We start from the raw sequence: 115343 nt of genomic DNA on the forward strand, positions 1-115343 counted from the left end.
GGGGCTCACCTCTTCCCATCCCGAACAGAGTAGTTAAGCCCGCCTGCGCAGATGGTACTGCAGTATTGTGGGAGAGTATGTCGCCGCCTTTTTTTTTCAAAAACCCTGTTTCTAATCGAAACAGGGTTTTTTCGTTTTTATTGGTTTTGTATATTTTAGTTTTTACTAAAAAGCTCAAACTGTTAAATTATAGTCAATTGTTTGTTCTTCTATATTCATACTTTAGAAGTTTTAAATTTGAATGAGTATTTTTGTGCTCAAATTATTATTTAAACATGAGAAAAAGTATTTTACTGTTGGCACTTTTTATAATTACAAATCTAAGTGCACAACAACGTCCTAAGTTAGTTGTAGGTATAGTAGTTGATCAAATGAAAATGGAATATTTATATCGTTTTTCAGATGATTTTTCCCCGAATGGTTTTAAAAAGTTAATGAATAATGGATATGTTTTTCAGAATATGCATTATAATTATATGCCAACCTATACTGCGCCGGGACATGCTTCTATATACACTGGTACAACTCCTGCTACACACGGAATCGTAGGCAACGAATGGTTTAGCAGAACTCTTGGAAAAGAGATGTACTGCACAGATGACGCAGATGTGAAAACTGTGGGAGACGGAACTGCTGAAGAAGGTGCAATGTCTCCTAAAAATCTTCAAAGTACTACAATAACTGACGAAGTTCGAATGTCAACTAATTTTGCTGGAAAAGTTATTGGAATGAGTCTTAAAGATCGTGGAGCAATTTTACCAGCTGGTCATTTTGCAAATTGGGCTTTTTGGTACAGTAAAACCGGTTCGTTTATTTCTAGCAGTTTTTATGGAGAAAAATTACCAGAATGGGTGTCTGAATTCAATAATGAAAAAAACTACTTAAAATATATTGATAAAGGCTGGGATTTGTATAAACCAGCTTCAGTTTATAATGAAAGTCTCCCAGATAATAATCCTTATGAGGGGAAATTGTACGGAAGTGTTGCTCCAGTTTTTCCATACGATTTGAAAACTATGTATGAGAAAAATGATGCTGGAATTATTCGTGCTACTCCTTATGGAAACGATCTTTTGGCAGATTTTGCTAAAAGAGCAATTGAAAAAGAAGAATTAGGAAAAGATAATATTACAGACTTCCTAACTGTGAGTTTTTCTTCAACTGATTACGTAGGTCATTTACTTGGGCCAAGATCTATAGAACTTCAGGATACTTACTTGAGGCTAGATCAAACTATTGCTGATTTCTTAACCTATTTGGATAAAACTGTTGGTAAAGGTAATTATTTGTTGTTCCTAACTGCGGATCACGCAGGAGCAGAGAATGTAATTTACTTAAAAGACCGTAAATACAATGTAGATAACTATCCGTCAAAAGAAGTTAAGAAAAGCATGCAAGATTTCTCAGTAAAAACTTTTGGAGTAGATCTGGTTTTAAATTATTCGAATTTTAATGTTTTCTTGAATAAGAAGATAATTAAAGATAAAGGTCTAGAATTATCGAAAGTTAAAAAAGCTTTTAAAGATTTCTTGATTTCTCAACCACAAGTTAAAAAGGTTTATACAGAAGAAGAAATTCTAGCTAATGGCGGAAACGATTACGCTCTTAATTTTGTGGCTAAAGGATACGATGTTACGCAAAATGGTGATTTAGTTATAGTTGATAAACCAGGAGATATTGAATATAGCACGACAGGTACATCTCATGGAACGATCTACAGTTATGATACTCATGTCCCGGCTATTTTTTACGGGTGGCATATCAAAAAAGGGGAATCTTATGATAAAAAAGCAATTACTGAAATAGCTCCGACAATTGCTCAAAAAATTAAAGTTACTTTTCCTAATGGAACTGAAGCAAAAGTATTGCAGGAAGTTTTAGATGAAAAGAAATAACATCTTAATATTATTAGAAATAGAAAACCTGTCTTTTATGAAGACAGGTTTTTTTATGCATAAAAAAAGGCTTTTCAATTAAGAAAAGCCTTTATAATAGTGACTTAGTAAGCACTTATTAAGTATTAGCACTATGCGTTTGCTAATACTATCTCTTCGTTAAAAGGAAGGTTCCAAGCTTCAGCAACTCCTTTGTAAAGGATTTTTCCATTAGCTACATTTAAACCTTTTTTCAATTCTTCATTTTCGTTACAAGCTTTCTCCCATCCTTTGTTTGCTAGTTGTACGGCATATGGTAAAGTTGCATTAGTTAAAGCTAAAGTTGATGTGTAAGGTACAGCACCTGGCATATTAGCTACACAATAGTGAACAATATCATCTATAATAAAAGTTGGATTTTCGTGTGTTGTAGGAGTACAAGTTTCAATACATCCACCTTGATCAACCGCTACGTCAACAACAACGGCTCCTGGACGCATTAATTTTAGCATATCACGAGTAATTAAGTGAGGTGCTTTTGCTCCTGGAATTAAAACCGCTCCAACAACTAAGTCAGCATCTTTAATTGCTCTAGTGATATTATAATGGTTAGACATTTCTGTATTTACATTCGCAGGCATAATATCATCTAATTGACGCAAACGAGGTAAACTTAGATCCATGATAGTAACTTGAGCACCTAAACCTGCAGCCATTTTTGCAGCTTGAGTTCCAACAATTCCTCCGCCTAAAACTAAAACTTTTGCAGGAGGTACACCTGGAACACCACCTAAAAGAATTCCTCTTCCTTTTAATGGTTTTTCAAGATATTTAGCTCCTTGTTGAATTGCCATACGACCTGCAACTTCTGACATTGGTACTAAAAGAGGTAAGCTGCGATCTGTTTTTTCTACAGTTTCGTAGGCTAAACAAACAGCTCCTTTCTCAAGCATAGCATGAGTTAGTTCTTCTGATGAAGCAAAGTGAAAGTAAGTGAAAAGTAATTGATCTTTTTTAATCAAAGGATACTCAGAAGCAATTGGTTCCTTAACTTTGATAATCATTTCTGCAATTGCATAAACTTCTTCAATAGTTGGCAAAACTACAGCACCAGCTTGAGCATATTCATCATCACTAAAACCACTTCCTAAACCAGCAGTAGCTTGAACATAAACTGTATGCCCGTGTTTTTTCATTTCTGATACACCAGCAGGAGTTAAAGCAACTCTGTTTTCGTTGTTTTTTATTTCTTTTGGAACACCTATTATCATTTTGTTATATTTTTTTGTTTTTATTGAAATTGTTTTACAAATCTACAGAGAGAGAAGAAATTATGGTTTAATGATTGTTAAATAAGAAAATATTATTTTATTTTTTACTTTTACAGAAAAATATTCTGTTTTAGGATCAATTTTATTCTTGAAAAAGAAAAAAAGACTAAAAACTATTAATCTAATAAAACGTTTTCGCTATGGCTTTAGATGAAATTGACAAAAAAATCTTACGTCTTCTTCAAGAAGATGCACATTACACTTTAAAAGACATTGCAAACAAAATAAACTTGTCGCTAACTCCTGTTCATGATAGAGTGAAACGTCTTGAGAAAGATGGTATTATAGAAAAATATGTTACTATTTTAGACAAGAAAAAGTTGGGAAACAACTTGACGGTTTACTGCCAGGTCACACTTACTAAACAGACTTATGATACATCTGAAGGGTTTAATCAATCGATTTTAAATTTACCCGAAGTTGTGGAGTGTAATTATGTTTCTGGAAATTTCGACTATATGCTTAAAATCATTATTCCAGATATGGAAAGTTATCACCATTTCCATCAAAAAAAATTATCTGTTTTGCCTGAAGTTTCTTTGATTAATACTGTTTTTGTAATTTCTGAAGTAAAAAGTACAACAGTTTTGCCAATTTGATTAAAGAAAAAACCACCAAGAAATCTTGATGGCTTTAAAAAATAGTTAGTTTGGTTGAATTAATAATACGTATAACGTCTTACTTTGGCAATATATTTTGCTAAACGAATCACTTGATGACTATATCCATATTCGTTATCATACCAGATATACAAAACGATGTTTTTTCCATCCTTAGATACAATTGTCGCATTGCTGTCATATATGGAAGGGGCAGAAGTTCCAACAATGTCAGATGAAACTAGTTCATTATTTAAAGAATATTTAATTTGCTCTACCAATTCTCCCTCTAGCGCATATTTCTTCATGATTTTGTTAATGCCAGCAATTGATGTCGCTTTTTTAACTTCTAAATTTAAAACAACCAAAGATCCATTTGGAACAGGAACTCTAATCGCATTTGAAGTTAATTTTCCTTCTAAAGATGGCAAAGCTTTTGCAACGGCACTTCCAGCACCAGTTTCAGTAATTACCATATTTAACGCAGCAGCTCTTCCGCGACGGTATTTTTTGTGCATATTATCAACTAGATTCTGATCATTTGTATAAGCATGAATGGTTTCTAAATGGCCTTTAGTAACTCCCAAATTATCTTCAATGACTTTCAAAACTGGAGTAATGGCGTTAGTTGTACAAGATGCTGCAGAAAAAATATCCACTTCATCAGGATTGTATTCATTTTGATTTACTCCGTAAACAATATTTGGAACTCCTTTTCCTGGTGCCGTTAGTAAAACTTTTTCAACCCCATTTGATTTTAAATGTCTTTTTAAAGTTTCTTCAGTAGTAAAGGCTCCAGTATTGTCAATTAGTAAAGCATCATTAATTTCATATTGCGTATAATCAATTTCTTCAGGAGAATTTGCTGTTATGATATGAACTGTAGTTCCGTTGATAATTAGAGAGTTATTTTTTGGATCGGCAATTACAGATCCGTGAAAATCGCCATGGATAGAATCATAACGCAGTAAAGAAGCACGTTTCTCTAAACTTGTGGCATCATTTTTATCACGGGTTACAATTGCTCGCAGACGCAGCTGATTTCCTTTCCCAGTTTTAGACATCAATTCTCTTGCTAATAAGCGTCCGATTCTTCCGAAGCCATATAAAACCACATCTTTCGGTTGAATTTCTTTTGATGATTTGGCTTTCTTCAATTTATCCATCACAAAATACCTTGCATCTGGATATTTTTCGTCCTCTAAGCGATATTCGTAGGTTAGTTTTCCAAGATCTATTTTTGCCGGTGGCAGGTCTAAAGATAAAACGACTTTTGCAATTTCTACAGAATCAAATATGGTGATTGGTTTTCCAACAAATTCACCCGCATATTGATGAAGGTTAATAATATCGCTCACATTTTTGTCTAGCAGTTGGTTTTTAAATAAAACCATTTCTACCGATTTGTCATACCATAAATCACTTATGATTTTAATTAATTCGACTCCAGCTCTTCTTCGGTCGACCTGTAATGATACCTCTTTTTGGTACAAAGATTTGTTGTTCATAATAGATTAAAATTGAAATAATAAAACGCTCACTTATTTTATAATTTGGCGCAAAAGTATCTATTTCAATCGATTTCGTAAACTATTTTAGCATTTATTTTAAAAAATAAAAAAGCCATCTTAAATTTACTAAGATGGCTTTTTTAGTTTTCAGTCTCAGTCACAGTGTTCAGTTGTAAAAACTGTAAACTGGGACTGAGTACTGTGACTTAAATTATAATTCTAAAAATTTCTCCGTTTCTGTTGATCATTTCAATTCGAACACTTTGGCCTTCGTCTTTTTTACTTAAGAGTTTCGAAACTGTTTCAACATTTGTTGCTTTAACATTATCAATACTTAAAATGATATTACCTTGTAGTTCATTTTGATACTGCATTAAATTCTCATTTGTAATATTTTTAATCTTAACACCATAATCAATTCTGAATTTTTTCTTGTCTGCAGCATCGATATTTTCTAATTCAATTCCTTTAAACTCGGCGCTGTAAAATTCATTTTTACTTAAAGTTACTGGAACAGTTTTAGTTTTTCCATCTTTAATATACGTTACTTTTACTACATCATTTGGGCGTTTGGTATTAATGTAACCTGATAAATCTGCATATGTAGAAATATTTTGATCATCTAGCTTTACAATAATATCGCCTTTGCCTAAGCCTGCTTTTTCTGCGCCAGAATTTTTGGTTACTCTATTAATGTAGAATCCTTGAGTTTCTGTAATACCTAATTCTTTAGATGCGGTACTATTTAGTTCACCACCTTCAACTCCTAAAATTCCTCTTTGCACATTTCCATATTCCATAATATCCTCGATTATTTTTCGAGCGATATTAGAAGGTACAGCAAAAGAATATCCTACATAAGAACCAGTCATTGAGGAAATCATGGTATTAATTCCAATTAGTTCGCCTCTCGCATTAACTAACGCTCCACCGCTATTTCCTGGATTAACTGCCGCATCTGTCTGGATAAATGATTGAATGCCGCTTTGATCTAAATTTCTGGCTTTCGCCGAAACAATACCAGCAGTTACTGTAGAAGTTAAGTTATACGGATTTCCAACTGCCAATACCCATTCTCCAACTTTTACGCTGTCTGAATTTGCGAAAGCGGTGTAAGGAAGCTTTTCATCGGCATTGATTTTCAAAAGTGCTATATCCATTTTTGAATCTGTACCGATTAACTTCGCTTTATATGATTTTTTATTGTTTAAAGTAATTTCGATTTCCGTAGCATCTTTAATAACGTGATTGTTGGTTACAATGTATCCATCTTCGGAAATAATTACACCAGAACCAGTACCAACTTGTTCTTGTTGCTGCTGTCCTCCGTAACCATAGAAAAATTCAAGCATCGGATTACTAACGGTTCTTCTAGAAACATTTTTTACGTGAACAACGGTATGGATAGTTTTGTCTGCGGCTTCGGTAAAATCTACTGTTTCAGCTGCTAAACCAACATTTTTTCCAAATGAATTGGGGGCAAGAGTAACAACAGAATTTCCTTTTCCAAAAAAAGAATTGTTGCTTTCAAATAATAACTTGTAAGCACCAAGAGTAATAGCACCACTTAATAATGACACTAAAAATAAGGCTGAAAATCTTTTCATATTAGAATTTGTAATTAAAGTTATTAGAATTTATGTTCATGTTATTTAACGTAAAATTACTTCAAAAAATTATTTGTAAAAACGGTTTAACTCTCTTTAACAATGATTAACATTTCATTAATTAATAGTTTGTACTTTTGTATTTCTAATGACTAAAAAATGCAAATAGAATTTTATAAATATCAAGGAACCGGGAACGATTTTGTAATGATTGATAATCGTTCAAATTTCTTTCCAAAAGAAGATGTTAAACTTATTGAACGCTTGTGCGACAGACGTTTCGGGATTGGAGCTGATGGATTAATTCTGCTTGAAAATGACTCTGAAACCGATTTTAGAATGGTTTATTATAACTCCGATGGAAATCAAAGCTCCATGTGCGGCAATGGTGGGCGTTGTCTTGTTGCTTTTGCCAATCAGTTGGGAGTAATTGATGACAAAACAACTTTTATTGCCACTGACGGATTACACCATGCTTCTGTTAATGATGATTCTATTGTTTCCTTGCAGATGATTGACGTCAACGAAATACAGAAAAAAGATTCTTATACGTTCTTAAATACTGGATCGCCACATCATGTTCAAATTGTAGATGATTTGGAACACTATAATGTAAAAGAAAATGGCGCAGCAATTCGTTATGGAGAATTATATGGAGAAAAAGGCAGCAACATCAATTTTGTAAAAAAAGTTGATAATGATACTTTTTCTTTGAGAACGTATGAAAGAGGTGTTGAAGACGAAACATTGGCATGTGGTACGGGAGCAACTGCAGTTGCAATAGCGATGAATGCAATTGGCGAAACAGATAAAACCTCAATTAATTTAAATGTTGAAGGTGGAAAACTTGTGGTTTCTTTTGATAAAGAAAATGATGGTTACACAAATGTTTTCTTAACCGGACCTGCAAAATTTGTTTTTAAAGGAACAATCGAGATTTAATATAATAAATACCAATTTTTTAAATCCCAAATTCCAATCGACATTCTAAAATCTAAAATTGTAAATGATAACATTAAAAGGAGATTCTATTTATCTGCGTGCACTTGAGCCTCAAGATTTAGAGTTCATTTATTCGATAGAAAATGATGAGAATATCTGGGAAGTTAGCAATACGCAAACTCCTTACAGCCGTTTTTTGATTAAACAATATTTAGAAAATGCCCATCAAGATATTTATGAAGCAAAACAACTTCGTTTGGCAATCTGTCAGGATGAAGATTTTCCTGCTGTTGGATTAATTGATTTATTTGATTTTGATCCTAGAAATAATAGGGCAGGAATTGGGATTGTGATTCAGAAAGAAGAAAATCAAGGAATAAATATTGGTTCTGAGGCTCTAGAACTTTTAATAAAATATTCTTTTTATAATTTAAACCTCCATCAATTGTATGCAAATATTGGTGTACAAAATGTAGCTAGTCTTGCACTTTTTACTAAATTTGGTTTTAAGAAAATCGGAATAAAGAAAGATTGGATCTTGTATCATAACCACTATCAAGATGAAGCAATTTTTCAATTAATTAATAAACAAATTTAAATTTTAAGCTTTGACTCTAAAAAAAATTATCACAATAAGTGCCGTAGCCGTAATTTCAGTCTTAATGATTTATGGTTTTATTTTAATCAGTAAAATTTTTAGTTCTAATACTAAGTTTGAAGAAAAAGAATTGTACGTGTATGTGCCTACAGATGCAACTTATGCCGATGTAAAAAAGATATTATCGCCTTACATCAAAAATTTCGACAATTTTGAAATGGTTGCCGAAAAGAGAGATTATCCGGAAAATGTAAAATCTGGACGTTTTCTTTTAAAGAAAGACATGAACAATATTGATCTAGTACGAGCAATGCGTTCTAATATTCCAGTGAAATTGGTTTTTAATAATCAAGAACGTCTAGAGAATTTTGCCGGAAGAATTGGTTCAGAAATAGAAGCAGATAGTTTATCATTAATGAAAGCTATAAAAGATTCTGCTTTCTTAGCAGCAAATGGTTTTAATGAAGATAATGTTTTTGCTATGTTTATTCCAAACACATATGAAATCTATTGGAATACTTCGGCAGAGAAGTTTCGTGATAAAATGATTAAGGAGTATAATAATTTCTGGACAGCTGATAGAATTGCTAAAGCAAAAGCGCAAGGTTTAACTCCTGTTCAAGCTACTATTTTGGCATCAATTGTTCATAAAGAATCAGTTAAAAAGGATGAAAGACCGCGTATAGCTGGTGTTTATTTAAATCGTCTTCGTTTAGAAATGCCATTACAGGCAGATCCAACTGTTATTTATGCATTGAAATTAAGAGACAATAATTTTGATCAAGTTATTAAAAGAGTTTTTTATAACGATTTGGTAATGAGATCTCCGTATAATACTTATGTAAATAAAGGACTTCCTCCAGGACCAATCGCTATGCCTGATATTACAGCGTTAGAAGCAGTTTTAAATCCAGAGAAAAACGACTATATTTATTTCTGTGCAAGTGTAGAGCGTTTCGGATATCATGAATTTGCGGCAACATTGGCAGAACATAATGTAAATGCAAAGAAATATTCTGACTGGATCGCTAGTCAGGGCGTAACAAGATAATTTACTTTTTTAAATTATTCAAAACCGAAGTAATTTTACTTCGGTTTTTTTTGTTTCTAATTTTTAGTTGAAAAGTGATTTCGATCTTAAAAATATCAAATTATTATTTTGAGTTTTTTTTGTTCAGCTTCATAAAAAAATAAACATTTTTTAATGGGAAATTTTATAAAATTCAAAAAGTAGTTTTCAAAATTTGGATAAGAACGAGTAAATAATTGTAATCTATTTCTTTCTTTTTAACCTTTTTTACTTAAAATTAATATAAAATTTGATTTTTTTTGAGCCTAAAATTCAATTTTTGAAGGTAAAAAATCACTGGATAAAACTTTTGGAATCCATTATTATAACTGGGACGAAAGCAATTTTGAGTTTTTTGATAAAAATGTTAAAACGTTGATTTATAGCATATTTTTAAAATGCCTTATCTTTGCACCGTAGAAATTTCAAGAGGGTGACAGAGTCTTGAAGAAAAACAATTTATGATAAAGAAATGGTATTTTTATGCGAGTTTAGTCGTTATTATTACATTTTTAAGTTTGGGATTTATTCCCTCTAACCACGAAACCAAACCTTGGTTTTCAATTGAAAAAACAGATGGATCAGAATATATTTTTCCATCTAAAGAAAAGGATGATTATCCAAACACCAACGTCCCATACACAGGAAATCATCTAATAGGTTTTAAAGAAGCAGTTGCTTTTAAAGAATCTCAAGGGAAATACAGATTAGTAAATTCTCTTGGTTACATGGGTAAATATCAATTTGGTTCTAAAGCTTTAAGAGCAATCGGAATTAATGATAATAAAGCCTTTTTAAAAGATCCTGCCCTACAAGAAAAAGCTTTCATGGCTTTATTGGCCAAAAACAAATGGATTTTACGCAATGAAATCGAAAAGTATGAAGGCAAAATCATCAGCGGTATTGAAATTACCGAATCTGGAATTTTAGCTGCAGCCCATTTAGGCGGTGCAGGTTCTGTAAAGAATTTTTTCAAAAACAAAGGAAGCAGACATTTTAGAGATGCTTTCGGAACTTCTTTGAAAAGTTATATGAGAGATTTTGCAGGTTACGATCTTTCTTTTATAGAAGCAGATAGTAACGCAACAGTTAACGACTAAATTAAAAGAGGTTGTTTCATAATTTTGAAACAACCTCTTTTTCTATTTTTATCTCTTCAATCATACTTAAGTAATACTATAAAATCTTAAGATTTTTTTTCATCCACAGCCCTAATAACTGAAAACCGAGACTGAGACTGAGACTGAGACTAAAAAATATTACTCAATCAAGGCTTCCAAGATTTTAATAGCAGCTTCACTGATTTTAGTTCCTGGACCAAACACTGCAGCAGCTCCGGCATCAAATAAAAATTGATAGTCTTGAGACGGAATAACACCACCTACAATTACCATAATATCATCACGGCCATGTTTTTTTAATTCTTGGATAACCTGCGGGACCAATGTTTTATGACCGGCTGCAAGTGAAGAAACTCCTAAAATATGCACATCATTTTCTACAGCTTGTTTCGCTGCTTCAGCTGGAGTTTGAAATAACGGACCAATATCAACGTCAAAACCAACATCGGCATAACCTGTTGCGACTACTTTTGCACCTCGGTCGTGGCCGTCTTGTCCCATTTTGGCAATCATAATTCTAGGACGTCTACCTTCTTGTTTAGCAAAAACATCAGCTAGTTGTTTTGCCCGCTCAAAATTTTCGTCATTTTTTATTGCTGCACTATACACACCGCTAAAAGATTTGATTTGTGCTTTAAAACGACCAAAAACAGTTTCCAATGCATTACTAATTTCGCCCAATGTTGCTCTGTTTCTAGCGGCTTCAATTGCATTTTCTAATAAGTTTCCTTGTCCTGTTTGTGCACAAAGGATTAGTTTTTCTAATGAATTACTTACTTTTTCTGTATTCCTTGTTCTTTTTATTTCTTCTAAACGTTCGATCTGCTGTTTGCGAACCAATTGATTATCAACATCCAAAATATCTAATGGATCTTCTTTTTCCAATCGATATTTGTTAACGCCGACAATAATATCCTGTCCGCTGTCGATACGCGCTTGTTTTCTCGCGGCAGCTTCTTCGATTCTAAGTTTTGGAATTCCGGCTTCAATTGCCTTAGTCATGCCGCCTAACTCTTCAACTTCTTCAATTAATTTCCAAGTTTTTTCTGTGATGTTATTGGTTAAACTTTCGACATAATAACTTCCGGCCCACGGATCAACTGTTTTAGTAATCTTAGTTTCTTCCTGAAGAAAAATTTGCGTGTTACGAGCAATTCTTGCGGAGAAATCTGTTGGAAGGGCAATTGCCTCATCTAAAGCATTCGTATGAAGCGATTGTGTGCCTCCAAAAACTGCTGCAGCAGCTTCAATACAAGTTCTGGCAACATTATTAAACGGATCTTGTTCTGTTAAACTCCAGCCACTAGTTTGACAGTGTGTTCTTAAAGCCAAAGATTTGTCACTTTTCGGATTAAACTGCTGTAGTAATTTTGCCCAGATCATTCGGCCGGCTCTCATTTTGGCAATTTCCATAAAATGATTCATCCCGATTGCCCAAAAGAAAGATAGCCTCGGAGCAAATTCATCAATTGTCATTCCTGTTGATAATCCTGTTCGAATGTATTCTAGACCATCTGCTAAAGTATAGGCCAATTCAATATCGGCAGTGGCTCCAGCTTCCTGCATGTGATAACCAGAAATAGAGATAGAATTGAATTTTGGCATTTTTTTACTAGTAAATTCAAAAATATCAGCAATTATTTTCATCGAAGGAGCAGGAGGGTAGATATAGGTGTTTCGTACCATAAACTCTTTCAAAATATCATTTTGAATTGTTCCTGCCAATTTTTCTGGAGCAACCCCTTGTTCTTCTGCAGCGACAATATAAAAAGCCATAATAGGTAAAACGGCTCCATTCATCGTCATTGAAACCGACATTTCATCAAGTGGAATCTGGTCGAAAAGCACTTTCATATCTTCGACAGAATCTATTGCAACGCCTGCTTTTCCAACATCACCAACCACTCGTTCATGATCTGAATCGTAACCACGGTGTGTTGGCAGATCAAATGCTATGGAAAGTCCTTTTTGACCGGCAGCTAAATTCTTTCTGTAAAAAGCGTTGCTTTCTTCCGCAGTAGAAAATCCAGCATATTGACGTATTGTCCACGGGCGTCTTACGTACATGGTAGCATAAGGACCACGTAAATTAGGAGCAAAACCAGCTCCGAAATCAAGAAATTCTAAATCTTCGATATCCTTTTCAGAATAAGTTTTTTTAATCTCAATTCCTTCCGCAGTAGTGAAGTTTTGTTCTAAGTCTTCTGGGTTATGCGTTGGTTCGCTTAGCTCTTCACTTTTAACTTCCAACTTTATATGTTTAAGGTCTTTTCTCATTTTGTATTGTATGACTAATGAAGTCTTTTGAGAGCTTTAATTACGTCTTTCATTATCAAATAATATGGTAAGAAGTAAAATAATATAGCTAAAAGCATTGTTGTGAGTGCTATCAAAATCTGTTTATAGTTTTTATATGTAATTCCGATTATGAAAAAAATTAGACAAGTTACTACCATCACTAATGATAATATCCAAAAAATAATGAAATAAAATCCCATTTATTCTTGCTCTAATCTTTCCTGCTCCATTTTTTCTGCCAGTCTTTTTTCGATTATGGGCGTAATTAATGTTTTTCTGGGTTTGATTTTGACAAAAGGAAACAGTTCTAAATCATGCTTCATTCTGTCTTCTTTGTTCGGATATTTATTTGTTCCTAAAAGAATTTCCTTTTTAGAATCAAATAATTCCTGTTCTTTATTGGCGCTTTCCTGAATTTTCTTTTTGATTGTTCCATCATTTAAAAGCTTCAAGAAACCTCCATTAGCTTCAATATCTTTAAACAAGGTTAAAGCTTTTTCGGCGAGCTGCACCGTTAAACTTTCGATATAATAACTTCCATCAGCTGGATTATTTACTTTGTCAAAATAGCTTTCGTGTTTTAAAATCAAAAGCTGGTTTCTGGCGATGCGGTCTCCAAATTCATTGTCTTTATGATACAAGGCATCGTATGGCAAATTAGCAATTGCATCTGCACCTCCTAAAATTGCCGACATGCATTCTGTTGTTGTACGAAGCATGTTAACATTATAATCGTAAATCGTTTTGTTTCGTTTTGTAGGCGTTACTAAAAAATGGCATTTTATTTTCGAATTATATTCTTTAGCTATTAAATCGAAAAGCATTCTAAGTGCGCGAAGTTTTGCAATTTCGAAGAAATAATTGGTTCCAACAGAAATTTGAAAAACAATTGTTTTCGTTAATTCAGAAAAACGATTCAGGTATTCGTTAGCATGCGCTAGACTGTATACAATCTGCTGAGTAATATTTGCACCCGAATTTTGATATAAACCTAGATCTACGCTTAGGAGATTTAAGTTGGTTGTATTTTTAAATATTAAATCTAAAGTTTCAAAATTATTTTTCTCTGACGTTGTAAACCAATTTCCGTCGCGTGCTAATTGTCCAATAGGATCAAAATTGCAATAAAAATAAGCCTTTTTTTGGATTGAAATTGTATCTAATTTTTTAACGAAATCGATTGAGATAAAATTGAAATTAAAGTAAACGATTTTGTTTTCTAAAGGAAGATTCTCTAGTAATTTTTGAATATCAATTTTGTCATTTTCTATAGTAAAACGAAGACTCTCTGCACCTCTTTGTAATGTGTTTAGAGCTCGTTCGATAGATTTATCGACATCATAAACAAAGATATTCTGGCAGATTTTAAAATCTGATGCTTGCGTATTTACATTAACTGCTTTGGTGAATTCATCGCTGTGATAAAAAGGTTTTACCTGAATATCTTCTGGAGAATTCCAAATAACAGTTTGATTATAATCGGCTCCATCTAATTCAAACTGAATTTTTTGTTTCCATTGTTTGGATGAAATCGGATTAAAATCGTCGAATAGGTTAGTGGCCATTTTATTTTTTTTGATTATTCTTTTTCTGGAATAGTGTCTCCTTCAAATTGTATGATGTAGATATCTTCGCTGTCTTTTTTCATGAAATACTTTTCGCGGGCGTATTTCTCAATTTGTTCTGGATTTTTTAATTGCTTGATCTGTTCCTGATCTTTTTTGATTTCTTCCTGATAATATTTTTTATTATCCTGAAGCTCATTTATTTGCTGATCTAAAAAGCGATGATCAAAATAAGAGTAATTGTCTAAAAATAACATCCAAACAATAAAAAACAGCAAAACCCAAACGTATTTGTTTCCAAGGTATTTGAACCATTTTTTGTCTTTATATGGATTTTTTAATTTCATTTTTAAACGAATATTGTTTTGAATATGATTGGTGTTGTTTAGCCCCGATAGCAGTGAAAATCCTTTTGTGTCTCGTTTCTTTAGCGAGACACAAAAGATTGTAACGAATAGCGGGAAACAGCTCCTTATTATTATGGTTTAAATTTACGATAAAAATTATGAAATTCGCTGATTAATTACTGCACGAACTACATCAATTGCTACTGTATTGTATTTGTCATTAGGGATAATAATGTCTGCAAAAGCTTTAGACGGCTCGATAAATTGCTCGTGCATAGGCTTTAAAGTCGTTTGGTAACGGTTTAAAACTTCGTCAATATCACGTCCGCGTTCTGAAATATCTCTTTTTAGACGACGAATTAATCTTTCATCAGAATCTGCGTGAACGAAGATTTTAATATCGAACATTTCACGTAATTCTGGATTTGTTAAAATAAGAATTCCTTCTACAATCATCACTTTTCGAGGATGAGTTGAAACCGTGTCATCTGTTCTATTGTGCTGTACAAAAGAATAAACAGGCTGATCGATTGTTTCTCCAGCTTTTAAAGCTTTTAAATGTTTTTCTAACAATTCAAAATCGATAGCGCGCGGGTGGTCAAAATTAATTAATGCTCTTTCGTCAAAAGACAAATTGGTTGTTTCCTTATAGTACGAATCTTGAGAAATCACCCCAACTTCGGTGTGTGGCAATTCATTCATAATTTGGTGTACTACTGTGGTTTTTCCACTTCCTGTTCCTCCTGCAATTCCAATAATGAGCATAAAATTTTTGTTTGATATTTGTTTGGCAAAAATAATAATTTAACTGAATCGCTAAACATATTATCTGTTTTAAACCATATAAGTAATATAAGTAAATTTAAGCGGAAAATTTTTTAAGCAAAACAGTACTTAACTGAACTTATATCACTTATATGGTTAAAATGTTTGTTTTTATTTTAAAAAAAATCCCGAAAGTAAACCTTCGGGATTTCGTGCAATCAGTATAGTTTTAAAAAAATATTCTGAATTTAGTAAGCACTTGTAATTATTTATTCTTTTTTGCTTTAATCATCATTTCAAGCTGATCCCAAAGTTCTTCTGGAATTGCTTCTAATAAGTTGAATTGGCCTGCGCCTTTCAACCACTCGCCTCCATCAATTGTGATTACATCTCCATTGATATAGGCTGAAAAATCAGATACTAAATAAGCTGCTAAATTGGCTAATTCCTGATGATCACCAACTCTTTTCAATGGCACTTTTTTAGCCATATCAAATTTTTCAGATAAATCTCCAGGCAGTAATCTGTCCCAAGCTCCTTTTGTTGGGAAAGGTCCTGGAGCAATTGCATTAGAACGAATTCCGTATTTTGCCCATTCTACAGCAAGACTTCTTGTCATTGCCAAAACCCCTGCTTTTGCTGTAGCACTAGGTACAACGTAAGCAGATCCTGTCCAAGCATAAGTAGTTACTATATTTAAAATCGTTGCCGAAGTTTGTTTCGTGTCGATCCAGTGTTTTCCAAACGCCAGTGTACAGTTTTTAGAACCTTTCAACACAATATCTATAACTGTATCAAATGCATTAGCAGACAACCTTTCTGTTGGCGAAATAAAATTTCCTGCTGCATTATTTAAAAGAACATCCACTTTTCCAAAAGCCTTTAAAACTTCTTGAAGCATGTTTTCTACCTCTTCATAATGACGAACATCGCATTGCAAAGGAAGACATTTGCCCCCAGTTTGGCTTTCCAGTTCGGCAGCTGTAGTTTTTAACTTTTCCAGATCTCTAGAAGTTATCGCTACTTGAGCTCCTAATTCGAGAAAATATTTGGTCATAGCTTTACCTAAACCACTTCCGCCGCCTGTAACGACAATGACTTTGCCTTGTAAAGCATCATCACGTAACATTTTGTCTGTATAGCTCATACTTTTTCTTTTTTTGCAATATTAGTTAAATAAAATAGGATGCACGCATAATAATGTTATAAAATTTTGAAAAATTTTATATTTCGCATAATTTTTTTGCAGCAGATTCAAGTGTAAAGTCGTCTTTGGCGAAACAAAACCGAATTAATTTTTGATCTTTATGATCAGAGTAAAAAGTCGAAATCGGAATTGCTGCAACGCCATAGTTAATGATTAGATTTTTGCAGAAAGTCACATCGTCTTCGTTTGAAATATTGACGTATGAAGCGACTTGAAAATAAGTTCCTTCGCAGGGCTTTAATTCAAATCGGCTGTTTTGAAGTAATTTTTGAAAGTAATCTCTTTTTTCTTGATAGAATTTTCCAAGAAGATTGACATCGACAACGTCTAAATATTCGTTGATGGCAAATTGAGAAATACTATTAACGCTGAAAACCAAAAACTGATGCACTTTTTTGATTTCTTTCATTAAATGTTCTGGAGCAATGGTATAACCAATTTTCCAGCCTGTTATATGAAATGATTTTCCGAAAGAGGAAACCATTACACAACGTTGTAAAAGGAAATTTTTGGTGTGAGCAGAAATATGTTTTTCTTCGAAAGTAATATATTCGTAAACTTCATCAGATAAAACGATAATATCTGGATATTTTTCGAGAAGGTTTTTTAGCTGAACAAAATCATTTTCAGTTAAAATTTTTCCGGTCGGATTATGCGGGTTATTGATAATCATCATCCTGCTTTTTGCAGAACAAGCTTTTTCTATCGTTTCCCAATTCGGCGTATAATCATCGTTTAAGGCAACTCGAACTGGTTTTGCTTTGCAAAGTAAAACAGGAGATTCATAAGAATCATAACTTGGATCGAGAATAATTACTTCATCATTTTCTTTTACTAAAGCTAAAATTGAAGTAAAAATTCCCTGCGTAGCGCCCGCTGTAACCAAAAGTTCTAAATCAGGATTAATTGTTCTGTTATAAGAATCTTGAATTAGTTTGGCAATTTTATTCATCAACGGAGGATAACCTGCCATTGGAGTATATTGGTGAACGTTTTCCTTTGCTAATCTTGCAACTATATCTGTTAATCTTTCATCTACAGGAAAATTTGGAAATCCCTGCGATAGATTTATCGCATTGTATTCGGCTGCCATTTTTGACATTACTGTGAAAATGCTTGTGGTTACATTTGGGAGTTTGCTCATGCTTGAAGTTTGATTAGGAGAAAAACTTATTTAATAAAAAGGAAGACCAATTGAAAATTTAATTGATTGTTATAGGGATAGCAAATAAAACCCTAACGTCTTGTCCTTCTAATTTTCCTGAATTCCATTTAGGAGATAGCTTTAAAACCCTAATTGTTTCATTTCCTGTATTAAAACCGAGATCTTTTACAATTTTTATTTCATTTAACGAACCGTCTTTTTCAACAACAAAAGTGGCGACAATTCTTCCTTTTACGGTAATGGGCTTTTCGTGTGGGATTTTATAATTCTGAGCTATGTATTTATAAAATTCATTTAATCCTCCCGGAAACTCTGGTTTAATATCTATTCCTGCGGTATTGTAAACATGATTTTCATCGTCAGAAAGAACACTAACAGTTTTAGTTGCTTGAGAGAATGAACTTTGGGCAGCACAAATTAAAATCAGAAATAAAAGTTTTTTCATGGATGATGGTTTGAGTTAGTCTACATTTTATGGATAATAAAAATCGTTGGTCTATTATGTAAATCAACTTTCAGTTTTTTCCAGTCGGCAATTTTCATTGTTTTAATGAATTCTGTCGGCAGTGTAATATCTGTGGCGATACATAAATGTGTTGACGGACTTACAATCTGTAAAATATCTTCAACCAATTTGTTGTTTCTATAAGGAGTTTCTATAAAAATCTGTGATTGGTTTTTATCAAAAGATAATTTCTCAAAATGTCTCAATGCCGATTTTTTCTCGTCTTTGTCAATTGGCAAATATCCGTTGAAAGTAAAACTCTGGCCATTCATTCCAGAAGCCATCATAGCCAGTAGGATAGAAGATGGTCCAACCAAAGGTACAACCTGAATTCCTTTTTCGTGTGCCAGTTTTACAATTACAGCACCGGGATCAGCAACACCTGGGCATCCTGCTTCGCTCATTAAACCCATATTTTTCCCTTCTAATAAAGGTTTGATAAAGTCTAAATGTTCACTTGGTTCAGTACGTTTATTAAGAGTAAAAAGCACCAATTCGGATTGCTTTTTTTCGGGATAAACCGCTTTAATTGATTTTCTGGCAGTTTTATCGTTTTCAACAATATAGTGGTCTATAAGTTCGATACTTCTTTTAACTGTTTGAGGTAAAACATCCATCGGATCGCTTTCGCCCATTGTAGTTGGAATTAAATATAGTTTTCCTAGAAGTTTCATGTGTATATGTTTAAAATTAAAAAATTCAATTATCTCATTTTTGAAACAATTGAATTAAATTAAGCGTGTTTTTTGATTAGTTTTTCGGCGATCAAGTCTGTTACTTCGTCCAGCATTTGATACACATTTTCAAATCCGTTTGTAGCACCGAAGTATGGATCTGGAACGTCTACATTTTCGTTGGGAAATAATTCATTTAGAATCAAATGGACTTTCTTTTTGTGTTCAGGATTTTTAGCAAGATGATTTACATCATTAAAATTTGAATTGTCCATTACAAAGATGTAATCAAATTCATCAAAATCACTGGTTTTAAACTGTCGGCCTTTTTGTCCGCTGATATTGATACCGTTTTTTCTGGCAACCTCGATCGAGCGTTTGTCAGGACAATGGCCTACGTGCCAAGAACCTGTTCCGGCTGAATCAACAAAGAATTTATCTTTAGGTAATTTAGAAGCTAAAATTCCTTCTGCTAAGGGAGATCTACAGATATTCCCTAAACAAACCATTAGGATTTTTACAGGCATGATGCGACTTAAAGCGTTAGTTTTTTATTGATGTCTTCAACAAACTTTTTAAATTGTTTGTCTGTAGAAACTAAGTTGTCGACTGTTTTACAAGCGTGAAGAACAGTTGCGTGATCACGATCTCCAATTTGTGAACCGATATTGGCTAAAGAAGCTTTGGTGAATTTTTTAGCAAAAAACATTGCTAATTGTCTTGCTTGCACAACATGCCTCTTTCGGGTTTTCGATTGAAGTGTTTCAATATCTAACTGGAAATAATCTGAAACGATTTTTTGGATATAATCGATTGAGATTTCTCTTTTTACGTTTTTAACAAATTTCTCTACAACGCTTTTCGCTAATTCGATTGTAACTTCTTTTTTGTTGAAAGAAGATTGAGCAATTAACGAAATAATGGCGCCTTCTAGTTCTCGAACATTTGTTTTAATGTTTCGAGCCACATATTCTAAAATATCTTCTGGCATTTCAACACCATCACGATATAAGATGTTTTTTAGGATCGAGATACGGGTTTCGTAATCAGGCTGATGCAATTCTGCAGACAATCCCCATTTGAAACGAGACAATAATCTTTGTTCAATATCCTGCATATCAACAGGAGCTTTATCTGAAGTTAAAATTACTTGTTTTCCATTTTGATGTAAATAGTTGAAAATATGGAAAAACACGTCTTGCGTACCTGATTTTCCAGATAAGAACTGAACATCATCAATAATTAAAACATCTATTAATTGGTAAAAGTGAATGAAATCATTACGATTATTCTTTTTTACCGAATCAATATACTGCTGTGTAAAAATCTCAGCAGAAATATATAAAACTGTTTTTTCAGGATATTTATCTTTTACTTCTACACCTATAGCATGTGCTAAGTGTGTTTTTCCTAAACCAACTCCTCCAAATATCAATAACGGATTAAATGAAGTTCCTCCAGGTTTGTTGGCCACAGCCATACCTGCAGAACGAGCCAAACGGTTAGAATCTCCTTCTAAGAAATTATCAAAACTGTAGTTCGGATTTAACTGAGACTCAATTTTTAAATTTCTAATTCCAGGAATTACAAATGGATTTTTTAGTTCAGGATTTAAGTTTTTAAACGGAGCATCAACCTCTTGCGGTTTCATCGGCACTCTGTTGGAACTTGGCAGCTGCTCGGTAAACGGCTGTTTGTTACCATAAGTGTTCTCCATTTTAATTTTATAGAGTAACTTTGCGTTTTTTCCCAGTTCTTTGGTAAGCGCAACTTTCAATAATTTTACATAGTGCTCTTCGAGCCACTCGTAGAAAAATTTACTTGGAACTTGAATGTATAATGCGTTATCGGTTAGCTCAACTGATTTGATTGGTTCAAACCAAGTTTTGTATGCTTGATCTTGAATATTATCCTTTATAAAGGACAAACAGTTTTCCCATACCGATTGAGCAGTTTTAGTCATAGATTCAGATAAATTTTTATTATTGTTATAAAGATTCTCCTAATAAATGAGGAGCAATTTTATTCCGTATTTCGGGATAACAAATATGTGAACAAATTTCTGTAAAAAAAAATATTTTGACATCTAATTTTATAAAAAAAAGTTGTAAGTAGGCTTTTTAAATTTGAATTTTTTTAATCTCTAAATAATGAAAAATCACCAGACTCAAGTAAGAGTTCGTTACTCAGAAACCGACCAGATGGGAGTCGTTTATCACGGAAATTATATTCCTTATTTTGAAATCGGACGCGTGGAATGGCTTAGAAATAAAGGGGTTTCGTATAAAAGCATGGAAGAAAGCGGTATTGGTCTGCCAATTGTAAACATGAACATAAGTTACAAAAAATCGGCGAGATACGATGAGCTTTTAACAATTCATACAACTTTCAAAAGTCACTCTTCTGTCAAGATTGAATTTGACTGCGAGATCTATAATGAGTCAAATGAGTTATTAACAACTGCGACGTTTATTTTAGTATTTATTTCGTTAAAAACAGGTCGTCCGACAGCTCCTCCAGATTATATTTTAGAAATATTTAAATCGCTTGAATAATTGTTAAATCGCTTAAAGATTTTCTACTAATTTATACAATTTTAATATCAATTTCAAACATTAAATCAAAAATGCTGAACACTGTTTCGGCATTTTTTTTTCGCGTTTTGATCGTAATTTTGCCAATCGGTAATCCAGAAATTTCATCCATTTCCATTTCTTGAGAAGTTATTTCTAACTTTTTCTCTTTGATCACACGCATTACTTTATTCATGTTTTTATAATCAAATGAAATTAAAAATGATTCGTCAATTGTTTTTTCAATAATCTCGCAAGTTTCTAAAGTCATTTGAGCTGTTGTCCGATAAGCAGCAATTAAACCGCCGACTCCTAATTTTACGCCTCCAAAAATTCGAACAACCACAACAAGAACGTTCGTTACTCCAAAAGATTGTATCTGCCCGTAAATAGGTGCGCCTGCAGTATTGCTTGGCTCGCCGTCATCATTAGCACGATATGAAATTTTGTTTCCAACACCCAGTTGATAAGCATAACAATAATGTACAGCATGCGGATGTTGTTTTTTAAGGTCTTCAATAATTGGTTTTACTTCGTCTTCATGATCTATCGGAAATGCATAGCCAAAGAATTTACTGCCTTTTTCTTTAAACAGCATTTCTTCAGATGGAGATGCAATAGTTTGATAAGTATCGTTAATTTCCAAAAGCAGTATTCTAAATTATATTTTTATTATAAAGGTCAATAACATCTTCTTTCCCGACTTGAAGATTCCAGACTTTTATGCCTAGAGCTGCTGCGCTGTCAGTGTTTTCTTTTTTATCGTCAACAAATAAAGTGTTCTCTGGTAATAGATTATGTTTGTCAAGTAAGAATTGATAAATTTTTGGATCTGGTTTTCTTAATCCCATATCAAAGGAGAAATAAACTTTTTCAAAACAGCCATAAAAATCTTCATAAAAGGCAGTTCCGTTTTTTGTTTCAAATGTGTTGATGTGAATAGAATCAGTATTACTCAATAAAAACAAACGATATTTTTTGGATAATTCTTTTAGAAATTCTAAACGGTATAAAGGAAAATCTGCCAATACAGCATTCCAAGCTTTTAAGATTTCTTCTTTCGATGCATTCGGGAGTTGTTTTTGAAAACCGCCAATAAAATCTTCTGGAGAAATATGTCCAGTTTCAAAAGAAAAATTTAATTGATCAAAGTCATTATTCCATTCTGTCATTCCTAATTTTTGCAAACCAGAAATTGTGGCAGGTTTGTCCAAATTGATGAAAATATCTCCAAAGTCAAAAATTATAGTATCAATCATAATTTCTAATCTGTATTAGTTCGTCGCTTAAAATAGTAATTTTACTGTTGTTTTTTCTTGAAATAATTGGAGCTTTTGTTCCATTGCCAAAACTTGGTTTTCCAACAAAAATTCGAGCTTCATCCCAAACGTTTTCATCTATAAAAGATTGTAAAGTTTGTCTTCCGCCTTCAATTATTATCGATTGAATTTGATTTTTATATAAAACATCCAAAATCTCAGGAATAATGTTTTTACTAAAATCAATTACTTCAAACTGCGTATTTGTTGTTGATATTTTTTTGTTTTCATTAGAAAAAATAATTGTTTTTACAGTGTCGTCAAAAATAAAACTGTTTTGGTCAATTTTATTTTCCCGATCTATCACAACCCTCACAGGATTATTACCGCTCCAATCTCTGGCGTTTAATTTAGGGTTGTCATCAATAGCAGTTTGTGTCCCAACTAAAATAGCCTGCTCTTCGGTTCTCCATTTGTGAACCAGTTGGCGAGAATAAGTATTTGTAATCCAAATAGGTTTACGATCCTTGCTGATTGTTTTTTCAGGAGCTAAAAATCCGTCTTGACTCTCTGCCCATTTTAAAATAATATAGGGTCTCTTTTTTTGATGAAAAGTAAAAAAACGTTTGTTCAACTCGTTGCATTCATCTTCTAAAACTCCAACCGTAACATTTGCTCCCGCTTCGATTAATTTTAGAATTCCTTTTCCGGCCACTTTTTCATTAGGATCAACCGTTCCGACAACTACATTCGGAATTTGATTTGCGATAATTAAGTCGCAGCAAGGAGGCGTCTTTCCAAAATGACTGCAAGGCTCTAAACTTACATAAATTGTAGCTTTTTTTAGCAGTGATTTATCCTTCACAGATCGAACCGCATTTACCTCTGCATGTGGTTCACCGGCCTTTTTGTGCCAGCCTTCACCAATAATTTGATTTTCGTAAACAATTACGCTTCCGACCATTGGGTTCGGATAAGTAGTTCCAAGCCCATTTTGTGCCAGTTCGATACAGCGTTTTATATATTTTTCATGTATATTCACGGTGCAAAAGTAGTTATTTTTGAGTTTATGACTAAGTGAAGAAACTATAGAAATAACTACCTTTATTTTGCGTTTATAATATTTTAGATTAAAAAAAATGGTAAATTGTCTTATACGCGCAATTGAAAAAGAAGATAATCAATCAGTTGCGAGTTTAATTAGATCAGTTTTTGATGAAATGGAGATTCCAAAAGTCGGAACTGCATACGAAGATCCTTATTTGGATTTAATGTTTGAAGAGTATAGTAAAGCAAAATCTTCCTATTTTGTTGTAGAAAGTGAAGGTGAAATTGTAGGCTGTGCTGGAATTGCGCCTTTGGAAAATGGGGATCCAAAAATCTGCGAATTGCAGAAAATGTATTTTCTGCCCAAAACCCGCGGTTTAGGAATTGGAGCCAAAATGATGGAAAAGTGTTTAGAGCAAGCAAAGGATTTTGGTTTCGAAAAATGTTATATAGAAACAATGCCTTTTATGCATGCAGCACAAAAGTTGTATAAAAAATCTGGTTTTGAATATCTGGATGCGCCATTAGGGTCAACAGGACATTGCTCTTGTCCAATATGGATGCTGAAAGTTTTGTAATTAGAAGTTGTAACAATTTTGTGTTAACGAGACTTATTGAATTGTAAAAATCAGTTTTTAACTGGTACATAATGTTCAAAAAATTGAAATGAAAATTAAACAATACCGCACTCAATTTATTAAAGAATTATCGCCTTTTTACGATGCGTACGAAGCGGAGAGTTTTTTTTATTTAATTCTGGAAGAAAAACATAAGCTTCGTCAGATTGATTTGGCATTAAATCATGAATTGACTTTTGAAGAGAATGATTTTGTTATATGGGACGAGCTTTTAAAACAGCTCAAAAAAGAAGTTCCAATTCAATATTTATTAGGAAAAACGAACTTTTACGGTTTGGATTTTGAAGTAAATGAAAATGTTTTGATTCCAAGGCCAGAAACTGAGGAATTAGTAGAATGGATTATTAATGAAAATTCTAATCCAGATAAATCAAAAAAAACGAAAATTCTAGATATTGGAACCGGAAGCGGCTGTATTGCTATTTCGCTCGCAAAAAATCTGCCTAATGCTGAGGTTTATGGAATCGATGTTTCTAAAAAAGCAATAGAAACAGCAAAAAGAAATGCTGTAAAAAATAATGTCGATGTGACTTTTGTTCTTTTGGATATTTTAGAAACCGAAGAACTTAGATGTAATTTTGATATTATTGTTTCGAATCCGCCCTATGTTCGAAATTTAGAAAAAGAAGAAATCAAAAAAAATGTATTGGATTACGAACCGCATTTAGCACTTTTCGTGGAAGATAATGATGCTTTGATTTTTTATAGAAAAATCGCTTCGCTGGCACAAAAACGCCTTTTTGAAAAAGGAAAATTATATTTCGAAATCAATCAATATCTTGGAAACGAAATGATTGAGTTGCTCGAAAATATGGATTTTAAAAACGTAGAACTGCGAAAAGATATTTACGATAACGACAGAATGATAAAAGGGAATATTTAGAGTTTTTCAGTCACAGTCACAGTTTTCAGTCACAGTCACGGTTTTCGGTAACACTAATAACTGAAAACTGTGACTGTGACTGAAAACTGTGACTGAAAACTGAGACTGAAAACTGAAACTGAATACTAAAAAACTATTCGTATCGCAAAGCCTCAATAGGATCTAATTTAGAAGCTTTAATTGCCGGATATAAACCAGAAACCAATGCAACGCAAAAACTTGTTGCAAAAGCGGCAAAAATTGCCATCCACGGAATCACAAATACGAAGCTCATCGTTGCTGCAATAGCAAAACCAAGCAAGATACCCAAAACGATTCCGACTAAACCTCCAATTTGTCCGATCAATAAAGTTTCAATAAAAAACTGGAACGCTACGGTTGATCTTTTTGCTCCTAAAGCTTTACGGACACCAATCTCGCGGGTACGTTCTGTAACCGAAACAATCATAATATTCATCAAAGCTATGGAAGATCCCAAGATAGTTATGATGCTGATAATCCACGCTGCCCATCCTAAGTATTGAGTAATTCCGAGAATTCTATTGATTAAATCATCGCTTCGAACAACGCCAAAATTATTGTCACGAACGGGGCTTAATTTGCGCACTCTTCGCATTGTGCTTGTTGCATTGTCAATTGCCTGGTCTAAAACTTCTTTTTTAGAAACCATAACACTAATTGTATAATTGATATTTGGTGCCGTGAATAAAGATCTTGCCACCTGAATTGGAATCAAAACTCGTAAATCCTGACTGTTCCCAAATGTTGAACCTTTTTCTTTAAGAACACCAATTACTTTGAATCGGGCACCTCGAATTGAGATGATTTTATCAATTGGATTAATATCTTTTAAAAGTCCTTTTTCAAAGTCAGAACCAACAATGCAGGAATACGTATTGTTTTCAACGTCAAATTGATTAAAACTTCTTCCTAAACTTGTTTCCAAACCAGAATTAGTAATAAAATGTTCGTCAACTCCAACAATTGTAATTTCAGGATCTGTTTTTTCGCCTAAATATTTTACTTCAGCCGTAGAAGTTGCAGTAAATGACAAAGAAGTTTCCGTAAAAGGATATTTGTATTTATTTTTGAAAGCAACAGCTTCAGGATAAGAAATAATCGGATTGATGACTTCTCGTTCGTTGCCGCCACGATTACGAACTTTATTTTCGTATTGATTGATGTTAAATGTATTTGCTCCCATTGACGCAAAATCGGTAGAAATTGTGTTTTCTAAAGCAGAAACCACCGTTAGAATTCCAACCAGAGCTGTTATACCAATAGCGATAATTAAAACGGTAAGAATAGTACGCAGTAATTGTGTTTTGATAGAACCAAACGCAATTCGAATATTTTCTTTAAATAATTTTAGCATCATGACCAATTTGTCACGAAAATACGTTTTTTGTTACAAGTTTGTTTTCGAAGCGCTATTATTTATTTTAAAAAGTAAGATATTTGCAGGCGATTAAAATTAAAAGAAAATAATGTTAAAGAATTTAGAAGTAAGGATTCAAGGAATCTGAAATCTAAAATCAACAATCTAAAATAAAAAAGATGGCTTCAAAACCAAGTATTCCACAAGGGACAAGAGATTTTTCGCCTGCAGAGGTGTCAAAACGTCAATATATTATTCAGACAATCAAAACTAATTTTGAGAAATTTGGTTTTCAGCCAATAGAAACTCCTTCGTTTGAAAATTCAGATACTTTGATGGGGAAATATGGGGAAGAAGGAGATCGTTTGATTTTTAAAATATTGAATTCAGGAAATTTTTTCTTCAATAAAAATAAAATTGAATTGCCAGAATCTATCGAAGCACTTCAGTCAAATTCTGCCGAAACAATAGATTTAAGTCAGAGAATCGAATTGAATAAATTTACTGGTAGAATTTCAGAAAAAGCATTACGTTACGATTTGACAGTCCCGTTTGCAAGATACGTTGTACAGCACCAAAACGAAATTGAATTTCCTTTTAAAAGATATCAGATTCAGCCCGTTTGGAGAGCTGACAGACCGCAAAGAGGACGTTACAGAGAATTTTATCAATGTGATGCCGATGTTGTTGGTTCAAAATCACTTTGGCAGGAAGTGGAATTAGTTCAGTTATATGATACCGTTTTTACTTCTTTAGGATTGGAAGGCGTTACAATTAAAATTAATAACAGAAAAATATTATCTGGAATTGCAGAGGTTATTGGCGCTTCAGATAAATTGATCGATTTTACGGTTGCTTTAGATAAACTAGACAAAATTGGAGAAGACGGCGTAAAAAAGGAAATGATCGAAAAAGGAATTGCTGCAGAAGCTTTAGTTAAAGTACAGCCGCTTTTTAGCTTTAGCGGAACATTTGCAGATAAAATCAATCAGCTTTCAGAATTATTGGCTTCTTCAGAAGAAGGAATGAAAGGTGTTGAAGAATTGAAATTTATTTGTGACAACGTTGCCGTTTTAGGATTGGCAACAGCAACTTTAGATTTAGATGTGACTTTGGCACGTGGTTTAAATTATTACACTGGAGCTATTTTTGAAGTTGCGGCTCCAAAAACAGTTTCGATGGGATCTATCGGAGGCGGTGGAAGATACGACGATTTGACTGGTATTTTTGGTTTGAAAAATATGAGTGGTGTCGGAATTTCTTTTGGTTTGGATCGAATTTATTTGGTTTTGGAAGAATTGCAATTGTTTCCAGAAACTGTTGCAGCGACTTCAAAAGCTATTTTTATCAATTATGGAGATAAAGAAGCTTTGTATGCTTCAAAAGCAATTCAAAAATTAAGACAAGAGAATATAAAAGTAGAATTGTACCCAGATAATGTAAAAGTGGGGAAACAGTTTCAATATGCAGATAAACGTCTGATTCCGTTTGCAGTAATTGCAGGAGATCAGGAAATTGCCTCGAATTCTTATGCACTTAAAAATTTAGTGTCAGGAGAACAGATTACAGTTGATTTCGAAGGTTTGAAAAATGCTTTGTTGGCATAAGAGTTTAACCGCAAAGTACGCTAAGATTTATTTTAATTTCTGTATAAAAAACACAAAGTTCGCAAAGCCAAATCAATACAACGCTTTGCGAACTTTGTGTTTTTTTATAAACCACACTCTAAAAAAAACTTAGCGAACTTTGCGGTTATTTCGCATAGTTTTGTTTTGACAAAAAAGGAGGAATTTGCAAACCTTTGAATATGATTTGGTTAGTAAATTGTTAGCATTTTATCCGCTGAAATCTTTTGTAATGTGCGTGAAATACTTGCTAGTAAAGAAAAAAAGCTTTTAATTTGCCGACCTTAAGTTACGGGCGTAGTTCAAGGGTAGAATAGCGGTCTCCAAAACCGTTGATGGGGGTTCGAATCCCTCCGCCCGTGCAATACATATTTTTTACAGCAAAGATTTTTTGTTCAAAATATTAAAAAACACAATTCGCAAAGCTAAATTTATATAAAGCTTTGCGATTTTTTTTTAAAACCACAGAAAACACAAAGATTTATTTAAGTGCAGTTTCTAAAATCACAGAATTCACAAAACTTTGTGTGTTTAGATTGTATAAGTACAAATTAAATCTCTGTAAACTCTGTGAAAACCTTTGTGTTCTCTGTGGTAAAAAAGTATAGTACAAAAAGCAAAAAAAAAGCTTCGTCTCTTAAGGCGAAGCTTTTTTTAATATAAGGTAAATTTGAATTAATAATTATTTTGAGGCCGAGGCCAACCCTTAAATTCAATTTTGATAGGTAATGATTTAGTTTTAATGCTTCAAAGATAAAATAAACTATAACGTAATAGTCTTAAAATTATACTAAATTTTATTTGCTACGTTTCATTTTTTAAAAGACTCATAATTAATAAAGTGACAATTTGACATTTTAGAAGATTTGGCAGTACTTTTGCAATCCAACAGAAAGAAAATAAAATGAAGTTTAAAAATATTTTTAAAAATAAAAGTAATATGACTACGGAAAATACAGAATTCGATCAGGAATTAGACGACGTAACGTTAGAGAACAATGCCAACGGAGAACAGTTAATTGTTGAAGAATTAAGTGTTGAAGAGCAATTAGCTCAAGACTTGGCTAAAGAAAAAGATAAGTTTTTGAGATTATTTGCCGAATTTGAAAATTACAAAAAAAGAACTTCAAAAGAGCGTATTGATTTGTTTAAAACTGCAAATCAAGAAGTTTTGTTAGCAATGCTTCCAGTTTTAGATGATTTTGACAGAGCAATGGTAGAGATCAACAAATCTGAAGATGAGAATTTAACTAAAGGTGTTGAATTGATTCACGAAAAACTAAAAAGTACTTTGGTAACTAAAGGTTTAGAACAAGTGGATGTAAAAGCAGGTGATGCTTTTGATGCTGATTTTGCTGAAGCAATTACCCAAATTCCAGCTCCGTCTGATAAATTAAAAGGGAAAATTGTTGACGTTATTGAAAAAGGATACAAATTAGGAGACAAAATTATTCGTTTTCCTAAAGTAGTAATCGGAAACTAAAAAAAGCAAACAAAAGTTTCAAAAGTCAGTTTTAAGATTGGAATTTGGAATTTTAGGTTTTGGAATTTAACCTTTATTATGAAAAAAGATTTTTACGAAATACTAGGCATTTCAAAAAATGCTGACGCTGCTGAAATAAAAAAAGCATATAGAAAAAGTGCGTTGAAATATCACCCTGATAAAAATCCAGGCGACAAAGAGGCAGAAGAAAACTTCAAATTAGCGGCAGAAGCTTATGAAGTTTTAAGTGATCCGCAGAAAAAAGCAAAATACGATCAATACGGACATCAAGCATTTGATGGTTCTGGCGGATTTGGCGGTGGTCATGGCGGTATGAATATGGATGACATCTTCAGCCAGTTTGGTGATATTTTTGGAGGTGGATTTGGCGGTTTCGGAGGCGGAGGCGGTGGTCCTCGCCGTGCAAAAGGAAGCAATCTTCGAATTAAAGTGAAATTAACTTTAGAAGAAATTGCTAATGGAGTAGAGAAAAAAGTAAAAGTAAAACGTAAAGTTCAGGCAAAAGGTGTAACGTATAAAACTTGTACGACTTGTAATGGTCAAGGTCAGGTAATGCGTGTAACTAATACCATTTTAGGAAGAATGCAATCTGCGTCAACTTGTCCTACTTGTGGTGGTTCTGGTCAAATTTTAGATAAAAGACCTTCTGAGGCAGATGCTCAAGGAATGGTTCAGGAAGACGAAACAGTATCAATCAAAATTCCTGCGGGAGTTGTTGACGGAATGCAGTTAAAAGTTTCTAACAAAGGTAACGATGCTCCAGGAAATAGTATTCCAGGTGATTTGATTGTTGCGATTGAAGAAATTGAGCACGAATTCCTAAAACGTGAAGGCGAAAATGTTCACTACGATTTATATATCAGTTTCCCAGAAGCTGTTTTGGGAGCTTCAAAAGATATTGAGGCAATCAACGGAAAAGTTCGTATTAAACTGGAAGAAGGAATTCAATCTGGAAAAATCTTACGATTAAAAGGAAAAGGGATTCCAAGTCTAAACGGTTACGGAAGCGGAGATTTATTAGTTCACGTAAATGTTTGGACTCCTAAAACTTTAAATAAAGAACAAAAACAATTCTTTGAAAATGCTTTAAACGATGATCATTTCGTTCCAAGTCCAGAGAAATCAGAGAAATCATTTTTTGAGAAAGTAAAAGATATGTTTTCATAATCTAAACTTTTCTAAAATGTAATATTATCAAAAACCCATTCTAGTTCAAATTAGAATGGGTTTTTTGCGTATTATAATACAAGTTCGCTTCGAATTATTTACTTTTACAGTCGCAGAGCCACAATTGGTAAAGTGACGCAGAAAATCTAAAAAACAGCATGAGTAACTTACTTGAAGTACATAAAGTCGTAAAACAATACGGCGATTATGTAGCGCTTAACGAAGTTTCATTAAATGTGCCGAAAGGCAGTATATATGGACTATTAGGTCCCAATGGAGCTGGAAAAACTTCCCTTATTAGAATCATCAATCAAATTACAATGCCCGACAGCGGCGAAGTAATTTTGGATGGAGAAAAATTACAGCCAAAACACGTGCAGACAATTGGTTACCTTCCTGAGGAAAGAGGTTTATATACTTCTATGAAAGTAGGAGAACAATGTTTGTATCTAGCACAAATGAAAGGGCTTTCTAAAGCTGAGGCAAAACTGCAGTTAGAATATTGGTTCGATCGTTTAGGAATTCAAGGCTGGTGGAACAAAAAAATCCAAGAACTTTCTAAAGGAATGGCGCAGAAAATTCAGTTTGTAGTCTGCGTTTTGCATAAACCAAAATTGCTGATTTTCGACGAACCTTTTTCTGGTTTTGATCCTGTAAATGCCAATGTTATAAAAGATGAAATTTTGGCATTAAAAGAGCAGGGCTCAACAATTATTTTTTCGACACACAGAATGGAAAGTGTTGAAGAACTTTGTGATCATATTGCTTTAATCCATAAATCGAATAAATTAATAGAAGGCAAAGTAAGCGATGTAAAACGTCAGTTTAAAACCAATAGTTTTGAAGTTGGAATTTTAACTGATAACGTTGAAGGTTTGATGTATGATATTACACAGAAATTTACTGTTGCACCGGCAAATTTCAAATCCTTAAATGATGATTTAAAATTAAATATCCAAATAGGAAATGCAACTCCAAACGAATTATTGAATATTTTGACACAACGTGGACAAGTGACACATTTCGTTGAAAAAATTCCAAGTGTAAACGATATTTTTATTCAAACAGTAACAGAAAATAAAATTTAAAAATTCCAAAATAGAAATTCTAAATTCCAATTGTAAAATCTTGGAATTTGGGATTTGAAGTTTTAAAAATTAAAAATATTTATGAGCATCATTTCGTTGATTATAAAAAGAGAATTTATTGCCAAAGTCCGCAATAAATCTTTTGTTGTCATGACTTTTTTGAGTCCGCTTTTATTCGTGGCAATAGCCGTTTTTATTGGCTATTTGAGCTCGATGAAAGCCGATACAAAGCGTATTGCAATTCATGACGAAACTGGACTTTTTGCTTCCGATTTCTTAAAAGAAAATAAAAAAGGAGCTGAGTTCAAATATCTCGATTTATCTGAAATTGATGTAAAGTCGTTGAAAGACAGTATTGCAAAAGAAAATTTCAGCGGTCTAATTGTCATTCCAAAAACAAATGACACAAAAGATTTAGAAAGTAAAATAGAATTTATTTCGAATAATAGTCCAAGTATTTCTTTTGTAGAAAGTACACAGGATGTCATCGGAACAAAAATTACAAAACTAAATCTCGAGAAAGCCAAACTAGACACTCTAGCTATTCAAAAAGCACAGTCAAAAGTTAATATTCATTTGATAAAAGCTTCTGGTGAAGAAAGTTTGAAAGGCTTAAATGAAATCAAAATAGGAATTGGCGGTGCGTTCGGTTATTTGATTATGATGTTTATTATCATCTACGGAAACATGGTAATGCGAAGTGTAATCGAGGAAAAAACAAACCGAATTATCGAAATCATTATTTCGTCGGTAAAACCATTTCAGTTAATGATTGGTAAAATTGTAGGAACATCGCTTGCAGGGATTTTACAATTTATGATCTGGGCAATTATTGGTTTGGGATTAATGTTTGCAGCGTCAGCATTTTTTGGAGTTAACGTTGGTCCAACAGCCAGAATTTCACCAGAATTAATGCAGTCGGCACAGCACGAACTTTCAGGATCTGCACAAATGTATATTGCTGAATTATGGAACCTGCCCATTGCAAGTATCATAATCGGTTTTGTGGTTTATTTTATAGGAGGTTATTTTCTGTACAGTTCATTTTATGCTGCAATCGGAGCCGCAGTAGACAATCAAACAGATTCACAGCAGTTTTTACTACCAATTATAATGCCTCTTATTTTAAGCGTCTATATCGGATTTTTTACAGTTGTTAATGATCCACACGGAAGCGTTGCTGTAATTTTTTCGATGATTCCATTAACGTCGCCAATTGTAATGCTAATGCGCATTCCGTTTGGTGTGCCGTGGTGGCAAATCGCAATTTCGGTATCATTATTGTTTGCTACATTTTTCCTTGTTGTTTGGTTCGCTGCAAAAATTTACCGCGTAGGTATTTTAATGTACGGCAAAAAACCAACTTGGAAAGAATTGTATAAGTGGCTTAAATATTAATTTTTTGGAGTTACTAAGGTTCTAAGGTGCTGAGGTGCTAAGATTTTTTTAGTGTCTTTTAGAAAAACCTCAGAACCTTAGTGACTTAGAACCTCAGAACCTTAAAAAAAAAATGAGTAAAATACTAATTATAGAAGACGAAGCAGCAATCAGAAGAGTTTTGGTAAAAATTTTATCAGAAGAAAATGATTCATACCAGGTTGAAGAAGCTGAGGATGGTGCTGCGGGGCTTGAAAAAATAAAAAACAACGATTACGATTTGGTTTTGTGTGACATCAAAATGCCAAAAATGGACGGTGTTGAGGTTTTAGAAGAAGTAAAAAAGATAAAACCAGAAATTCCGATGGTCATGATTTCGGGTCATGGCGATATGGAAACAGCAATTCACACCATGCGTTTAGGAGCTTTTGATTACATTTCAAAACCGCCAGATTTGAATCGTTTATTGAATACCGTTCGTAATGCTTTAGACAAAAAACAATTAGTTGTTGAGAATAAAATTTTAAAGAAAAAAGTCAGCAAGAATTACGAAATGATAGGCGAGAGCGAGTCAATTAATCATATTAAATTAATGATTGATAAAGTAGCTCAAACCGAAGCCAGAGTTTTAATTACAGGTCCAAACGGAACTGGAAAAGAATTAGTAGCCCATCAATTACATGAAAAAAGCGAACGTGCTAATTTTCCTTTAATTGAAGTTAACTGTGCTGCGATTCCAAGTGAATTGATTGAAAGTGAATTGTTCGGACACGTAAAAGGTGCTTTTACATCGGCAGTGAAAGATCGCGCGGGGAAGTTTGAAGCCGCTGACAAAGGAACTATTTTCCTGGATGAAATTGGCGATATGAGTCTTTCGGCGCAAGCCAAAGTTTTACGTGCCCTTCAGGAAAGTATGATTACCAGAGTTGGTGCCGATAAAGATATTAAAGTTGATGTTCGTGTAGTAGCTGCAACAAATAAAGATTTAAAAACAGAAATTGCCGAAGGCCGTTTCCGTGAAGATTTATACCATCGTCTGGCTGTTATTTTGATTAAAGTACCGCCGTTAAATGAAAGACGTGACGATATTCCGGCTTTGATAAAACATTTTGCAGAAAAAATTGCATCAGAGCAGGGAAATGCAGTAAAAGTATTTTCGGCGCAAGCCATAAAATTATTGCAGGAATACGATTGGACAGGAAATATTCGTGAACTTAGAAATGTAGTCGAAAGATTGATTATTTTAGGAGGAAACGAAATCTCTGAAACCGATGTGAAATTGTTTGCAAGCAAGTAGATGTCTTGCGCAATAGGCTTTAAGCTTTAGGCTTTAGGCTTTAAAAAAAAGTATAATATTTTAGCTTATGGCCTAATGCTTAAAGCTTAAAGCATAAAAAAAAATGAAACTAAAAAAAATAAACGAGAAATTACAAGACGGATTAATCGAAAATGGTTTGACAGAAGCAAATGCATTGCAGCTGGAAACATTTTCGACCATAAAAAGTGGTGCCGATTGTGTTATTATTTCTCCAAAAGGAAGTGGAAAAACAACTACAATTGTTTTAAATGTCATTCAGCAGTTAGCAGGAAAAAATGAAGAATCACCTCGTGCTTTGATTATTGTTGAAGACAAAGCGAAGGTATTGGAAATGGTGGCGCTTTTTGAAAAATATGGAAAATACACCAATCTTGAGGTGTATGGCGTAAATGAAAAAGGCGACATGGATTACGATAAAAATTACATTTCAACCGGAATCGATGTCTTAATTGGAACACCAACAAAATTAAACGATATGTTTAGTACAGCAGGTTACAATGTTAACCGATTAAAAATGCTGATTCTTGATGATGCAGATCCTATTTTAAGGTTGAGACACGAAACAAAGATTATGCGTATTTCTGGCAGTATTGCAAAAACGCAGCGTTTGATTTTTGCTGAAACCCTGACAGAGCGTATCGAAATTTTGGCTGACAAAATGTTAGTTGAACCTTTTTTATTTGATATGGATGAAGAAGGAGAGGAAGAACTTGACGAAGAAGAAGACGATATTCAAGAAGAATAGATAGTCTCAGTTTTCAGTTTCAGTCAACAGGCTAATAAACTGAAAATTGCGACAAACAAATAATTACTGATTAATGGAGATATTAAAAACGTTTAAATTTTTAGCATTTGTACTTTTGTGCTTTTTTTTAATTGTTTATGTTTTAATAATATCTTACGTCTATTTCAATCAGGTTGAATTAGTTTTTCATAGTTCAAAATTACCAAAGGACTTTAAATTTGATTATCAGCATAAGTATGAGGAAATTAATATCAAGTCTTTTGATGGAAGTATTCTCAACGGATTGTTGTTTAAAGCCGAAAAATCCAAAGGCTTAATTTTTTATCTTCATGGAAATGCCGGAACATTAGAAACTTGGGGCAAGATTGCTAAAATATATACTTCACTGGGTTACGATATTTTTATTTTGGACTACAGAAGTTTCGGAAAGAGTGAAGGTGAAATTGAAAATGAAGAACAATTGAGTAAAGATATTTCGATTGTTTATAAGCAATTGTCTAAGAGATATTCTGAAGATGAAATTATAATTGCTGGATATTCTATCGGTTCTGGGTTTGCTGCAAAGCTTGCTTTAGAAAATAGACCAAAAGCAGTAATCCTTCAGGCGCCATATTACAACTTTTTAGAATTGTCAAGTTCGAGAGTTCCCTTTTTTCCAGACTTTATGAAGAGGTTTAGTTTAGAAACTAACTTGTATCTTCCAAAAATTAAAGCTCCAATTTATATTTTTCATGGAACTGATGATCAGTTAATTCCTTGTGAAAATTCAGTAAGATTGAAAAAGCTTTTGAAATCAAATGCCTATTTTTATCCTTTGGAAGGTCAGGGACATGTTGGTATGAACGAAAATGAAGATTTTCAAAAACAATTAAAAATAATATTAGAATAAATATAGAATATCATGGGATTAATGAAGGTGTTTTCGGGTAGTGAAGTATTAGCAATTGCTTTGCAGGAAAGATTAGAAACTGCGGGAGTAGAAACCGTAAAAAAAGATAATATTCAATCGGCTCGTTTAGGAGGTTTCGGCCAGACAGATTTGGCTGTTGAGGTTTTCATTCAAGAAACCGATTTTGCAAAAGCAAATCCGGTTATTGAAGAATTTAGAATGAGTCTTTAAAAGTTTTCAATTTTCAGTCTCAGTTTTCAGTTGTTACTGAGACTGCGACTGAAAACTGCGACTGAATACTAAAAAATATGCAATACAAAATGCTAGTGCTCGACATGGATGATACCTTGTTGACAGATGATCATAAAATTTCAGATTTAAATAAAAAAGTAATTTTAGAGGCACAAGCCAAAGGTGTTTACGTAGTCTTGGCTTCGGGAAGACCTACATCTGCAATGACGGCTTATGCAAAAGAATTACAATTAGACATTTACAATTCTTATATTATTTCATTTAATGGTGCTATTATCAGCAGGGCAAAAGACGATTTAGTTTTTTTTGAACAAAAGCTGACTGTAGAGCAGATTCATGATTTATACGATTACAGTGTTAAAATGAAAACGCATATTATCACTTATTTGGATAATGAAATTATAAGCGAAACAGATTCACAATACATAGAAGTCGAAAAAGAAATAACTGGAATGGTGCATCGTAAAGTAACCAGTTTTAAAGATTATGTGGACAGGCCTGCTGTCAAATGCATTTTATTAGAAGATCCGGCTTACTTAAAAACGGTTGAAAAAGATTTAATTGAAGCAATGCCGCATTTGACTGTATCTATGTCGAAACCGTTTTTCTTAGAAGCAGCGCAGCAAGGAATTGATAAGGCGGCCAGTTTGAAACTTTTGGCAGATAAGTTAGGAATCCTTCAAAGTGAAATTATCGCAGTTGGAAACGCTGGAAATGACTTAACAATGATTGAATATGCTGGTCTTGGAGTTTGGGTAGATAATGTAACGCCTGAATTGCGTGACAAAGCAGATATAATTGTAGCATCCAATAATAATGATGGTGTTGCAGAAGTAATAACACGTTACATTTTAAACTAAAATAAAAATGAAGAATTCAATTGAAACCGAACGTTTGATTTTACGAGAATTAGCACTTTCTGATGCAGAAGGAATGTTCGAATTGGATTCGAATCCCAATGTCCATTTGTTTTTAGGAAATAATCCCGTAAAACATATTGAAGAAAGCATTGATTATATCAAATTCGTTCAAAAACAATACAAAGATTTTGGAACAGGGCGCTGGGCTGTAGTTTTAAAAGAAACCAATGAATTTATTGGATGGTCGGGAATAAAATATATTACTGACGAAATCAATAATCATAAAAATTTTTACGAGTTAGGTTATCGTTTTATCGAAAAACATTGGGGAAAAGGATATGCATCTGAAGCAGGAAAAGCTTTTGTCGATTATGCATTTAATGAAATGAAAGTGGAAACCCTTTACGCTTATGCAGATGCTGGAAACGAAAATTCTAGAAAGATTTTAGAAAAACTAGGTTTCCATTTTGTGAATTCTTTCGAATATCAAGGAGAAATAGAAGTTTGGTATGAACTCAAAAATCCAAACTCAAACTAAGAAATGTATTCCAAATCTTTACATACTTAAAAGTCAGTAAAGATTTGGAAACAATTCAGAGTGTATGATTATTTTTTAGCTACAGAAACAAAATATTTATTTCCGTCACCCATAGTTAATTTTACACGTTCGTCACAAAGATCGATTGCAAAATTAGCGCTTTCGTAACAGCTGCAAGTTGTGTTTTTGTCTTTAGACATTTCTGTTTTACAGTTGTTATTTTTAAAACTTGCCAATTGCGGTGTATATAAACTAACTAAGTCAGTAGAAGCAGTTACCAATGAGATAATACTTGCCGAATTATTATTAGTAATTCTGTACACAATTCTATCAGTATAGTTTACTTCGTTAACTGTTACTTTACGAATGTAGGTATAAGCTGTAGATCCTTCACCTGGTTCTTTAACTTCAAACTTAAACCCAACAGCACGAATAGCAACATCAAATTGCTGTTGTGAATTGAAGCTCGCCCAAGTCGTTAATGTACTAATAGAAGGAAATGGATTTGCGGCTGGGACATTAGTTTGCGCTTGCGAACTAAAAATGGTTAAGAACATCAAGCAGATTGTGGGTAAAAATGCTTTCATAAAGTGGTATTTATTATTATAATTTTGCCTACTCTCTTTGGTTTTCGGCTTTCCCATTTCATTTTGTAACACAAAACAACAACATAACGAGTAAAATTCAAAATTGTTATGCCCGAATTATTATTAAATTAATTAAAGCTTTCTAAAATTCTTAATTATGGATTTATTTTGAGGCTCAGCCATAATGAAAGTAAATGTAAGAAATTTTGAATTTAAATCAAGAAAAAATGTATTTAATCGATAAAATTTGCATTTGATCGATTATTTTGTCATTTTATTCTTATTGTACTGTTAAAAAAATAGAGTTTAAGAGGTATAATCTTCTGAAAAAATAAATCTCCAAAATATATTTTTAATGTTTCTAAATTAACATTGAATGCAAATTATTGATTCGAAGTAAATTAATCCCTTTCTTTTGATGAATATTGTTTGTAAATTTGCAGCCTTAAATTTTTTGACAACGATTTCATTAATTTAAGACAGATTATGGAAAATAGAAAGAAAGTTGCCTTTTATACGCTGGGTTGTAAACTGAATTTTTCAGAAACTTCTACAATTGCCAGAAACTTTAACGACGAAGGTTTTGACCGCGTCGATTTTGAAGAAATAGCAGATATTTATGTAATTAATACTTGCTCTGTAACAGAAAATGCAGATAAGCAGTTTAAGCAGGTTGTTAAAAAAGCAATGAAGCTTAACGATAAAGCTTTTGTTGCTGCTGTTGGCTGTTATGCACAATTAAAACCAGAAGAATTGGCTGCAGTAGACGGCGTTGATTTGGTTTTGGGAGCAACAGAAAAATTCAAAATCACTGACTATATCCATGATTTGAGTAAAAACGATATGGGCGAAGTGCATTCATGCGAAATTGCCGAAGCCGATTTTTATGTTGGAAGTTATTCTATTGGTGACCGTACAAGAGCATTTTTAAAAGTGCAGGACGGCTGCGATTATAAATGTACGTATTGTACAATTCCGCTGGCAAGAGGAATTTCCAGAAGTGATGCTTTAGAAAATGTACTTAAAAACGCTAAAGAAATTTCGGCTCAGAATATCCGTGAGATTGTTTTAACGGGAGTAAATATTGGTGATTACGGAAAAGGCGAATTCGGAAATAAAAAACACGAACATACTTTTTTAGATTTAGTTCAGGCTTTGGATAAAGTAGAAGGAATTGAGCGTTTGAGAATTTCTTCAATCGAACCGAATTTGTTGAAAAACGAAACGATAGAATTTGTTTCTAAAAGCAGAACTTTTGTACCGCATTTTCATATTCCGTTACAATCGGGAAGTAATGATATTTTGAAATTAATGAAACGCCGTTATTTACGTGAAGTTTATACAGATCGCGTGAATAAAATTCGCGAAGTAATGCCTCATGCTTGTATTGGTGTAGATGTAATTGTTGGTTTTCCTGGAGAAACAGACGAGCACTTTTTAGAAACCTATCATTTCTTAAATGATTTAGATATTTCGTATCTGCATGTATTTACGTATTCTGAAAGAGATAACACAGAAGCAGCAGATATGGATGGCGTTGTGCCTTCAAATGTAAGAGCAAAACGCAGTAAAATGCTTCGTGGATTATCAGTTAAAAAACGCCGAGCTTTTTACGAAAGCCAATTGGGAACAAACAGAACGGTTCTTTTTGAAAGCGAAAATAAAGAAGGATACATTCACGGATTTACAGAAAATTACGTAAAAGTAAAAACACCTTGGAATCCAGAATTGGTAAATACGTTACAAGAAATCAATTTAACTAAGATTGATGAAGATGGAAGTGTTCGTTTAGAGTTTTTGAATAAACTGGCGGAAGCTTAATTTTATGATTTTTCAACTTTGACAAAGTTTCAAACTTTGACAAAGTTTTTACATAACTATTGTCATTCCGAGGAACGAGGAATCTCCACAAGTAACTCTACAAAGATTGGCAATTTTAGGAGTGGAGTTTCTCGTGGAGATCCTTCCTTCGTCAGAATGACAAAAACCGCATAATTTTTAAAATTATGCGGTTTTTGTTTTTTAGAAGATATTTATTTTTGATTCTCGTCAACCACCAATTTCAAAGAATTGATATAATCAGTATCAAACTCAATAACACGAATTTTTTCTGGATTAAAACTTAATTCTCCTCCAAACTGGCCGCGTGTGTCTAAAAAATTAATGGTTAATTCTTCGTCGTTTAATTCTATTAATTTTCCTAAATAAGCAGATTTTGATGATTTTTTTGCAATTTGAAAAACGCCGTATTTCTCAGAAATAAATTTCATGATTGAAGCCAAATCTTTAATCGGAATAATATCTTCAGAATTAATTTTTAACCCTTTCAATCGAATTACCTTCTCTGTAAACGCTAGATCATGATCGCGGTTTACAGCTTCGATGTTTTTATTTCTCAAAATGACAAAACCGTCCAAAACAAAATCTACAGGATTATTTCGAAGTAAAATCCATTCATCAGAATAATCAATTAAAAATCCGCTGAAGATTTCTTTTTTATCCTGAAATTCTATTTCGACCAACTGTCTTAAATATTGTTCCATAATTTTAGTTTTTGAAATTCCAATATTTAAAATCCCAATTTAGTCAAACTTGGAATTTGGAATTTAAAAATTTGGAATTTGAAGTTTAAATTTTTTAAGGATTAGTAGACCAGATGCTGCTGTTTTTAATAAACACTCTTCGGTTTAATTTTAACTGCGCAATAATTAAATCTGCCATATCTTCAGACTGCATCACTTTTTCTGGATTTCCGTCAGTCAGATTTAAATCTTTTGCCATGTCAGTAGCAACAGTACTTGGCGTTAAAGCTGTAACACGAATGTTGTGTTTTCTCATTTCCTGCATCAAAGAATCGGTTAAACCTAAAACAGCAAATTTAGAAGCGCTGTATGCACTCGTAAGAGCATTTCCGTTTAAACCTGCAGTAGATGAAATATTAATAATGTCTCCAGTTTGTCTTTCAATCATATTTGGGATAACGGCGCGTGTGGTGTAATACGTTCCCATTAAATTTACTTGGATAATTCTTTCCCAAGCTTCTGGCTCCAATTCCAAGAATTTTCCAAAAGAAGCAATTCCGGCACTATTGATTAAGATGTCAATACTTTTAAATTCGGCAATTGCTTTTTCAACAGCAGTATTTATAGAGTTAATATCCGAAACGTCTGCAGATAAAGCCAAAGTTTTTACACCCAGTTTTGCAGTTTCTTCTGCCAATTGATCAATATCGCTTTTAGTTCTAGAAACTAAAATAAGGTTTACACCTTCTTTAGCCAAAGCAATTGCTACAGCTTTTCCAATTCCTTTTCCAGCACCAGTGATTAGTGCATTTTTATTTTTTAAGTCGGTCATGATTGTATTTTTAGAAATGCAGAAAGCATCATTTTAAGTAATACAAAAATAAGCTTTTGCAAACTAAAATGATGCTTTAAAATATATTCTTAATCTAAGTTTAACAACTTTTTGTTATTCTTTCAAAACCATATCGATACACATTACAGCTCCTAAAATTAATTGTCTCAACGGACTTTCGGCTGCTACAGTGTCTTCAATTTGAAGTACATAATTGTCGGCGCTTGTGAAAAACTCTTTTCCTAATCCAGCCCATTTTTTACTTACCTGCGCCAATTGTTTGTTTTCATGCGAGAATTTAAAATCCCATCCTGTCCATTTTCCCTGAAGTGTTGCAACAGGTTTTTCGTTTTTGTCTAAGATGTCAAACTTTCCTCCGATAGAAAAGAATTTTTGTTTGAAAGTTCCAACCAAACGATCTTTTTCATCTAACACTTCAACAGTCGATCTAAAGATGGCAACGCCTCTTCTTACGGTAATTAATTTTTCTCCAGAAGCAGTTGTAATTTCAACATTAAATGGAGTTGCTCTTTTGTAATCTGTAAAACGAAGTACTTTTGTGAAGAAACCAAGATTATTTTCTCGGCAGTTCATAATTATCTGATTCGTTTCTGGATTGTATATGTCATAATTATTTGCGGCTTTAAACATTCCAACATGTTCTTTTACTAAAAATAGATTTTGGCTTAAAATTGGGTTCATACGAGTATAAAAAATTAAAGTTTTGAATAAAGCCCAAATGTAATACAATATTTATTAATTATACTGTTTAGAAGTTTCAACCAAACGAATAAATTCAGCTTTGTAACCTTCGGCATCATTTGAATTTCCTTGCTTTGCTAATTTTACAATCTCTTCAGAAGACTTGTCGGCAATCAATTTTGAATCTCTTAATTTTAATCCGAACCAAGCAACTGCAGTACTAAATTTCATATCATCACTCGCTTTTTCCATGGCAGCCGATTTGTTTTCAATAACCTGAACCATTTCGATACTTTTGTCACCGTCAGGTTTTTTATAACGGAATTTTATTGTTGCCAATTCATTACTGTAATTGCTTGAATTTGTTTCGGTTTTAGTGTATTTCAAATCATCTGGCTGTACATTTAAATAATCGCTTTTTACACCAACGGGAATAATTTCATATAAAGCCGTTACGGTATGATTACTTCCTAATTCTCCAGCATCAATGGCATCATTTTTAAAATCTTCCGCGCGAAGTTTTCTGTTTTCATATCCAATCAAACGATACGCCTGAACTTGTTTTGGATTGAATTCAATCTGAATTTTTACGTCTTTCGCGATAGCAAACATCGAACCTTTAAATTCTTTTCCTAAAAAACGATTCGCTTCTTGAATATTATCGATGTAAGCGTAATTTCCATTTCCTTTATCGGCTAAGATTTCCATTTTGCTGTCTTTATAATTCCCCATTCCATAACCTAAGCAAGTCAAGAAAACGCCTGTTTTTCTTTTGTCTTCTATTAATTTTTCCATGTCAGAGTTAGAAGTGCTTCCTACGTTAAAATCGCCGTCAGTTGCCAGGATTACACGATTGTTTCCGCCTTTGATGAAATTTTCTGTAGCTGTTTTATAAGCCAGTTCGATTCCTGCACCGCCGGCAGTACTTCCGCCAGACTGCAATTTATCCAAAGCATCGATTATTGTTTTTTTCTCATCGCCTGAAGTTGGAGGCAAAACCATTCCAGCGGCGCCCGCGTACACTACGATTGCCACTTTGTCTTTTGCACGTAATTCGTTTACTAAAATTTTTAAAGATTGTTTTAATAACGGAAGTTTATTCATATCGCTCATTGAACCCGAAACATCAATTAAGAAAACAAGGTTTGAAGCTGGCAAATCGTTTGTTGGAATATTTTTTCCCTGTAAACCAATTTTCAAGATTTTATTGTTTGCGTTCCAAGGCGAATCGCTTACTTCTGTGTTAATAGAAAACGGATTTTCATTTTTAGGCTGTGGATAAGTGTATTTGAAAAAGTTCACCATTTCTTCTACACGAACTGCATCTTTTGGGACTTGTTGTCCGTTGTTTAAAAAACGTCTGATATTTGTGTACGAAGCATTATCAACATCAATAGAAAAAGTAGAAAGCGGTGCTGTTTTTGGACTTTCGAAAGAATTCTCCACAAAAGCATCATAATCTTCCTGAGTTGGTTCAGTAGGAATTGGCATTATGTTTAATTTTTTGTCTAATTCTTTTTCTGAAAGATTTTTATAAAGTTCATTTTTAGTCGAAACTATCACAACGCCATTTGAACCTTTAGTTCCATATAGAGAAGTTGCTGCTTGGTCTTTTAAAACCGAAACATTGTCAATATCATTCGGATTAATTTTTGCCATTTGATTGGCTTTTGCAGGAACTCCGTCAATTATGTACATTGGTTCATTTTTTGGAGAAACAGATGCATTACCGCGTACAACGACATTTGGGCTTGGCATATAAAGGGCGTTACTCGCAACTTGCATCGCCATTTTTCCTTGCGGTGCTACCGATTTATCTCTTTTTTCTTTTCTTCTTTCGGCACGAGCATAACTTCGGTCTTCATATTCAGAATTACTTGTACCATAACCCACAACTACAACTTCACTTAAAGTTTGATTTGCAGCTCGCATTTGTATATTAATTGTATTAGAATCTTGTATTTTTTGTCTTTGTGTATCATATCCAATAAAACTAAAAACTAAGAGATCTCCTTTTTGTGCCTGAATACTGTATTGCCCGTCAAAATTGGTTGCCGCATTTGCTTTTGATGTCTGATTGTAAATAGTTACACCTGGAAGTGGTTGTTTTGTTTCATCTGAAACGATTCCAGTTATTGTTCTTTGTTGTGCCATGGTTACGAAACATACAAGCATAGCAATGGCTGATGAAATAAGTTTTAAACTTTTCATGATAATAATTTTTAAGATTAATGTTCGGATTTAGCTTTGTCAAAGCTACAGACTTTGACAAAGCTTGGAATTACTTTTTCGGAGCTGGTTTTCCTGTTTTTGTAGTAATAATAACAACTCCTTTTTTACCTTTTTCACCGTATTTTGAAGTGGCTTCAAGGTCTTGTAAAATAGTTATAGTTTTAATGTCTTGTTTGTCTAGAGGCGCGTAAGGACTCGTTGGATTATTCCCAAATAAATCATTTTCAGAATAATAAATGCCATCGATAATGTACAATGGCTCATCTAGAACAACGAGCGAATCTACATTTTCTGGATTTAGATTCGGCAGTTCGCTTCGCATCATTTTATCTTTTTTAGCCTCGTCGCTATGCGCCATTGCGTTTCCGTTAAAAATAACAAGAGGTGCACTTTTTTTAGCTCTTTGAGTACTTTTTTCAGCAAAAGCAACTTTCGCAGATTCTCTTTGCGGACTTCTTAAATAATCCGATTCTGAAGAAAGCTCTTTTTTATAAATAATGTTATTATCTTCTTCAATTGATTCTTCCGCTGCAGGCGCAGCAATTACGAGAGCATTTGCTGAAACTTTTGGTGCTGGTGCAGCTTGTAGCAATTCTGTATTTGGTGCAACTATTTCTTGAATAGCTACTCTTTCTTTATTTTTTTTAGTGTGATTCTCTAGAATTTTATCGGCTTCTTCGTTTGAAATAATTCCTGAATCAGAAGAAGGATCTGGATTTTTTTGATTTAAAGCAGGTTCTTGCGATTCTACTTTTTCAGTTTCCTGAATAACTACTTTAGGAGTTTCTTGTACGGCATTTTTATCTGTATGTAAAAATTGAACAGCTAAAGAAATCAGTAAAAGAAGAGAAGCTGCAATGGCGATTTTTTTCCATAAAGCAATTGTTTTTTTATCTTCTTTTTTGTCTAGTTTTTCTTCAACACGTGCCCAGACTTTTTCCATTGCGGGAAAGTCTTTGAATTCCGCATTTTGCGAAGCTTCTTTTATTTTATTGAATATTTTATCTTGATTGTCCATGACTATTTTGCTTTTTGATAATACAGTTTATTAACCAGTTCTTTCAATTTGGTCTTAGCGGCGTTCAATTGTGATTTTGAAGTGCCTTCGGAGATCTTCAGCATTTCGGCTATTTCTTTATGGGAGAAACCTTCAATGGCAAAAAGGTTAAAAACAGTTTTACAGCCGTCTGGAATATGGTTTAATAAATTGAGTAAATCTTCTTCTTCCAATGTATTTAATTCATCAACAGAATGTTGAGAAATTAGTTTTACATCGTCGAGATACATGTTGAAATTAGTTGCTTTTCGAATTGCCGCCAAACAATGGTTTACGGTTATCCTTCTGGCCCAAGCTTCAAAAGCATACGCTTCTTTTAATTGGTCGAGTTTGGTAAAAATCGTAAAGAAAGAATCGGCAAGTGCTTCTTCAATTTCCTCTTCCTTTTTTAGGTATCGTTTGCAAAGGCGATACAATTTGGGCGCCATGTATTCGTACACCTCACGCTGTGCATCGCGGTGCATTTTTTTACAGTTTGCTATTTGAGTCTCGTTGATCACAATTGTTGTCTTTCTTATATAGAGAGATAAAAAGATAAAAAGGTTGGGACGATGATGATTTTTTTTTAAAGGTTCAAAGTTACAGAGATTCAAAGTTACAAAGGTTTGTCGTAGAAATGCACAGCAGTGCGTCTAAAGTCCTGTAAATCCGTAATTTTTAATGGAGTGAAATATTTATTCTCCCAAACAAATATCATTATAAAACTCTACAATTTCTTTAATATCTTCAAAAACCCATTTATCGCCTTTTAATTTTTTGACAATAAAATCGCAATCAGCGAAAAACTTGGAAGTGTTTTTTCTCCACGCGTTTATAACACCGCAGTTTAAACAAGTTGGATATTTGTCTTTTGGCTTTTTTATGTAATAAAATGTAGAAGGTTCGCTTACATTAGAATTTGATAAATGTTGTTGGGCTTGCGGACCTAATTGTGTTTTTAAAGTTGGGCTTAAGGTATTATCAGGTCGATCATCGTACGGATTATAAATCATGTCTGTAAGACTAAAATCTGAGCCTACTTTTTTATATAAAGTCGCTTCACCTTTAGTAATAATTTCTACCAATTTTGGTTTGTCTAAAGAATTCAGCTTTACATATTCAAAAGTTCTTGTGGCTCCAAAATCAAGGAAAGTAATTTTTTTTACATACTCTTCATCCCAGCTGTCAGATTTGTCATCCTGCGAAACTTTAAATTTTATTTTATTGAATTTTAATGAAGCAAAACCTTCAATTGAATCTCCGTCTTTAAAATAAATTATAGCTTCTTGTGTTTGAGAATAGCTTTTAAGGCTGATAAGAATTAGGATGATGATTTTGTAAAGTTGTTTCATTCGTGAGTTTTGATTTCATGAAATATTTATCGTAGAGGCGTGTACATCAGTGTGTCTCTACATTTAATCTGCTAAGCGAAATACTTTGTGTTCTCTGTGTAATTCTTTGTGAATCTCTGTGTAATAATTTTACCGCAAAGATTCACAAGGAATTTAATTTGCATGTACAGAACTTTTATACCAAATTTCTATTTTTTTAATTGATTCTCTGTCAGTTTTAGGATAACAGTTCAAACCCAAATTTATCTTTTTTTTCGAAATATAAGAATTTAAAAATATTATTGCGAAACCCCCAATCTCAGCATCTTCGGTTGAAAGATATGAAGAGAATATATTCATATATCCACAACATTTTTCTTGTGAACGGATTATCGAAATTAAGTATTGCACATCATCTGGTTTTACCCAGTTTTCAGGAAATTCTCCAGTCATTGTTACGCTATTTATAGGAGTTTTGTTATACCTGTCTTTACAAATAGTAATAAAAGATTCTGGGTCCAGATCCTTTATGAATAGAGTTTTATAATATTCTTTCTGGGCTTTCTTGGTCTTAAAATCATAAAACAAATAAGTACCGGTAACAAGAATTAAAACTAATACTAATGAAAGAATTATTTTTTTCATAAATATAACTAGCAAATTCAATTATATGTTCTATTACTTCGCCATCTGAAATTTTGAATTTCCAACCTGCCACAATGCAAAAGCAAACATATCAGCACTATCATTATAAGTTACATCCAAATCGTTAGAAAAATGTCCGTTTGCGTAATTTACATGTAATAATATTGGTCTGTCAGAACTATTGTAATTTTGTAAAACAGCAGCAAATTTTCCAGGTTCCCAAGAAGCTACTCGTGCATCGTTAATTCCAGTATGAACCAAAACAGCAGGATATTTTTCTCCCTTTTTAACTTTGCTTTGCGAATCCATTTCTAGGATATTTTTAAAATCTTCTTCATTTTTTAAAGAACCAATTTCTGGAATTTGATTTGGACCGTTTGGAGTTGTTTCCATTCGCAAAGTATTGGTACATCCAACTTCAATAATAGCAGCTTTAAAAAGATCAGGACGTTCTGTAATTGCTCTTCCAATTAAGACACCGCCCATACTTGCCCCATTTCCAATAAGTTTGTCTGCCGAAGTATATTTTTCTTTGATTAAATATTCAGAACAAGCAATAAAATCTTTCCAAGTATTAGGTTTCGTCGCTTTTTGACCTCCTTTATGCCAATTTGCTCCTTTTTCTCCACCGCCTCTAACGTGTGCAAAAGCAATTACAGTATTTTGCTCAAGCAATGCCATCAAATCATCGCCAATATAATAGGGTGTTCTGCTTGATCCGTAAGCGCCATAACCACTAATATAGCAAGGAGTAGAGCCGTCCATTTTAATGTTTTTGGGATAAATAATAGATAACGGAACCATTACGCCATCATGACTTGCTGTTTCAACTTCTTTTACACTATATTGCTTTGAAAAGTCAGGATAATTGCCGCTTGCAATAAATTGTTTCGACTTTTCTAAACGATCAGTTGAACCATCAAAATAATAAGACGTAGAAGGCGTGATCCAGCCATTGTTAAAAAACAAGAAATTGTCGTTTTCACGAGAATTTAAAGCATAACCTCCATTTGAACCTTTTGGAAGAGCGATTACTTTAGTTTCGAATGTTTTTGGATTAATTTGATATTTATCCTGTACAATTCCGTCACTTAAAGTATAATAAATGAAGTTTTTAGATTTCTGCATTCTTCGTAATACTTTATTGCTCTCTGGAATTATAATTTTAGCATTATCAATATTTGGATTTTTAATGTCTGTTAATCCTATTTTATAATTGGGCGCATTTTTATGCGAAAGAAAGAAAAATTGGTCTCCAATTATTTGATAGCTTGTGATCTCATCTTCGTATTTAATAAGCGGTTTCCAATTTATTTTAGGATTATTAAGTTCTGAATAAGGAGCATAGAATGCTAATATTTCGCTTTTTGTAGATCCGATTTCTAAAATTATGTATGAATAATTGTCTGAGAATGCAACATCAGGAAACTGCTCAGCAAGAAGATTCAAGTTGGGATTGTTTTCTTTTGATGCCAGTATTTTATCGGTCTCCGGATTAGTGCCAATAACGTGAAGTAAAGATTTCATGTGTTTTAGAAAATCATCACTTTTACTATCATTGGTACTCATTTTGGTATAAGTGATCGCTTTGCTGTCAGGGGTAAATTCAAAACTAAATTCACTCCAGACTGGATTTAAATTGTCTGGAAGAAAAGTTTTAGATTCAATATCCATAATTCGGAGATCACAAACTTCAGCACCATCTTGGGATAATGTAACCGCTAATTTTTTCTGGTCTGGACTAATATTGAAATTTGTAATTGTTGCATCTTTTTTATAAGTATTCGGGTCTAATAATAAAACCTCGGTTCCGTTTAAACCTTTACGGATATATAATTTATCAATGCTTTCTCCTTTTTTCTTTTTGGTGTAATAATAATTGTCTCCTAATTGTTTTACGTAAGTATAATCATCTCCTGCCAATGCACTAATTTCCTTCATTCTATTGAAAAGAGCATCACGGCCAGAGATTTTTTTTATGACAGAATTGGTAAAATCGCTTTGATCTTTAAACCATTTTTGCACTTCTGGTTTTTTCATATCTTCCAGCCAACGGTAAGAATCTGTGATTTTTGTTCCGTAATAATTATCTACTACAGGATGTTCAGGTGTTGAAGGATATTGATATTGAGCCTGTGATATTTGACTGGTAATAAAAACTAAAAGAGCGAAAGCGGTTTTTCTGATCATTATTTTTTTATGTTTATAATTATTACTGATGGTTTGTTGTATAGTCAAAGACTCAATAAACAGGAAATCGCTGCATTATTTAGCTGGAATTGTCAATTTGTATATTTTTGTTTCCAAAAGATCCGTGTCATTATCCTCGCAAAGCAAAAACTCGATTTTATTGTTTTCTTTTTTATAGAAAGTTAAACCTTCAAATTTATTGGTTGAGGTTATTTTTTGAGTGAAATCTATTTTCATCGTTTTAACGTCGATTCTGCCAATGAAGCTTCCTAAGATTTCACCGTCATCATAAGTTGATTTGGTATCTTCTGCTGTTGAAAGGAAATAGATTTTATCATCAACCAAAACGGCATCGGTAAAGCTGGAACGAACACCTTTTATTTTTGGAAGTTTGTAATTGACAGAAATTAGGGCAAATTCTTCTCCAAGGTTTTTCGCGTGAATCGTAAAAATGGTGTTTTTATTAGAAATTCCATTTCCTCGGTTGAATAAATACCAATTTTCGCCATCGAAAATAGCACCTTCCAAATTGAAATCTTCTGGTTTTATTGAACCGAAATTCTGCATTACGGCATACAAATCAACTAAATTGTTTTTTTGTAAAACAGTTTTGGACTTCAAATCAAATTCGATCATTCTGTTTCGGTTTTCGGTTGAACCAGAACCAAAGACATACAATGTATCGTTATGATGCGTTAGCGATTCAAAATCGGGTTTTAAGTTTTTCGGAATATTTTGTGTCGGATTGTCAATTAACGCATGCTGGTTTAATTGGTGGTTCTGCATATTGTATTCGTATAAGAATCCGCTGTTGTCGCCAATGACATAAAGTGCATCATTATTATAAAATAAACCTGATGCCGAACCGATGCCTATGATTTGAAATAATATTTCTAATGTAAATTTTTCCATGAATGTTGTTTTGTAAATAACTGCCTAGCCCTGATAGCAATGAAAATACTTTGAAAAGAAATTGCATTTTTTCCTGACAGAACAAAGCGACCAACGGAAGCTCTTGTTATGGCTTTGGAAAAAAGCAATTTATTGAAAAGTATTGCAATGAATAGCAGGAATATGCTTCGTAAAAGTAGTATATTTATGATATAAAATTTGAAAATATGAAGTCAATAGACCCAAAAGATTTTAAAGTTACAGATGAAATAAAATTAAAGAAGCTTCCGACATTACTAAATGTTGATGCGGATGATGACGAAAAAGAAGAGAAGCTAGATAAAGTTCAGGCAAAATTGAGTGATTTGCAGGATGTTATGTATGCGCACAATAAGTATGCGGTTTTAATCTGTCTGCAGGGAATGGATACTTCTGGAAAAGACAGTTTGATTCGGGAAGTTTTTAAAGAATTTAATCCGCGCGGGGTAGTGGTGCATAGTTTTAAAACACCAAATTCAACCGAATTGGAACACGATTATTTATGGCGACATTATATTGCCCTGCCCGAAAAAGGGAAATTTGCAATTTTTAACAGAACGCATTACGAAAATGTATTGGTAACGAGAGTGCATCCAGAATTTATTTTGGCAGAGAATTTACCAGGAATTAATTCGGTTGATGATATTAAACCGAAATTTTGGAAAAACAGAATTGAACAAATCAATAATTTCGAAAAACATATTGCAGAAAACGGAACTATCGTTATGAAGTTCTTTCTACACTTGAGTAAAGAAGAACAAAAGAATCGTTTACTGCGCCGTTTGGAAGAAGGAAAGCATAATTGGAAATTTTCGCCAGGCGACCTTAAAGAACGCGAACATTGGGATGAGTATCAGCAATATTATGAAGAAGCCATCAATCAAACATCGAAAGAACATGCGCCTTGGTATGTAATTCCTGCAGATGATAAAGATATGGCGCGTTATATTGTAGCTAAAATAATTTGGGAAGAAATGAAACAATATACCGATATTCAGGTTCCAGAATTAGCTAAAGAAATTAAAGACAATTTTGATACGTACAAAAAGACTTTGGAGAAGAGTTAAAATTAGATAATTTGGAAATGTGTCAATTAGATAATTTTTCTAACGTACAAACCCGACAGGTTTTTAAAACCTGTTGGGTTTAATTTTTGTATGTATAAATTTTATAAAATAAAAAACCCGACAGACTATGCAGGCTGTCGGGTTTTTACCAAAAACAAAATAATAAATTAAACCTATTTCTTATAGTTTAAAACCATAAGCAACACGCAGTGCTACTTGATTGGTTCTAAAATCATGATAATCTTCGTAACGAACACTTAAGTCGATATATTTATTAGCGTAACCAATTCCTGGCGACCATAAAAAAGTAGTGTTGTTGTAACCATTTGTTACTGCAAAACCAGCACCAAGTTCTCCTAGTACATAAAATTGATCTTTTAAAACAAAGGCTTTAAAACCTGCTTTAGCCGGAATAAATCCTAGATCTTTTATGTCATTTCCAGCGGCATCTTTTTTGCCGTTAAATAAATTAGTAAATCCTGTTGTTAAGGTTAATGATGTTTTTTTAGAAAGGTCATATTGTAAACGAACGTCTCCACCAAGAGCCCAGTCGTAATCGTTATCTGTTGGAAGTCCTCCATTTACTCCAAATCCTAATCTAAATCCTTGATCGTAATTTGTTGCTTCTGTTTCTTGAGCGAAAGTTGTGTTAGAGAATAAAAAAGCAAAAGCAGCTAGGCAAATAATCTGTAATTTTTTCATGGCTTATAATTTTGAATTATTAATGATGTAAAAGTAAAATAGAGCACTTTTGAGCTTGTTATATAATTTTTAAAAATCGTTATATAATATTATGGTATGCTTATTTTACCCTTAATAAAGGCTTATATTTTTATTAATAGGATAGAATTCGAAGCTTCTGATTATCTTTGCCGACTAAAATTGATTACAAGTGAATTTAAAGCAGTACACCAGAGAGTTTTCGTATAATTTGAGACTAGCATACCCTATTATTCTGGGAATGGTTGGCCATACTTTAATTGGTATAGTCGATAATATTATGGTGGGTAAATTAGGAAGTACAGAACTTGCCGCGGTTTCTCTAGGTAACAGTATGATTTTCATCGCGATGTCTCTTGGAATTGGATTTTCAACAGCAATTACACCAATTGTTGCAGAGGGAGATGCAGAGAAAAATGACAACAAAATTCGTTCTGCATTTCACCACGGTTTATTCCTCTGTACTATTTTAGGATTAGTTCTTTTTGGTGTCATTATGTTTGCAAAACCAATTATGGAATTATTGGAACAGCCTGCAGATGTAATTGTGCTCGCAAAACCATATCTAGGCTGGGTAGCTTTTTCGTTGATTCCACTAATAATGTATCAAGGATATAAACAGTTTGCAGACGGAATGTCGATGACTAAATATTCGATGTATGCAATGGTAATGGCAAACGTTCTTCACGTAGGAATTAATTATGTTTTGATTTACGGAATTTGGATTTTTCCAAAAATGGGAATTATCGGCGCAGCACTTGGTACCGTAATTTCAAGGATCTTTCTAGTTATGTTTATGCATATCATGCTTTCAAGAAGAAATGATTTGAAACGATTCTTCAAAAACTTTAGTTTCGACGAAATCAAGAAATCAACAATTAAAAAAATTATAAGTATAGGATTTCCTTCAGCTATGCAGATGCTTTTCGAAGTGGTTTTGTTTACGGCTTCTATCTGGCTTTGCGGTAATATCGGAAAAACGAGTCAGGCGGCCAATCAAATTGCTTTGAGTCTTGCATCAATGACTTTTATGTTTGCAATGGGATTAAGTGTTACTTCGATGATTCGAGTGAGCAACCAAAGAGGTTTAATGGATTATAAAAAACTTATCGTTGTAGCGAGATCTATTTTCCTGCTTGCCATTATCTTAGAAACTGTTTTTGCTATATTCTTTATCATTTTTCATAATTACTTGCCCTATATCTTTTTAAATATGGAAAACACAGGGCAGATTTTGGACAATGAAGAAGTAATAAGCATTGCTTCAAAATTGCTTTTAATTGCAGCTGTTTTTCAAATTTCTGACGGAATTCAGGTTGTGGTTTTGGGCGCTTTACGCGGATTGCAGGATGTAAAAATCCCAATGTATATTACGTTTGTTGCATATTGGGTTATTGGTTTTCCAATTTCTTATTATTTAGGAGAGCATACCGACTTAAAAGCGCAGGGAGTTTGGATAGGACTTTTGGCTGGTTTAACAGCTGCAGCGCTTTTTCTGTATATTCGCTTTCATTACTTAACTAGAAAATTAAATAATAATTCAGTTTCAAATAATTAAATTTGACTGCCCATAAACAGTGACAGCAAAATAAATAAACAATTAATAAAACAAAATAAATATGGAATTACCTAAATTTTTACTTGGAGATAATACTGATTTTCCAGATGATATCTTTATCATTCACCTTGATTACCCAAGATTTATTATCAATTTAAAAGATGATGAGGTAGAATTTTTAGAAGAACCAGAAGATCTAGATGAAGCTGAATTGAATGCAGAAATGGAAAGCTTGATCGAAAAAGCAAATGATTTTTACGATCGTGAAGTAAACCGTTACGAAGAGTAGGGAAGTACACCCTTACTTCGTACAAAACACTTTAGCTAAATATCTAAATTATCTAATGAAAAAATTAAGTTTTTTAAAGCCTATATTTAATTTTATAGCAATCGGATTATTGATTACTACTTTAAGCCGAATCTTTTTATTTTTTCTTTTTAAAGAAAGAGTAGAGCAAACACCAAATTTCTGGTACATTTTTCCAATCGGTTTACGAATGGATTTGATTTTACTTTGTTATTTGTCTTTTCTGCCTGCTGTTTTAATTACTTTTCTGCCAAATAAATGGCTGAAATTTACCAATACGTTTTTGGTAATCTATAGTTTCTTATTTCTGTTTCTGATTCTATTTGTGGAGTTAGCTTCTCCAGATTTTGTCAAGCAGTACGATACGCGCCCAAATAAGATCTTCTTAGATTATTTAATTTACCCAAAAGAAGTTGTCGGAATGCTTTTAAAAAGTTATCTGACTTCTATAATCGTTACTTTCCTGATTTTAGGAGTTGTGATTTATTTTGCCTTCAAAAAAGGGAAAAAATATTTTCACACCACAAGTACAGAGTATAAATTCAAATTAATGGTTTTTCCATTACTAGCTTTTTTATTGTTTTTTGGAGCACGTTCAAGTTTAACTTCAAAGCGTCCGATTAATGCTAGTAATGCTGTTTTCTCGACAGATCAACTAACTAATACGTTAGGTTTAAATTCATTTTATACCGTTGCTTTTGCAGCATATTCTATTAAAAATGAAGGAAACACAAAGATGTATGGTAAAATGGATGAAGCCGAAGCGATTGCACGTGTAAAAAAATACATGGTTGCCGGTCCAAATGATTTTAACGATGCTGAAATTCCATTTTTGCATGTACAGCAGCCAGATTCTGTTTTGAAAAAACCTTATAATTTGGTGATTTTCCTGCAGGAAAGTTTAGGCGCAGAATATGTTGGAATCTTAGGCGGAAAACCTTTGACACCAGAATTTGACAAATTATCTAAAGAAGGAACATTATTCACCAATTTATACTGCACAGGAACTAGAAGTGTTCGCGGAATAGAAGCCGTTGTAACAGGGTTTTTACCTTCGCCTTCTGAAAGTGTTGTAAAACTTGGAAACTCACAGCAAGGCTTTTTTACACTTGCCGAGGCTTTAAAACAAAAAGGTTACGATACGAGTTTCATTTATGGAGGAATGGCAAATTTTGACAATATGGCTTCGTTTTTCAACGGAAATGGTTTTCAAGATATTGTAGATCAAGAAGATTTTGAATCTGATGGAAACAAATATGCTTTTAAAGGAACTTGGGGCTATTCTGATGAAGATTTGGTAACCAAAGCCAATCAGTATTTTAAATCAAAAGGAGACAAACCGTTTTTCTCTTTAATGTTCTCGACTTCAAATCACGAACCATTTGAATATCCAGCAGGAAGAATTAAACCTTACGATAAAAAAGCGGCCACGGTAAACAACGCCATGAAATATGCTGATTTTTCTATTGGAAAATTCTTCGAAATGGCTAAAAAAGAAGATTATTTTAAAAATACCATTTTCATCGTAATTGCTGACCATAATACAAGAACTTATGGAAAGAATTTAGTGCCAATAAATAAATTTCATATTCCCGCATTTATTATGGGGCCTGGAGTTCCAAAAGGAGCGATTTATGATAGATTAGCAAGCCAAATTGATATTCCGCCTACATTGTTAAGTTACTTAGGGCTTCCGTTTGAAACACCAATGGTAGGAAGAAATTTAAGCAAATTAGATCCTAAAGTTCAAGGAAGATCTATTATGCAGTTTAATGACATCAACGCATTTAGAGTAGAAAATCAGGTTGTAATCATGCAACCAAATCTAAAACCTTTGCAGTTTGAAATCAAAAATGATACAACTTTAATCCCTGTAAAACTAAACGAGGAATTGGCAAAAGATGCTTTGGCACATGTTATTACAGCGGGGAATTTATATAAGGAGAGTAAGTATAAATTAAGGCGCTAAGATTCTAAGATACTAAGGTTCTAAGTTTTTTATATACTGTCAGTTTGATCAGAGAACTGCAGAGCATTCCAACTTTGCTCAATGTGACAAAACTAGACAATTTCCTAAATTAAAATCTTAGCAACTTAGTATCTTAGTCACTTAGAATCTTTAGAAAAATATAATTTCAATAAATCAGAAGCAGCTGCAAAAGGTGAAATTTCATTTTTTTGCACTGCTTTTTTGCTTTCTTCTAAAAGTGAAATAATTTCTGGCTGATTATAGAAGTTTTGTTTTAATTGTTCGTTGATGGTTTCCATCATCCAGAAATGATTTTGGTCATTTCTTTTTTCGTCGAAAAATCCGCTTTCTTTAGTTAATTCAAAATATTCAGAAATAGTATTCCAAACTTCAGGAATGCCATCTTTTGTCAGTGAACTGCAAGTGGTTACTTTTGGCTGCCAATTTGATTTTTTTGGTGGAAACAAATGTAAAGCACGATTAAACTCTAATTTTGCCTGATTTGCTTTTTTTATATTATCACCGTCTGCTTTGTTGATTACAATCGCATCAGCCATTTCCATAATACCTCGTTTGATGCCTTGGAGTTCATCGCCTGCACCTGAAATTTTTAAAAGTAAAAAGAAATCGACCATACTGTGAACAGCAGTTTCACTTTGGCCAACACCTACGGTTTCAATAATAATAGTATCAAAACCTGCAGCTTCGCAAAGAATAATTGTTTCACGGGTTTTGCGGGCTACACCGCCCAAAGTTTCACCAGAAGCACTTGGTCTGATAAAAGCATTTTCATCTTTAACCAATTCTTCCATTCGGGTTTTGTCGCCTAAAATACTTCCGTGCGAAAGCGAACTGCTGGGATCAACAGCAAGAACTGCGACTTTTTTGCCTAATGCAGTAAGTTGTTTTCCGAAAGCTTCAATAAAAGTACTTTTTCCAACTCCAGGAACGCCAGTAATTCCAATACGAATAGATTTATTCGCATGTTGTAAACAGCCTTGAACAATTGCACTTGCTTTTTCAAAATGATCTGGATTGGTGCTTTCAATTAAAGTAATGGCACGACTTAAAGATGTTCTGTTTCCTTCTAAAATACCACTAATTAATTCTTGAGAAGAGGGTTGTTGTCTGCGTTTATTTTTAATTTGATTGATAGCCGAAACATTGGTGATTTCAGGAGGTGAAATTCCAGCTTTTTCAGTAATGCTGCTCGACTGTTTTTTAAAACTTGACAAAATACTTTTTTAATATTGTAAAAGTACAGAAAACAAAAACAGTTTCAAAAGACAATTGTTCCTTTGAAACTGTGTTGTTAGGTTTGCCACGAATTACTCGAATTTCCTCTAATTTTTAACGCTTTTTTTGTCATCCTGAGCGAAGTCGAAGGACTCTAAACCAGCTCGACAAAGATTGAAAATATTAATTGTGAGTTACTTGTGCGTCCTTCGCCTTCGATAAGGATGACATGAGTAAATTAGCTTCTATAAATAGGAACAAACAATTCGTGAAAATTCGTGTAATTCGTGGCTAAAAAAAAATTAGTAACCAGCTGTAAATCTAACTTGATGATGTTTTGGATTTTCTGCTTCATCAGCAATAACAACTGCTAAATCTTCTACAGATAAAATACTTCTTTGCTCGTCGTTAAATACTGGATTTTCTAATCCTAAACGATATTTTCCTGTTCTTCCTGTTGTAATTCCGCCATGCATTTCAAAAGCAGGACTGAAGAATGCCCAGTCTAAATCTTTTTCTTCCTTAATTACATTTAAATAATCTCTTGCAGCCGTAGCTCCTGCATAAAATTCTTTTGGAAAATCTGGAGTATCAACTGCTTGTAAACCTGGAGCGACAAACAAACTTCCGCCTCCGCCAATAGTAATGAAACGTTTAACTCCTGATTTTTTAACTGCTTCCTGAATAGCTTTAGAACCTGCTAAAAAGTCATCATAGATGTTTGGGTTTGTCCAACCTGGATTATATGCGTTAATAATTGTATCGTGGCCTTTTAAAATTTCTGCCAATGCATCTACATTAAAAATATCTGCAGCAACCCAAGTTGCGTTTGCAGTATCTTTTGGAGTTCTTGCAATTGCAGTAATTTCATGTTTTCTATCTGCTAATTCGTTTAAGATTGCTGAGCCAACAAATCCTGTTGCTCCGATAAGTGCGATTTTCATAATATATAAATTTATTTAGTAATAAAAAATGTTACAGTTTTGGTTAAAAAAATAGTTTTTAAAATTGATTCGAAAAATCTTCCAATGAAATACCTTCCAGCTGTTTGCTGACTTTTTGATTCATTTCGCTGTACAAAGCTTCCAAATGCTGATTGATGTTTTTTCCAACAGGACAATCAGGATTCGGCTGATTTTTAGCAAAACCTAAACCAATAGTCTCAAAGGTCATTTCGAATATTTGTTTTAAAGTCAGTTCAGCAGCATTAACTGCCAATTTTGTTCCGCCATTTTTTCCTTCTTTACTTTCTACAACATGATGAGCTTTTAGGTTGGCAATTTCTTTTCGAACCAAAACAGGATTTAAATTAATACTTCCCGCAATAAACTCAGATGACAAAAAATCATTTGGGAATTTATGGAGCAAAGTAAGAATGTGAATCGTTATGGCAAATTTACCTGAAATCATACTGTAATAAAATATATTACAAATGTAAGTGGCTTTTTTGAAATAAAAAAAGTTTTAACTAAAAATTAATTTTTGGTAGTTAAAAGTCACTTACCCAGTTAAAACTAAAAAAAATGCACATCATTAAATTGAATGATGCGCATTTTCCTGATTGACTATTTTGATTTTTGATTATTCCTAATAGAAGAAAAATATACCCAAAGTATAAAAAGAAGTTGCATTGGTATTCTAAGCCATAAATAGGAAAGGCCTTTGCCTGTATGGTCTGCAGTTTGTAAATTGATATTATTACTAGCCGCATAAATGTTAGCCGGAAGTAGCAGTATAAAAAATAAAATAAGCAAATTTCCGGTAAGCACTTTGGTACTTGGCAATAGGAGTCCAATTGCAGCGACTAATTCTATAATTCCTGTAGCCAGTACAATGACGTTTGCCCAAGGTAAAAAAGAAATCATCATTGCCATTCCTTTCGTAAAGGCAAAATGACCTATAGCTGTAAATACTAGCATAATTGCCATGGCAACCCTTCCTGAGAATGATAGTTCAAGTCGTTTGGTTGTAAGCCAGATAATAAGTAGAGTTGCAGTAAAAGCACCAAATAATACAATTAAGGTTTCCATATCTTTTTGTTTTTATTATACAAAGTTGCACAGTAAAGAAACCTAAAACAATGAACCTGGGTTAAGAAATCCGCTTTCTAATTCGGCTTAAAGCTTGTGGAGTAATACCGATATAAGAAGCAAGGTATTTTTGAGGTATTTTTTGAATTAATTGAGGTTGCTCTGTAAATAAATTAAGGTATCGCTGTTCTGCAGAATCATTTAGTAACGACAATTCTCTTTTTGATTTTTTAAGAAATAATACTTCGCTTGCCAAACGGCCGATAGTATTACCGATTTCGGTTTTGGCATAAATATACTGAAGATCATTATAAGAGATACGCCATAATATAGTATCTGCAAGAGTTTCAATAGTATAATTTACGGGTAATCGGGTAATAAAGGAGTCGTAACCACTTGTAAATTCGCCATCAAATACAAAAGTAAAAGTGAGATCTTTATTTTCTGAAGGAATGTAGTACCTAACGATTCCTTTTTCTATAAAGGAAAGGTAACTTTCAACGTGGCCAGTATGAAGAATTGCCGTTTTCTTTGAAAATTCCTGACGGATAAGTTTTGACGAAAAGATATTCCAGTCTTCATCAGAAAGTTTTACCATTCGTTCCAAATTGTCTCGTATTTGCTGCATTACTTTTTTTTAAATATTAAAAGTAACAAAAAACTTAAAGAAGTGCTATAATTTGTTCAGCATCGCAATTTATAAATTCCTATTTTTGTGCGTAAGCCGTGATATGAACAACTTTATATTGATATTTATCTTTCTTTCCCTAGGTTTAGTTTTACAACACGTAAAACAATTTCCTACTCATATCTATAAGACACTTAATAAAATTGTTATTTATTTCTGTCTCCCTGCGATCACCTTATATCACATTCCGAAAATAAAATGGAGCAGTGAACTTTTGTTTCCAATAGGAGCAGGGTGGATTACTTATTTATTAGCCTTTGTGTTTTTTCATTTTTTAGGAAGAAGAAATGGCTGGTCTAATAAATTAATTGGATGCTTGATTTTGACAGCAGGACTAAGCAACAGTTCTTTTCTTGGTTATCCGATTATTGAAGCTTTATTTGGAAAAAAAGGTTTAGAAACGGCTGTATTGGTTGATCAGCCTGGGACTTTTGTTGTGGTTTCAACTCTTGGTGTTTTTACAGCAGCTTTTTATTCTAAAGGAAGCCCAAACGCTTTGGGAATTTTGAAAAAAATAATTCTGTTTCCGCCTTTTATCATGTTTGTTATATCATGTTTGATGAACATTTTCCAATTTGATTTACATGAAAATATTCAATCACTGTTATTGAAAATAGGCAGTTTAGTAACGCCTTTAGCTTTGCTTTCTGTTGGTCTCCAATTAACTTTTGATCGAAAAAGTCAGCATTGGAAATTCTTGAGACTGGGACTTTTCTTTAAGTTAATTTTAGTTCCTTTCATAATCTTTGTACTATATGTTTTTATTTTTAATCAACGCTCTGAAGTTATAAAAATCACTTTAATGGAAACTGCTATGGCTCCAATGATTACGGGTGCTATTTTAGCTTCAACTTATGGTTTAAAGCCCAAATTAAGCAGTATGATGATCGGTTTCGGAATTCCAATTTCATTTGTAACTCTTGCTGTTTGGTACTTCGTTTTAAGTTTTATTTAGTTTAAAATAGTAATTATATCGAGGAAGTAGAATTTTAACTTTTTTTTAATTCTATGTTGTTTTCTCAATGTATTTTTTAGTTAATTTTAGAGGAACTAAAAAAATTAAATTATGTCAACATTAAGATTAGGCGATATAGCTCCAGATTTCCATGCAGAAACCACGCAGGGACCAATTAATTTTCATGAATGGCTGGGAGATTCTTGGGGTGTATTATTTTCGCATCCAGCAGATTTTACTCCTGTTTGTACAACTGAATTAGGAACTGTAGCGAATTATGTTCCTGAATTTACTAAAAGAAATACGAAAGTTATTGCTTTGAGTGTAGATGGTTTGGAGTCGCACAAAGAGTGGATTAAAGATATCAACGAGACTCAAAATACAGAAGTTAATTTCCCTATCATTGCCGATGAAGATAAAAAAGTAGCTAATTTATACGATATGCTTCATCCAAATGCGAGTGATAAATTTACAGTACGTTCTGTTTTTGTTATCGGACCAGACAAAAAAATCAAATTGACTTTAACGTATCCAGCTTCGACAGGAAGAAATTTTGACGAATTGCTTCGTGTTATTGATAGTCTGCAGTTAACAGCAAATTATAGTGTTGCAACACCTGCAAACTGGAAAGATGGCGAAGATGTAGTTATTGCACCTGCAATTCCAGACAGCGACATTCCAGCGAAATTCCCAAAAGGACATACACCAATTAAACCTTATCTGCGTTTGACACCACAGCCGAATAAGTAACCTAAAGGTTCTAAGATACTAAGGCGCTAAGATGCTAAGTTTTTCTCTCGTAGAAGCTTACCATCTTAGCGCCTTAATTATATTAAAAGGAAACTTAGAATCTTAGTATCTCAGAAACTTAGCCCCTCAAAAAAAAACTATTTCACCGCTAATAAATCAGTCATCCTTTTTTTGTCACCAACCACCCAGAGAATATCGTTTTTCTCTAAGATTAAACTAGATTCTGGATTTAAGATACGATTTCCGTTTCGTTCGATTCCCACAACCATTCCGTCGGTTTTTGCTCTAAATTGCCCGATGCTTTTTTGAATGAATTCTTCCTGAGAAACTTCGAGCTGACGTAGTACAATATTAGTTTCTTCCACTTTTCCAGGTGCCTCAGTTTCATTCTGAGTTAAAAATTTAGTGAATTCAACAATTTGAGCATCTGTTCCAATTACGCAGATTTCATCTCCAGGAAATAGGCGTTCATTTTTTGTTGGAATTGGTATAGTAACTTCGCCTCTTTTGATATAGGCTATATTAATTCCTAATTGTTCCCTAATTTTTAATTCCTGTAACGTTTTACCAACTAAATTAGATTCTTTTTTAATTTCAAAAAAAGACATGTGACCGTCCCATGGCATTAAATTGGCATATCTTCTGTCTATTTTTTTGTTTTCGCGGTCATTAAGATTTTTCAAAAAGTGATTTTCAATTCTATGGTACTGCTCGTTCAGTTTTTTAGGGAAAATTTGATAGGCAGCAATAGCGATAATCAGTGCAACAAATGCTACTAAGGGAGAGAAGAAAATATTCAATAAAAATCCAACAAAAAATAATCCAAGGCTCATTCTAATTAAAATCAGCATTAAAAGGGCTCCACGATATTTTCGTTCTTCCCAAAGTATTTCTACTTCTTCCACTTTAACGCGTCGAAGCGATAGAGCCCATAAAAACGGCGCAATTATCACCAATGTTAGTAAGGCAGCTAAAGTATTTCCGAATCTAGTATCGGCTACTAACGGCGCTACAAATCGAGATGACAATAAAATAATAGCTGCAATAATTATAGTATGAAGAATAATTTGAGTGATTGAAGACCGCAATACAATCTGCCAAGTACTGACAGACTTAATTGCCTGCGCATTCACACTGTAGCGGTTGATATTTTTAACCCATTTTTTGGGCATTTTTGATTCTAAAAATTGAGCAAATGTTTCAGAATATTTGATTAAGAATGGAGTTGTAAAAGTTGTAACTGCCGATACTGCCACAATAATTGGGTACAAGAAATCGCTTGTTACTTTCAAAGTCATACCAAGCGTGGCAATAATAAATGAAAACTCTCCAATTTGCGCCAGACTCATTCCCGTTTGAACAGATTGTTTAAGAGGCTGACCAGAAATTAAGGCTCCTATAGAAGAACTAAATGCTTTTCCAAAAATAGTTATAAGCGTAATTAAAGCCACAGGAAGTGCATAAGTCACTAAAGTTCCCGGATTAATCAACATTCCTACGGATACAAAGAAAACCGCGCCAAATAAATCTTTTACAGGCTGAATTAAATGTTCGATTTTTTCTGCCATTGTAGTTTCAGCAATAATAGAACCCATGATAAATGCGCCTAAAGCTGGAGAAAAACCAACATTTGCAGCAAAAATAACCATCATTAAACAAAGTGCCAATGAAATTATCAAGAGCATTTCGTCTGTCATAAGATGTTTGGCTTTTTTAAAGATAGTTGGAATAATAAAAATTCCGCCTAAAAACCATATAATTAAAAAGAAAATCAATTTTAAAACCGATTGTAATAATTCACCTCCAGAAACTTGGTCGCTTACCGCAATCGTTGATAACAAAACAAGCATTAAAATGGCAACAATATCTTCAACAATTAAAGCTCCAAATACAATACCGACGAACTTTTTACCTTTTACACCCAATTCATCAAAAGCCCTGATAATAATAGTTGTAGACGAAATCGAAAGTGTTGCACCTAGAAAAATACTGTCCATTTTTCCCCAGCCCATCCACTGGCCAACACAGTAACCAATCAGCGTCATAAACATAATCTGGGTTATGGCGGTGATAGATGAAGTTCCTCCAACTTTCATTAGTTTCTTAAAACTAAATTCGAGTCCTAAACTAAATAGTAAAAATATAACCCCGATTTCTGCCCATACTTCGACACTCTTCATATCGGTTATGGATGGAAAAAAATCGAAATGGTTTCCAGCTAAGAATCCTGCAATCAGGTATCCTAAAACTAGAGGTTGTTTCATTTTTTTAAATAATAAAACGGCAATTCCAGCAGTCATAAGGATTAATCCTAAATCACTAATTAAAGGTTGTAGGTGATGTGTACTTTCGGCCGCGGCATTTAATGCAATCATATTAAAATGTGGTATTTTTTTAAGGAGCTGATCCAGCTTTTCATTACAAGCTTTTGTTCAAAAATGCCTATTTTTTTAACAGTTACAGGAGCTTCCGTTGGTCGCTCTGTACCTGCAAAAAAAATATGGCTTTTTTCACAAAAGGCTTTTCATTTCAATCTGGGCTAAACTCTGATTTAAATAAAAAAAGCTATCTCGATAAAGATAGCTTTTTTTGGTAAAATATTTTAAATTTTCTTTAGATTCCTGTGTAATTACTAGGTGTTATCTGCATTAATTCAGCCCTAACTGCATCAGAAACTTCCAAAGTAGCAATAAAATTATGAATTGCATTTTTGTCAATAGCTTCATTTGTTCTAGTCAAACCTTTAAGAGCTTCATACGGATTTGGGTAAGCTTCGCGGCGTAAAATTGTCTGAATTGCCTCAGCAACTACTGCCCAGTTTTTCTCTAAATCTTCAGCAAATTTACTTTCATTTAAAAGTAATTTATTTAAACCTTTCAAAGTAGCTTCAAAAGCAATAATTGTATGTCCAAACGGAACTCCGACATTACGTAAAACTGTACTGTCAGTTAAATCACGCTGTAACCTCGAGATTGGTAATTTTGCTGATAAGTGTTCAAAAATAGCATTTGCGATTCCTAAATTTCCTTCAGAATTTTCAAAATCAATCGGATTTACTTTGTGCGGCATTGCAGAAGAACCAATTTCTCCAGCTTTGATTTTTTGTTTGAAATAATCCATCGAAACATACGTCCAAATATCGCGGTCTAAATCGATGATAATTGTGTTGATTCTTTTTAAAGCATCAAAGAAAGCAGCGAAATGATCGTAATGTTCAATTTGAGTAGTTGGAAAAGAATGCTGTAAACCAAGATTAGTCTCAACAAATTTATTTCCAAATTGTTTCCAGTCAATCTGCGGGTAAGCCACATGATGCGCATTGAAGTTTCCTGTCGCACCGCCAAATTTAGCAGCAAACGGAATATTGAATAACAAACGCATCTGCTCTTCTAAACGTTCTACAAAAACCAAAAGTTCTTTTCCTAAACGGGTAGGAGAGGCAGGTTGTCCGTGCGTGCGTGCCAGCATGGGAATGTCTTTCCATTCAACGCTTAATTCCTTTAATTTAGAAATTACGGCAATTAAAGTTGGCATATAAACCTGCTCAAACGCTTCTTTTGTAGAAAGCGGAATAGCAGTATTATTAATATCTTGAGATGTTAATCCGAAGTGAATGAACTCTTTGTGTTGAGATAAACCTAATTTTTCAAAAGCATCTTTTATAAAGTACTCAACTGCTTTTACATCGTGGTTGGTTACTTTCTCTGTTTCCTTAATCCAAAGTGCATCTTCTGTAGAAAAGTTTTTGTAAATATTTCTTAAGCTGTCAAATAAACCTGAATCAATACCTTTTAATTGTGGTAAAGGAATTTCGCATAAAGCAATGAAGTATTCTACTTCAACTAATACACGATATTTTATTAAAGCTTCTTCAGAGAAAAAAGGGGCTAAATTTTGGGTTTTATTTCTATATCTTCCGTCAATTGGCGATATAGCATTCAGTTCGTTTAGAGTAGTCATTGTTATGTTGTTTTTCGAAAGGTGCAAATATAAACAGAATTTGCGGATTTAAAGTAATCAGAAAGTCAATTGGATAAATTTAAAAAGGGAGAAAAGAAAACATAACACAAATTTCACGAATTAACACGGATTTTTTGGCTGCTTGATAGATAATGCAAAGATTCATGTCAATTAGTGAAATTTGTGTCAATAAATTATGTGTTTAAATTGATTTTAATTTCTCTCTTAAATCTGCAACTCCTTCTGAAGCAAATTTTGCAATCGTTTCAACTTTGTTGCGAATATTCGGAATTGAAATTGGCTTTGGATCAATATAAAAAACTGGAGTTGTACTTGGAACATACGAAATTAAGCCCGCCGCAGGATAAACCTGAAGGGAAGTTCCAATTACAGCAAAATAATCTGCAGTTTCAGTTATATCGATAGCTTCTTCGAGAGCAGGAACTTCTTCGCCAAACCAAACAATATGAGGTCTGAGCTGATGTCCGTTTGCATCAAAATCTCCTGTATTTAAATCTTCGGTCCAATCTAGAATTAGATTTTTATTCTGAATGCTTCTCACTTTTAGCAATTCGCCATGTAAATGAAGCACTTTTGTACTTCCAGCTCGTTCATGTAAATCGTCAACATTTTGAGTGATAATATAAACATCAAAATCTTTTTCCAATTCAGCCAGAATAATATGGCCTAAATTTGGATTCACTTCTTTTAACTGCTGACGGCGTTTATTGTAAAAATCTAAAACTAATTCCTGATTTTTATACCAGCCTTCAGGAGTTGCAACTTCCATTACGTCATGTCCTTCCCACAAACCGTCACTGTCACGAAATGTTTTAATGCCGCTTTCTGCGCTGATTCCAGCTCCTGTTAAGACTACAAGTTTCTTTTTCATTTTTAAGGAGATTTTTTGATTCTCATTCAAAGATAATCAAATGAGAAATTTTTCAAATGAAATGGTTATTTTAGCGCGCTATTAAATTCAAAACATTTGAAAACGGAACTTAAGATTAAAATTCAAAGAAGTTTTTTAGATAATTATAAAAGAGATTTACATCTTCATCCTGATTTTATTAGCTTTGAAAACAAAGATTTAGTTGGAAGTGGAATCACATCTTTCAAAACAGATGAAATAAAAGAGTTTCGTTATGGTGTAACCTTGTATCAATATGATATTGTTTTCGGTCGTGATTTTCAGATTTTTATCAAAAATTTCAATGATGAAGTATTGAAGATTAATTTTAAAAGTTACTTTGGAATTAAAAAAAGTGAATACACTAAGATCTATGCTGAAATAATTAATACTGTTTGGGATTTATATTTTAAGCAAAAAGTAATTTTATTTATTAAAGCTTTTGAAGTGGGTGAGTCGTTTACTATTGGAGATGTTGATATTAATTCAGACGGTGTACTAATTACAATTTCAAAACTTTTGAAGCAAGAAAAGAAACTAATTAATTGGAAAGATATAGGAATTAGAAAATATACTACGTATGTTTCTATTTACTCACGAGAAAATCCATTAGATTTTAATCGTGGTTATTCCTATAAAGAAGATTGGAATACTTTTGTTTTATATGAAGTAATTCGCAATATATTGGAAAATAAAAATATTAATAATGATTGATTTAGATTACCTCGCATTTCTAGAAAATATCTTAACGGATAATAGAAAAAGCAATTTTTTGAAAGTTTTAGAAAACCGTACGAAGCATTTTACAGTTGCGGTAGAAGATGTTTTCCAGATGCATAATACAAGTGCAGTAATGCGAAGCTGCGAAGTTTTTGGAATTCAGGAATTGAACGTAATTGAACAGCGTTTCGGAAAAAGAATTGATAAAGAAATTGCTTTGGGTGCTCAAAAATGGGTAGATATCAATCGGTTTGATTCGGTTTCAGGATGTCTTTCTGATTTAAAAAGCAAAGGTTACCAGATCATTGCTACTACACCTCACGAAAACGACTGCATGCTGGAAGATTTTGATATTACAAAACCAAGTGCTTTATTTTTTGGAACAGAAAAAGAAGGTCTATCAAAAGAAATAATGGACAATGCCGATGGTTTCTTAAAAATACCAATGGTTGGTTTTACGGAAAGTTTAAATATTTCAGTTTCGGCAGCTATTGTTATTCAAAATTTGACGAATAGATTAAGAAGATCAGATATTAATTGGAAATTGACCGAAGAAGAAATTTTAGTAAAACGTCTGGATTGGGCTAAAAATTCTATTAAAGATATTAAACGAATTGAAGCGCGTTATTATCTGGAAAATCCGAGATAAAAAAGTCGCAGTTTACAGTCTCAGTCTTCAGTTTTGAGATGTTTAATTTAAAATATAAACGCTTAAAAAATAAAAAACCGACAGTTTTTGCTGTCGGTTTTTTTTATGGAATTTGAAGTATCAGTGTAAACTGTAAACAGTACTGAGACTGTAAACTGCGACTGAATACTTAGAATTTATTCATTTACAATAACCCAAGTTCCAGCAGCTAAAAGACTTTCTGCTTTTTTGAATTTCATTGTTTCTGTTTTACCAGTTGCAACTTCTTGAACTGTTACAGTATCGTTACGATTGATTTTTGGCATATCTCTCACGATAGTTTCAGTAACTTGACGTTGTTGTGTTTCTCCAGCTTCGCGATTAATATTTTCGCTGTTTGGAATTTCGTCTTTAGTTAATTGTAAATTTTCTTTTTGACGAATTTCTCTTGCTTCATGAATTTCAGGAGCGTTTTGAGCAGGTAAATCACCTTTGAATAAGAATGAGATAACTTCTTTATTAACGTTGTCTAACATTGATCTAAACAAGTTAAAAGCTTCTAATTTATAAATAAGCAATGGATCTTTTTGTTCGTGAACAGCCAATTGAACAGATTGTTTCAATTCGTCCATTTTGCGTAAGTGTTTTTTCCAAGCTTCATCAACGATAGAAAGTGTGATGTTTTTCTCGAAATCAGCAATTAATTGAGCACCTTCACTGTCGTACGCTTTTTTCAAGTCAGTAACCACATTCAAAGTTTTGATTCCGTCTGTAAAAGGAACTACAATTCTTTCGAAATGATTGTTTGGTTCTTCATAAACACCTTTAATGATTGGGAAAGCTTCTCTAGCGCTTCTTTCAGTTTTTTCTGTGTAGAATGCCAAAGCTTCTTTATAAACTTTTCCAGTGATTTCAATATCAGATGATTTCAAGAAATCTGCTTCTGAAATTGGAGATGTAATTCCGAAATAACGAATTAAATCAAAATCAAATCCTTTAAAATCATTTGCCACTTTATTATTACTTACGATTAATTCGCAAGTGTCATAAAGCATATTAGCGATATCCAGTTTCAAACGCTCTCCAAATAAAGCGTGGCGACGACGTTTGTAAACTACTTCACGCTGTGAGTTCATAACGTCATCATATTCTAATAAACGTTTACGAACACCAAAGTTGTTTTCTTCTACTTTTTTCTGAGCACGTTCGATAGATTTGGTCATCATAGAATGCTGAATAACTTCACCTTCTTTAAGTCCCATTCTGTCCATTACTTTAGCAACTCTTTCAGAACCAAATAAACGCATTAGGTTGTCTTCAAGAGAAACATAAAATTGAGAACTTCCTGGATCTCCCTGACGTCCTGCACGACCACGTAACTGTCTGTCTACACGACGAGAATCATGACGCTCTGTACCAACAATTGCTAAACCTCCCGCAGCTTTTACTTCTGGAGATAATTTAATATCGGTACCACGACCAGCCATGTTTGTTGCAATAGTTACAACTCCGGCTTTACCAGCTTCTTCAACTATTTGTGCCTCTTGTTTGTGCATTTTAGCATTCAAAACGTTATGAGTAACGCCTCTCATTTTCAACATTCGGCTTAATAATTCTGAAATCTCTACAGAAGTTGTTCCAATCAAAACTGGTCTTCCAGCGTTTGATAATTCAGTAACGTCTTCAATAACAGCGTTGAATTTCTCACGTGTTGTTTTGTAGATATAATCTTCTTTGTCATGTCTAGCAATTGGACGATTGGTTGGAATTTCAACAACATCCAATTTATAAATCTGCCATAACTCACCAGCTTCTGTAACTGCTGTACCTGTCATACCACCTAATTTGCTGTACATTCTGAAATAATTCTGTAATGTAACTGTAGCAAAAGTTTGTGTAGCAGCTTCAATTTTTACATTTTCTTTAGCTTCGATCGCTTGGTGTAAACCGTCAGAATAACGGCGTCCATCCATAATACGACCTGTCTGCTCATCGACAATCATAATTTTGTTGTCCATGATAACATATTCTACATCTTTTTCAAATAAAGCGTATGCTTTTAAAAGCTGAGTAAGAGTATGAATACGCTCACTTTTTACACCAAAATCTTGGAATAATCTTTCTTTAGCCTCTGCTTCAGAATCTTTATCAAGTTTTTGTTTTTCGATAGCAGCAATTTCTGTTCCAATGTCTGGTAAAACGAAGAAATCTGCATCAGTATCTCCAGAAAGGTATTTAATACCATTATCTGTTAATTCAACTTGATTGTTTTTTTCTTCAATCACAAAATACAAAGCTTCGTCAACTTTATGCATTTCACGATTGTTATCCTGCATATATTGATTTTCAGTTTTTTGAAGTAATTGTTTAATTCCTTCTTCACTTAAAAATTTAATTAATGCTTTATTTTTAGGTAAACTTCTATAAGCTCTTAATAATAAGAAACCACCTTCTTTAGTATTTCCTTCTTTAATTAATTTTTTAGCTTCAGCTAAGAAACCATTTGCTAACTGACGTTGTTGACTTACTAAGTTTTCGATTTTTGGTTTCAACTCATTAAATTCATGACGATCTCCCTGCGGAACTGGTCCTGAAATAATAAGCGGTGTTCTAGCATCATCAATTAATACAGAATCTACCTCGTCGACAATTGCGTAATTGTGTTTTCTCTGCACTAAATCGCTAGGCGAGTGTGCCATATTATCTCTTAAGTAGTCAAAACCAAATTCGTTGTTGGTTCCATAAGTAATATCTGCGTCGTAAGCTTTTTTTCTAGCTTCTGTACTTGGCTGGTGATTATCGATACAGTCAACAGTTAAACCGTGAAATTCGAATAAAGGTGCTTTCCATGTGCTATCACGTTTTGCTAAGTAGTCATTCACCGTTACTAAGTGAACTCCGTTTCCTGTCAAAGCATTTAAGTAAAGTGGAAGTGTAGCAACCAAAGTTTTACCTTCACCTGTCTGCATTTCGGCAACTTTACCTTCGTGCAATACCATACCACCAATTAACTGAACGTCATAGTGAATCATGTCCCAAGTGATATCTTTTCCAGCTGCATTCCATTTGTTAGCCCAAATTGCTTTTTCACCATCTATAGTAATGTATGGTTTTGTTGCTGAAAATTCGCGGTCTCTTGGAGTTGCAGTAACTTCAATATGTGAATTATCTTTAAAACGACGAGCCGTTTCTTTAACAACAGAAAAAGCTTCCGGAAGAATTTCCATTAAAGTTTTCTCAGAGATTTCATAGGCTTCTTTTTCAAGAGCATCTATTGCATCATAAATATCTTCTCTTTTGTCGATGTCTTCAATGTTTTCTACTTCCGCTTTAAGTGCAGCAATTTTAGCATCTTTTTCTGCTCTAGCTTCTTTTATTCTATCTTTAAAATATACGGTTCTCCCTCTTAATTCGTCATTAGATAGACTCATTAAGGTAGTTTCGAAGGTTTTAATTTTGTTTAAGTAAGGTTGTAAAGCTTTGACATCTTTCTGTGATTTATCACCTACAAAGACTTTAATAATACTGTTTATGAAACTCATGATTTATTGTATTTCTTTATTGTTTTAAATATGTATTTGAACCAAAAAAAAAGCCTCTGTGATGAGACTTTTTCCTTTGGTTTATTTTTTTAATATTCATCCTCATTCCAAAGATAATCTTCGTCTGTTGGATAATCAGGCCAAATTTCTTCCATTGATTCATATATCTCGCCTTCGTCTTCTATTGATTGAAGGTTTTCTACCACCTCTAATGGAGCACCAGCTCTAATAGCGTAGTCTATAAGTTCATCTTTGTTAGCAGGCCATGGCGCATCACTTAAATAAGATGCTAATTCTAATGTCCAATACATCTGTTATCTGTTTAGTTTGTGCAAAAATAAATTTTTTACTGAAAAAGACAAGTAAATTTTGATTTATTTTAATAAAATTTAAGAACGTCTCTTGTTAAATTCCAAAAAACAAATTTCAAATTCCAAAAAATGGGCTTGAAAGCCTACTCTTTAATCACCATATTGTAATATTGGATGATAATTTTGTCATTTGTAAATTCAAAGAATTTTGTTTTTTTCTTTGGAATTTGGAATTTAAAAATTTGGAATTTTAGAAAATTTATTTCCTAGGTATCCATTTCACTTCCTCCGCTTTTAAGTCAGACGACAACTTCCGTGCCAAGACAAAAAGATAGTCAGAAAGTCGGTTTAAGTATTGAATTGCTATTTCTGGTACATGTTCATTGTGGCTTAAATGAACAGCTAAACGTTCTGCTCTACGGCAAATACAACGTGCAATATGACAATGTGACACAGTTGGATGACCGCCTGGTAAAACAAAGTGAGTCATTGGCGGAAGACTTTCGTCCATTTTATCAATTTCTTTTTCTAATAATTCTATATCAGAATCAATTATTCCTAAATTTTTTAATCTCAGCTCGCCATTCTTCAAAACTTCTTTTTCTTGCGGCGTTGCCAAAATGGCACCAACAGTAAAAAGACGATCCTGAATTTCTATTAAAACTGTTTTATAATTTGAGTCGATTTCTTGGTCGCGAATAAGTCCTATATAGGAATTCAATTCATCAACAGTTCCGTAGCTGTCAATTCGAATGTGGTCTTTTGGTACACGAGTCCCTCCAAAAAGAGCCGTTGTTCCTTTATCGCCTGTTTTGGTGTATACTTTCATTTTTTTGAGATGCTAAGGTTCTGAGGTGCTATCCCGAAGCTTCGGGATTAAGTTTTTTTTCTAATCTAAAATCTAAAATCAGAAATCTACAATTATTTAGTTGTATCACTTTCAATTAGTCCGTCACGTAGACGAATTACACGATGCGCATAAGCCGCAATATCTTCTTCGTGAGTTACTAGAATTACCGTATTTCCCTGTTCGTGGATATCTCCAAATAATTTCATGATTTCTACAGAAGTTTTACTGTCTAAGTTTCCTGTAGGTTCATCTGCTAAAATAATCGAAGGTTTGTTGACTAAAGCTCTGGCAACAGCAACACGCTGGCGCTGTCCTCCAGAGAGCTGGTTCGGCTGGTGATCCATTCTGTCGGCTAGATTTACCTGTTTTAAAACTTCAGTTGCTCGTGCAATTCGATCAGATTTGCCGTAGCCGGCATAAATCATAGGAAGTGCAACATTATCAAGAGCTGTTGTTCTTGGCAGTAAATTAAATGTCTGAAATACAAAACCAATTTCTTTATTTCTGATTTCGGCTAATTCATCATCTCTCATTTGGCTGACATCTTTTCCATTTAATATATAATGTCCAGAAGTAGGTGTGTCTAAGCAGCCTAATAAATTCATTAATGTAGATTTTCCAGATCCAGAAGGCCCCATTAAAGCAACATATTCTCCTTTTTTTATTTCTAGATCTATTCCTTTTAATACATATACAATTTCGTTACCTAAAACAAAATTTCGTTTGATGTCCGTTATCTTAATTAATGGTTCAGCCATTTCTTTTTACAATTTTGGATTTAAAAGTACAAAACACTTTTGAATTAAAGAGATAAGTAGCTTATAATTGGTTTTTGTTACAAACGGATCTTTTCTTATATAGTGATAGTATATTTTAAACTGTTACGTAATTTTCGTATTAATTTATATAATTGTCATTATTTTTTATTTTTTACAGATTTAATATATTTTTAATATTAAAAATATGGTAATAATGTAATTTATGGGGTTTTGTTTTGGGTATCTTTGAAATGTAATTAATTAAATAATCAACATTATGAAGAATATTAAAATAACTGCAGTAATTGCATTAATGGCGTTAGGTTTTACGTCATGTAAAGATGAAAAACAAGAAAAAGCACAGCGAACAATTGACTCTTATGTAACCTACGTAGATTCGGTTAAAAATGTTAAAGCCGAAGATTTAAAAGAAAATTGGAATGCTGTAGAAGCAGAATATGACAGAAGAGCGGCAGAGGCTAGTTTAGCTTTAGCAGATATTAAAGACAACGCTGCTCAAACTGAAAAAATAAATACAAGTAAAGCAAAATACGAGGACTTTAAAAATGAAATGACCACCCTTTTGGCCCCGCCAGCTCCAAGTCCTAAACAACAATTGAGAAATGCTTTATTTGGTGAAGGAAAAATTGGAGACGATATGAGTTTTAGCTGGGTTAACGCTCAGAATATTCACAGCGTTTACCAACAATTTGTACATACAGTTGAAAACAATAAAGATAGTTATTCTAGAGAAGACTGGGATGAAATTAAATTATTGTATGAAGCACTTGACAGCAGAAAAAATACTGTTGAAAAAGAAGGACTTTCGTCTGAAGATAACAGAAAAATTGCTGGTTTAAAAATCAAATTTGCACCAATGTACACTGTTAACAGAATGGGAGCAAAATCTGAAGAGAATAAAGAAGCAAAAAAATAAAAAATATTTTTTTGAATTAGTATAAAAAAAGGCAATCAGAGATGATTGCCTTTTTTTATTTATGCTCTTATTATAAAGTGTTCTTTTTCCTGTTCACGTCTAAAGAAAACAAATCCCCATTGGAAAGTATCTATTGTTACTTTTACCTTTGGATGATTTTTTATAATCTCCCAGGTTTCCTCCATTTCTGGAGACCAATGAATATCATCAAAAATCCAAACAGAATCATTGTCAATCGTTGGTAATAAAAGTTCAAAATAGTTTAAAGTCGCTTTTTTTGAATGATTACCATCAAAATAGATCAGATTGTAAGTTGTTGATTGTAGATTTTCGGAAATTAAAAAAGATTCAAATTCAGAAATTATATTTTCAACATTTGTACAATCGAATTCATTCAGTTGATTTTTGGCAATATTTGCTGTATTCGGACAGCCTTCTATAGTTATTACTTTTGCTTTGGGATTTCCTAAAGCTAAAGCAGAAGTTGCTAAACCAAGTGATGTTCCTATCTCCAGAATATTTTTAGGTTGAAAATAATTGGATATTCGAAATAATAATTCGGCACGTTTAGGTGAAATTCCCGCTGTTTTAGCAATTTTCGAAATTTGTCTTTTGTTTGATTTAAAAACTTTAGAGCCTGCTCCAAAATCAGTTACTTCAATGAAACTTTTATTACTGAGAAGTGATTTTCGATATTTCTTAAGAATTGAATATTCTGGCTTTTGTTTCTTATCATAAAAACATTTTGTCAGTAAACTAAAAACAAAAGGCGAGTGAACCGCATGTTCGTTTTTAGAATTCCACAAAAATTTTAGATAAGATTTTATTTGAAAGAGCATTATTTTTCTAATAGTTCTTAAAATGGCATTAGTTTACTGCAATAATCTTTACATCAAACACAAGTACAGATCCTCCAGGAATTCCTCTGTCAGTATAACTTCCATATCCTAGGTGAGACGGTATTAGTAAAACACCACTACCACCTTCTTTAAAAAATGGAATTCCTTCCTGCCAGCCTAGTATTACACGATTTAAAGGAAAAGTTGATCCAGAAATTGGGCTTTGATCAAAAGTAGTTCCGCTTGTGTAATAACCTTTATAAACTACTGTAACTGTAGATGCTGTTGTTGGTTGTTTTCCTGTTCCTTCTTCATTAACAATATAATACAATCCTGAACTTGTTCTCTTTGCAGTTAAGTTATTTTTTGCTAAATAATCTGTGATTTCTTTTTCATTTTCAGCCGTAAAATCTTTAGGCTTTATCAAGTCATCAGAACTAGAGCAGGAAACAAAAAGTGTTAAAGTGAATAATGCAGTTAATAATTTTTTCATGTGGTATTTATTTTTAAAGTCGTAAATATATAAAAATTAGATTTCAGTCTCAGTTTAAAACCTGAAACCTGAAAACTAAAAATTACCCTTCAATCTTTGCCGAAAGCTCAAACCAGCGTTCTTCTTTTGCGTCTATTTTCTTTATGATATTTTGCAATTCATTTGCTTTCTTTTCAATATCAGCATCGGCAACTTTTCCGTCAGAGAATAACTGTTCAATTTTAGTTTTTTCGATTTCTAAATCTTTGATTTCTCTTTCGATTTTTTGATATTCTTTTTGCTCGTTAAAGCTTAAATTTCCTGTAGGATTGTTTTGTTTCCAATCTTTCTTTTCGGCTTTGTTTTCTTCTTTTTGAGCAACGTCGGCACTGTCTTCATAAGCTCTAAAATCAGAGTAGTTTCCTGGAAAATTCTCAATTTCACCCTGTCCTCTAAATACAAATAAGTGATCGACAATTTTATCCATAAAGTAACGGTCGTGCGACACTACCAATAAACATCCCGGATAATCTAAAAGGAAACTTTCAAGAACATTCAGCGTTACAATATCCAAATCGTTTGTTGGCTCATCGAGAATCAAAAAGTTCGGATTCTGAATTAAAACGGTACATAAATACAATCGTTTCAATTCTCCACCGCTCAGTTTCTCCACATAATCGTATTGTTTTTTTGCATCGAATAGAAAACGTTCTAACAATTGCGAAGCAGAAATAATTTTTCCTTTTGCCAACGGAATATATTCGCCGTATTCTTTAATGATATCAATAACACGCTGTCCTGGTTTTGGATTGATTCCAGATTGTGTGTAATAACCAATTTTAATGGTATCTCCTTTTACAACACGTCCATTGTCGGGCGGAATTGTTCCTGTCAACAAATTTAGAAAAGTAGATTTTCCTGTTCCGTTTTTACCAATAATTCCGATTCTTTCGCCACGCTGAAAATCGAAACTAAAATTGTCTAGAATAACTTTGTCTTTGAATTTTTTAGAAAGTTTATGAAGCTCGATAATCTTGCTTCCCATTCTTTCCATATTAATTTCAAGTTCTACCTTGTTTTCTTTTCTACGGCTTTGTGCTTTTTCTTTAATTACATAAAAGTCATCCTGACGAGATTTAGATTTGGTTGTTCTCGCTTTTGGCTGGCGGCGCATCCATTCTAATTCTTTTACAAATAAGTTTTTAGCTTTATCAATGCTAGAGTTTTCAGAAGTTATTCTTTCTTCTTTTTTCTCTAAATAATAAGAGTAATTTCCTTTGTATTGGTATAATTTTCCGTTATCAAGCTCAATGATTTCGTTACATACACGCTCTAAAAAGAAACGGTCGTGCGTAACCATAAACAACGTAATATTTTCTTTAGCAAAATAACTTTCCAGCCATTCGATCATTTCAAGATCTAAATGGTTGGTTGGCTCATCTAGAATCAACAAATCTGGTCGATTGATTAATATAATAGCCAATGAAAGACGTTTTTTTTGCCCTCCTGAAAGATTTTTTACTTTAAGTTTAAAATCTTCTAGTTTTAATTTGAATAAAATCTGCTTGTACTGCGTTTCAAAATCCCACGCATTATGCTGATCCATTCCGTCAAAAGCCTTTTGATAAGCCTCTTCATCATTTGGGTTTTCAAGCGCTTTTTCGTAAGCCTCAATTATCTTTAGAGTTTCGTTATCTGAAGCAAAAATGCTTTCTTCAATCGTTAATTCATCTTGCAGATTATTGTCTTGCGATAGAAACGCCATTCTGATTCCCTTTCTCAGCACAACTTGTCCTGTATCTGGTTCGTCCAAACCATTAATAATGCTCATAATGGTGGTTTTACCAGAACCATTTTTGGCAATAAAAGCAATTTTTTGGTCTTTGTTGATTCCAAAAGAAATGTTGTCAAAAAGGACTCTTTCGCCAAATGACTTTGATATGTTTTCTACAGATAAGTAATTCATGAAGATCTTTAACTGATATTTCAGTTTTTATTAATTAAAATTCTAAATATTGCGCAAAGATAGGCTTTTGCATCAGAGAAAAAAAACAGACTTAAAAGCTCTATATCTTTGATTTTGTAAACCTATAACAAGTCCTTCACTAAAAACAGTTTTAAAAATAGATTGTAACGTTTTAAGATTATCTCCGACATATTTAAAAACTTAATTTCTTAAATATGAGTGAGAAAGAGATAAAATCGGGCAGTTTTGAAGATTTTAAAATAAACACTAAAATCAAACTTGCTGCATTGTGGACTTCGGTAATGTTTTGCTACATATATGGAGATTATTTTTCATTGTATGTTCCAAATAAAGTAAAAGATTTTATAAATGGTGAAACGCTTCTTGATTCTCCAGTAAGATTATTTCTTGCCACAATTTTAATGACAATTCCAGCTTTAATGATTTTTGCCTCTGTTATTTTAAAACCAAAAATAAATAGACTGCTAAATATTGTTTTTGGAGTTATTTATACACTCATAATGTTATTAATTGCTTTTACCACAATGAAACCTTGGTGGAGTTTTTATGTTTTTTTGGCATTTATAGAAAGTATACTTACAGCTATAATTGTCTGGTTTGCATTTAAATGGCCAAGATATATTTAATTTTAAAAAGATAAAAGATGACTCAAGAATCAAAAATATCGTTTACTAATACAGGAAGAATTGCAGGTTTGTTATACTTAGTTGTTGTAATAACCGGAATTTTTAGTTTAGGATATGTTCCCTCAAAATTAATTGTTTGGAACAATGCATCTGAAACTTTTAATAATATTGTGAATTCTGAATTTCTTTTTAGACTTGGAATCGTCAGCAGTTTAATCTGCTATACCTTCTTTTTGTTTTTGCCTTTGGTTTTATATAAATTACTCAGGTCTTTTAATAAAACATATGCCAGATATATGGTTGTTTTAGCTGTTGTAAGTGTGCCAATTTCCTTTGTAAATATGTTGAACAAATTTGCGGTTTTGTCTATTATTAATTCGGGAGAACAAAAAAAAGATCTCGTAATGTTTTACCTCAATCAATATGATTACGGAAATTTAATTGTTCAGATTTTTTGGGGACTTTGGTTGTTTCCTTTTGGATACTTAGTTTTTAAATCAGGAGTAATTCCAAAATTTTTAGGAATTTTATTAATGCTTGGCTGTTTGGGATATTTAATAAATTTCTTGGGCAACACATTATTATCTAATTATTCTGAACTCGGAATATCATCTTACGTAAGACTTCCGGCAAGCATTGGAGAAATCGGAACTTGTTTTTGGCTCTTAATAATGGGGGCGAAAAACAAAGTTATTGTTGCCGATTGATGTATTGATTTAAAATTGGACTCAAATCTAAATAATGAATTTGCTGCTTCACATTTATCACAGGTTTGCGAACCAGAGCTTCATTCGTTAAAAAATAATGAAGACCATCTTTAGTTGTAATTCCTTCAATTTGATGAAAAGGGAGTTTTAAATCTATTCTTCTTTTATTTCCAGACAAAAAATCCTGATTTTTAAAATCGTAAAGCAGGTATAAAAATGGTTTTCCGACTTTAGTATACCCGCATAAAACAATCAAGTTTTTATTTGCTACATAAGTCGCGCCAGTTACCAAACCTTTTGTATCAAGTGTAGTTTTGTGTTTTGCAACCTGCGATCCAGTTTGATTGGGGAGGACGTAAATATTGGTTTTAGAAGATTTCCATTGTTTAGTAAACAAATAAATACTGTCTTTAGAAACAATAAAAGCTTCACAGTCAAAATCGGTTTTATTGGATTTTGAAGCAGAAAAATCCGTTTGATCAGCATAAGAAAATGAAATTGTTTCAATCTTAAGATTTTCTTCCAAAAACGATTTTTTTTCAATTTTAAAGATCTTAAGATTAGATCGGTTTCCAGAATAATTATTGCCAAAATCACCTATATAAATATGTGAGCTGTCTTGGGTAATTTCTTCCCAATCGTAATTTGTTGCTTCATTAAGAATGATTTTTCTTTTGATTCTTCCTAAAGAATCCAATCCGTAAATCGTTTTATCGTGATCGTCGTTATGCGTCCAAAGTAAATTTTCGAAAGCAATTAATCCTGAAGTTTCTCTTATAGAATCGCTTAAGATTTTCGAATATTCTGGTTTAAGTTTTAAATATTTATAAGTACAACTGCCATCATTTTGTGTAGCATTCGAATTGTAATTTTCTGCTCGAGAATCTATACAGAGCGAGATTTGACTGTAGGTCGAAGTAACAATTAAGAAAAAGAATACTATAACTTTTTTCATTTAAAGTCGCGTTTTAGGCATTGCAAAAATAGCTTTTAATGTTCAAAAAGCAGCTTTAAACTATTTTAAATGCAAATCTATATTTTTTTATTCTACTTTTTTGTAAGAGGAACAATACGTCTTTTTTATATTAAAATAAGACATTTCTTTCATTTTTGTTTTTTGATGCTGTTTTACTAAACTACTTTTGCAAAAAAATTAAAAGGACTCGTGGATAAATGAGATGATTTATTAAGAGTATTTTTTAATAGAATTTTAATCTGAATCTGACTTTTGTGAGTGGGAGAAGCGAAGCTATGCTTATAAATAACTAATTTTTTAAATATGACGATAGGAATAACATTTAGCGCTTTTGATTTACTACATGCTGGTCATATTAAAATGCTGGAAGAAGCCAAAAGACAATGTGATTATTTAATTGTGGGATTACAAATAGATCCGGCTTTAGATCGCCCTGAAAAAAATAGTCCGACACAAACAGTTGTTGAAAGGTACATTCAACTTAAGGGATGCAAATTTGTAGATGAAATTATTCCTTATGCTACAGAACAGGATTTAGAAGATATCCTGAGATCGCATAAAATAGATGTTCGAATTATTGGTGAGGAATATCAAAATAAAAACTTTACTGGAAGAAATTACTGTGAGGAAAAAGGAATTAAACTTCACTTTAATAAACGAGATCATCGTTTTTCAAGTAGTGGACTAAGAAAAGAAGTTGCTGTTAGGGAATTGGCAAAAGTCTAAATCTTCGTCATTTAAAATTTATTTAAAATGTCAAAAAGAAAAATTATTTATACATCTGGAACATTTGATATGTTTCATTCTAATCATTTAAAAATGATTAAATATGCCAGAGGGTTAGGTGAAGTGCTAATTGTAGGAGTAAGTACAGATGAGTTGGTTTGCTCTTATAAAAAAGCGCCCATTATTCCTTTTGAGGAGCGTTTGGCAATTTTAGAATCTTTAAAATATCCTGATATTGTAGTACCGCAAAAATCGTTGGATCATACCGAGTTAATTAAAAATCTTAATATAGATTCATTTGTAGTTGGTGATGATTGGGTTGGGAAATATGATTACTTAAGAGAATTAGGCATTCAAGTTTTTTATTTTCCCTATGGAGAAGGCATTTCTTCTTCTAAATTAAAAGAAGAGATTTTTCATAAATATAAAGAATTGAAAAAGGTTAGTGACAAACATTCAAATCCAGAAATTAAGTGAAAACGGCATTTATAACGGGTGGTACTAAAGGCATAGGTAAATCGGTTGTTGAGCGTTTATTGGAAGAGGGATGGAATGTAATTATTACGTATTTGTCTGATGAAGAAGCAGCAAAAAAAATACTATATAATTTGCAGATTATATATCCTCAATTAAAAATCGATGTTTTAAGAGTTGATTGTGGAAATCTAAATTCGATTGTTATTATTGAAAATTATCTCAAAAGAAATAATATTTATCTAGATGCGATTTTGTTCAATACTGGTGCAACCGACAGGTCTGTTTTTTCTGAAATTTCTGTTGAAAACTGGCAGCACGTTTTTGATGTAAATGTGAATTTTCCAACTTTTTTATTACAAAGACTAATGTCTAGACTTAAAAATAACTCAAGTATTACTTTTACGGGTTCATTGATGGGGGTTCATCCGCATTCCTTATCTCTGTCCTACGGTGTAACAAAGGCTGCAGTACATGCATTAGTAAAAAACTTGGTTAAAGTTCTGTCTGATAGAAAAATTAGAGTAAATGCAATCGCCCCAGGCTTTGTAAGTACTGAATGGCAGAATGCAAAACCAAAAGAGCAGAAAATAAGTATAAATAAAAAAATTGCCTTGGAGCGTTTTTGCGAACCATCAGAATTAGCAGATGCATATTTGTTTTTAATTAACAACAGTTATGTTAATGGAGAAATTCTTGTTGTTGATGGCGGATATGCTGCGTCCTAATTTATAGATTAATACCATGTTTTTTAAAAAGATAAATTTAAGTTCTTCTTTAATATCTAATTTTTTTTCTTTAGTAATACTTCAAGGAGCTAATTATATATTTCCATTACTAACTATTCCTTTTTTATTTAGAACATTAGGAGTAGATACTTTTGGTTTAATAAATTTTGCTTCAGCATTTGCACAGTATTTTGTGATTTTAACTGACTTTGGATTTAATTTGTCGGGAGTTCAGTTTATTTCTGCAAATAGAGGTAATAAAGAATTACGTGATACATTTTTTGTAAATGTATTAATCTCTCAATTGTTTTTGTTTTTTATAGGTTTAATTATTTTACTCTTAGTGCTTTTTATTTTTGACAAGTTTAGTCATAATAAATGGTTGTACTTATTATCTTATTTAACAGTATTTGGGACAGTGCTTTTACCAACCTGGTTTTTTCAAGGAATGGAGGAAATGAAATATATAACCAAAATTAATATTGCAACTCGAACACTGGCGATTATCCCGATTTTTTTTCTTGTAAAATCCGATGCAGATTATTTATTAGTACCATTTTTTTATGGATTAGGATCTGTGGCCTCAGGAGTTATAGCGCTCTATACAGCTAAAACTCGTTTCGAAGTGAATTTGTGTTTAGCAAAAGTTTCATTATCTGCAATAAAAAAATGTCTTAAAGATAGTTCAGATTTTTTCGTTTCAAGAATTTCAGTTTCAATATATACTGTAAGCAATACATTCGTATTGGGATTGGTGCTGGGGAATGTTGCGGTTGGTTATTACGCTGCAGCAGAAAAATTATATCTGGCGCTACAAAGTATGTTTGGCCCTCTAAATAATGCTTTGTATCCGTATATGATTAAAAATAGGGATATAGTAGTGTTTAAAAAGATTTTTATTACTGTATTAGTAATTAATTGTATTGTGCTGCCTGTTTGTATTTACAATTCTGATTTTATCATGCAACTGGTTTATAAGAATGTTGCAATAGAAAGTGTAAATGTTTTAAAAATTCTTTTTGGGGTGTGTCTTATTTCGGTTCCTTCAATTCTTTTAGGTTATCCTTTATTGGGAGCTTTTGGGCATGCCAGATATACTAATCGTACTGTAATTATTGCCTCTTTTTTTCACGTTGCAATGTTAGTACTGTTATTATTTATTAATTCAATTACTGTTTATTCTGTTGCAAGTTTGGTTGTTTTGACTGAGTTGTTTGTCTTAGGGTTAAGAGCAAATGGAGTTAGACGATTAATTTTTGAAAATTAAAAATGGAAGATTTAAGTTCCTATAACCCGGAAGGTTCTACATTAAGAAGGGCGCAAATGCGCATGCTAGAGATTGCAGTTGAATTTGACAGAATTTGTCAGAGAAACAATATTACTTATTGGCTAATGTCAGGCACGTTACTGGGAGCACGCAGACATGGAGGGTTTATTCCGTGGGATGATGATTTTGATGTAGGTGTGAAAAGAGACGATTATCAAAGATTGCTTGATTGTTTAGAAAATGAATTACCGGATTTTTTAAAACTGCAAACACAAAAAACAGATCAGGGGCATCCTTATTTTTATGCAAAAATACGAGATTTAAATTCTTTGATTATGGAAGATCATTGTTCACACAGAAATTATAAATATAATGGATTATTTATAGATGTTTTTCCATTTGAGTCTATTTGTTTACCAAAAAAAAGTAAGCTTCTTTTTGATTCGTTTTATAGCAAATTTAGATTTGAATTTAAAAAAGGTATTTTATGGAGTGGAGTATCTTCCTTTTTTTATCACATTTCTTTATTGATTCTTCCAGTCTTACGATTAGTAGGAAAAATGGTTGAAAATAGATACTCACATGCTTATGGTATAGGTTTTTTTGCCCCTCATAAAATTACCACTTGTTTTCCTGTCTGCAAAGTTAAATTTGAGCATTATGAATTTAATGCACCCAATAATATTGATCAATATCTCACGGATGAATATGGCAATTTTATGGTAATACCGCCAAAAGAAAAGAGATTTATCCATTCTTCCAAAATAGAGTTATTTAATTAAGAGTTCAAAAATAAATCAAATGAATACTCAAAGTCCTGTAATAACGGTTTTAATGCCAGTGTATAATGGCGAAAAATATATTAAAGAGGCTATTATAAGTATTTTAAATCAATCGTTTAGAAATTTTGAGTTTATAATTATAAATGACGGAAGTACTGATGAGACAGAAAATATAATTTCTTCATTTAAAGATAACCGAATTCGTTATGTGAAAAATCAAAAAAATCTGAAACTTATCAAAACTTTGAACTATGGGATTGAATTGGCTAAAGGCAAGTATATTGCCAGAATGGATGCAGATGATATCGCAATGCAAGACCGACTTGAAAAACAATTAGATCAATTTCTTCTTGAAGATAAGATTGATATGGTTAATAGTCAATGTCTTTTGTTAAATGAAGATGGAAATAAAAGTAGAAAAAACAGAACAAATATTAGCCTTAATTATGAAGCGCTAAAGTATGTTTCTATTTTTCAAACTATGATTGTGCACCCTGCCGTTATGATAAAGACTTCTGTGATAAAACGTTTTAAATATAGTGATCAGCCTAATGCTGTACATCTTGAGGACTTTGAATTATGGAATAGATTATTTGAAAATAATATCGTTTGTTATACAATTCCAGAACCCTTATTGTATTATCGTCTTAATTCAGAAAGTATTACTAATACAAACAGCAAACAGCAACAAGAAAGAATTAGAAAAATGACTATTTCTATTCTGAATAATTATGGTGCAGAGATAGATAATGAAGCATTAGATTTAATTCAGGGGCAGTGTGAGAAATGTAATTTTAAGATGCTTAAGAAGACTGATCTATATTTATGTAATTTCTTTTTAAAGATTAAAAAGCATGATTTGATATCCGTAGAGGGCTATAGTGATTTGTTGCTTTGGAAAGATTTCAAAATATCATATGTTTCAATAAAATCATTTAAAAGGAGCAGTATTTACAATAAAATTGGAATTCTCTTTTTTTTAGCCACAAAAACTCCTTCAATAATAAATATAAAATTAATTAAGAAAATTTTTTAAAGTTTTATAATATTAAGAAAGTATAATTTTTATAACTCAAAACATATTAAATTTTAAAAATAAGCTAGGTTCTTTGAATTTGTAATATAGTAATGATAACTAAATCTAATGTTTTACCGTTTTTTTTTGCTACTAAAATAATACTCGATTTTTTTAGTCCGTTTCGCGAACTTAATAGTGTTTTACAGTTATGCATTATAATCCCTGTTGTAATGGATAGAAATTTTTTGAGTTTTATTATTAAGCGCAAATTGAATTTTGTTTTGTTTTATTTTTTGGTTTATATTTTTATATCAGGAAATGCACAATCTTTCAAGATTTTTGTTGCTATTATTCTTTTTTGCGTTTTTTTGTTTATAGGATATAAGTCGAATTTGCATACAATTTCTAAAAAAGCTAAATTAATATGGAGAGTTGGTTTTATATGTTTTTTAATGAGTTTCACAATTTCAGTATTGACTGGAAGATATTCAAGAAGAGAATTTTATAATTTTGAACATGTAAATCTTTTAGGGACTTACCTTGTCTTTATTTCTATTTTCTATTTAATTCATTACAAAGAGAAAAATAAAAAAGGGGGTAATATAGAAAGTTCACCTTTCAGTTTAATTATAGGCTCGTATTTAACACTTTCAACAGGTGCATTTGTTACACAGCTCACTGCATTTATTCCTTCAAAATATTACAGATTAAAAAATATTAGATACTTATCTATTCTTTTAATAATTACGGGCATCAGTTCATATTATATTACAAATTCATTTTCTCCAGATTTACATCAAAAAATATTTGGTTCACTTAATTATTTTGGAAGAGAGATATCTTTAAGAGAGTTTTATCAGGAATCTATTCATCAAAATCTAGAGCTAAATGATTCCGAAAACAGTGGTTCATTTACGTGGAGAATTTTTTCTTATACTTTTTATTTGTACAACATTTTTCACCAAAATATTTTAAATTTTTTGTTTGGTTCGGGTGCTGAGTCTTTTTTTCAATTTGCAACTTTTGCCCCACATAATGATTTTATTGCAATTTTCCTTGATTTTGGTCTAGTCGGTTTATTGTGTTTCCTCTTTTTCTTGTTTAAGATGTTTAAAACTGCGATTAATAGTGATTTTGATATTCTAACATCGTTTGTTGTTTTTTTACTGCTTCGTTTGGCGTTTGAAAATGTAATTTATTCATCCTATGTATTCTCGTTGATTAGTGCTATCGGAGGGTTGTTGTACGGTACATTACTTGAAAATAATAATGCAAAAAAAATATGAAAATACTTTTTGTTACAAATATGTTTCCTACCAAAAGTCATATTTATTATGGTATTCATGTGCGGGAACAAATGGAAGGTTTAATGAAAAAAAATGATATTACAGGACTTTTATATTTTATAAATGCATTAGAAAATGGAAAAATAGAATACATAAAAGCATTATTTAAAATAAGGAAGACTATATCTAAATTTAAACCTGAAATAATTCATATACACTATGGTTTAGCGGGTTTGTTTTTACTGCTTTTTAGACCTAAATGCAAGATATTTGTTACGCTGCATGGAGGAGATATTCTTCCTAGACAAGGAAAATTTCTGCAACTGTTTTTTACACGGCGAATATTAAAAAAAGTTGATAAGGCATTTATTTTAAATGAAGAAATGGCTGAGATACTTTCAGAATTAAAAATTCCTTTTGAAATTCTTCCTTGTGGTGTTGATATAGATTATTTTAAGCAAAATGAAGATCTTATCATCGCAAAAAAAATAAATAAAGTTTTAGTTTTTCCAGGAGACTCTGCCAGACCCGTTAAAAATTTTTCGCTTTTTAAAGAAGTTTTCGAAGAAATTAAAAAAATAGCTCCATCATATAATGTGGATATGAAAATTGTTCATAATCTAGAACGGATCGAAGTGGTAAACACGTTGTGTTCCAGTGATTGTTTGGTTATGACATCCTTTAGTGAAGGATCCCCTCAAATCATAAAAGAAGCATTATCATGCAACTTACCAGTGGTCTCAGTAAATGTTGGTGATGTTTCTAATGTTATTGAAGGTTTACCGGGCTGTTTTGTAACCAAAACGTATGCTCCAAGAGAACTTGCAGAAGCTGTTATAAAGTCTTTAGGATCTGACGTTTCTGATTTAAGAAAAAAGTTTATAAAGAAAGGTATCTATGATAATAATTCAATCTTTAATAGGTTGTACCAAGCATATAAAGAGTAATAATGTATAATAAAATTACGATAGCGATTTATTATATGTTCATTTTTAAATTGCCTAATTCTAGGTATTTAAAAGTGAGTAATAAAATAAGAGTATGGTACTTAAAAAATATTCTTAAAATAATCGATTCTTGTGAAGAATGCATTTTTGAAGAGAGAGTTTATATTTCAACCGGAAAAGATAAAATTTCAATTGGTCATCATACACATATTAACGAAGGAGTATTTATACAAGCAGCAAAAATTGGAAACTTTGTTTTAATCGCGCCAAATGTATCTATATTATCAAATGCTCATGTTCATGAAAGGTTTGATATACCAATTATGCTTCAGGGAATGACATCAAATGAACCTGTAACGATTGAGGATGATGTATGGATTGGTAGAAATGTTATTATAATGCCCGGTTGTATTATAGGTACAGGTTCTATTGTGGGTGCCGGAGCAATAGTAACTAAAAACATTCCTCCTTTTTCAATCGCAGTTGGTGTTCCTGCAGAAGTAATTAAAAACCGAAAATAAACCAGTTTTTTTTCCTATTAATTTAAGCAAACTCACTTTACTTTTTCTTTAAGATGGTTTTATGCTTCATTTTTTTTTGGATTTATTTATAAAAATAGAAAACTAAGATCATAAAGCAATATTGATTAAGAGAATACTCATTTTAAGAAAGACTTTGTACCATGATTCCAAAAATAAAGATATTAAATATAAACATTCAATCTCTGTCAAAAGCAGAACTATTAAAAAAACTTAACAAAGGGGTGTTAGTTACTCCAAATTTAGACCATATGGTAAAATTGCAAAAGGATAAAAGTTTTTACAATGCTTATCAAAAAAGTGATTGGGTCATTTGCGATAGCAAAATACTATTGCTAGTATCGAGGTTTTTAGGGAGACCAATTAAAGAAGCTATTCCGGGGTCTTCATTTTTTAGTTCATATTGTACTTTTCATAAAAACAATCCTGACGTAAAAATATTTCTATTAGGTGCCGCTTCAGGCGTTGCTGATCAAGCTATGCTAAACATTAACAAAAAAGTTGGCAGAGAGATTATTTTAGGGTGTCATTCTCCAACATTTGGTTTTGAAAAAAATGATTTGGAATGTCAGGGAATTATCAAAATGATTAATGATTCAAATTGTAATGTTTTGGTTGTTGGAGTTGGAGCTCCAAAACAAGAGAAATGGATCATTAAGTACAAGGATGAAATGCCCAGTATTGATTTATTTATGGCTTTAGGTGCCACTATAGATTTTGAAGCAGGAAATATAAAAAGAGCTCCAATCTTTTTTCAAAAATTTTATTTGGAATGGCTTTATAGATTCTCTAAAGAACCTAAAAGATTATGGAAAAGATATTTTATAGAAGACCCTGTTTTTTTTTATCATTTGTTGAAGCAAAAATTGGGATTTTATAGTAATCCTTTTTAATAAAATTAATATACATATTTATTTAAAGTCAATTGCTTAATTGTGTTATTTCTATTTTGCATTCAATAGTGATATATAAAAAAATAATTAGTTATGAAAATTTTACAAAAACTATCTAACTATAGTTTTTCAAGATATTTCCAAATACTGTTCATATTGTGGGATGTGATATTGCTTAATACCGCAGTAATTATTTCAGGATTAATAAAATTTGAAAGTCTGGATAGGCTTTTTTTAAAGGAAGTACAAACAATATCGTTATTAGAAAATTTAATTTGGCTTGGGCTTTTATTATATAAAGATTCCTATAGAATTATCAGAGTCGAAACGATTGAATCTATATTATCAAGAACAATAAAAAAAGTTATTGTTCATGGATCAATTGTTGCCATTTTTGTTGTCTTTTTAGATTACTCCGATATTTCGAGATTTCAACTGCTTTATTTTTATATTTTTTTCTTTTCATTTTTAATGCTTTCCAGAATTTTTTCGATGAAAGTTTTAAAATATATCAGAATGAAAGGCTATAATTTCAGAAACGTTATCATTGTAGGAGCCAATGAAACTGGAAATCGCATTCGCAAAATACTGGCTAAAAATTTAACTTACGGTTATAGGTTTCTGGGTTTTTTTGATGAAAAGGAAAATATTTCTGGTTCAATTTCTAAAAACATTATCGGAGGATTTGAAGATGTTCAAAACTTTATTAGTAAGCATCAGGTTGATGAAATGTACATCACACTTCATATTAATGATATTGACATAATTAATAAATTAATTCAAATATGCGAACAGCATATGGTACGAATTAAATTTATTCCAGACTTTCAATTGTACACTAAATCTAGTCGAGTTGAAATCTCTTTTTATGAAAACACACCTGTTTTAATGTCAAGAAGAGAACCTTTGGAAAATTCATTAAATCGAATCATAAAAAAGATTTTTGATATGTGTTTTTCCTTTCTAGTAATAGCTCTGTTATTTCCTTGGCTGTTTCCTATTTTGATGTTAATTATAAAAATCGAATCTCCAGGACCAGTTTTTTTTAAACAAGAAAGATCAGGAAGAGATAATAAACCATTTTCATGTTTAAAGTTTAGAAGCATGCGTGTAAATGAAGGTTCCCATAAAAAACAAGCCGAGAAAGGGGACAAACGTGTTACAAGATTTGGTGCTTTTATGAGAAAGACAAGTATTGATGAATTGCCACAATTTTTTAATGTTCTATTTGGTAATATGTCAGTTGTCGGGCCAAGACCACACATGTTATATCACACCCAAGCGTATAAGGAATTAATTAACAATTATTTGGTTCGTCACTATACAAAACCTGGAATTACAGGATGGGCACAGGTAAATGGTTATCGTGGTGAAACAAAAGAACTGGTCGAAATGGAAAACAGAGTAGAGTTTGATATTTGGTACATAGAAAATTGGAGCTTGCTCTTAGATATAAAAATCATCATAAAAACAGTTCTCAATGTATTTCATGGAGAAAAAAATGCGTACTGATTTAGTACTTCTATAGATTCAAAATATAATCCTAGCAGAATAATTTAGACTATTCCTGTCCTATAATTTTTTTAAAATCAAGTTTAATGAAATCTAAAATTAATTTTTTGATGAGAAACATCAGTTTCTTGTCAATCATACTTATTCTTTTTTCCTGTGCTTCAAAAAAAGATCTAATATATTATCAAAATATTGATTCATTGGAAACAAAGCAAAATGAAAACTCATATGAAGTTAAAATTCAGCCAGACGATTTACTTATGATTATCGTCTCTGCTGATGATCCTGAAGCAGCTTTACCTTTTAATTTAAAAACGTACAGTATTTCTAATAATAACAAACTTGATGTGACCCGAGGCCAAGAAACAGTTCAGACTTATTTGGTGGATTCTAAAGGCAATATTGAATTTCCAATCGTCGGAAGTATTAAAATAGGAGGACTTACACGTACAGAAGCCCTTCAATTATTGCAAAATAAGATTGGTAATTATATTAAGAAACCAATTATAAATCTTCGTATAACAAATTTTAAGGTTTCGCTGCAGGGTGAAGTTAATTTGCCGGGAACTTATAATGTAGCTTCCGAAAGAATTACATTAATAGAAGCTTTAAGCATGGCAAAAGATTTAACAATTTATGGTAAAAGGAATAATATTCTTGTTATTAGAGAAAGAAATGGTGTAAAGACATACAATAGAGTCGATATAACAAAAGCTGACTTTATGAATTCGCCTCTTTATTATTTGGCTCAAAACGATATTGTTTATGTTGAACCAAATAGAACAAAAGTCAATTCATCTGCAGTTGGCCCCAATACTTCTGTAATTATATCCGCTGTTTCTATTTTAGTTTCCCTAGCAGTTTTAATTTTTAAATAAAAACAAATGCAAAAAAGAGATTATTACAACGATTTTATCGATGATGAAATTGAAGATGACAACTTTAGAGAACAGTTGGACAAATACTTAGTTCATTGGCATTGGTTTTTATTTAGCATTATTATTGGTTTAGTTGGAGCTTTTACATATTTATGTTATGCAACAAGAACATATGAAGCGCACACAACCGTATTGGTTAAAGATGAGAAAAAAGGAGGCATACTTTCAGAATTATCAGCCTTTTCAGATATCGGCCTTGGTGGAAGCATGAAAAGTAATGTAGATAATGAAATTGAAATTTTAAAATCAAGAAGCCTAATAGAAAAGACAATTAAAAAATTAAATCTTAATATTTCATTATTTGCTGAAAGAAATATAGTAGACCAAGATATCTATCAAGATGCGCCAATACGAGTCAATTTTATAAATAGAACAGAATTATTTGATGACACTAAAATTATACTAAAATGTAATTTGTTAAGTTCTGGAACTTTTTCATTGAAGAATGAAATAGAAAATGAAGCAAATGTCAATTTTATTTTAGCATCTAAAAAAGAGTTTAAATACGGAGAAAAAATACCAACAAAGATTGGTACTTTAATTATTGATAAAGCACAATTGTCTGACAACAACAAAACTGATAAATTTGAATCTATTTCCATTCAAATCAAACCGTTCGATGAGGTTGCAGAAGATTTTAAAAAAAGACTCAAAATTGATCCTATAAGTAAAACAAGTAGTATTGTAGAGGTTTCAATTACAGATCCGGTGGCAAATAGGGCAGAAGCATTTTTAGATAATTTGATTCAGATTTATAATGAAGATGCTGCTGAGGATAAAAATCTAATATCTGAAAACACCTCTCAGTTTATTTCAAACAGACTTTCTTTGATAACAAAAGAACTTGATGGTGTAGAACAAAACGTAGAAGGATTTAAAAAAACGAATAGATTAACAGATATAAATTCTGAAGCTAAGCTATTTATCGAAGGATCAAATGAATATGATAAAAAGGGAGTAGAAACTGAAATTCAACTAAATGTTATTTCTTCATTGTTAGGTTTTATGAAAAACAGTACTAATTCAGACTTACTTCCTTCGAATATTATTACTGATAAAGGAGATGCAGGAGGTTTAATTAGCGCCTACAATCAACTGGTATTAGACAGAAACAGGATTTTAAAATCGGCAACAACTGACAACCCGTCTGTAATTAAATTAGACCAGCAAATTAATTCTTTGAAATCAAGTGTTACGGCTAGTTTAAATCGAATCCAGTCCAATCTCGAGATTCAAAATAAAAACATCAGAAATCAAGAAGGAATTTTAAACAATAAAATTGCTAAAATTCCAGTTCAGGAACGTCAATTAAGAGGGATAGCAAGGCAGCAGAAAGTAAAGGAAGAATTATATTTATACTTACTTCAAAAAAGAGAGGAAACAGCAATTTCACTTGCTGCAACAGAGCCTAATGCAAGAGTAATTGATAGCGCAAAAGCGGAACAGACACCAGTTAACCCGAAGAAAAAAATTATCTATTTAGCGGTAGTCTTATTAGGGTTGCTAGTTCCATTTGTGATTATTTATGCGAATGACTTATTAGATACCAAAATCAAAAACAGCAATGATTTGGAAGGAAAAACACAAATTCCATTTATTGGCGAAATACCTTCTTGCAATGATATTTCTGAATTAATTAAATCCAATAGCAGAAGCAGCTCTGCAGAAGCTCTTCGGATTGTCAGAACCAATCTTGGATTTATGTTGAACAAGGTAGAAGAAGGTAAGGCTAAAACGATATTTGTAACTTCAACCTTTGCTTCTGAGGGAAAAACATTTGTTTCAACGAATTTAGCAGCAAGTTTTGCATTACTGGAAAAAAGAGTTTTACTTATGGGAATGGATATTAGAAGTCCACGTCTCAATGAATATATGGATCTTCCTGCCGAAGGGGTAACAAATTATTTATCATCAAATGATCATAATGTTGACCAATATATTGTAAAACATACTGGGTATGAAAATTTTTATATATTGCCGGCAGGTGTAGTTCCTCCAAATCCAGCTGAATTATTAATGGATAATAAAAAAGTAGATCAATTATTCGAAAAACTAAAAAAAGAATACGATTATATTATTGTTGACACTGCTCCATCCAGTCTTGTAACAGACACTTTACTGGTTGCGAAAAACGCTGATACTTTTGTGTATATTATGCGAGCCAGATTTTTAGAAAAAAGAATGATATCAATTGCAAACGGATTTTTTAGAGACAAAAAACTTCCAAATATGTGTATTGTTCTTAATGATACAAATCCGCAACAAAAATACGGTTATGGATATGTTGAAAAAAGTTCGAAAGCAGGATGGTTCAAGAAACTTATCGGCTAAATTTATAAAAGGAAAAAAACGGCTCAAATATATTGAGCCGTTTTTTTTTATGACCAAGCCATTATATAATATGTCCTTAATCTAAAGTTTCACAAGAATTGATTTAAAAATAGTATATAAGAATAATTAAAATACTATTTTCGTCATCCAGACTAAAAAACAAATCTTATCTAGAGAAATAAGCCGAAGATGAATTTTTTGCAAAACTTATCACGTTATCGTTTTTCGCGTTACTCCAAATTCTTATTTGTGTGCTGGGATCTTTTATTGTTAAATTTTGCTATATATCTATCTGCTATGGCGAGATTTGGGGATTTAGACAAGCTTTTTTTAAAAGACGAAAAAACGATTTCATTATTGGCGAACCTAATCTGGATAGCTTTACTAATGCAAAAAGACTCTCATAGAATTATTAGGATAGAATATATCGAATCAATTTTAAGAAGAACAATTAAAAAGATTTTTATGCATGTTGCGTTAATAGTCTTTTTTGTGGTTCTTTTAAAATATACAGACATCTCCAGACTCAGGCTATTGTACTTTTACCTGTTTTTCTTTGCTTTGCTCGTGATCTCTCGTTATGTGTTAATGAAGATCTTAAAATATATTAGAGCTAAGGGATATAATTTTAAAAAAATCATCATTGTAGGGGCTAATGAAACTGGGGAAAAGATGCGCAAGATATTAGCTAAAAATTTAACCTATGGCTACAAATTTTTAGGTTTTTTTGATCAAAAAAATGAAATTGAAAATCATTCTATTCCTATTACAGGGGGATTCGATGATGTAGAAGAGTTTATTATTAGAGAAAAAGTAGAAGAAGTTTATGTGGCTCTGCATATAGACAATATTGAAATAATAAATAAGCTGACAAAAATATGTGAGCAAAATTTGGTAAGGATCAAATTTATTCCAGATTTCCAGTTGTACACAAAATCCAGTAAGGTTGAGGTAGCTTTTTACGAAAACACACCTGTTTTAATGCTGCGTCCTGAACCTTTAGAATTAACACTTAACAGACTCCTAAAAAAAATATTTGACCTCTGTTTCTCGATACTCGTTATAATTTTAATCTTTCCCTGGCTATTCCCAATACTAATGTTAATTATCAAATTAGAATCACCAGGCCCAATATTTTTCAGACAAGATCGTTCTGGTCGTGACAATAAATCATTTTCATGTTTTAAATTTAGAAGCATGTACGTAAATGATTTGGCACACGATAAACAGGCAGGAAAAGGAGATTCACGTATAACAAAATTTGGGGCCTTTATGCGTAAAACAAGCATTGATGAGCTGCCTCAATTTTTCAATGTTCTTTTAGGAAATATGTCTGTTGTTGGACCAAGGCCTCATATGGTCAATCTAGCTAAAGAATATGGGGAACTAATAGATAACTACTCTGTCCGCCATTATGCAAAACCTGGAATTACAGGTTGGGCCCAAGTAAATGGCTATCGAGGAGAAACAAAAAAGCTCTCTGATATGGAAAATAGAGTGGAATGCGATATTTGGTATATAGAAAACTGGAGTTTGTTATTAGATATTAAAATTATAATTAGAACAATTATGAATATTGTTCAAGGCGAAGAAAATGCTTATTGATAGCTCTAAAGTATTAAATCTTAAAAAAAGAATTATTTGCAATTACTTCTTTCAAAATAGAAACACTACTAACATTCACTTTTTGTTCAAAAGATCTGATATGCTTATTATGATGTACATCAGTTCCTGCAAAATCATACATTCCTTTTTTTAGAAGCTGTTCGGCTGTCTTGCTAATCTCACTTCCATAATACCCAACAACAGAAAGTAAGTTTAACTGAAATTTACACCCCGCCTTTTTTAATTTATCATATTCATTGAAGTTTTTATGATAAAACAAATATCTCTCAGGATGAGCCAGAACAGGGATATATCCTGCGACCTGTAAATCAAAAAGTATCTTATAAAGCTGTACAGGAGCATTAATGTATGACATTTCTACCAGTACGTAATTATCTTTTAAAGTTAAAAGCTTTTCAGTTCTAAAGTGCCTTTCAAACCAATCGTCCATAAAATATTCAGCAGCAGCCTTAAAAGGTGTATTAATCTTATTTTCTTCTAATGCATTTTGGGTTTCCTGCAGCTTTGCTTGTATAATTTCTGAAGAATTATTCCAAACATAATGACTGATATGCGGGGTTGTGATAATTTGGCTAATCCCTAATTCTTGAAAGGACTTAGTAAGCTCAACAGATTTCACAAGAGATTTTGCCCCATCATCAATTCCTGGTAAAAGGTGAGAATGAATGTCAACAAAACTGCCGTCAAGCAAGTCTTTTAATGCAGGTTTCGATTTAAAGAATGTGAACATGGGGTAAAGCTATGTAACTCAATTTATAAGTGACAAAATTAACATAGAAATTGTAATAAGACATTTTAGAATTATACTATATTTGATTTTTAGTAAAAAAGTAAAAAATTATGAAAATAAAAACGAATTTGTTTAATCAGAGAATTATTTCTATAGATGCTTTGCGTGGAATTACAATTTTTGTAATGATTTTTGTAAATGAACTGGCAAGTATTCAAAATGTTCCTCAATGGATGAAACACATGCCTGCAGATGCAGATGCAATGACTTTTGTAGATTTAGTTTTTCCTGCTTTTTTATTTATTGTCGGAATGTCAATTCCGTTTGCTTTTAATGCCAGACTAATAAAAGGAGATACTGCAAAAACAATTTGGACTCATACTTTCAAACGAGCTTTAGCACTTATAATTATTGGTGTTTTTATGGTGAATGCCGAATATGGTTATGACGCTTCTAAAATGATAATTGCTCCAGCTTTTTGGGGTCTTTTAGCGTATGCAATGCCAATTCCGATTTGGAATAAATATCCAAAAGATTTTCCTGTTTGGCTGAAAAATGTACTTCAATACGGTGGAATTTTGGTTTTAATTGCACTTTACTTTCTGTACATTCAAGACACTGGAGAAAGAGGAATGACTCCAAAGTGGTGGGGAATTTTAGGACTTATAGGCTGGGCATATCTTTTTACAGTAGTTTATTATTGGCTAGTATCTGGAAATCTTTGGGCAATGATCGGATTTTTAGTTTTTTGCGTGGTTATGAATTCTTTAAATCTTATCGAAAATTCATTTGTTCAAAAAATTTCTTGGCTTAGTTTCATCGCTGGACATCTAACACATGCTGCTTTAGCCTCTGCAGGAATAATTATTTCGTTATTGTTTTTTGATCGAAAAATCGAAAACAAAATCAATTGGCCGGTTATTGGTTTTATAGTTTTGTTCTTTGCCACTGGATTTGCTCTCCGACCTTATTTCGGGATCTCAAAAATACAAGGAACTCCTTCATGGACAATGCTGTCAGCAGGAATTTGCACAATCTTATTTTACTTTCTATATTGGTTAATGGAAGTTAAGAAGCAGACAAAATGGAGTGACTTTTTTATGCCAGCCGCTGCAAATCCGTTATTGATTTATATTTTGCCGGGCGTTATTTATTATTTCTGTAAAGCATTCAATATTCATATTATTCCGGGATATTTTAGAGAGGGAGTTCCTGGGATTATTTGGTCTTTGGTATTTTCTACGATTATGCTTTTCGTGATGAAAATCTTGAACAAATACAAAATTCAGCTGCATCTTTAGTTAGTATTCAGTCTCAGTCTCAGTTTCCAGTCTCAGTATTCAGTGTTAAAAACTGAAAACTGTCACTGTGACTGAAAACTAAAAAAAGACCGATTTTATCCGTAATACATCTCCAGAAACTGGACTATAATTTACGAAGTTGAATTTGCATAAATTGTGAATATCTAAAACTTTTCCATCAGGAAGTTCGTCTTGTTTGAAATTTAACCACGGAATTTTTATCGTTCTAAAGTGGTTTGGAGATGCAGGCAGACTAACTCTTGGGTGAGAACCACCGTGCACACAGCCAGTTCCTTCAGGATTTCCTTCTCTGGCTTGTAATTTTATAATCTGAGTAGATTGATACGTAATTTCAACATACTTTGATTCGCTGGAAAGATTTGTAGAAATTCCGTCATTTGTTTCAGATGCTGTGATCATTACATTCAGTTCTATTTCGCCTTTTGGATTATCTTTCGCAGTAACCGAAACGATTCCTTTTTCTAAACGGATGGAATTTATAGTTTTTTCGTTTTCTTTAACAGGACCGGCGATAAACCATTTATTCAACTTTACAAGATCTTGCTTTTGTTGATCATTTTGAGAAAAACAAAAAAGGGAAAAAAGTAAAAAGTACACAAATAGATAACGCATCGGAGTTTAAAATCAAATGTTTAGATATTCAAATGTAACTTTTTCTATTCATTTTAAAATTCTTTTTTATTCACTTAAAAATTTGACTATAATTCTTAATAAAGTTTTAAATTTGTAAGAAGTGGTTTTTAAAATATTGTAAGTGAATAGTTTAAGAATTGTATCAGCACTCTCTTTTTTCTTGATCGTCTCGTTTTGTAGTGCGCAAAACGACAGTATAAGCATGGGGAATCGGGACATTCTAGATGTTATTCATAGAATTTTTGATAAAAATGATACAATCAAAAAAGACAATCAAAAAAAATTAGCATTCTCTTTGCTGCCAGTTCCTGTAGATGTAAATTCCAGTACAGGTTTAGTGGTTTCTTTTTTAACTACATTTTATTTAGGCGAAGATCATCAAAAAACTAAAATGTCTCAGGTTACATTTTCCCCTTATTTCAGTTTTACGAAACAATATGTTTTTCCTATTCAGACTTATGTTTATACCAGTGAAGATAAGTGGAATTTTATTGGAGATTATCGGTATATGATTTATCCGCAGCTTACTTATGGATTGGGCGAACATGAGTCAAAAAAAGAAATGTCAACTCTCGATTATCAGCAGTGGCGTTTTTATCAGTTCATAACCAGAAAAATTATTGGTAATTATCGTTTGGGAGTCGGTTTTCTTTTTGATAATTACCAGAATATTTCTGAAGAATCTTATATAGATGAAGAAACAGATTATTTTAAATATATGAATGGCAATTATTCTGATGAAAGTTCTTTTGGTTTTGCTGTTCAAGGTTTATACGATTCTCGAAAAAATATTATAAATCCAGAACAAGGATTGTATGTAGAAGCCGATTTGCGAATTAACACCAGCGGAGTGGAAGGAGATAAATGGCAGTCATTGTATATTGATGCTCGAAAATATCATTCATTTAGTACAACCAAACACAGAGTCTGGGCATCGAGAGCTTTTTATTGGTCAACCTTTGGCGGAAAACCACATTATTTAGATCTTCCAAGTATTGGCTGGGACCGCGACGGAAAAACAGGGCGCGGTTTTACCAAAAACAGATATAGAAGTAATGCCTTGATTTATTTTGAAACCGAATATAGAACGGATATTAGCCGAAATGGATTTTTTGGTGCCGTATTTTTTACCAATATTTCCTCGGTTTCTAAGTTGGATACTTACGATTTTAAAAAATGGAATCCAGCTGTGGGAACAGGAATTCGGATCAAATGGAACAAACGAAACGGCAGCAATCTCGCGCTGGATTACGGAATTAGTAAAAACGATTGGTCATTGCGTTTGGGGTTATCAGAAAATTTCTAACTTTCGACCCAAATTTACAGATCAAATATTCATGCAGTTATCGATTATTATTCTCAATTATAATGTCCGTTACTTTCTGGAGCAATGCATTTTAAGTGTTCAGGAAGCGATTGCAGCAATTGAGGCCGAAATTATTGTTGTAGATAATAATTCGTCAGACGAAAGTGTTTTGATGATGCAGGAAAAATTTCCAGAAGTTACTTTGATTCAAAACAAAGAAAATTTTGGTTTCCCGAAAGGGAATAATATTGGTTTTCGTCAAGCGAAAGGAAACTACATCTGTATATTAAATCCCGATACTGTTGTTGCAGAAGATACCTTTACGAAGATTCTGGCTTTCGCCGAAAGGCAGCCCAATCTCGGCATTATAGGCTGTAAATTAATTGACGGGACAGGAAATTTTCTGCCAGAAAGTAAACGCGGTATTCCCACGCCTTGGGTTGCATTTACTAAAGTTTTTGGGTTGTATAAAATCTTTCCCAAAACAAAACTTTTTAATCAATATTACACGCAGCATTTAAGTGAAAACGAAACAGGAAAAGTTGATATTCTAGTTGGGGCTTTTATGTTTTTAGAAAGTAAATTATATCAAGATTTAAATGGTTTTGATGAAGATTGTTTTATGTATGCCGACGATATCGATTTGTCATATCGTGCGCTTCAGAAAGGGAAAAACAACTTTTATTTTCACGATACCACAGTTTTGCATTATAAGGGAGAAAGCACAATAAAAGACGAAAAATACATGAAACGTTTTCAGGAAGCTATGAATTTCTTTTATGCGAAACATTTTAAGAAATCATGGTTTTTTAGTTTTTTCATTCAAGTTGGAACTTGGTTTTTCTCTATTGTAAAAATGTTTCAGGGAAATGTAAAAGAAAAACCATTGCCAGAATGCTATATTTTGTACTCTGAAAATGCGAATTTATCTGAAAAACTAGCTTCGATTTTAGAAAATAAAGTTAGTTTTTTGAATTTGAAAAAAGAAAAAATGGTAAATTCGTGCCTGATTTTAAAGGGTAAAAAGACAGAGATCATTTTGGATAATCAATATGTTTCATTCAAAAAATGTATCAATATAATAGAAACTCTTAAAGATAAGAACATTACTTTTAAGATTTTCCCTAAAAGAACAGCTTTTATTATTGGAAGTAATTTAAGAAATGGGAGAGGGGAAATCAGAAAAATTAAGTAAAAATTATACAAAGTGTAATTTATATTTAATTTTTTCAGTAATTTCGCAATCAGAAAATCAAAATCATCCTTTAGAATAACAATATGGCAAGATTTGAATTAAAGCTTCCAAAAATGGGAGAAAGTGTCGCTGAAGCAACTATTACAAATTGGTTGAAAGAAGTTGGAGACAAAATTGAAGCTGATGAAGCAGTACTTGAAATTGCAACAGATAAGGTTGACAGTGAAGTACCTAGCGAAGTATCAGGAATTTTAGTTGAGCAGTTGTTTGGTAAAGATGATTTGGTACAAGTAGGGCAGACTATTGCTATTATTGAAACTGAAGCCGTTGCGGCACCAGCTCCAGAAACAAGTTCGGTTGAAGAAACTGCTGTTCCTGAAGCGGCGGCTGAAATTGAAAAAACAATTGAAGCAGTAAAAGAAACTGTAACCACTGCAGAAGATTTTTCAGGATCAGAAAAATTCTTTTCTCCATTAGTAAAAAACATCGCGAAAGAAGAAAATATCTCTCTAAATGAGTTAGAAAACATGGCTGGATCTGGAAAAGACGGCCGAGTTACAAAAGAAGATATTTTAAAATATATAGAAGATCGTAAATCTGGTGTTGCAGCAACGCCACAAGCGATTGAAGCTCCTAAACCTATTGTTGAAGCGCCAAAAGCAGTTCAGACACCAGAGCCAGTTGTACAAAAAAGTCAGCAGGCGGTTCCAGTTTCTGTAAATGGAGGCGACGAAATTGTAGAAATGGACAGAATGCGTAAACTGATTTCAGGATACATGACAGCTTCGGTTCAAACTTCTGCTCACGTACAATCGTTTATTGAAGTAGACGTAACAAACATTGTAAAATGGAGAGATAAAGTAAAAACAGCTTTCGAAAAAAGAGAAGGCGAAAAACTTACTTTTACTCCAATTATGATGGAAGCCGTTGCAAAAGCATTGAAAGATTTCCCTGGAATGAATATTTCTGTCGATGGCGATTATATCATCAAAAAGAAAAATATCAATTTAGGAATGGCAGCAGCACTGCCAAACGGGAATTTAATTGTTCCTGTAATTAAAAATGCAGATCAACTAAATCTTGTTGGAATGGCAAAAGCGGTTAACGATTTAGGAAACCGTGCGAAAGCTGGAAAACTGAAACCAGACGATACACAAGGCGGAACTTACACAGTTACAAATGTGGGAACATTTGGAAGTGTTTTTGGAACGCCGATTATCAATCAGCCTCAAGTGGGAATTCTGGCGCTTGGAGCGATTCGTAAAGTTCCTGCAGTAATAGAAACTCCAGAAGGAGATTTTATTGGAATCCGTCAAAAAATGTTCTTGTCACACTCTTACGATCATAGAGTTGTAGATGGGGCATTAGGAGGAAGTTTTGTAAAAAGAGTAGCAGAATATTTAGAAGCTTTCGATATAGATAGAGATTTCTAAAAATATATTATAAGTATAGATTTAAATCCGATAAGTATAAAAACTTATCGGATTTTTCTTTTGTAAGAAAAGGTTAGAAATCAAAGCGTCAACTAGAAGGTGACCTATTTTTGAAAAGTTAAAATTGCGAATTGAAAGCTTTTTTCGACAAAAAAAATGAGAATAAACGAGGAAATTCGGCTTTAAAAATTACATTTGTAAACTTATAAAAATTAGAAATGGAACTCAAACTAAACAAGCCAATTTGCTTTTTTGATCTCGAAACAACGGGAATTGATATCGGTAAAGATAGAATCGTAGAAATTTCAATATTTAAAGTTTTTCCTAACGGAAATAAAGAAAGTAAAACCTGGTTGGTTAATCCAACAATTCCAATTCCTCCGCAAACAACGGCAGTTCATGGTATTACAGATGAAAAAGTAGCCAACGAACCAACCTTTGCAGAGCTTGCTCCGCAAGTTCATAATATGATAAAAGATAGTGATTTGGGTGGTTTTAACTCAGATCGTTTTGATATTCCGCTTCTCGCAGAAGAATTGCTTCGTGCAGGAGTAGATTTTGATATGAAAAATAAAGTTTCTGTAGATGTTCAAACTATTTTTCATAAAATGGAAGAACGTACTTTAAGTGCTGCTTTGAAGTTTTATTGTGGAAAAAGTCTAGAAAATGCACACTCGGCAGAAGCAGATACAATGGCGACTTATGAAATTTTAAAAGCGCAGTTAGATCGTTATCCAGAATTGGAAAATGATATGAGATCGTTGTCTGAATTCACAACCCGTAAAAAAATAGCAGATTTTGCCGGAATGATCGCTTTTGATAAAGACGATGAAGAAATTTTTACTTTTGGAAAACATAAAGGTGCTAAAGTTGAAAAAGTTTTAGAAGCAGAGCCAGGATATTTCAGCTGGATCCAAAATGCTGATTTTCCTTTATATACCAAAAAAGTATTAACAGCAATTAAATTAAGAAAATTAAATACGAAATAAGTTTCTAAGACGCTAAGTTTCTAAGTCGCTAAGTTTTTTTGCGTAGTTTTTCTTAGAATCTTACCGTCTTAGAATCTTAGAACCTAAAAAAAAATGAAAATTATCTGTGTCGGCAGGAATTATGCCAATCATATAGAGGAATTAAAAAACGAGCGTCCAACAGAGCCAGTGGTTTTTATGAAGCCAGATTCGGCAGTTTTGTTGAAACAGCATCCGTTTGTAATTCCAGAGTTTTCTGAAGATGTTCATCACGAACTTGAAATAATCGTAAAGATTAATAAAGTTGGAAAATATATTGAGCCTAAATTTGCTCATAAATATTATGATGAAATTAGTGTTGGAATCGATTTTACAGCACGTGATCTGCAGAGTAAATTAAAAGAAAAGGGACTTCCTTGGGAAAAAGCCAAAGCGTTTGACGGTTCGGCAGTTATTGGCGATTTTTTGCCAAAAACTAATTTTGTTTCTATGGAAAATCTTAATTTTGAATTGAAAAAAAATGCAGAGACAGTTCAAAAAGGAAATTCAAACATGATGCTTTGGAAAATAGATGAACTGGTTTCTTATGTATCTCAATTTTTTACATTGAAAATTGGAGATATTATTTTTACAGGAACCCCAGAAGGTGTTGCAGCTGTAAAACCAAATGATGTTTTAGAAGGCTTTTTAGAAGATAAAAAATTATTCAGAATACAAGTAAAATAATGGCTTTAAAATACAACCTTTCGAAAGTGTATGCGCTTTCAGACAACGATCCTGAATTTGTAAACGAAATTTTAAATTTATTTGTTACAGAAGTTCCCGAAGATTTGAAACAAATTAAAGAGGGAATAAAGAAAAAGGATCATAAATATGCCTATTCATATGCGCACAAAATAAAGCCTACTTTAGATTTAATGGGACTAAATGTGGCTTTTGAAGAGATTTTGCAAGTTGAGGCTTGGACAAAAGCAGAAGGCAAGAAAAAAGATATAATTGAAACTTTTAAAAGTATTAAAATACAAGTTAAAGAAGCAATCAAAGAGATCAAAAAAGACTTTGATTTGTAAAATATAATACCCAGCCCAATTCTTGTTTTTATAAAGAATTGGGTTTTCTTATCTAAATCTAAAAGATTCGTTTTTGTGATTTGGATTAAATATGATGAATCTTATAAAAGTTCATCACGAATAACTTCTTCTTATAATAAACCTGTTCGTAATTACAGGTAATATTCCTTACATAGATATGAAAGCAGCAATTATAACAATTGGAGATGAAATCTTAATTGGCCAAATCGTAGATACAAATTCAGCTTTTATTGCCAAATCGCTTGATAGAATTGGAGTTGAAGTAATAGAAATGCTTTCGATCAGCGATGATAAAAGGCATATTTTGGACACTTTTGCCTTACTGCAAAACAAAGTGGATGTGGTAATTGTAACCGGCGGATTAGGGCCAACAAAAGATGATGTTACGAAAAAAACATTCTGTGACTACTTTAACGACGAATTGGTTGTAAATCCAGAGGTTTTGGCGCATGTAACGCAATTAATTGAAGGTTTTTATAAAAGACCAATTTCGCAGCTTAATAAAGATCAGGCTTTGGTTCCGTCAACTTGCACAGTATTGCATAATAAAGTGGGAACTGCTCCGGGAATGTGGATGAAAAAAGAAAATACCGTTTTTATTTCGCTTCCAGGTGTTCCTTATGAAATGAAATATTTGGTTGAAGAAGAAATAATTCCAAAAATAGTTCGTGAATATAAACGTCCATATATTATTCATAAAACCATTTTAACTTACGGTCAAGGTGAAAGTTTAGTTGCAGAACGTATTGAACATTGGGAAAATAATCTGCCGGAATTTATAAAACTTGCTTATCTGCCAAATCCAGGGCGCGTACGTCTAAGATTGACCGCAAGAGGAACAGATAAAGAGCTGTTGGAAACTGCAATAGAGGAAAATGTCCGTTCGTTAGATTTGATTATCCATGACATTATTGTGGGATATGAAGAGAATGAAACCATAGAATCTGTAGTTGGTAAAATTTTAACCAAACAAAATAAAACAGTTTCAACGGCAGAAAGTTTTACTGGTGGAAGAGTCGCGTCGCTTTTATCGGCTGTTCCGGGCGCTTCAAGCTATTTTAAAGGAAGCGTGGTCTCTTATGCAACCGAAACTAAGATAAATGTTTTAGGAGTTTCAGAAGAAATAATTAAAAAACATTCTGTGGTAAGTGCAGAAGTTGCATCTGCTATGGCTTTGAATGTGAAAAACTTACTAAAAACCGACTACGGTATTGCTACGACTGGGAATGCGGGACCTTCAAAAGGTGATTCAGATGCAGAAATCGGTACTGTTTTTATTGCTTTGGCGACGCCGAACGAAGTAATTGTAGAAGAATTTAACTTCGGACAACCTCGTGAAAAAGTGGTAGATAGGGCAACAGTTAAGAGTTTAGAAATATTGCAGAAAGAAATTTTAAAATTTGTGCAATAATTTTTTGCTACAATGGTTTATTTTTCTTTTCTTTGCACCCTGATTTTGAATAACGATAAAAGATAAGTATAATGTCAAGAGTTTGTGACCTTACAGGTAAAAGAGCGATGGTAGGAAATAACGTTTCTCACGCTATGAACAAAACTAAGAGAAAGTTTTCTGTAAACTTAGTTAAAAAGCGTTTTTATCTTCCAGAAGAAGATAGATGGATTACTCTTAGAGTAGCAGCATCTACGATAAAAACAATTAATAAAAATGGAATCACTGCTGTTTTGAAAAAAGCACAGTCAGAAGGATTTATCAAATAATCTTTTCCTAAATAAATATATAGCAAGATGGCAAAGAAAGGTAATAGAATCCAAGTAATTTTAGAATGTACTGAGCACAAGACTTCTGGTGTTCCAGGAACTTCTAGATATATTACAACTAAGAACAAAAAAAATACTCCAGACAGATTAGAGATTAAGAAATTTAATCCAATCTTAAAAAGAGTAACTGTTCATAAAGAAATTAAGTAATAATTAGAGATTTTTGTAAATCTCGAATGGTTTAGCCATGAGAGTTTTATAAAAGCTTCAAATAACATTTGAATCATGGCAAAGAAAACCGTAGCATCGTTACAAACATCTTCTAAGAGATTATCAAAAGCCATCAAAATGGTAAAATCTCCTAAAACTGGTGCATATACATTCGTAGAATCTATTATGGCTCCTGAAGAAGTTGATGAATTCTTGAAAAAGAAATAATTACAATTACATTATATAGAAAAGCTACTTTCTTTCGGAAGTAGCTTTTTTATTACCTATATTTGTCTATAAATTTAAAGAAACGCAGTAATTGACTTTTTTTAATATGAATTTCTGTTTAAATTAAGGTTAATTGAAAAACGATTGCACTTTCTTTAAAGATTTGGATTTCTGATCTAAACAATCAAGAGATCTAATAAATCTAAAAATCTACAAAAATGAGTTTTTTTAAAAAATTATTCTCTACCGAAAAAAAAGAGACTTTAGACAAAGGTCTTGAAAAAACAAAAACTACTTTTTTCTCTAAGTTAAGTAAAGCCATTGCTGGAAAATCTAAAGTTGATGATGATGTTTTAGATAATCTGGAAGAAATTCTTGTAGCTTCAGATGTTGGCGTAAATACAACTTTAAAAGTAATTTCAAGAATTGAAAAACGTGTTGCTGAAGATAAATATTTAGGAACAGATGAATTGAATCAAATTCTTAGAGAAGAAATAGGAGCTTTATTATCTGAAACCAATACAGGTGAAGCAACTGAATTTGAAATTCCGAAAGATAAAAAGCCTTACGTTTTAATGGTTGTTGGAGTTAACGGTGTTGGTAAAACTACAACAATTGGTAAACTGGCTTATCAATTTAAAAAAGCAGGTCATAAAGTTGTTTTGGGTGCGGCAGATACTTTTCGTGCTGCAGCAATTGACCAATTACAAGTTTGGGCTGATAGAGTTGATGTGCCTATTGTAAGACAAAATATGGGAAGTGATCCAGCTTCTGTAGCTTTTGATACTTTACAGTCTGCAGTTGCTCAAAATGCTGATGTTGTAATTATAGATACCGCAGGACGTCTTCATAATAAAATCAATTTAATGAACGAATTGACGAAGGTAAAACGTGTAATGCAGAAAGTTGTTGCCGATGCACCTCATGATGTGCTTTTGGTTTTAGATGGTTCTACAGGACAAAATGCTTTTGAGCAGGCAAAACAATTTACAGCGGCGACAGAGGTTACTTCATTGGCTGTAACTAAATTGGACGGAACTGCAAAAGGCGGCGTTGTAATTGGTATTTCAGATCAATTTCAAATCCCAGTAAAATATATTGGTGTCGGCGAAGGAATTGAAGATTTACAAGTCTTTAATAAGTATGAATTTGTTGATAGTTTCTTTAAATAATTTAAAATGAGTTTTGAGTCTGTAAAAAATATACCAGCGATTGCTTTTTATTTTGCAAGCGTTATTTGTTTTGTTTTGGCAAATGTATTGAGAGATAACAATCTTTCTTTTTATTATATTTTGCTAGTGGCTGGTATAATTTTATTCTTTTTAGGTATTTTGAAAAGAATAAAAACTAATCGTTAGTTTTTTAGTAGAATTTTATTTCTAAAAAAAATATTGAGCTTTTAAATATAAAAAGTGTCTTTAAGACATTTTATATTTAAAAGCTCATTTTTTTTATTGATATAAAGCATTAATCTTTTCCCATAGAGTTTTATCAAAATCTGATAAAGCTAGATTTACATTGTCGGCTGCGTCTCCCATTCTAATTACAACCATTTTCTTGCTTGGAACGACATATATTTTTTGATCGTTTTTTCCTAAAGCCATGAACATGTCATTTGGACCAGTCGGAATTACGCTTCCTTGAAATGTAAGCTGCGATTGTGGTAAATGATAAGAGCTTTTGCCGTTTAGCCACCATAAATAACCATATCCTAGATTAATATTTTGTGATGTGGCGGTTGCTTCATTAAAAAAAGATTCGTTCAAGATTACATTGTTTTCCCATTTTCCTTTATTCAGCATTAATAATCCAAAGCGCGCCATACTTCTTGTGGTACTTGTATAAACGCTGTTTACTCCAATCTGTACCCAAGTACCATTCATGCCTATTTTATCTCTTAATTTGGCGTTGAAATAATTCTCCCAGCTTTGTCCGCTGGCTTTTGCAACAACATCTTGTAGTTTTACATAAACATTATGGTAAGCCCATCTTGTTCCTGCATCAGCTTTATAAATTAAATTGGCTGGTTCAACTTCATCGGTACTGTCATCTAATCCAGAAGTCATAGAGAGTAAATTTTTGCAGGTAATTTGGTTTTCTTGAGCAATTGTTTCGCTTGTCCAGCCAGTTCCAATGTAGGCGGATACTTTATTGTTAATGTTTAGTAATCCTTCTTGCTGCGCAATTCCAGTTAATGTTGAGGTTAAAGTTTTTCCGGCGCTTGCCCAATACCAATTTGTTGTGGCTGTATGATTGTTGAAATAATTTTCTAAAACAATTCGTCCGTTTACTAAAATCATAAACGATTTGGAATGTTTTAGTTCTAAGTAATCTAGCAGTGGTTGAACTGCATTTTGATTCCATTTTAAATCAGTCAGCGATTTTGTTTCCCAAGCATTTCCAGTTAAAGGAGGGAAATACATTGTTTCTGTTGGAGTTGAATCTGGTTCTGTTGAATCTTTACTACAGCTTATAAACGATAAGGCCGCTAGAATTGTACAAATAGTTTTAGTCATGTTTTTTGGTTTTGGTTTAGGGTTTGACTAAAAATATATAAAATAGTTTAATGTTAATAAACTTATTTCTTGTTATGTGGAAATTTACTGATCATCAGATCCCCATTTTGTACCATCGACAAATACAATATAATAAGCTCTAATTTTAGTTATTTTATCAGCATCTGTAGAAAAGTCTTCCCAGAATTCTGTTCTGCTTTCGCCAGATTTTATTAAGGATATTACCTTTTCAGTAAATCTTCCGTCGGCATAAAAATATCTGCCATTTGCGGGTTTGTCAAATGCATTTTTACAGAACCATTCAAATTTAATGGCTTTAATATTTTTCTTTCCTGAGTTTTTGTAAATTAATTTCAGGTCTTTGTGATTGGAATAGTTGTTTTTTAATAATGTAGCTGCTGTAATTTTTATGGGTGAAACTTCTTTTTTACTTTTTAAAGAATCGTTTTTTATTGAGTCAGTATCTTTTAAGTTTGAAGTGATTGTCTCTACACTTTGTTTCTTAGTTTTTTCTGGCTTTTCGCATTTTGAGAATATTAGTATTGGACTAAAAAGTAATATCAATATTTTTTTCATCTTTTTTGTAGAGATTTTCAAAAGTAATTTGGATTTGAAATTCATTAAAAATGTGAATATCTTTTGCCCTGAAAAGTTTTTATGTTGTTAAAATAGGGTAATTATTATAAGGGGTATTAAAAAGATTGTTTTGGATAGGCTCAATAAATTAAGAGATAAAGCATTTCTTTTGATGATTATAAGTTTATCTTTGTAGTTCGCTAAAAATTTCTTTTGAAAACTGAAGCACTAGCCCTGATGGAAGCGGCATCCTTTTACTTTTTTCTTTAAAAAGTAAAAGATATAGCGGACAGCAGGTATCAGCTCCTTAATATTATAATAATTATGAAGAACACTTTTATGATCTTGGTTTTGTCAATCTTGTTTGTAAGTTGTAAACAAGAAATAAAACCGACGGATATTACTAAACTAAACGGTTATTGGGAAATTGAAAAAGTAGTTTTTGACAAAGGCGAGCAGAAGGATTATAAAATGAATGAAACATTTGATTTCTTTCAAATTAAAAATAATAAAGGTGTTCGAACGAAGGTAATGCCGCAGTTTGACGGGACATTTTTAACGACAGATACATTTGAAAATGTATCAGTTCGCTTTGCTGGGGAACATGTCTTTTTAGATTATAAAACAGATTATGCAAAATGGAGTGAAGAAATTATTTCGCTTTCTGATGAGCAGTTAGTGGTTAAAAATCCACAAAAAATAGAATATCATTATAAAAAAGCGGGACCAATTAATCTATTGAATGATGGCGAAAAGAATAAATAACGAGTCTACAATAAGTGCAGTTTTGCAGCAAATTATTCAGGTGAATAAATTACAGCCTGGAATGGATCAAATCGATGTTCGTGATGCTTGGAAAAGCCTTATGGGCAGTGGCGTAAATACTTATACAAGAAATGTTGTCCTAAAAGGCAGTACACTTTATGTAGAATTAGGATCTGCAGTTTTGCGTGAGGAATTAAGCCACGGAAAATCTAAAATTGTTAAAATGATTAATGAGGAGTTAGGACGCGAGGTAGTAAAAGCGGTAATTTTGAGATAGCTCTTTTTAATAGGATTATTTTTAAAATAAAATAACACTTCTATTGTGGAGTGTTTTTTTTTGCGATACATTTGCGCGTTATTTTTTGTAAGTAACATCCCTTTAATAACCCAACAATTTAACAAACAATGAAAAAATTTTTACTTATTTTAACCGTATTATTTGCCTTAACTGCTTATTCTCAAAAGAAGAAAGTTGCTGTAGTTTCTTTTTACACTGACAAAACAATAGATCTTTCAGATTTAGGTTTAAATAGCATTGCAGCCGTAACAGATTTAGGAAATAATCCAAATTTTAACCTAGCGCCTATTTTAGAGAAGTATCATAATGCTTTTTTTAATGATTATGCTAAAAAATTTCCGTTTGATTTAGTTCCAGAAAGTGAAGTAACACAAAAACAAGAATATATTGATTTTACTCCAAAATTTGCTAGAGAAGGAGATGCAGGAAGCACTATCATTAATTATCCAGGATATAAATATATATATGAAGGAATAAATGGTTCAACTAATGAAGTAGCATCTGCTAAAATTTTTAGTGAGAAGGCTGACGGAGTTTTATTTACAGAAATTCATTTCGCTTTGCAAAAAGGATTTGCAGTTGGCGGAACTGGAACCGTTAAAATGAGAGCTTATGCAAGAATCGCTTTATATGACAAAAATGGAAAAAAAGTATTTGCATTTAATGAAGGAGCAAATTCTAAGAAAACTGGAACAATTGTAGGAGGAATACCTGTTTTGTCTTTTGATAAAGTATTGCCAATGTGTGAAAGTGCATTAGATGAGCTTCTAAAAGATTTAGATGGAAAAATTGAGAAAATGGTGAAAAAGACGTCTGATAACCTTTAATCCATTTATAATTAAAAAATAAAAACCCGCTTCAATTGAAGCGGGTTTTTTATTTGATTGAAAATCAAAATTCTTATTAGAATTGCTCTCTTCCTGCAAAGTGGAATGCGCTTTCGATAGCAGCGTTTTCGTCGCTGTCAGATCCGTGAACTGCATTTTCTCCGATTGAAGTAGCGTATGCTTTACGAATAGTTCCTTCAGCAGCTTCAGCAGGGTTTGTAGCTCCAATTAAAGTTCTGAAATCTTCTACTGCGTTATCTTTTTCTAAAATAGCAGCAACAATTGGTCCGCGTGACATGAATTCAACTAATTCTCCGTAGAAAGGTCTTTCTGCGTGAACTGCGTAAAATGCTTTTGCATCAGCTACAGTTAGTTGAGTTAATTTTAATGAAACGATTTTGAAACCACCATTAGTAATCATTGCTAAGATATTCCCGATGTGTCCGTTTGCAACAGCATCTGGTTTAATCATTGTAAAAGTTCTATTTGTTGCCATTTTATATTTTATTAAATTTTGTGCAAAAGTATACTTTTTTTATCAATTGATTTTAATAAATTCATAATTAAAACTTGATTGTAAGGTGTTTTGGTTAATAAAAATGTCTTTTGAGAACTATTTAAGTAATAATTAGCGATATACTGTCATGTATTTAATATAAAAAGCATAATTATAACAATAAAAAATACACTTTGTATGTCTTTATATTAGATCTAGTTAAATTGTTTTATACTTTGAAAATCAGTTTGTTTCTGTAGAAAATCCATAAAATAAATGTCCAGATTGCTACATAAGTTAAAGCACCTGCGAGAGATGCTGTCATTGGATTGCTGAAAAATGGTGCAATTCCGGAGCGGTATAAATAATCTAAAAGATTGGTTTGTTCTTGTGGGTTTTGCGGATTTTGAAATCGAATCATAGTCAATGCCTGCGGAATAATCTGTGAAGCAAAGAATACAATCATTGGATTTACACCCCAGATAACAAATAATTTAAAGCCTTTTTTATATTCGGCAATATCAATTATATAATACAGTAAAGCGAGACAAGTTGAAGCTAAACCTGTAGTATACAAAACATAACTGCTGCTCCAAAGTGATTTATTAATTGGAAATACAAAATTCCAAATTAATCCTCCAATAATTAAAGCGATTCCGGCAATTGCCATTTTTTTTGCCTTCTCGGTTTTTAAAATATTTTGTAGTAATAATTGTCCGATCAATAAACCAATAATTCCGTTTACTATTGAAGGAATCGTACTCAAAATCCCTTCAGGATCCCAGGTATTAGTTTCATGGTACATATGTCCTTTTAGAAGTATACTGTCAACCCATGCAGCTAAATTAGTTCCTCGTTCTAAATTTGCCTCTCCAATTCCAGGAACGGGGATTAAAGTCATCACTGCCCAATATCCTAGAAGTAAAACAGCTCCAGTAATAATTTGTGTTTTTTTAGATGTTTTTAAATATAAAAGTGAAACTACAAAATAGACTATTGCAATACGTTGTAAAACTCCTGGAAGTCTAACGTCTTGGTAGTTTTCGAAACCGCCGTAGGTTAAAATGAGATAGATGATTAATATACTAAAAGCTAAAATATTTTTTACTTTAGTACTAAAACTTCCCATTAAAGCATATCCTACTGCAATGGTTATCGCTAGTCGACCAATAAGAAGGGGAATTCCGTCTAGACCAAATAATTGAATTTTTCCAAAGAAGTTAAAAAATATACCAAGACATAACATTCTTAGAGAACGAATGAGTATTTTATTAAATGTAGTATCGTCGTAAACTTTATCCGGCATTGCAAGTGGAACCGCAACTCCCATTATAAATATAAAAAACGGAAATACAAGATCGGTTGGTGTACAGCCGTTCCAGTGTGCGTGTAAAAGCGGCGGATAAACATTTCCCCAGTCACCGGGATTGTTTACAATAGTCATTAATAGAATAGTCAGTCCGCGAAAGACATCAAGCGAAATTAGGCGTTCTCTTACCATTTGGTTAGTTAGTTAATAGGTTATAAAAATAATTCTATTTGGTTTGAGAGAGCAATAATCTCGGAAATGAGCTGGTTATTTGTTCCGAAATACTTACTTTAATTTTTTAAAGATAATTATTTTAGGTGATTATGATGTTAAAATTATTTTCCAACGGTTTTAATTTCTGAATTAAAAGCGGAATTAGCTGTTCTCCATTTTCTAGATAAAATTCAGAGAAGTTTGCCTGACGTTCTTGAAGACTATAATTTGGAAACAATTCGCATTGCAAATCAGTTACACGCTGTAATTGATCTTGGAGTTTTCTCTTCTGAGCTTTTAATAAACGTTTCTCCAGATTTTCTAAACCTTTTTTCTGCTTTACTTCTTGTGCTTTTACAGCGCCACTAAAAGATTTGTCGGTCTTTTCGGCCAACTCAAAAAGATAATTAAATTGCTTTTCAAGCGCTTCTTTTTGTTCAGTTAAATCAATTGGAAAAGGAGATAGTTTACGGGTAATAGCATTAATTAAAACTTCAGATTTACTAAATAAATCTTTCCAGCTTAAATTTAAATTATCAGCTTTTTTAGCTTGTTTTTCTGTAGCTAAAAGAACCGAATTTCGAACCAATAAGATCGGGAAAGTAATGTTTACGGCATCAAAAAATGCTTTTAATTCTAACCAATAAGCAATTTCACCGCCTCCGCCAATGTAGCAAAGATTTGGCAGAATAATTTCCTGATATAACGGACGCATGATTACATTTGGACTGAATTTTTCAGGATTGCTGTCAACTAATTTTAGAATTTCTTCTTTAGAGAATGAAATTTTAGTGTTGTTAACCCAATATTTATCATCTTCAAAAATTATTCGTTCGCGGAGTTTATCTTCTATATAAAATAAATTAATTTCTCTCGGATTTACCTGAACAGTATAATCTGAAAGATTTTCAATCGATTTTTGAACTTCCTTAAATGACGTTTGATTTTCTAACTCATTTTTTACATATGGAATAAAAACACGCTTTAAATCGGTATTGTCAGCATCTATAATAACTAAACCGTAATTTGAAAAAAGACTATTTGCCAAGAAACGTGTAGCATCAGCCAGATTTTCATGTTTTAAATAGGCTTCTTCAAATAGATCTTTTAAGGTATTTGCATTTGAGCTTGAACCTAATTCTTTAGAATAAACTTCAAATAAATCTTCTAGTCCTTTTGTAGATAACCTGCCGACAGGACCCGTGCTTTCGGCATTCCAACGGATTTTTTTCCCTTTAAAATTAAAATAATTAATTTCTTCAAAATCGTGATCTTCAGTCGCCATCCAATAAACAGGCACAAAATTATAAGAAGGATATTTCGATTTTAATTCTTTAGTTAAATTAATAGTAGAGATAATTTTATATAAGAAATACAACGGGCCAGTGAATAGATTTAATTGGTGGCCAGTTGTAATTGTAAACGTATTTTCTAACGCTAAAAGAGTGATGTTATGTTGAGTTGATTCTGAAATATCAATATTTTCATATTGTTTTTTTAAAGTATCAACTAATGCAGTTCTATTATTGTTATCAAAATTAGATGCTTTTTCTGCAATCTGTTTTTCGAAATTTTCCAGTGTAGGGAAGTTGTTGTACAGCGGTTTTAATTC

The 115343-nt window shown here is 32.5% G+C and carries 114 protein-coding genes, 1 tRNA gene and 1 rRNA gene (1 of these 116 running past the window's edge); 64 read left to right on the top strand and 52 right to left on the bottom strand.

Features of this window, described 5'->3' with window-relative positions:
• Nucleotides 1-92: ribosomal RNA gene (gene rrf, locus EDB96_RS05800) — 5S ribosomal RNA — on the top strand; the annotation flags it as partial.
• A gap of 183 nt (nucleotides 93-275) precedes the next feature.
• Nucleotides 276-1895: an alkaline phosphatase PafA gene (gene pafA / locus EDB96_RS05805; RefSeq protein WP_134139675.1), complete on the top strand. Its 1620-nt coding sequence runs from the start codon at nucleotides 276-278 to the stop codon at nucleotides 1893-1895.
• A 131-nt stretch (nucleotides 1896-2026) separates the two neighbouring features.
• Here pafA and ald read toward each other — a convergent pair whose 3' ends face one another.
• Complete coding sequence (gene ald, locus EDB96_RS05810; protein WP_057116967.1) at nucleotides 2027-3145, bottom strand: alanine dehydrogenase; 1119 nt, start codon at nucleotides 3143-3145, stop codon at nucleotides 2027-2029.
• Nucleotides 3146-3345: 200 nt separating this feature from the next.
• On the opposite strand from ald, the gene EDB96_RS05815 reads away from it, so the two are divergent.
• Nucleotides 3346-3804: an Lrp/AsnC family transcriptional regulator gene (locus EDB96_RS05815; RefSeq protein WP_053474073.1), complete on the top strand. Its 459-nt coding sequence runs from the start codon at nucleotides 3346-3348 to the stop codon at nucleotides 3802-3804.
• Between the two features lie 59 nt (nucleotides 3805-3863).
• On the opposite strand, the gene EDB96_RS05820 is transcribed toward EDB96_RS05815, so the two are convergent.
• Both EDB96_RS05820 and EDB96_RS05825 read right to left on the bottom strand, forming a co-directional pair.
• Nucleotides 3864-5312 (bottom strand): glyceraldehyde-3-phosphate dehydrogenase, encoded by a 1449-nt coding sequence (locus tag EDB96_RS05820; protein WP_134139677.1) that lies wholly within the window; start codon nucleotides 5310-5312, stop codon nucleotides 3864-3866.
• A gap of 209 nt (nucleotides 5313-5521) precedes the next feature.
• A complete protein-coding gene (locus EDB96_RS05825; protein ID WP_057116965.1) occupies nucleotides 5522-6922 on the bottom strand; it encodes a Do family serine endopeptidase in 1401 nt (466 codons plus the stop codon).
• A gap of 159 nt (nucleotides 6923-7081) precedes the next feature.
• Between EDB96_RS05825 and dapF the strand changes: the two genes are divergently transcribed.
• From dapF to EDB96_RS05845, 4 genes are all read left to right on the top strand, one after another.
• A complete protein-coding gene (gene dapF / locus EDB96_RS05830) occupies nucleotides 7082-7864 on the top strand; it encodes a diaminopimelate epimerase (RefSeq protein WP_057116964.1) in 783 nt (260 codons plus the stop codon).
• Between the two features lie 64 nt (nucleotides 7865-7928).
• Nucleotides 7929-8462, top strand: coding sequence for a GNAT family N-acetyltransferase (locus tag EDB96_RS05835; RefSeq protein WP_134139679.1), 534 nt, complete (start codon nucleotides 7929-7931; stop codon nucleotides 8460-8462).
• Between the two features lie 10 nt (nucleotides 8463-8472).
• The gene (gene mltG, locus EDB96_RS05840) at nucleotides 8473-9513 is read left to right on the top strand and encodes an endolytic transglycosylase MltG (protein WP_134139680.1); all 1041 of its coding nucleotides are present in this window, start codon (nucleotides 8473-8475) and stop codon (nucleotides 9511-9513) included.
• Between the two features lie 479 nt (nucleotides 9514-9992).
• On the top strand, nucleotides 9993-10631 hold the full coding sequence (locus EDB96_RS05845) for a hypothetical protein (RefSeq protein ID WP_057116961.1): 639 nt from the start codon (nucleotides 9993-9995) through the stop codon (nucleotides 10629-10631).
• Between the two features lie 159 nt (nucleotides 10632-10790).
• On the opposite strand, the gene scpA is transcribed toward EDB96_RS05845, so the two are convergent.
• The 10 genes from scpA to dnaA all read right to left on the bottom strand — a co-directional run bounded on the left by scpA (nucleotide 10791) and on the right by dnaA (nucleotide 21141).
• Nucleotides 10791-12929 (bottom strand): methylmalonyl-CoA mutase, encoded by a 2139-nt coding sequence (gene scpA, locus EDB96_RS05850; protein ID WP_134139682.1) that lies wholly within the window; start codon nucleotides 12927-12929, stop codon nucleotides 10791-10793.
• Nucleotides 12930-13150: 221 nt separating this feature from the next.
• Nucleotides 13151-14515, bottom strand: coding sequence for a methylmalonyl-CoA mutase subunit beta (locus tag EDB96_RS05855; protein WP_134139684.1), 1365 nt, complete (start codon nucleotides 14513-14515; stop codon nucleotides 13151-13153).
• A gap of 14 nt (nucleotides 14516-14529) precedes the next feature.
• On the bottom strand, nucleotides 14530-14862 hold the full coding sequence (locus EDB96_RS05860) for an FtsB family cell division protein (protein ID WP_057116958.1): 333 nt from the start codon (nucleotides 14860-14862) through the stop codon (nucleotides 14530-14532).
• A 156-nt stretch (nucleotides 14863-15018) separates the two neighbouring features.
• Complete coding sequence (gene udk, locus EDB96_RS05865; RefSeq protein WP_057116957.1) at nucleotides 15019-15627, bottom strand: uridine kinase; 609 nt, start codon at nucleotides 15625-15627, stop codon at nucleotides 15019-15021.
• A gap of 265 nt (nucleotides 15628-15892) precedes the next feature.
• Nucleotides 15893-16774, bottom strand: a complete 882-nt coding sequence (locus tag EDB96_RS05870; RefSeq protein WP_166669273.1) for an SDR family oxidoreductase — start codon at nucleotides 16772-16774, stop codon at nucleotides 15893-15895.
• Between the two features lie 76 nt (nucleotides 16775-16850).
• Nucleotides 16851-17978, bottom strand: a complete 1128-nt coding sequence (locus tag EDB96_RS05875) for a methionine aminotransferase (RefSeq protein ID WP_134139686.1) — start codon at nucleotides 17976-17978, stop codon at nucleotides 16851-16853.
• 58 nt (nucleotides 17979-18036) lie between these two features.
• On the bottom strand, nucleotides 18037-18444 hold the full coding sequence (locus EDB96_RS05880) for an energy transducer TonB (RefSeq protein WP_134139688.1): 408 nt from the start codon (nucleotides 18442-18444) through the stop codon (nucleotides 18037-18039).
• Nucleotides 18445-18464: 20 nt separating this feature from the next.
• On the bottom strand, nucleotides 18465-19178 hold the full coding sequence (locus EDB96_RS05885; protein ID WP_113676235.1) for an SAM-dependent methyltransferase: 714 nt from the start codon (nucleotides 19176-19178) through the stop codon (nucleotides 18465-18467).
• Between the two features lie 59 nt (nucleotides 19179-19237).
• Entirely contained in the window at nucleotides 19238-19705 is a 468-nt protein-coding gene (locus EDB96_RS05890; RefSeq protein ID WP_134139689.1) for a low molecular weight protein-tyrosine-phosphatase, read from the bottom strand.
• A gap of 8 nt (nucleotides 19706-19713) precedes the next feature.
• The gene (gene dnaA, locus EDB96_RS05895) at nucleotides 19714-21141 is read right to left on the bottom strand and encodes a chromosomal replication initiator protein DnaA (RefSeq protein WP_057116951.1); all 1428 of its coding nucleotides are present in this window, start codon (nucleotides 21139-21141) and stop codon (nucleotides 19714-19716) included.
• 187 nt (nucleotides 21142-21328) lie between these two features.
• On the opposite strand from dnaA, the gene EDB96_RS05900 reads away from it, so the two are divergent.
• Entirely contained in the window at nucleotides 21329-21733 is a 405-nt protein-coding gene (locus EDB96_RS05900; RefSeq protein WP_134139690.1) for an acyl-CoA thioesterase, read from the top strand.
• 31 nt (nucleotides 21734-21764) lie between these two features.
• Here EDB96_RS05900 and EDB96_RS05905 read toward each other — a convergent pair whose 3' ends face one another.
• Genes EDB96_RS05905 through ribD form a run of 3 tightly spaced genes read right to left on the bottom strand, consistent with a single transcriptional unit; the run spans nucleotide 21765 to nucleotide 24052 of the window.
• The gene (locus tag EDB96_RS05905; RefSeq protein ID WP_134139692.1) at nucleotides 21765-22397 is read right to left on the bottom strand and encodes an IMPACT family protein; all 633 of its coding nucleotides are present in this window, start codon (nucleotides 22395-22397) and stop codon (nucleotides 21765-21767) included.
• 10 nt (nucleotides 22398-22407) lie between these two features.
• Entirely contained in the window at nucleotides 22408-23010 is a 603-nt protein-coding gene (locus EDB96_RS05910; RefSeq protein ID WP_134139693.1) for an HAD family hydrolase, read from the bottom strand.
• Nucleotides 23003-24052, bottom strand: coding sequence for a bifunctional diaminohydroxyphosphoribosylaminopyrimidine deaminase/5-amino-6-(5-phosphoribosylamino)uracil reductase RibD (ribD, locus tag EDB96_RS05915; protein ID WP_134139695.1), 1050 nt, complete (start codon nucleotides 24050-24052; stop codon nucleotides 23003-23005). The genes EDB96_RS05910 and ribD overlap by 8 nt, the downstream gene beginning before the upstream one ends.
• A 97-nt stretch (nucleotides 24053-24149) precedes the next feature.
• On the opposite strand from ribD, the gene EDB96_RS05920 reads away from it, so the two are divergent.
• The gene (locus EDB96_RS05920) at nucleotides 24150-24635 is read left to right on the top strand and encodes a GNAT family N-acetyltransferase (protein WP_134139696.1); all 486 of its coding nucleotides are present in this window, start codon (nucleotides 24150-24152) and stop codon (nucleotides 24633-24635) included.
• 88 nt (nucleotides 24636-24723) lie between these two features.
• Nucleotides 24724-25578 (top strand): peptide chain release factor N(5)-glutamine methyltransferase, encoded by an 855-nt coding sequence (gene prmC, locus EDB96_RS05925; RefSeq protein ID WP_134139698.1) that lies wholly within the window; start codon nucleotides 24724-24726, stop codon nucleotides 25576-25578.
• Nucleotides 25579-25711: 133 nt separating this feature from the next.
• Here the strand turns inward: prmC and EDB96_RS05930 are convergent, their stop codons facing one another.
• The gene (locus EDB96_RS05930; RefSeq protein ID WP_166669274.1) at nucleotides 25712-26956 is read right to left on the bottom strand and encodes an ABC transporter permease; all 1245 of its coding nucleotides are present in this window, start codon (nucleotides 26954-26956) and stop codon (nucleotides 25712-25714) included.
• A gap of 179 nt (nucleotides 26957-27135) precedes the next feature.
• On the opposite strand from EDB96_RS05930, the gene hisS reads away from it, so the two are divergent.
• The 12 genes from hisS (at nucleotide 27136) to EDB96_RS05990 (ending at nucleotide 38319) form a co-directional block, all read left to right on the top strand.
• On the top strand, nucleotides 27136-28563 hold the full coding sequence (gene hisS, locus EDB96_RS05935; protein WP_134139699.1) for a histidine--tRNA ligase: 1428 nt from the start codon (nucleotides 27136-27138) through the stop codon (nucleotides 28561-28563).
• A 309-nt stretch (nucleotides 28564-28872) separates the two neighbouring features.
• A tRNA-Trp gene (locus EDB96_RS05940) sits at nucleotides 28873-28943 on the top strand.
• A 542-nt stretch (nucleotides 28944-29485) separates the two neighbouring features.
• Nucleotides 29486-30064, top strand: a complete 579-nt coding sequence (locus EDB96_RS05945) for a nucleotide exchange factor GrpE (RefSeq protein ID WP_057116942.1) — start codon at nucleotides 29486-29488, stop codon at nucleotides 30062-30064.
• Between the two features lie 78 nt (nucleotides 30065-30142).
• The gene (gene dnaJ / locus EDB96_RS05950) at nucleotides 30143-31252 is read left to right on the top strand and encodes a molecular chaperone DnaJ (RefSeq protein WP_057116941.1); all 1110 of its coding nucleotides are present in this window, start codon (nucleotides 30143-30145) and stop codon (nucleotides 31250-31252) included.
• Nucleotides 31253-31410: 158 nt separating this feature from the next.
• Nucleotides 31411-32340: an ABC transporter ATP-binding protein gene (locus EDB96_RS05955; RefSeq protein ID WP_134139701.1), complete on the top strand. Its 930-nt coding sequence runs from the start codon at nucleotides 31411-31413 to the stop codon at nucleotides 32338-32340.
• Nucleotides 32341-32421: 81 nt separating this feature from the next.
• A complete protein-coding gene (locus EDB96_RS05960) occupies nucleotides 32422-33738 on the top strand; it encodes an ABC transporter permease (RefSeq protein ID WP_134139702.1) in 1317 nt (438 codons plus the stop codon).
• 112 nt (nucleotides 33739-33850) lie between these two features.
• The gene (locus EDB96_RS05965) at nucleotides 33851-35014 is read left to right on the top strand and encodes a sigma-54-dependent transcriptional regulator (RefSeq protein WP_134139704.1); all 1164 of its coding nucleotides are present in this window, start codon (nucleotides 33851-33853) and stop codon (nucleotides 35012-35014) included.
• Nucleotides 35015-35117: 103 nt separating this feature from the next.
• Nucleotides 35118-35780, top strand: a complete 663-nt coding sequence (locus EDB96_RS05970) for a DEAD/DEAH box helicase (RefSeq protein WP_134139705.1) — start codon at nucleotides 35118-35120, stop codon at nucleotides 35778-35780.
• 73 nt (nucleotides 35781-35853) lie between these two features.
• A complete protein-coding gene (locus EDB96_RS05975) occupies nucleotides 35854-36669 on the top strand; it encodes an alpha/beta hydrolase (RefSeq protein ID WP_134139706.1) in 816 nt (271 codons plus the stop codon).
• Nucleotides 36670-36681: 12 nt separating this feature from the next.
• Nucleotides 36682-36900, top strand: a complete 219-nt coding sequence (locus tag EDB96_RS05980) for a putative signal transducing protein (RefSeq protein ID WP_113679793.1) — start codon at nucleotides 36682-36684, stop codon at nucleotides 36898-36900.
• Nucleotides 36901-36977: 77 nt separating this feature from the next.
• Nucleotides 36978-37781 carry a Cof-type HAD-IIB family hydrolase gene (locus EDB96_RS05985; RefSeq protein WP_134139707.1) on the top strand — a complete coding sequence of 268 codons (804 nt, stop codon included), beginning with the start codon at nucleotides 36978-36980 and terminating at the stop codon, nucleotides 37779-37781.
• A gap of 7 nt (nucleotides 37782-37788) precedes the next feature.
• The gene (locus EDB96_RS05990) at nucleotides 37789-38319 is read left to right on the top strand and encodes a GNAT family N-acetyltransferase (RefSeq protein WP_057116934.1); all 531 of its coding nucleotides are present in this window, start codon (nucleotides 37789-37791) and stop codon (nucleotides 38317-38319) included.
• A gap of 68 nt (nucleotides 38320-38387) precedes the next feature.
• Here the strand turns inward: EDB96_RS05990 and EDB96_RS05995 are convergent, their stop codons facing one another.
• Entirely contained in the window at nucleotides 38388-38906 is a 519-nt protein-coding gene (locus EDB96_RS05995) for a hypothetical protein (protein ID WP_134139709.1), read from the bottom strand.
• Between the two features lie 486 nt (nucleotides 38907-39392).
• Here EDB96_RS05995 and mtaB point away from each other — a divergent pair, with 486 nt between their 5' ends.
• Nucleotides 39393-40727, top strand: coding sequence for a tRNA (N(6)-L-threonylcarbamoyladenosine(37)-C(2))-methylthiotransferase MtaB (gene mtaB, locus EDB96_RS06000; protein WP_134139710.1), 1335 nt, complete (start codon nucleotides 39393-39395; stop codon nucleotides 40725-40727).
• A 212-nt stretch (nucleotides 40728-40939) separates the two neighbouring features.
• On the opposite strand, the gene EDB96_RS06005 is transcribed toward mtaB, so the two are convergent.
• From EDB96_RS06005 to EDB96_RS06050, 10 genes are all read right to left on the bottom strand, one after another.
• Nucleotides 40940-41449, bottom strand: a complete 510-nt coding sequence (locus tag EDB96_RS06005) for a hypothetical protein (protein WP_134139711.1) — start codon at nucleotides 41447-41449, stop codon at nucleotides 40940-40942.
• A gap of 94 nt (nucleotides 41450-41543) precedes the next feature.
• Nucleotides 41544-42260, bottom strand: a complete 717-nt coding sequence (locus EDB96_RS06010; protein WP_113679788.1) for a 3-ketoacyl-ACP reductase — start codon at nucleotides 42258-42260, stop codon at nucleotides 41544-41546.
• A gap of 114 nt (nucleotides 42261-42374) precedes the next feature.
• Complete coding sequence (locus EDB96_RS06015) at nucleotides 42375-42962, bottom strand: phospholipid scramblase-related protein (RefSeq protein ID WP_134139713.1); 588 nt, start codon at nucleotides 42960-42962, stop codon at nucleotides 42375-42377.
• A 54-nt stretch (nucleotides 42963-43016) separates the two neighbouring features.
• Complete coding sequence (locus EDB96_RS06020; RefSeq protein WP_134139714.1) at nucleotides 43017-45173, bottom strand: vWA domain-containing protein; 2157 nt, start codon at nucleotides 45171-45173, stop codon at nucleotides 43017-43019.
• A 70-nt stretch (nucleotides 45174-45243) separates the two neighbouring features.
• Nucleotides 45244-46212 (bottom strand): hypothetical protein, encoded by a 969-nt coding sequence (locus EDB96_RS06025; protein WP_134139715.1) that lies wholly within the window; start codon nucleotides 46210-46212, stop codon nucleotides 45244-45246.
• A gap of 2 nt (nucleotides 46213-46214) precedes the next feature.
• Nucleotides 46215-46715 carry an RNA polymerase sigma factor gene (locus EDB96_RS06030; protein WP_134139716.1) on the bottom strand — a complete coding sequence of 167 codons (501 nt, stop codon included), beginning with the start codon at nucleotides 46713-46715 and terminating at the stop codon, nucleotides 46215-46217.
• 210 nt (nucleotides 46716-46925) lie between these two features.
• Nucleotides 46926-47582: a hypothetical protein gene (locus EDB96_RS06035; RefSeq protein WP_134139718.1), complete on the bottom strand. Its 657-nt coding sequence runs from the start codon at nucleotides 47580-47582 to the stop codon at nucleotides 46926-46928.
• A 153-nt stretch (nucleotides 47583-47735) separates the two neighbouring features.
• Entirely contained in the window at nucleotides 47736-48206 is a 471-nt protein-coding gene (locus EDB96_RS06040) for a hypothetical protein (protein ID WP_134139719.1), read from the bottom strand.
• Between the two features lie 33 nt (nucleotides 48207-48239).
• Nucleotides 48240-50396, bottom strand: coding sequence for a prolyl oligopeptidase family serine peptidase (locus tag EDB96_RS06045; protein ID WP_134139720.1), 2157 nt, complete (start codon nucleotides 50394-50396; stop codon nucleotides 48240-48242).
• A gap of 75 nt (nucleotides 50397-50471) precedes the next feature.
• Nucleotides 50472-51308, bottom strand: a complete 837-nt coding sequence (locus tag EDB96_RS06050; RefSeq protein ID WP_134139722.1) for a DUF6929 family protein — start codon at nucleotides 51306-51308, stop codon at nucleotides 50472-50474.
• 206 nt (nucleotides 51309-51514) lie between these two features.
• Here EDB96_RS06050 and EDB96_RS06055 point away from each other — a divergent pair, with 206 nt between their 5' ends.
• Complete coding sequence (locus EDB96_RS06055; protein WP_134139723.1) at nucleotides 51515-52393, top strand: PPK2 family polyphosphate kinase; 879 nt, start codon at nucleotides 51515-51517, stop codon at nucleotides 52391-52393.
• 180 nt (nucleotides 52394-52573) lie between these two features.
• Here the strand turns inward: EDB96_RS06055 and EDB96_RS06060 are convergent, their stop codons facing one another.
• On the bottom strand, nucleotides 52574-53095 hold the full coding sequence (locus EDB96_RS06060) for a hypothetical protein (RefSeq protein ID WP_134139724.1): 522 nt from the start codon (nucleotides 53093-53095) through the stop codon (nucleotides 52574-52576).
• A gap of 190 nt (nucleotides 53096-53285) precedes the next feature.
• On the opposite strand from EDB96_RS06060, the gene EDB96_RS06065 reads away from it, so the two are divergent.
• The 3 genes from EDB96_RS06065 (at nucleotide 53286) to EDB96_RS06075 (ending at nucleotide 56947) form a co-directional block, all read left to right on the top strand.
• On the top strand, nucleotides 53286-54671 hold the full coding sequence (locus EDB96_RS06065; protein ID WP_134139725.1) for an MATE family efflux transporter: 1386 nt from the start codon (nucleotides 53286-53288) through the stop codon (nucleotides 54669-54671).
• Between the two features lie 61 nt (nucleotides 54672-54732).
• A complete protein-coding gene (locus tag EDB96_RS06070) occupies nucleotides 54733-54960 on the top strand; it encodes a hypothetical protein (protein ID WP_057116919.1) in 228 nt (75 codons plus the stop codon).
• A 55-nt stretch (nucleotides 54961-55015) separates the two neighbouring features.
• Nucleotides 55016-56947 (top strand): LTA synthase family protein, encoded by a 1932-nt coding sequence (locus EDB96_RS06075; RefSeq protein ID WP_134139726.1) that lies wholly within the window; start codon nucleotides 55016-55018, stop codon nucleotides 56945-56947.
• A gap of 137 nt (nucleotides 56948-57084) precedes the next feature.
• On the opposite strand, the gene meaB is transcribed toward EDB96_RS06075, so the two are convergent.
• The 5 genes from meaB to EDB96_RS06100 form a co-directional block, all read right to left on the bottom strand.
• A complete protein-coding gene (gene meaB, locus EDB96_RS06080; protein WP_134139728.1) occupies nucleotides 57085-58182 on the bottom strand; it encodes a methylmalonyl Co-A mutase-associated GTPase MeaB in 1098 nt (365 codons plus the stop codon).
• A gap of 303 nt (nucleotides 58183-58485) precedes the next feature.
• The gene (locus EDB96_RS06085; protein ID WP_134139729.1) at nucleotides 58486-59127 is read right to left on the bottom strand and encodes an NAD(P)-dependent oxidoreductase; all 642 of its coding nucleotides are present in this window, start codon (nucleotides 59125-59127) and stop codon (nucleotides 58486-58488) included.
• Nucleotides 59128-59185: 58 nt separating this feature from the next.
• Entirely contained in the window at nucleotides 59186-59593 is a 408-nt protein-coding gene (locus EDB96_RS06090) for an RrF2 family transcriptional regulator (RefSeq protein WP_134139730.1), read from the bottom strand.
• A 155-nt stretch (nucleotides 59594-59748) separates the two neighbouring features.
• Entirely contained in the window at nucleotides 59749-60213 is a 465-nt protein-coding gene (locus EDB96_RS06095; protein ID WP_134139731.1) for a hypothetical protein, read from the bottom strand.
• 61 nt (nucleotides 60214-60274) lie between these two features.
• Nucleotides 60275-60841, bottom strand: coding sequence for a Crp/Fnr family transcriptional regulator (locus EDB96_RS06100; protein WP_057116913.1), 567 nt, complete (start codon nucleotides 60839-60841; stop codon nucleotides 60275-60277).
• Between the two features lie 103 nt (nucleotides 60842-60944).
• Between EDB96_RS06100 and EDB96_RS06105 the strand changes: the two genes are divergently transcribed.
• Nucleotides 60945-61856 (top strand): AEC family transporter, encoded by a 912-nt coding sequence (locus tag EDB96_RS06105; RefSeq protein ID WP_134139733.1) that lies wholly within the window; start codon nucleotides 60945-60947, stop codon nucleotides 61854-61856.
• A 111-nt stretch (nucleotides 61857-61967) separates the two neighbouring features.
• Entirely contained in the window at nucleotides 61968-62606 is a 639-nt protein-coding gene (locus EDB96_RS06110; RefSeq protein ID WP_134139734.1) for a peroxiredoxin, read from the top strand.
• Between the two features lie 137 nt (nucleotides 62607-62743).
• Here the strand turns inward: EDB96_RS06110 and EDB96_RS06115 are convergent, their stop codons facing one another.
• The 3 genes from EDB96_RS06115 to EDB96_RS06125 all read right to left on the bottom strand — a co-directional run bounded on the left by EDB96_RS06115 (nucleotide 62744) and on the right by EDB96_RS06125 (nucleotide 67458).
• Nucleotides 62744-64981, bottom strand: coding sequence for a cation:proton antiporter (locus EDB96_RS06115; RefSeq protein ID WP_057116910.1), 2238 nt, complete (start codon nucleotides 64979-64981; stop codon nucleotides 62744-62746).
• A gap of 238 nt (nucleotides 64982-65219) precedes the next feature.
• Nucleotides 65220-66566 carry an adenylosuccinate lyase gene (purB, locus tag EDB96_RS06120; protein ID WP_134139736.1) on the bottom strand — a complete coding sequence of 449 codons (1347 nt, stop codon included), beginning with the start codon at nucleotides 66564-66566 and terminating at the stop codon, nucleotides 65220-65222.
• 202 nt (nucleotides 66567-66768) lie between these two features.
• On the bottom strand, nucleotides 66769-67458 hold the full coding sequence (locus tag EDB96_RS06125) for an SIR2 family NAD-dependent protein deacylase (protein ID WP_134139737.1): 690 nt from the start codon (nucleotides 67456-67458) through the stop codon (nucleotides 66769-66771).
• 96 nt (nucleotides 67459-67554) lie between these two features.
• Between EDB96_RS06125 and EDB96_RS06130 the strand changes: the two genes are divergently transcribed.
• Together EDB96_RS06130 and EDB96_RS06135 are read left to right on the top strand one after the other, a co-directional pair.
• Nucleotides 67555-68190: a hypothetical protein gene (locus EDB96_RS06130; RefSeq protein WP_134139738.1), complete on the top strand. Its 636-nt coding sequence runs from the start codon at nucleotides 67555-67557 to the stop codon at nucleotides 68188-68190.
• A complete protein-coding gene (locus tag EDB96_RS06135) occupies nucleotides 68183-68845 on the top strand; it encodes a TrmH family RNA methyltransferase (RefSeq protein ID WP_134139740.1) in 663 nt (220 codons plus the stop codon). Before EDB96_RS06130 ends, EDB96_RS06135 begins: the two co-directional genes overlap by 8 nt.
• Before the next feature lie 176 nt (nucleotides 68846-69021).
• Here EDB96_RS06135 and secA read toward each other — a convergent pair whose 3' ends face one another.
• The 4 genes from secA to EDB96_RS06155 form a co-directional block, all read right to left on the bottom strand.
• A complete protein-coding gene (gene secA, locus EDB96_RS06140; protein WP_134139741.1) occupies nucleotides 69022-72366 on the bottom strand; it encodes a preprotein translocase subunit SecA in 3345 nt (1114 codons plus the stop codon).
• A gap of 89 nt (nucleotides 72367-72455) precedes the next feature.
• Nucleotides 72456-72677, bottom strand: coding sequence for a DUF2795 domain-containing protein (locus tag EDB96_RS06145; RefSeq protein ID WP_007138072.1), 222 nt, complete (start codon nucleotides 72675-72677; stop codon nucleotides 72456-72458).
• A 259-nt stretch (nucleotides 72678-72936) separates the two neighbouring features.
• Nucleotides 72937-73506, bottom strand: coding sequence for a cob(I)yrinic acid a,c-diamide adenosyltransferase (locus EDB96_RS06150; RefSeq protein WP_057116905.1), 570 nt, complete (start codon nucleotides 73504-73506; stop codon nucleotides 72937-72939).
• 92 nt (nucleotides 73507-73598) lie between these two features.
• Nucleotides 73599-74285: an ABC transporter ATP-binding protein gene (locus EDB96_RS06155; RefSeq protein ID WP_057116904.1), complete on the bottom strand. Its 687-nt coding sequence runs from the start codon at nucleotides 74283-74285 to the stop codon at nucleotides 73599-73601.
• 277 nt (nucleotides 74286-74562) lie between these two features.
• Here EDB96_RS06155 and EDB96_RS06160 point away from each other — a divergent pair, with 277 nt between their 5' ends.
• Nucleotides 74563-75222, top strand: coding sequence for a DUF6565 domain-containing protein (locus EDB96_RS06160; protein WP_057116903.1), 660 nt, complete (start codon nucleotides 74563-74565; stop codon nucleotides 75220-75222).
• A 59-nt stretch (nucleotides 75223-75281) separates the two neighbouring features.
• Here EDB96_RS06160 and EDB96_RS06165 read toward each other — a convergent pair whose 3' ends face one another.
• From EDB96_RS06165 to EDB96_RS06175, 3 genes are all read right to left on the bottom strand, one after another.
• On the bottom strand, nucleotides 75282-76061 hold the full coding sequence (locus EDB96_RS06165; protein WP_134139742.1) for an O-methyltransferase: 780 nt from the start codon (nucleotides 76059-76061) through the stop codon (nucleotides 75282-75284).
• Nucleotides 76062-76089: 28 nt separating this feature from the next.
• Nucleotides 76090-76554, bottom strand: a complete 465-nt coding sequence (locus EDB96_RS06170) for an FKBP-type peptidyl-prolyl cis-trans isomerase (RefSeq protein ID WP_057116901.1) — start codon at nucleotides 76552-76554, stop codon at nucleotides 76090-76092.
• Nucleotides 76555-76636: 82 nt separating this feature from the next.
• Nucleotides 76637-78499: an ABC-F family ATP-binding cassette domain-containing protein gene (locus EDB96_RS06175; RefSeq protein WP_057116900.1), complete on the bottom strand. Its 1863-nt coding sequence runs from the start codon at nucleotides 78497-78499 to the stop codon at nucleotides 76637-76639.
• A 215-nt stretch (nucleotides 78500-78714) separates the two neighbouring features.
• On the opposite strand from EDB96_RS06175, the gene EDB96_RS06180 reads away from it, so the two are divergent.
• Together EDB96_RS06180 and EDB96_RS06185 are read left to right on the top strand one after the other, a co-directional pair.
• Nucleotides 78715-79146 (top strand): DUF6326 family protein, encoded by a 432-nt coding sequence (locus EDB96_RS06180; protein ID WP_134139744.1) that lies wholly within the window; start codon nucleotides 78715-78717, stop codon nucleotides 79144-79146.
• A 17-nt stretch (nucleotides 79147-79163) separates the two neighbouring features.
• The gene (locus EDB96_RS06185; RefSeq protein ID WP_057116898.1) at nucleotides 79164-79853 is read left to right on the top strand and encodes a DUF4386 domain-containing protein; all 690 of its coding nucleotides are present in this window, start codon (nucleotides 79164-79166) and stop codon (nucleotides 79851-79853) included.
• Here the strand turns inward: EDB96_RS06185 and EDB96_RS06190 are convergent.
• On the bottom strand, nucleotides 79837-80808 hold the full coding sequence (locus EDB96_RS06190) for a T9SS C-terminal target domain-containing protein (protein ID WP_134139745.1): 972 nt from the start codon (nucleotides 80806-80808) through the stop codon (nucleotides 79837-79839). The genes EDB96_RS06185 and EDB96_RS06190 overlap by 17 nt on opposite strands.
• A gap of 324 nt (nucleotides 80809-81132) precedes the next feature.
• Here EDB96_RS06190 and EDB96_RS06195 point away from each other — a divergent pair, with 324 nt between their 5' ends.
• The 14 genes from EDB96_RS06195 to EDB96_RS06260 all read left to right on the top strand — a co-directional run bounded on the left by EDB96_RS06195 (nucleotide 81133) and on the right by EDB96_RS06260 (nucleotide 95875).
• Nucleotides 81133-81555 (top strand): adenylyltransferase/cytidyltransferase family protein, encoded by a 423-nt coding sequence (locus EDB96_RS06195; RefSeq protein WP_134139747.1) that lies wholly within the window; start codon nucleotides 81133-81135, stop codon nucleotides 81553-81555.
• Between the two features lie 27 nt (nucleotides 81556-81582).
• Entirely contained in the window at nucleotides 81583-82032 is a 450-nt protein-coding gene (locus EDB96_RS06200) for an adenylyltransferase/cytidyltransferase family protein (protein ID WP_057116895.1), read from the top strand.
• Entirely contained in the window at nucleotides 82029-82757 is a 729-nt protein-coding gene (locus tag EDB96_RS06205) for an SDR family NAD(P)-dependent oxidoreductase (RefSeq protein WP_057116894.1), read from the top strand. Before EDB96_RS06200 ends, EDB96_RS06205 begins: the two co-directional genes overlap by 4 nt.
• Before the next feature lie 16 nt (nucleotides 82758-82773).
• A complete protein-coding gene (locus tag EDB96_RS06210) occupies nucleotides 82774-84024 on the top strand; it encodes an oligosaccharide flippase family protein (RefSeq protein ID WP_134139749.1) in 1251 nt (416 codons plus the stop codon).
• A gap of 2 nt (nucleotides 84025-84026) precedes the next feature.
• Entirely contained in the window at nucleotides 84027-84806 is a 780-nt protein-coding gene (locus EDB96_RS06215) for a phosphorylcholine transferase LicD (RefSeq protein ID WP_057116893.1), read from the top strand.
• A gap of 19 nt (nucleotides 84807-84825) precedes the next feature.
• Nucleotides 84826-85842 carry a glycosyltransferase family 2 protein gene (locus EDB96_RS06220; protein WP_134139750.1) on the top strand — a complete coding sequence of 339 codons (1017 nt, stop codon included), beginning with the start codon at nucleotides 84826-84828 and terminating at the stop codon, nucleotides 85840-85842.
• 434 nt (nucleotides 85843-86276) lie between these two features.
• Nucleotides 86277-87110: a hypothetical protein gene (locus EDB96_RS06225; RefSeq protein WP_134139751.1), complete on the top strand. Its 834-nt coding sequence runs from the start codon at nucleotides 86277-86279 to the stop codon at nucleotides 87108-87110.
• Nucleotides 87107-88057, top strand: a complete 951-nt coding sequence (locus tag EDB96_RS06230; RefSeq protein ID WP_057116890.1) for a glycosyltransferase family 4 protein — start codon at nucleotides 87107-87109, stop codon at nucleotides 88055-88057. Before EDB96_RS06225 ends, EDB96_RS06230 begins: the two co-directional genes overlap by 4 nt.
• A gap of 2 nt (nucleotides 88058-88059) precedes the next feature.
• Nucleotides 88060-88578 (top strand): acyltransferase, encoded by a 519-nt coding sequence (locus tag EDB96_RS21245; RefSeq protein ID WP_057116889.1) that lies wholly within the window; start codon nucleotides 88060-88062, stop codon nucleotides 88576-88578.
• 161 nt (nucleotides 88579-88739) lie between these two features.
• The gene (locus tag EDB96_RS06240) at nucleotides 88740-89489 is read left to right on the top strand and encodes a WecB/TagA/CpsF family glycosyltransferase (protein ID WP_057116888.1); all 750 of its coding nucleotides are present in this window, start codon (nucleotides 88740-88742) and stop codon (nucleotides 89487-89489) included.
• Nucleotides 89490-89582: 93 nt separating this feature from the next.
• Nucleotides 89583-91001, top strand: a complete 1419-nt coding sequence (locus tag EDB96_RS06245; protein WP_134139753.1) for an undecaprenyl-phosphate glucose phosphotransferase — start codon at nucleotides 89583-89585, stop codon at nucleotides 90999-91001.
• A gap of 86 nt (nucleotides 91002-91087) precedes the next feature.
• The gene (locus EDB96_RS06250) at nucleotides 91088-91879 is read left to right on the top strand and encodes a polysaccharide biosynthesis/export family protein (RefSeq protein ID WP_134139755.1); all 792 of its coding nucleotides are present in this window, start codon (nucleotides 91088-91090) and stop codon (nucleotides 91877-91879) included.
• 6 nt (nucleotides 91880-91885) lie between these two features.
• Nucleotides 91886-94270 (top strand): GumC family protein, encoded by a 2385-nt coding sequence (locus EDB96_RS06255; protein WP_134139757.1) that lies wholly within the window; start codon nucleotides 91886-91888, stop codon nucleotides 94268-94270.
• Between the two features lie 189 nt (nucleotides 94271-94459).
• Nucleotides 94460-95875 (top strand): undecaprenyl-phosphate glucose phosphotransferase, encoded by a 1416-nt coding sequence (locus EDB96_RS06260; RefSeq protein WP_057116884.1) that lies wholly within the window; start codon nucleotides 94460-94462, stop codon nucleotides 95873-95875.
• 13 nt (nucleotides 95876-95888) lie between these two features.
• Here EDB96_RS06260 and EDB96_RS06265 read toward each other — a convergent pair whose 3' ends face one another.
• On the bottom strand, nucleotides 95889-96626 hold the full coding sequence (locus EDB96_RS06265; RefSeq protein WP_134139759.1) for a tyrosine-protein phosphatase: 738 nt from the start codon (nucleotides 96624-96626) through the stop codon (nucleotides 95889-95891).
• A 110-nt stretch (nucleotides 96627-96736) separates the two neighbouring features.
• Here EDB96_RS06265 and EDB96_RS06270 point away from each other — a divergent pair, with 110 nt between their 5' ends.
• Complete coding sequence (locus tag EDB96_RS06270) at nucleotides 96737-97927, top strand: DUF5009 domain-containing protein (RefSeq protein WP_134139760.1); 1191 nt, start codon at nucleotides 96737-96739, stop codon at nucleotides 97925-97927.
• Between the two features lie 78 nt (nucleotides 97928-98005).
• Here the strand turns inward: EDB96_RS06270 and EDB96_RS06275 are convergent, their stop codons facing one another.
• Nucleotides 98006-98476 (bottom strand): hypothetical protein, encoded by a 471-nt coding sequence (locus tag EDB96_RS06275; RefSeq protein ID WP_243839312.1) that lies wholly within the window; start codon nucleotides 98474-98476, stop codon nucleotides 98006-98008.
• 307 nt (nucleotides 98477-98783) lie between these two features.
• Here EDB96_RS06275 and EDB96_RS06280 point away from each other — a divergent pair, with 307 nt between their 5' ends.
• From EDB96_RS06280 to EDB96_RS06335, 12 genes are all read left to right on the top strand, one after another.
• Nucleotides 98784-99887 (top strand): hypothetical protein, encoded by a 1104-nt coding sequence (locus EDB96_RS06280; RefSeq protein WP_057116880.1) that lies wholly within the window; start codon nucleotides 98784-98786, stop codon nucleotides 99885-99887.
• A gap of 31 nt (nucleotides 99888-99918) precedes the next feature.
• A complete protein-coding gene (locus EDB96_RS06285) occupies nucleotides 99919-101082 on the top strand; it encodes a glycosyltransferase family 2 protein (RefSeq protein WP_134139764.1) in 1164 nt (387 codons plus the stop codon).
• A gap of 83 nt (nucleotides 101083-101165) precedes the next feature.
• Nucleotides 101166-102515, top strand: a complete 1350-nt coding sequence (locus EDB96_RS06290; protein ID WP_134139765.1) for a dihydrolipoamide acetyltransferase family protein — start codon at nucleotides 101166-101168, stop codon at nucleotides 102513-102515.
• A gap of 218 nt (nucleotides 102516-102733) precedes the next feature.
• Nucleotides 102734-103504, top strand: coding sequence for a 3'-5' exonuclease (locus EDB96_RS06295; protein WP_057116877.1), 771 nt, complete (start codon nucleotides 102734-102736; stop codon nucleotides 103502-103504).
• A gap of 93 nt (nucleotides 103505-103597) precedes the next feature.
• Entirely contained in the window at nucleotides 103598-104209 is a 612-nt protein-coding gene (locus EDB96_RS06300; protein ID WP_057116876.1) for a fumarylacetoacetate hydrolase family protein, read from the top strand.
• On the top strand, nucleotides 104209-104553 hold the full coding sequence (locus EDB96_RS06305) for an Hpt domain-containing protein (protein WP_057116875.1): 345 nt from the start codon (nucleotides 104209-104211) through the stop codon (nucleotides 104551-104553). The genes EDB96_RS06300 and EDB96_RS06305 overlap by 1 nt, the downstream gene beginning before the upstream one ends.
• Before the next feature lie 178 nt (nucleotides 104554-104731).
• Nucleotides 104732-105985: a CinA family nicotinamide mononucleotide deamidase-related protein gene (locus EDB96_RS06310; RefSeq protein ID WP_134139767.1), complete on the top strand. Its 1254-nt coding sequence runs from the start codon at nucleotides 104732-104734 to the stop codon at nucleotides 105983-105985.
• A gap of 71 nt (nucleotides 105986-106056) precedes the next feature.
• On the top strand, nucleotides 106057-106293 hold the full coding sequence (rpmB, locus tag EDB96_RS06315) for a 50S ribosomal protein L28 (protein ID WP_008468080.1): 237 nt from the start codon (nucleotides 106057-106059) through the stop codon (nucleotides 106291-106293).
• Between the two features lie 27 nt (nucleotides 106294-106320).
• A complete protein-coding gene (gene rpmG, locus EDB96_RS06320) occupies nucleotides 106321-106503 on the top strand; it encodes a 50S ribosomal protein L33 (RefSeq protein WP_008253902.1) in 183 nt (60 codons plus the stop codon).
• A 75-nt stretch (nucleotides 106504-106578) separates the two neighbouring features.
• Nucleotides 106579-106731 (top strand): DUF4295 domain-containing protein, encoded by a 153-nt coding sequence (locus tag EDB96_RS06325; protein WP_008468081.1) that lies wholly within the window; start codon nucleotides 106579-106581, stop codon nucleotides 106729-106731.
• Nucleotides 106732-106949: 218 nt separating this feature from the next.
• Nucleotides 106950-107903, top strand: coding sequence for a signal recognition particle-docking protein FtsY (gene ftsY / locus EDB96_RS06330; RefSeq protein WP_113679751.1), 954 nt, complete (start codon nucleotides 106950-106952; stop codon nucleotides 107901-107903).
• 6 nt (nucleotides 107904-107909) lie between these two features.
• The gene (locus EDB96_RS06335; RefSeq protein ID WP_134139769.1) at nucleotides 107910-108089 is read left to right on the top strand and encodes a hypothetical protein; all 180 of its coding nucleotides are present in this window, start codon (nucleotides 107910-107912) and stop codon (nucleotides 108087-108089) included.
• 93 nt (nucleotides 108090-108182) lie between these two features.
• Here EDB96_RS06335 and EDB96_RS06340 read toward each other — a convergent pair whose 3' ends face one another.
• Entirely contained in the window at nucleotides 108183-109247 is a 1065-nt protein-coding gene (locus tag EDB96_RS06340) for a serine hydrolase domain-containing protein (RefSeq protein WP_134139770.1), read from the bottom strand.
• An 84-nt stretch (nucleotides 109248-109331) separates the two neighbouring features.
• Nucleotides 109332-109823: a hypothetical protein gene (locus EDB96_RS06345; protein WP_134139772.1), complete on the bottom strand. Its 492-nt coding sequence runs from the start codon at nucleotides 109821-109823 to the stop codon at nucleotides 109332-109334.
• A gap of 324 nt (nucleotides 109824-110147) precedes the next feature.
• On the opposite strand from EDB96_RS06345, the gene EDB96_RS06350 reads away from it, so the two are divergent.
• The 3 genes from EDB96_RS06350 (at nucleotide 110148) to EDB96_RS06360 (ending at nucleotide 111713) form a co-directional block, all read left to right on the top strand.
• Nucleotides 110148-110588, top strand: a complete 441-nt coding sequence (locus EDB96_RS06350; protein ID WP_057116870.1) for a lipocalin family protein — start codon at nucleotides 110148-110150, stop codon at nucleotides 110586-110588.
• Nucleotides 110569-110865 carry a DUF721 domain-containing protein gene (locus EDB96_RS06355; RefSeq protein ID WP_134139773.1) on the top strand — a complete coding sequence of 99 codons (297 nt, stop codon included), beginning with the start codon at nucleotides 110569-110571 and terminating at the stop codon, nucleotides 110863-110865. Before EDB96_RS06350 ends, EDB96_RS06355 begins: the two co-directional genes overlap by 20 nt.
• A 128-nt stretch (nucleotides 110866-110993) precedes the next feature.
• Nucleotides 110994-111713: a hypothetical protein gene (locus EDB96_RS06360; RefSeq protein ID WP_057116868.1), complete on the top strand. Its 720-nt coding sequence runs from the start codon at nucleotides 110994-110996 to the stop codon at nucleotides 111711-111713.
• Between the two features lie 76 nt (nucleotides 111714-111789).
• On the opposite strand, the gene EDB96_RS06365 is transcribed toward EDB96_RS06360, so the two are convergent.
• The 3 genes from EDB96_RS06365 to bshC form a co-directional block, all read right to left on the bottom strand.
• The gene (locus tag EDB96_RS06365) at nucleotides 111790-112209 is read right to left on the bottom strand and encodes a nucleoside-diphosphate kinase (RefSeq protein ID WP_012026941.1); all 420 of its coding nucleotides are present in this window, start codon (nucleotides 112207-112209) and stop codon (nucleotides 111790-111792) included.
• 229 nt (nucleotides 112210-112438) lie between these two features.
• A complete protein-coding gene (locus EDB96_RS06370) occupies nucleotides 112439-113710 on the bottom strand; it encodes an acyltransferase family protein (protein WP_134139775.1) in 1272 nt (423 codons plus the stop codon).
• A 121-nt stretch (nucleotides 113711-113831) separates the two neighbouring features.
• On the bottom strand, nucleotides 113832-115343 hold the 3' portion of the coding sequence (bshC, locus tag EDB96_RS06375; RefSeq protein WP_134139776.1) for a bacillithiol biosynthesis cysteine-adding enzyme BshC. 78 nt of this gene lie beyond the right edge of the window; the window shows 1512 of its 1590 coding nt (coding positions 79-1590); its start codon lies off the right edge, out of view — the gene reads right to left on this strand; it ends in the stop codon at nucleotides 113832-113834.

Source organism: Flavobacterium sp. S87F.05.LMB.W.Kidney.N (genome assembly GCF_004366435.1).
GTDB lineage: Bacteria > Bacteroidota > Bacteroidia > Flavobacteriales > Flavobacteriaceae > Flavobacterium.

Coding starts and splice junctions, on each gene's coding strand:
- EDB96_RS06135 (WP_134139740.1), top strand. CDS start 68,183: ATGATTGATTTAGATTACCTCGCATTTCTAGAAAATATCTTAACGGAT.
- EDB96_RS05820 (WP_134139677.1), bottom strand. CDS start 5,312: ATGAACAACAAATCTTTGTACCAAAAAGAGGTATCATTACAGGTCGAC.
- EDB96_RS06040 (WP_134139719.1), bottom strand. CDS start 48,206: ATGAAAAAAATAATTCTTTCATTAGTATTAGTTTTAATTCTTGTTACC.
- EDB96_RS06195 (WP_134139747.1), top strand. CDS start 81,133: ATGACGATAGGAATAACATTTAGCGCTTTTGATTTACTACATGCTGGT.
- scpA (WP_134139682.1), bottom strand. CDS start 12,929: ATGAGAAAAGACCTTAAACATATAAAGTTGGAAGTTAAAAGTGAAGAG.
- EDB96_RS06255 (WP_134139757.1), top strand. CDS start 91,886: ATGCAAAAAAGAGATTATTACAACGATTTTATCGATGATGAAATTGAA.
- EDB96_RS05835 (WP_134139679.1), top strand. CDS start 7,929: ATGATAACATTAAAAGGAGATTCTATTTATCTGCGTGCACTTGAGCCT.
- EDB96_RS06300 (WP_057116876.1), top strand. CDS start 103,598: ATGAAAATTATCTGTGTCGGCAGGAATTATGCCAATCATATAGAGGAA.
- EDB96_RS05955 (WP_134139701.1), top strand. CDS start 31,411: ATGAGTAACTTACTTGAAGTACATAAAGTCGTAAAACAATACGGCGAT.
- EDB96_RS06325 (WP_008468081.1), top strand. CDS start 106,579: ATGGCAAAGAAAACCGTAGCATCGTTACAAACATCTTCTAAGAGATTA.
- EDB96_RS05990 (WP_057116934.1), top strand. CDS start 37,789: ATGAAGAATTCAATTGAAACCGAACGTTTGATTTTACGAGAATTAGCA.
- EDB96_RS06350 (WP_057116870.1), top strand. CDS start 110,148: ATGAAGAACACTTTTATGATCTTGGTTTTGTCAATCTTGTTTGTAAGT.
- rpmG (WP_008253902.1), top strand. CDS start 106,321: ATGGCAAAGAAAGGTAATAGAATCCAAGTAATTTTAGAATGTACTGAG.
- EDB96_RS06170 (WP_057116901.1), bottom strand. CDS start 76,554: ATGAAAAAATTATTAACTGCATTATTCACTTTAACACTTTTTGTTTCC.
- EDB96_RS05945 (WP_057116942.1), top strand. CDS start 29,486: ATGAAGTTTAAAAATATTTTTAAAAATAAAAGTAATATGACTACGGAA.
- EDB96_RS21245 (WP_057116889.1), top strand. CDS start 88,060: ATGTATAATAAAATTACGATAGCGATTTATTATATGTTCATTTTTAAA.
- EDB96_RS05880 (WP_134139688.1), bottom strand. CDS start 18,444: ATGAAAAAACTTTTATTTCTGATTTTAATTTGTGCTGCCCAAAGTTCA.
- EDB96_RS06295 (WP_057116877.1), top strand. CDS start 102,734: ATGGAACTCAAACTAAACAAGCCAATTTGCTTTTTTGATCTCGAAACA.
- EDB96_RS06190 (WP_134139745.1), bottom strand. CDS start 80,808: ATGAAAAAAGTTATAGTATTCTTTTTCTTAATTGTTACTTCGACCTAC.
- ftsY (WP_113679751.1), top strand. CDS start 106,950: ATGAGTTTTTTTAAAAAATTATTCTCTACCGAAAAAAAAGAGACTTTA.
- EDB96_RS05900 (WP_134139690.1), top strand. CDS start 21,329: ATGAAAAATCACCAGACTCAAGTAAGAGTTCGTTACTCAGAAACCGAC.
- EDB96_RS06155 (WP_057116904.1), bottom strand. CDS start 74,285: ATGGCTGAACCATTAATTAAGATAACGGACATCAAACGAAATTTTGTT.
- EDB96_RS06355 (WP_134139773.1), top strand. CDS start 110,569: ATGGCGAAAAGAATAAATAACGAGTCTACAATAAGTGCAGTTTTGCAG.
- EDB96_RS06075 (WP_134139726.1), top strand. CDS start 55,016: ATGAAAAAATTAAGTTTTTTAAAGCCTATATTTAATTTTATAGCAATC.
- EDB96_RS06215 (WP_057116893.1), top strand. CDS start 84,027: ATGGAAGATTTAAGTTCCTATAACCCGGAAGGTTCTACATTAAGAAGG.
- rpmB (WP_008468080.1), top strand. CDS start 106,057: ATGTCAAGAGTTTGTGACCTTACAGGTAAAAGAGCGATGGTAGGAAAT.
- ald (WP_057116967.1), bottom strand. CDS start 3,145: ATGATAATAGGTGTTCCAAAAGAAATAAAAAACAACGAAAACAGAGTT.
- dnaJ (WP_057116941.1), top strand. CDS start 30,143: ATGAAAAAAGATTTTTACGAAATACTAGGCATTTCAAAAAATGCTGAC.
- EDB96_RS06100 (WP_057116913.1), bottom strand. CDS start 60,841: ATGCAGCAAATACGAGACAATTTGGAACGAATGGTAAAACTTTCTGAT.
- EDB96_RS06250 (WP_134139755.1), top strand. CDS start 91,088: ATGAAATCTAAAATTAATTTTTTGATGAGAAACATCAGTTTCTTGTCA.
- EDB96_RS05975 (WP_134139706.1), top strand. CDS start 35,854: ATGGAGATATTAAAAACGTTTAAATTTTTAGCATTTGTACTTTTGTGC.
- EDB96_RS06265 (WP_134139759.1), bottom strand. CDS start 96,626: ATGTTCACATTCTTTAAATCGAAACCTGCATTAAAAGACTTGCTTGAC.
- EDB96_RS05815 (WP_053474073.1), top strand. CDS start 3,346: ATGGCTTTAGATGAAATTGACAAAAAAATCTTACGTCTTCTTCAAGAA.
- udk (WP_057116957.1), bottom strand. CDS start 15,627: ATGCTCATTATTGGAATTGCAGGAGGAACAGGAAGTGGAAAAACCACA.
- EDB96_RS06310 (WP_134139767.1), top strand. CDS start 104,732: ATGAAAGCAGCAATTATAACAATTGGAGATGAAATCTTAATTGGCCAA.
- EDB96_RS06345 (WP_134139772.1), bottom strand. CDS start 109,823: ATGAAAAAAATATTGATATTACTTTTTAGTCCAATACTAATATTCTCA.
- EDB96_RS05860 (WP_057116958.1), bottom strand. CDS start 14,862: ATGAAATTAAAAAATCCATATAAAGACAAAAAATGGTTCAAATACCTT.
- EDB96_RS06185 (WP_057116898.1), top strand. CDS start 79,164: ATGACTCAAGAATCAAAAATATCGTTTACTAATACAGGAAGAATTGCA.
- EDB96_RS06225 (WP_134139751.1), top strand. CDS start 86,277: ATGAGTTTCACAATTTCAGTATTGACTGGAAGATATTCAAGAAGAGAA.
- EDB96_RS06035 (WP_134139718.1), bottom strand. CDS start 47,582: ATGAAACAACTTTACAAAATCATCATCCTAATTCTTATCAGCCTTAAA.
- EDB96_RS06220 (WP_134139750.1), top strand. CDS start 84,826: ATGAATACTCAAAGTCCTGTAATAACGGTTTTAATGCCAGTGTATAAT.
- EDB96_RS06115 (WP_057116910.1), bottom strand. CDS start 64,981: ATGATTGCATTAAATGCCGCGGCCGAAAGTACACATCACCTACAACCT.
- EDB96_RS05885 (WP_113676235.1), bottom strand. CDS start 19,178: ATGAAACTTCTAGGAAAACTATATTTAATTCCAACTACAATGGGCGAA.
- EDB96_RS06015 (WP_134139713.1), bottom strand. CDS start 42,962: ATGAACCCAATTTTAAGCCAAAATCTATTTTTAGTAAAAGAACATGTT.
- EDB96_RS06335 (WP_134139769.1), top strand. CDS start 107,910: ATGAGTTTTGAGTCTGTAAAAAATATACCAGCGATTGCTTTTTATTTT.
- prmC (WP_134139698.1), top strand. CDS start 24,724: ATGAAAATTAAACAATACCGCACTCAATTTATTAAAGAATTATCGCCT.
- EDB96_RS06095 (WP_134139731.1), bottom strand. CDS start 60,213: ATGGAAACCTTAATTGTATTATTTGGTGCTTTTACTGCAACTCTACTT.
- EDB96_RS05920 (WP_134139696.1), top strand. CDS start 24,150: ATGGTAAATTGTCTTATACGCGCAATTGAAAAAGAAGATAATCAATCA.
- EDB96_RS06285 (WP_134139764.1), top strand. CDS start 99,919: ATGCAGTTATCGATTATTATTCTCAATTATAATGTCCGTTACTTTCTG.
- EDB96_RS06005 (WP_134139711.1), bottom strand. CDS start 41,449: ATGGAACAATATTTAAGACAGTTGGTCGAAATAGAATTTCAGGATAAA.
- EDB96_RS05960 (WP_134139702.1), top strand. CDS start 32,422: ATGAGCATCATTTCGTTGATTATAAAAAGAGAATTTATTGCCAAAGTC.
- EDB96_RS06145 (WP_007138072.1), bottom strand. CDS start 72,677: ATGTATTGGACATTAGAATTAGCATCTTATTTAAGTGATGCGCCATGG.
- mtaB (WP_134139710.1), top strand. CDS start 39,393: ATGGAAAATAGAAAGAAAGTTGCCTTTTATACGCTGGGTTGTAAACTG.
- EDB96_RS05965 (WP_134139704.1), top strand. CDS start 33,851: ATGAGTAAAATACTAATTATAGAAGACGAAGCAGCAATCAGAAGAGTT.
- EDB96_RS06230 (WP_057116890.1), top strand. CDS start 87,107: ATGAAAATACTTTTTGTTACAAATATGTTTCCTACCAAAAGTCATATT.
- EDB96_RS05995 (WP_134139709.1), bottom strand. CDS start 38,906: ATGAAAGCATTTTTACCCACAATCTGCTTGATGTTCTTAACCATTTTT.
- EDB96_RS06280 (WP_057116880.1), top strand. CDS start 98,784: ATGGGGAATCGGGACATTCTAGATGTTATTCATAGAATTTTTGATAAA.
- EDB96_RS06270 (WP_134139760.1), top strand. CDS start 96,737: ATGAAAATAAAAACGAATTTGTTTAATCAGAGAATTATTTCTATAGAT.
- hisS (WP_134139699.1), top strand. CDS start 27,136: ATGGCTTCAAAACCAAGTATTCCACAAGGGACAAGAGATTTTTCGCCT.
- EDB96_RS06305 (WP_057116875.1), top strand. CDS start 104,209: ATGGCTTTAAAATACAACCTTTCGAAAGTGTATGCGCTTTCAGACAAC.
- EDB96_RS06365 (WP_012026941.1), bottom strand. CDS start 112,209: ATGGCAACAAATAGAACTTTTACAATGATTAAACCAGATGCTGTTGCA.
- EDB96_RS05930 (WP_166669274.1), bottom strand. CDS start 26,956: ATGATGCTAAAATTATTTAAAGAAAATATTCGAATTGCGTTTGGTTCT.
- dapF (WP_057116964.1), top strand. CDS start 7,082: ATGCAAATAGAATTTTATAAATATCAAGGAACCGGGAACGATTTTGTA.
- EDB96_RS06180 (WP_134139744.1), top strand. CDS start 78,715: ATGAGTGAGAAAGAGATAAAATCGGGCAGTTTTGAAGATTTTAAAATA.
- EDB96_RS06150 (WP_057116905.1), bottom strand. CDS start 73,506: ATGAAAGTATACACCAAAACAGGCGATAAAGGAACAACGGCTCTTTTT.
- secA (WP_134139741.1), bottom strand. CDS start 72,366: ATGAGTTTCATAAACAGTATTATTAAAGTCTTTGTAGGTGATAAATCA.
- EDB96_RS06200 (WP_057116895.1), top strand. CDS start 81,583: ATGTCAAAAAGAAAAATTATTTATACATCTGGAACATTTGATATGTTT.
- EDB96_RS05855 (WP_134139684.1), bottom strand. CDS start 14,515: ATGGCCACTAACCTATTCGACGATTTTAATCCGATTTCATCCAAACAA.
- EDB96_RS05970 (WP_134139705.1), top strand. CDS start 35,118: ATGAAACTAAAAAAAATAAACGAGAAATTACAAGACGGATTAATCGAA.
- EDB96_RS05845 (WP_057116961.1), top strand. CDS start 9,993: ATGATAAAGAAATGGTATTTTTATGCGAGTTTAGTCGTTATTATTACA.
- EDB96_RS06060 (WP_134139724.1), bottom strand. CDS start 53,095: ATGAAAAAATTACAGATTATTTGCCTAGCTGCTTTTGCTTTTTTATTC.
- EDB96_RS06055 (WP_134139723.1), top strand. CDS start 51,515: ATGAAGTCAATAGACCCAAAAGATTTTAAAGTTACAGATGAAATAAAA.
- EDB96_RS06175 (WP_057116900.1), bottom strand. CDS start 78,499: ATGAATTACTTATCTGTAGAAAACATATCAAAGTCATTTGGCGAAAGA.
- EDB96_RS06160 (WP_057116903.1), top strand. CDS start 74,563: ATGAAGAATATTAAAATAACTGCAGTAATTGCATTAATGGCGTTAGGT.
- EDB96_RS05870 (WP_166669273.1), bottom strand. CDS start 16,774: ATGAGCTATACAGACAAAATGTTACGTGATGATGCTTTACAAGGCAAA.
- EDB96_RS06010 (WP_113679788.1), bottom strand. CDS start 42,260: ATGACCGACTTAAAAAATAAAAATGCACTAATCACTGGTGCTGGAAAA.
- EDB96_RS06165 (WP_134139742.1), bottom strand. CDS start 76,061: ATGCTCTTTCAAATAAAATCTTATCTAAAATTTTTGTGGAATTCTAAA.
- EDB96_RS05980 (WP_113679793.1), top strand. CDS start 36,682: ATGGGATTAATGAAGGTGTTTTCGGGTAGTGAAGTATTAGCAATTGCT.
- EDB96_RS05875 (WP_134139686.1), bottom strand. CDS start 17,978: ATGAGCAAACTCCCAAATGTAACCACAAGCATTTTCACAGTAATGTCA.
- EDB96_RS06030 (WP_134139716.1), bottom strand. CDS start 46,715: ATGCACCGCGATGCACAGCGTGAGGTGTACGAATACATGGCGCCCAAA.
- EDB96_RS06085 (WP_134139729.1), bottom strand. CDS start 59,127: ATGAAAATCGCACTTATCGGAGCAACAGGATTTGTTGGCTCAGCAATC.
- EDB96_RS06045 (WP_134139720.1), bottom strand. CDS start 50,396: ATGATCAGAAAAACCGCTTTCGCTCTTTTAGTTTTTATTACCAGTCAA.
- EDB96_RS06105 (WP_134139733.1), top strand. CDS start 60,945: ATGAACAACTTTATATTGATATTTATCTTTCTTTCCCTAGGTTTAGTT.
- EDB96_RS05985 (WP_134139707.1), top strand. CDS start 36,978: ATGCAATACAAAATGCTAGTGCTCGACATGGATGATACCTTGTTGACA.
- EDB96_RS06020 (WP_134139714.1), bottom strand. CDS start 45,173: ATGAAAAGTTTAAAACTTATTTCATCAGCCATTGCTATGCTTGTATGT.
- EDB96_RS06070 (WP_057116919.1), top strand. CDS start 54,733: ATGGAATTACCTAAATTTTTACTTGGAGATAATACTGATTTTCCAGAT.
- EDB96_RS06370 (WP_134139775.1), bottom strand. CDS start 113,710: ATGGTAAGAGAACGCCTAATTTCGCTTGATGTCTTTCGCGGACTGACT.
- EDB96_RS05825 (WP_057116965.1), bottom strand. CDS start 6,922: ATGAAAAGATTTTCAGCCTTATTTTTAGTGTCATTATTAAGTGGTGCT.
- EDB96_RS06210 (WP_134139749.1), top strand. CDS start 82,774: ATGTTTTTTAAAAAGATAAATTTAAGTTCTTCTTTAATATCTAATTTT.
- EDB96_RS06245 (WP_134139753.1), top strand. CDS start 89,583: ATGAAAATTTTACAAAAACTATCTAACTATAGTTTTTCAAGATATTTC.
- EDB96_RS05910 (WP_134139693.1), bottom strand. CDS start 23,010: ATGATTGATACTATAATTTTTGACTTTGGAGATATTTTCATCAATTTG.
- purB (WP_134139736.1), bottom strand. CDS start 66,566: ATGACTACTCTAAACGAACTGAATGCTATATCGCCAATTGACGGAAGA.
- dnaA (WP_057116951.1), bottom strand. CDS start 21,141: ATGACTAAAACTGCTCAATCGGTATGGGAAAACTGTTTGTCCTTTATA.
- EDB96_RS05890 (WP_134139689.1), bottom strand. CDS start 19,705: ATGCCTGTAAAAATCCTAATGGTTTGTTTAGGGAATATCTGTAGATCT.
- pafA (WP_134139675.1), top strand. CDS start 276: ATGAGAAAAAGTATTTTACTGTTGGCACTTTTTATAATTACAAATCTA.
- EDB96_RS06260 (WP_057116884.1), top strand. CDS start 94,460: ATGAATTTTTTGCAAAACTTATCACGTTATCGTTTTTCGCGTTACTCC.
- EDB96_RS06360 (WP_057116868.1), top strand. CDS start 110,994: ATGAAAAAATTTTTACTTATTTTAACCGTATTATTTGCCTTAACTGCT.
- EDB96_RS06240 (WP_057116888.1), top strand. CDS start 88,740: ATGATTCCAAAAATAAAGATATTAAATATAAACATTCAATCTCTGTCA.
- EDB96_RS06340 (WP_134139770.1), bottom strand. CDS start 109,247: ATGACTAAAACTATTTGTACAATTCTAGCGGCCTTATCGTTTATAAGC.
- EDB96_RS06110 (WP_134139734.1), top strand. CDS start 61,968: ATGTCAACATTAAGATTAGGCGATATAGCTCCAGATTTCCATGCAGAA.
- EDB96_RS06090 (WP_134139730.1), bottom strand. CDS start 59,593: ATGATTTCAGGTAAATTTGCCATAACGATTCACATTCTTACTTTGCTC.
- EDB96_RS06290 (WP_134139765.1), top strand. CDS start 101,166: ATGGCAAGATTTGAATTAAAGCTTCCAAAAATGGGAGAAAGTGTCGCT.
- EDB96_RS06050 (WP_134139722.1), bottom strand. CDS start 51,308: ATGGAAAAATTTACATTAGAAATATTATTTCAAATCATAGGCATCGGT.
- EDB96_RS06025 (WP_134139715.1), bottom strand. CDS start 46,212: ATGGACAATCAAGATAAAATATTCAATAAAATAAAAGAAGCTTCGCAA.
- EDB96_RS06125 (WP_134139737.1), bottom strand. CDS start 67,458: ATGAAAAAGAAACTTGTAGTCTTAACAGGAGCTGGAATCAGCGCAGAA.